The following is a 114511-nucleotide window of genomic DNA, read 5'->3' as shown; positions in this document are numbered from 1 at the left end:
GGCCGGACCGGGTGCGGGGGCAGACCGCTGATCCAGGTACCCGGGGGGGCCGGGCCACCGGCCCGGGTACACCGAGTCCAGATCGCCGGAAGGCCGGGTGCAGCGCCGGGGCGCCGGGCTGGGGTGCCCGGGTGAGTCCGCCGAACCGGTGCGCGGGGGACGGACCACTGGTCCAGGGGCACGGCGGACGCACCACCGGCCCGGTCACGCCGATACCGCGCCACGGGCCCCTGCCCAGGCACACCGGGGCCGGATCACCGGACTCGGAACGCGGCGGACGGGCCGCCGACCCGGGTACGCCGAGGCGGACCGCCGGACCGGGCACGCCGAAGCCGGACCGCCGGACCGGGCACGCCGAAGCCGGACCGCCGGACCGGGCACGCCGAAGCCGGGCCCCCGGACCGGGTACGCCGGAGCCGGGCCCCCGGACCGGGTACGCCGGAGCCGGAGCGCCGGGTGCGGGACGGCGGACCGGGGCACGTGCCCGGTCGCCGGGTCAGAGGACCCGGTCCTTGAGGGCGGGGAACTGCTCGCGGGTCCGTGCCACCTTCGCCGGGTCGAACTCGGCGCGCAGGACCTCCTCGTCCGCTCCCGCCTCCGCCAGCACCTCGCCCCAGGGATCCACCACGATCGAGTGACCGGCCTGGGGAACCCCGGCGTGGGTCCCGGCCGTTCCGCAGGCGAGCACGAACGCCTGGTTCTCCACCGCCCGCGCGCGGGCCAGCAGCGTCCAGTGCGCCCGGCGGCGCTCCGGCCAGCCCGCCGGGACGACCAGGGTCTCGGCGCCCGCGTCGACGAGGCCGCGGAACAGCTCGGGGAAACGGAGGTCGTAGCAGGTCGCCACACCGACGACCGTCTCCGGCAGCCGGACCGCCACCAGGTCCCGGCCGGCCCCCATCAGCACCGCCTCGCCCTGGTCGAAGCCGAAGCGGTGGATCTTCCGGTAGGAGGCGGCCAGGTCTCCGGACGGAGCGAAGACGAGGGAGGTGTTGTAGAGGGTGCCGTCGATGTCCCGTTCCGGCACCGAGCCGGCGTGCAGCCACACCCCCGCGTCGGCCGCGGCCGCGCCCATCGCCTCGTACGTCGGCCCCCGCAGCGGCTCCGCCGCGCCGTCGAACTCGTCGAAGGCGAAGGCCCCGGTGGTCCACAGCTCCGGCAGCACGACCAGGTCGGCCGCGGACTCCGCGCGTACCAGCGAGGCCGCGCGCCGCCGTCGTACGGCGACCGATTCGCCCTCGTCCACGGCGATCTGGATCAGAGAGGCGCGCACACTACCACCGTCCTGGCAATCGAGTTGTCCCGACGGGCCTACGATCGTCACACGAAAGCACTGCCGGGGTGCCTCACAGCAGCGTAACTTGGGGATCCCCCCTGTCTCGAAGCGGAGCGAGAGCCCGGGGGATGCCCAAGCCGCCCGCCGACCGCCACCACTCCCCACTGGCAATGCCGCCACAACCTGACCGTGTACCGACCGCCGAGGGGTCCCGTTCCGTGAGTCTGCATCCCACCCTCCAGCCCTACGCCGATGCCTGGACCCACTCCGTCGAGGCGATATCCGAGCTGGTGCAGCCGCTCGTGGAGGGCGAGTGGAACCGGCGGACCCCCTGCCCGGGATGGTCCGTCCGCGACATCGTCTCGCACGTCATCGGCATGGACTGCGAGGCGCTGGGCGACCCGCGCCCCATCCACGCGCTGCCGCGCGACCTGTTCCACGTCACCAACGAGCACCAGCGCTACATGGAGATGCAGGTCGACGTCCGCCGCCACCACACGGCGCCGGAGATGACCTCCGAGCTGGAGTACACGGTCATCCGCCGCAACCGGCAGCTGCGCAACGAGTCCCGCGACCCGGGCACCAAGGTGCGCGGCCCGCTCGGCGCGGAGATCACCCTGGAGGAGTCGATGCGCTACCGCGCCTTCGACATCTGGGTGCACGAACAGGACCTGCGCGCCGCCCTCGGCCGCCCCGGCGACCTCGACTCGCCCGGCGCGTACGTCGCCCGGGACCATCTGCTCGACGCGCTGCCGGAGGTCGTGGCGGTGCGGGCGGACGCGCCGCGCAGTTCGGCGATCGTCTTCGACGTGCACGGCCCGGTGGAGTTCCTGCGCACGATCCGCGTCGACATCCAGGGCCGCGGCACCCTGGAGACGGCGCCCGCGCTGGGCCCGGCCGCGGCCCTCTCCCTGGACTGGGAGACGTACGTCCGGCTGGCCTGCGGCCGGACCACCCCGGAGGCGGTGGCGGACCGGGTGAAGACGGAGGGCGACCCGGAGCTGACGGCGGCGATCCTGCGGAACTTCACGGTCACGCAGTAGGAACCGGCGCTCGGGCAGCACGGCGTGACGCCGGTCCCCGCCGTGGACCGGACCGGACCGGCGTCCGGTGGTTCAGGCGGGGACGTGCACCGACTCCACCCGGCTCGCCACCAGCCGCTCCCGCTCCCGGCGGGCCGCCCGCCCGCGCAGCCGGAGGATCTGGCTGACCCCGAGCGCCTGGAGGACGAACACGGCGCAGAAGGCGACCGTGTAGTCGTCGTCCGTCGCGTCCAGCAGCACACCGATCGCGAACAGCGTCGTCATCGAGGCGATGAAACCGCCCATGTTGGTGATGCCGGAGGCGGTGCCCTGCCGCTCCGCCGGATTGGCGGGCCGGGCGAAGTCGAACCCGATCATCGAGGCGGGGCCGCACGCCCCGAGCACCGCGCAGAGCGTCACCAGCAGCCACATCGGCGCCCGTTCGCCCGGGTAGAGCAGGGTCGCCGCCCACATCGCGGCGGTCACCGCGACCGTGCCGAGCGCCAGCGGCAGCCGGGCCGCGTGGTGCCGGGCGACGATCTGCCCGAAGACCAGGCCGACGGCCATGTTCGACAGGACGACGAGCGTGAGCAGTTCACCGGCCGTGCCGCGGGACAGGCCCTGCGCCTCCACCAGGAAGGGCAGGCCCCACAGCAGCAGGAACACCATCGCCGGGAACTGCGTGGTGAAGTGCACCCACATGCCCAGCCGGGTCCCCGGCTCGCGCCAGGACGCGGCGATCTGCCGGCGCACATAGGCGGCGCCCTGATGCGGCACCGGCTCCGGCTCGTGGCCCTCGGGGTGGTCCTTCAGGAAGAGGACCAGCAGCACCAGCACCACCGCACCGGCCAGCGAGCTGCCCGCGAAGGCTGCCGTCCAGCCCAGCCCGTGCAGCAGCCGGGCCAGCACCAGGGTGGAGACGAGGTTGCCCGCCATGCCGACGAGCCCGGCGAGCTGCGCCACCATCGGCCCGCGCCGGGCGGGGAACCACCGGGTGCCCAGCCGCAGCACGCTGATGAAGGTCATGGCGTCGCCGCAGCCGAGCAGCGCCCGGGAGGCGAGCGCGGTGCCGTACGACGCCGAGAAGGCGAAGCCGAGCTGGCCGGCCGTGAACAGCACCACGCCGATGCCCAGCACCTTCTTGGTGCCGAGCCGGTCGACGAGCAGGCCGACGGGTATCTGCATGCCCGCGTAGACGAGCAGTTGGAGGATGGAGAAGGTGGACAGCGCGGAGGCGCCCACGTGGAAGCGGTCGGCGGCGTCCAGTCCGGCGACGCCCAGCGAGGTGCGGAAGATGACCGCGACGAAGTAGACGGCGACACCTATGCACCACACGGCGACGGCCCGCCGGCCGCCCGGCGGATCGCCGGGGAGGGTGACGGAGGCCGTCGTACCGGCCGTGGAGCTCATCGGACCTCACCCCGCGCCAGGTGCGAGAACCAGCTGACGTGCCGGTGGACGACATCGACGGCCGCCTCGGCGTCGCCGTCGCGCAGCGCCCGCAGGATCTCCTCGTGCTCGGTGAGCGTCTTGGCGATCCGGTCGGGATGGGAGTGCATGACGGCCACGCCCATGCGCAACTGCCGGTCGCGGAGCTGGTCGTAGAGGCGGGAGAGGATCTCGTTGCCGCCGCTGCGGACGATCTCCGCGTGGAAGCAGCGGTCGGTGACGGAGGCCGCCGCGAGGTCGCCCGCCGCCGCCTGCTCCTTCTGCTGCTCCAGCAGCTCCTCCAGCCGGGCGATGAGGGCGGGCGGGGCGGGGACGGCCTTGCGTGCGGCGTGCTCCTCGACCAGCTGCCGGGTCTCGACGACGTCCGCGATCTCCTGGGCGGACACCGGCAGGACCAGCGCTCCCTTCTTCGGGTACAGCTTGAGCAGCCCCTCGACCTCCAGGCGCAGCAGCGCCTCGCGCACCGGGGTGCGGGACACCCCGACCGCCTCGGCCAGTTCGCCCTCGGTCAGGAGGGTGCCGCCCTCGTAGCTGCGGTCCAGCACCGCTTGCTTGACATGGGTGTACACGCGGTCGGCGGCGGGGGGCTGCTTCACTGCCAGGCTCATGCCGACAGCATAGATACAACACGTACGCATAAGGGATGCCGTCCAGCATGCGGACCGGCCGCCGCGATCCGCACGATTTCCCCTCGTCCCGTGAACAACCAACTGTGCTACTTACGTGTCCTACAGACGCGGCCCTTCTTTTGTTGTCCCACAACTCGGCCGCACCATAGGGTTTTTCGACATAATCGGGGTATCTCACTTGAAAACCGGCATCCAGGCCACCCGACTCCGCAGAGCCGCAGCCGTCGCCCTGACCTCCGGCGCGGTGCTCGCCGCGGCAGCGCTGACCGCGGCCCCCGCGCAGGCCGTCGCCACGCCCTCCATCGCGGCCAAGGGCGGCTACGCGATGAACAACGCGAACGGCTCCTCGCTGTACACGAAGAACGCGGACACCCGGCTGTCCACCGGCTCCACCACGAAGATCATGACCGCCAAGGTCGTGCTGTCGCAGCGGGGTCTCGACCTCAACTCCAAGGTCACCATCCAGAAGGCGTACAGCGACTACGTCGTGCGCAACAACGCCTCCCAGGCCCACCTGATCGTGGGCGACAAGGTGACCGTGCGCCAGCTCCTGTACGGGCTGATGCTGCCCTCGGGCTGCGACGCCGCCTACGCGCTGGCCGACAAGTTCGGCTCGGGCAAGACCCGTGACGCCCGGGTCAAGTCCTTCATCGGCAAGATGAACACCGCCGCCAAGGACCTGAAGCTGAAGAACACGCACTTCGACTCGTTCGACGGCATCGGCAACGGCAAGAACTACTCGACGCCGCGCGACCTGACGAAGATCGCGAGCAGCGCCATGAAGAGCTCCACGTTCCGCTCGGTCGTGGCGACCAAGTCGTACCGTGCCAAGACCGTCACCAAGACGGGCTCCACGCGCACGATGGCGACCTGGACCAACACGAACACCCTGCTCAGCAGCTACAAGGGCGCCATCGGCGTGAAGACCGGCTCCGGCCCCGAGGCCAAGTACTGCCTCGTCTTCGCCGCCACCAAGGGCAAGAAGACCGTCATCGGCACGGTCCTGGCCTCCACCTCCGTCAACCAGCGCGGAACCGACGCCACCAAGCTCCTCAACTACGGCTTCGCCCGCCTGGGCTGACCCGGCCGACGAAGCGAAGGGCCCCCGCCGGCATCCGGCGGGGGCCCTTCCCCGTCCCGCCACCCACCTGCGCCCCGGCCCGCCCGTCATACACCTCCGGCCGCCCTCTTGCGGGCGTATCGGCCATCTTCCCTCGCAATCGTGAAGATCCTGCTCCTGGCTGGCATATGCGCTTTTGCCCGCTCTACCTTCCGCAGCGGAGGTGGTTCGCATGAACGAACCCAGCAGGAAGCCCCACCCGGTCCAGCGCCATGGGGCGATCGACATCAATGACTTCGTGTACGCCTCGACCGGATCGAGGATCCGGCGGCTCACGATGCCCGACGGAAGCCACTGGTTCCCGGCGGTGGACGTGTGCCGGCAGTTGGGGCACAGCAATGCGCGGCAGGCGCTCAGCGACCATGTCCCCGAGGAGCACCGAGAGATTCTCGAGACCGTCACCGGAGCTTACGGTCTCAGCGTTCCCGCAGGTCGGCAGTGGCGCCGAGACTTGAATCTGATCACTCTCCAGGGCCTGATCCTCCTCGTCAACGCCTGCACCAAGCCGGCCTGCGCCCCCTTCAAGCAGTGGGTCGCGGAAGTGATCGAGACCGTGCAGCGCGAGGGTTCCTACACCCTGGAGGAGGCCGAGGTGCAACCCGCGGCACCGGGGTCGCCGATCGCCTACGCCATGCCGGAACAGGTCGCCGACGCCATCGTCCGGCTGGAGTCGCACAACCTCCAGGTGGACGAGGAGATTGCGAACGCACAGCGTGAATCGCTCGCCGTGCAGAAGCAGATGCTGGCCGCGCAGCAGGCGACGCTCGCCGCCCAGCAGGTCATCGCCCAGGCCATGCAGCGCATCGCGGACCGGCTGGACACCCCGGCCCTGGAACGGCCCGCGCGGGTGACGGCCGCCGGGGGGACCACCACGGAGGCCGTACTGGCCGACTGGCGGCGGCGGTTGTCCGTCACCGAGGACGTGTGGGCGGTGGCCGTGGTGATCGCCCCCGTGCTCGTCGAGGAGGGGGAGCTGCGCCGGCCGCTCGAATCGATCGCGGCGCGCACCGGGCTGCCGGTGCGGCGGGTCAACGAGTGCCTGCGGATGCTGCGCAAGCACGCCTGCATCCGGTCGCGGGGCGCGGCGAAGGACGGGGCCCCGGTGTACGTGCTGAACCGCACCTGAGTGCGGGCAGCGCGGAGGGGCCGGTCGCAAACCAGAGTTGCGGCCGACCCCTCCAGGTCGCCGAGGCTAGCGGATCAGAGCCGTCAGGCCCAACTGATCAGCCGCTTGGGGTGTTCCAGGATCGCGGCGACATCGGCCAGCACCTTGGAGCCCAGCTCGCCGTCGACCAGGCGGTGGTCGAAGGAGAGGGCGAGGGTGGTGACCTGACGGGGCTTGACCTTGCCCTTGTGGACCCAGGGCTGGAGCTTGATCGCACCGACCGCGAGGATCGCGGACTCACCGGGGTTGAGGATCGGCGTGCCCGTGTCGACGCCGAAGACGCCGACGTTGGTGATGGTGACCGTGCCGCCCTGCATGGCCGCCGGGGACGTCCGGCCCTCGCGGGCGGTGGCGACCAGCTCGCCCAGGGACTCGGCGAGCTGCGGGAGCGTCTTGGCGTGGGCGTCCTTGATGTTCGGCACGATCAGCCCCCGGGGGGTGGCCGCGGCGATGCCCAGGTTGACGTAGTGCTTGAGGACGATCTCCTGGGCGGCCTCGTCCCAGGACGCGTTGATGTCCGGGTGGCGCTTGATCGCGACCAGCAGCGCCTTGCTGATCAGCAGCAGGGGGTTCACGCGCAGGCCGGTGAACTCCTTGTCCTGCTTCAGCTCCTCGACGAGCTTCATGGTGCGCGTCACGTCCACGGTCACGAACTCCGTGACGTGCGGGGCGGTGAACGCGGAGCCGATCATCGCCGCCGCCGTGGCCTTGCGGACGCCCTTGACCGGGATGCGGGTCTCGCGGCCGGTGTCGTAGGAGGCGGCCGGGGCCGGGGCGGTGGCCGGGACAGCGGCCGGGGCGGCCGGGGCCTGCGCCGCCGGTTCCGCCGTCGCCGGGACCGCCGTCGCGGCGGCGGTCGTCGTGGCCGCCGCGTGCACGTCCTCGCGCGTGATGATGCCGTCCGGCCCGGAGGGGACCACGGTCGTGAGGTCCACGCCGAGGTCCTTGGCCAGCTTGCGCACCGGAGGCTTGGCCAGCGGGCGTTCCCGCACCTCGGGGGCGGGCCCGGTGCCGTGGCCGTTCAGTTCGGCCTGGACCGCCGTCGCCGCCGGGTTCGCCCCGGCGGTCCCGGCGCCCTTGCGCGGACGGCGCTTGCTGGCGGAGGTGGAGACGCCGTAGCCGACCAGGACCGGCTGGCGGCCCTCCGGCTTCGGCTCCTGGGCGGCCGGCCGGTCCTCGACGGCCGGGGCCGCCTGGGCGGGCACCTCGGCCTGGGGCTCGGCCGGGGCCGCGCCCGCGACGGCCACCGCGATGATGGCCGTGCCCACGTCCACCGTGGTGCCCTCGGGGAAGCGCAGCTCGCGGACCACGCCGTCGTAGGGGATGGGCAGTTCGACGGCCGCCTTGGCGGTCTCGACCTCGCACACCACCTGGCCGTCGGTGACCGTGTCGCCGGGCTGGACGTACCACTTGAGGATCTCGGCCTCGGTCAGCCCCTCGCCGACGTCCGGCATCTTGAACTCGCGTACGGACGCAACATCCGTCATCGTCGTCACGACCCTCTCCCTCAGTACGCCAGCGAGCGGTCGACGGCGTCGAGCACGCGGTCGAGGTCCGGCAGATAGGACTCCTCCAGGCGCGCCGGCGGGTACGGCGCGTGGTAGCCGCCGACCCGCAGGACGGGGGCCTCCAGGTGGTAGAAGCAGCGCTCGGTGATCCGGGCGGCGATCTCCGCGCCGGAGCCGAAGAAGACCGGGGCCTCGTGGACGACGACCAGGCGGCGGGTCTTCTCCACCGACGCCTGCACGGAGTCGAAGTCCAATGGGGAGACCGAACGCAGGTCCAGGACCTCCAGGGACTTGCCCTCCTCGGCGGCCGCGGCGGCGGCCTCCTGGCAGAGCTTGACCATCGGGCCGTAGGCGGCCAGCGTGAGGTCGGTGCCCTCGCGGACGACCTGCGCCCTGTGCAGCGGGGCGGGGATGGCCTCGGTGTCGACCTCGGCCTTGTCCCAGTAGCGCCGCTTGGGCTCGAAGTAGATCACCGGGTCGTCGCTCTGGATGGCCTGCTGCATCATCCAGTACGCGTCCGACGCGTTGGACGGGGAGACGATCTTCAGGCCCGCCACGTGCGCGAAGAGCGCCTCGGGGGACTCCGAGTGGTGCTCGACCGCGCCGATGCCGCCGCCGTAGGGGATGCGGACCACGACCGGCATCTTGACCTTGCCCAGCGAGCGGGCGTGCATCTTCGCCAGCTGGGTGACGATCTGGTCGTAGGCCGGGAAGACGAAGCCGTCGAACTGGATCTCCACCACCGGGCGGTAGCCGCGCAGGGCCAGGCCGATCGCCGTGCCGACGATGCCGGACTCGGCCAGCGGGGTGTCGATCACGCGGCTGTCGCCGAAGTCCTTCTGGAGGCCGTCGGTCACCCGGAACACACCGCCGAGCTTGCCGACGTCCTCGCCCATGACGAGGACCTTGGGGTCCGCTTCCAGGGCGCGGCGCAGCGACTCGTTGATCGCCTTGGCCAGGGCCATCTTCTCCGCCATCTCAGACCCCCTCGGCGTCCGCGAACGACGCCTGGTAGGCGGCGAACTGGGCGCGCTCCTCGTCGACGAGCGCGTGCCCGTCCGCGTACACGTTCTCGAAGATGGCGAAGTGGTCCGGGTCCGGCATGGCACGGACCGCCTCGCGCACTCGCTTGCCCAACGTCTCGCTCTCGGCCTCGAGTTCCGCGAAGAATCCCTCGTCCGCGTGGTGTGACGCCTCCAGGTGGCGGCGCAGGCGCAGGATCGGGTCCTTGGCCTCCCAGGCGGCCCGCTCGTCGTCGTGGCGGTAGCGGGTGGGGTCGTCGGAGGTGGTGTGGGCGCCCATACGGTACGTGTACGCCTCGACCAGGGTGGGGCCCTCGCCCGCGCGGGCGCGCTCCAGCGCCCACCGGGTGACCGCGAGCGTGGCCAGCACGTCGTTGCCGTCGACCCGGACGCCGGGGAAGCCGTAGCCCTGCGCGCGCTGGTAGAGCGGCACGCGGGTCTGCTTCTCGGTCGGCTCGGAGATGGCCCACTGGTTGTTCTGGCAGAAGAACACCACGGGGGCGTTGTAGACGGCGGAGAAGGTGAAGGACTCCGCCACGTCGCCCTGGCTGGAGGCGCCGTCGCCGAAGTAGGCGATCACCGCGCTGTCGGCGCCGTCCTTGGCGATACCCATGGCGTAGCCGGTGGCGTGCAGCGTCTGCGAGCCGATGACGATCGTGTACAGGTGGAAGTTGTTGCCGTTCGGGTCCCAGCCGCCGTTGTTCACGCCGCGGAACATGCCGAGCAGATTGGTCGGGTCGACCCCGCGGCACCAGGCGACGCCGTGCTCGCGGTAGGTCGGGAAGACGTAGTCGTCGTCGCGCAGGGCGCGGCCGGAGCCGATCTGGGCGGCCTCCTGGCCGAGCAGCGAGGCCCACAGACCCAGCTCGCCCTGGCGCTGGAGGGCGGTGGCCTCGGCGTCGAAGCGGCGGGTGAGCACCATGTCGCGGTACAGGCCGCGCAGGTCGTCGGCGGTGATGCCGGAGACGTACTTGTCGTACTCGGCGTTCTTGACGCGCTTGCCCTCGGGCGTCAGTAGCTGCACGAGGCCGGGCTCGGCACCCTTCGCGGCTGCGGCCTTCCTGGCGGTCGTGCGGGTGGTGCCCTTGGTGCCGGTGGTGCCGGCCGCCTTGGTGCCGGACGTGCCGGCCTTGCTTCCGGCGCTGCGTCGCGATGTGCGCGCGGCAGTGCTCTCCACGGTCACGTGTGCTCCTCCGTCGGTCCGGCCCCCGGGGTTGCCGGTAGGCCAGTGCGGCTCACCTGTTTCGACCACGGGGCACGGGGTGGGTGCCACTCGGCCGGGAACAGGCGTGACAGGTGCCCCGGCGAGCGCCCTGCAACAGCCACGTTACCCAGTGCTCCACATTTCTGGGAAACCCCTCCTGACCTGCGCGTTTCCTTGGATTTCCAAGTATTTTCGCTTGGACGTCCAAGTACCTCGCCGGGCACGGGGGGCAGCCGCTGGTCACAGCCTTGCAGGGGGCCGGAACACCGGCACGTTATCCCGGTCACCCCGTAGTCGGGAAGAGTTCATGAGTGGCCGGAACCGCTCTTGACCGTCCACGCCGCCACACGGCCGAGGGCCCAGAAATCGGGACGAAGGGAGAACGAAGGGAGAACGACCCGGTGATCTCATGTGACCGAAAGCGACTTGCGATGACTGTCTGTGACAAGCCCCAGCTCACCGGCCCGGCCGTTGCCCTAGCATCTGCCGCGTGCAGCGCCCATGTGTACCACCCTCTGTGCCCCTCGCGCCCCCTCTGAACGCTCTGCTGCGCCGGTACGCCGCCGGTTCCGCCGTCGCCTGCGAGCCGGTCGACCAGGGGCTGCTCAACCGCGGATACCGGCTGTGCACGACCCGCGGACGGTACTTCCTCAAGCATCACTTCGACCCCGACACCGCCGACCCCGCCTCGATCGCCCGCCGGCACCGCGCCACCCAGCGCCTGGCCGACCTGGGCGTCCCGGTGGCGCCCGCGCTGGCGGGCCGGGACGGACGCACGGTCGCCGTCGTCGGCGGCCACGCCTACGCCCTGTACCCGTGGATCGACGGCAGGCACCGGCACGGCGGCCAGCTCACCACCGGCCAGTGCACCCGCCTGGGCGCGCTGCTGGGCGCCGTGCACGCCTGTCTGGAGCGCGTGATGCCCCCCAAGGCGCGCACCCGGCCCGCGCGGGGACCGCACCCGGTCGAGAGCGCCGACCCGGCCGACACCCTCAGCCTGATCGACGACCTGCTCGGCCACGTCCGCCGCCACCGGCCGCCGGACGCCTTCGACGAGCTGGCCCGGCACCGGCTCCTGGAGCGCCGCACCCTGCTGGAGCAGCACGCCGCCCGTCGCCCGCCGCCCGGCGGCCCGGTGGGCTGGGTGCACGGCGACTTCCACCCCTTCAACGTGCTCTACCGGGGGGACGCGCCCGCCGCGATCGTCGACTGGGACCGGCTCGGTGTGCAGCCGCGCGCGGAGGAGGCGGTCCGCGCCGCGGCGATCTTCTTCGTCCGGCCGGGCGGCACCCTGGACCTGTCCAAGATCACGGCCTACGCGCGCGCGTACCGCCGCGCGGCCGGGGCCACGGCCGCGGAGCTGGCCGCCGCCGTGCACCGGGTGTGGTGGGAGCGCCTCAACGACTTCTGGATGCTGCGCTGGCACTACGAGCGCGGCGACACCCGCGCCGATCCCCAGTTCCCGGCCGCCTCGGCGCTGGTGGTGTGGTGGACGACGGAGTACGACGCGGTGTGCGGGGCGTTCGCGCAGTAGGCGGCGGTCCGGGGGCCCGGCCGTACACGCACGCGCGCGTGGAACCCCGACAGGGTTCCACGCGCGCGGGAGGGACGATCAGGGGTTGCTGGAGCCGTCACCCGGATCGTCCGGGCCGGTCGTTCCGCCGGTGCCCGGCCCGCCGGACGGCGGCGGGGAGTTGTTGGTGCCGCCGCTCCCGTTCCCGGACGTCGGGGACTGCGCCGGCGGGCTGGAGACCTCGTGGGTGGGCTCTTCCGAGGGCTCGTCGGTCGTGTCGTCCGTGGGCTTCTGGGACGGCGACCACGACGGCCGCTGCGAGGGCTTGTGGTTCCAGCCCGTGCCCGCCGAGCCCGACCCGGTGTCCGTGGACGAGTCCGAGGGCTGCCCGGTCGAGTCGTCGGTCGGACTGGAGCTGGGCTGCTCGTCCTGGGTGGACTGGGTGGCCGAGGGCGAGGTGGTGGTGCCGGAGGTGCCGCCGTCGCCGCCCTTGCCGCCGGTGCTGTGCAGGGCCAGCGCCACGCCCGCCGCGATGGCGACCACCGCGAGCACGGCGAGGATCCACAGCTTGCCCCGGCCGCCCTCGCGCCGGTTGCCGTGCCCCTCGAAGCCGCCGTCGTCGCGGTTCCCGTACCCGGAGGGCAGGATCGGCTGCGGGATCTGCGTGGTTCCGGCGTGGGCCTCGCCGTGGTGCGGCATCACCGTCGTCCCGGCGAAGCCGGACGCCGGGGTGTGCCGGGCGTCCGGGGCCGCCACCGGACCGGTGTTCCAGGTGCCGGTGTGGCCGCCCTGCTCGTAGAGCATCTGGAGGGAGTACTGGACCAGGCCGCGCATCTCCTCGGCGGTCTGGAACCGGTCGTCGGGCTCCTTGGCGAGCGAGCGCATGACCAGGCCGTCGAGTTCGGGCGGACAGGCGCCGCCCGAACTCGACGACGGCGGCACCGGCATGTCCTGGACGTGCTGGTAGACCACCGACAGCGGGGTCTCGCCGGTGAACGGGGGGCGCAGCGCGAGGAGTTCGTACAGCAGGCAGCCGGTGGCGTACAGGTCGGAGCGGTGGTCGACGGCCTTGCCGAGGGCCTGCTCCGGGGAGAGGTACTGCGGGGTGCCCATGACCATGCCGGTCTGCGTCATCGTCGTGGACGCCCCGTGCAGGGCGCGGGCGATGCCGAAGTCCATCACCTTCACGGCGCCGTGGTCGGTGATGATGACGTTGGCGGGCTTGATGTCGCGGTGCACGATGCCGTGCTGGTGCGAGTAGGCCAGCGCCTCCAGGACTCCGGAGACGATGATCAGCGCCTGCTCGGGGCCCGGCGCCTCGGCGTTGAGCAGCAGGTCGCGGATGGTGCGGCCCTCGACCAGCTCCATCACGATGTACGGCACCGACTGGCCGCCCACGACGTCCTCGCCGGAGTCGTACACGGCGACGATCGCGTGGTGGTTGAGGCCGGCCACGGACTGCGCCTCGCGCGTGAAGCGGGCCTTGGAGACGGGGTCCTCGGCCAGGTCCGCGCGGAGCAGCTTGACGGCGACGGTACGGCCCAGCCGTACGTCCTCGGCCGCGAACACCTCGGCCATGCCGCCCCGGCCGAGCCGGTGCGTCAGCCGGTACCGGCCGTCGCCGACCAGACCGCCATTGCCCCACATCTCCGGCATGTCCGACATACCGCCGCCGCCAGACGCCTCGGGGTCGGACGGGCCCTGGGCGCGTTGCGTCTGGTCCATCAGTCCTCGCCGTCGTTTCTGCCCGCGGGTGCGCGGTGTTGTCACGGTCTCCGTCGGCCACGCTACAGGCTCGGCGCAAGCCGCCGGTCCGGGTTCACCGCGGGGACCGGTCCGGGACGGACCGGCCATCAAACCGCGAGCGGCCGCCGTCGTGCAAATCCCGTGTACCGGTCGTACGACCGCTGTAACGCTTGCGCGACGCTTCTTTCGCGTACGGTCACGGAACGGGCACCGAGCTTGACGTGTCGGTGCCCTGGGGCAGACTTGGCCGGGAATAACACTTTCGATCATCGAGATCCGGACATGAGGTCAGGTCACGTCCGGTCCCGGGGACCGTCGACATGTCCGGGGACAGCCGATCGCGCGCGCGGCAGCCGCTGCCGCCGCGCTACATGGGGGACGCAGAAGATGAGCCAGGACGGCGCACAGAGCCGGTTCGCGGGGAGGGCGCTGGCCGGCGGCCGGTACCAGCTGCGCGACTTGCTCGGCGAGGGCGGCATGGCCTCGGTCCACCTCGCCTACGACTCCGTGCTCGACCGCCAGGTCGCGATCAAGACACTCCACACCGAACTGGGCCGGGAACCGGCGTTCCGCGAGCGGTTCCGCCGCGAGGCCCAGGCGGTGGCCAAGCTCACGCACACCAACATCGTCTCGGTGTTCGACACCGGCGAGGACACGCTGGACTCCATGACGACGCCGTACATCGTCATGGAGTACGTCGAGGGCCGGCCGCTGGGCTCGGTGCTCGACGAGGACGTGCGGCGGCAGGGCGCGATGCCCGCCGACCAGGCGCTGAAGGTCACCGCCGATGTGCTGGCCGCCCTGGAGATCAGCCACGAGATGGGCCTGGTCCACCGGGACATCAAGCCGGGCAACGTGATGGTGACCAAGCGCGGCGTCGTCAAGGTCATGGACTTCGGCATCGCCCGCGCCATGCAGTCCGGCGTCACCTCGATGACCCAGACCGGCATGGTCGTCGGCACCCCGCAGTACCTCTCGCCCGAACAGGCCCTGGGCCGGGGCGTGGACGCGCGCTCCGACCTGTACTCGGTCGGCATCATGCTGTTCCAGCTGGTCACCGGGCGGCTGCCGTTCGACGCCGACTCGCCGCTGGCCATCGCCTACGCGCATGTGCAGGAGGAGCCGGTGGCGCCCTCCTCGGTCAACCGCGCGCTGCCCCCGGCGGTGGACGCGCTGGTCGCCCGCGCGCTGAAGAAGAATCCCAACGAGCGCTTCCCGAGCGCCGAGTCGATGCGCGACGAGTGCCTGCGCGTGGCGGCCTCCTTCCAGGCGGCCCCGCCCAGCATCGTCCCGGGTTCCCATGCGCCGAGCGGCGCGGGCGTCGGCTCCGCGGTGTTCCCGCCGGTCGACACCGCGCCGCCGGTCGCCGGCCAGGTGCAGACGCCGTACCAGCCCGCCCCGGCGCCGCACCCGTACGGCACCCCGGCCCCGGGCCCCGCCCCCACGCCGTCGTACGGCTACCCGCAGCAGACGGCCGGGTACCAGACCCCGCCCGCCGCCTCGCCCTACGCCCCGCAGCAGGCGTCGACGCCCCCGCCGTACAACCTCACCCCGCAGTCCCCGCCCGCCTCCTCGGGCGGCCGGGGGAACAACAAGGTGGTCATCGTCGCCTCGGCGGCCGTCGCCGTGATCGCCGTCGCCGGTCTGATCGCCGCGCTGCTCCTGAACGGCGGCGGTGACGACGACAAGGCCAAGGGCGACGACACCGCCACGAGCGCGAGCCCCGGCTCCTCCTCGGCCCCCGTCGAGGGACACCGCGGCCCCGACACCTCCAAGACGATCGACGTGAGCTCCTGCAAGGAACCGCAGGAGTCGTACAACGACCCCAAGCTGATCAAGGTGCCGAACTTCCAGTTCAAGTACATCGGCTCGGTCAAGGAGTGCCTCCAGGCGGCCGGCTGGCACCTGAAGGAGGTCAAGCAGGACGAGAACACCTACGGCCAGGGCACCGTCATGAGCCAGTTCCCCGCCGCCGACACGGACGTCGACCCGAAGAACATGCCGACGATCCAGCTCTATGTGTCGACGGGCGACCCGGCGACGTCCTGACCGGCGGCCCCGCCCGGCGAACGGACACGGAGGAGGGCCCGGCAGCCTGGCTGCCGGGCCCTCCTCCGCTCATGTGCGTGTGCGTACGGCCGGAGGCGGCCGGTGCGCGCTTACAGGTACGGGCCGCCGGAGCGGCCGCCCGTGCGCGGGTCCTCGACGACGCCCTCGTGGCCGACGCCCGGCGGCAGGGCGCGGCGCATCTGCTCCAGCTGGGCGCGGGCGGCCATCTGCTGGGCGAACAGGGTGGTCTGGATCCCGTGGAAGAGGCCCTCCAGCCAGCCCACCAGCTGCGCCTGCGCGATCCGCAGCTCCGCGTCGCTGGGGGTGCCCTCGTCGGTGAACGGCAGCGAGAGACGCTCCAGCTCCTCGACCAGTTCCGGCGCCAGGCCGTCCTCCAGCTCCTTGACCGAGCTGGCGTGGATCTCCTTGAGCCGGGCCCGGCTGGCGTCGTCCAGCGGAGCGACCCGCACCTCTTCCAGCAGCTGTTTGATCATGCTGCCGATCCGCATGACCTTGGCGGGCTGCTCCACCTGCGCCGTGACCGGGGTCTCGTGCGAGTCGTCGTCCCCGCCGCCTCCGAGCGCCATGCCGTCCTGGCCCACGACCAGGATCTGCGGATTCTCCGGCGACCGTTCGTTCCTCGGCATCTCCATACCGCCATTCTCTCGCACCCGTACCCGTCACCTCCCCGGTGCCCCCCGCGGACGGTGATCCACCGTGCCGCGTCCGGGACGTCGGCCGGGCCGAGTCCCCGGCGCGGTCGCCCCGGCCGGACCGCACCGGGCATTCGACCCGGCGGCCGAACCCGGAATGCCGGATCGCTCCGGTGATGTGACTGTGGTGGCACTGAACCACTGATCGGCCACCGTGAGGGGGTCCCCGGGGTGACTCCATGGCTGCCGCGCACCGCGCCGGGGGCGGCGGGACGGCTGATCGCGCCGGTACCGGTCCTGCTGGCGGCGCTGGTCCTGTCCGGCGGCCCCGCCTCGGCGCACCCGCGGCCGCCCGGCCCGCCGCCCTCCGCCTCGGCGCCCGGGACGCCCGTACCCACGCCCTCCGCCACGGCGGCGCACGCCGCCCCGTCGACCGCCCCGGTGCGTCCGCCCGCCCCGGAACACCCGGCACACGCCTCGCCCCCCGGGTCCGCCGCCCCGGTCCTCCTCCAGGCCCTCCAGGCCCTCCAGGCCGCTTCCCCGGCGGCGGCGCCCGCCCGCCGCGAGCCGTCCGGCGGGGACGACGACGAGGACGAGGGGCGGCGGCGCCCGGGACGGGCGCACCGGCACGAGGGCGGGACGAAGGACGGCGGCCACCGCCCGCCGTGGCAGGACGGGGAGGGCCGCAAGGAGGCCGCCTCGCCCGGTACGCCGACGGCCGCCCCCCGCTCGCCCGGGGCGTCCGTCGTCCCCCTGGCGTCCGCCTCCACCCGGCCGCCCGTCCCCCGCCCGCCGGGCGGTACCGCCTCCGGTCCGGTCCTGGAGATGCTGCCGCTCGGCAGCGGGCTGGTCCTGATCGGGCTCGGCCTGGGGCTGGCCTTCATCGCGCTGCGGGTGCGCCGGGCGTAGGCCGTGTCCGTGGCGCACGGCCGGAGCGCGGGCCCCGGCCGTGCGCGGCCGGTCAGGAGGCGACCAGCAGCACCTTGCCGATGTGGCCGCTCTCCTCCACGATCCGGTGCGCGGTCGCGGCGTCGCGCATCGGCACCTCGCGGTCGACGACCGGACGCACCTGCCCGTCCGCGATCAGCGGCCAGACGTGCTCGCGTACGGCGGCCACGATCGCCGCCTTCTCGTCGAGCGGGCGGGCCCGCAGCGAGGTCGCGCTGATCGCGCCCCGCTTGGCCAGCAGGGCGCCGATGTTCAGCTCGCCCTTGGCACCGCCCTGCATGCCGATGATCGCGAGCCGGCCGTTGACGGCGAGCGCCCGGACATTGCGGTCCAGATACTTGGCACCCATGTTGTCCAGGATGACGTCGGCACCGGCCCCGTCCGTGGCCCGCCGGATCTCCTCGACGAAGTCCTGCTCGCGGTAGTTGATCAGGATGTCCGCGCCCAGTCCGGCGCAGCGGTCCAGCTTCTCCCGGGTACCGGCCGTGACGGCGACCCGCGCACCGGCGGCCTTGGCGAGCTGGATCGCCATGGTGCCGATACCGCTGGAGCCGCCGTGCACGAGCAGGGTCTCGCCGGGGCGCAGATGGGCGACCATGAAGACGTTCGACCACACGGTGCAGACCACCTCGGGCAGGGCCGCCGCCTGCCGCAGGTCCACGCCCTGCGGGACGGGCAGCAGCTGACCGGCCGGTACGGCGGTCTTCTCGGCGTAGCCGCCGCCCGCGAGCAGTGCGCACACCTCGTCGCCGACCGCCCAGCCGGACACCCCGGGGCCGAGCGCGGCGATCCGTCCGGAGCACTCCAGGCCGGGGTGGCGGGAGGCGCCGGGCGGCGGGTCGTAGTGGCCCTGCCGTTGCAGGATGTCGGCCCGGTTGACGGCACCGGCCACCACCTCGACCAGCACCTCCCCCTCGGCGGGCACGGGATCCGGTACCTCGTCCCACACCAACGCCTCGGGGCCACCGGGTTCGGGAATCGTGATCGCATGCATGGGGCCGACGCTACTCCTCGCCCCGTCCCGCACCACCGGGCAGCGGCATCCGCGTGCCGCACCGCGCCGGGCGGGCGGCGCACGGGCCCGGGGACCGGGCGGTCAGTCCTGCGGCAGCGGGCGGATGTCCGGGGTGACCTGCGTGCCGGGCGTGGCCCGCACGATGGTGATCAGGCGGTCCGTCAGCTGGAGGGAGGCGGCGGCCGGGTCGTCGTACCCGAGGACCCGGTGCCCGCGGACGACGCTGACCACCAGGTCGTCGATCTCGCGCGGACTGCGGCCCGTCTCGGCCTTTATGACGGGCCGTTCGACGATGTCCAGCCCGCTGCCCTGCTGGATGAGGTCCTCCATGACCATGCCGGCGGCCGGGCTGAGCACCGAGAGGCCCAGCAGCCGTCCCGCCGCGCTCGCGCTGGTGATCACGGCGTCCGCGCCGGACTGCTTGAGCAGCGGGGCGTTCTCCTCCTCGCGCACCGCGGCGACGATCTTCGCGCTCCGGTTGAGCTGCCGGGCCGTCAGGGTCACCAGCACGGCCGTGTCGTCCCGCTGTGTGGCGATGATGATCTGCCGCGCCCGGTGGACCTCCGCCCGCTTCAGCACCTCGCTGCGTGTGGCGTCGCCGATGACACCGGCGTATCCCTCGGCCGTGGCCACGTCGATCGCCTTGGAACTGGGGTCGACCACGACGACCTGCTGCTGCTTCAGCCCGGTCGCGCAGACGGTCTGGATCGCCGACCGCCCCTTCGTCCCGAAGCCGACGACGACGGTGTGATCGCGCAAGGTGGACCTCCAGCGGCTCTGGCGCCATTCCTCACGGGTGCGCTCGGTGAGGACTTCGAGCGTGGTGCCGACGAGGATGATCAGGAACAGCACGCGCAGCGGCGTGATGACGAGGATGTTGGTGAGCCGGGCGCTGTCGCTGACAGGTGTGATGTCGCCGTACCCGGTGGTGGAGAGCGTCACCGTCGCGTAGTACGCCGAGTCGAGGAGGTCCACGGTCTGGTCGGCGCTGTCGTGATAGCCCGCGCGGTCGACGTAGACGACCGCGACGGTCACCACCAGCACCAGCAGTGCCATGGCGAGTCGCTTCGCGACCTGGCGTATGGGGCGGTCGACGAGTTTCCTCGGGAGTTTCACCCGATGGGTCACGAGATGCTCGTCCGCCTGGCGGGCGATCGCATCATGGCCCGGAAGTTTCACGTGAAACACACTCCGATTCCGGCGGCGGCCCAGGGCAGATCGAGCAGTTCGGCCTCCTGGCCCGCACGAAGGCCGCCCGCCGGTACGACGGCCAGCGCGTCGGCCGCGGCGACACCCCGCAGCATGGCAGGCCCGTTGTAGCGCAGCGGGACCGCATGGTCGCCGCGCAGTACGGAGGGTACGAGCCGGGTGTCGTGCGGATGGCCGTGCACCCCGTCCCGCAGCGGCAGCGTGTACGGCTCCGGGGCCGGGCGCGCGGCCAGGACGCGCAGCAGCGGTTCGGCGAGCGTGATCAGCCCGGAGACGGCGGCGAGCGGATTGCCGGGCAGCCCGACGAGGTGCTGGTCCTCCTTGGTGCGGGCCAGCAGCATGGGATGGCCGGGGCGCACATCGACACCGTCCACCAGGAGGTCGGCGCCGAGGCTGTGCAGGGTGGGGCGGACATGGTCGACGGGCCCGGCGGCGGTGCCCCCGGTGGTGACGATCAGATCGGCCGCGGACCGGCTGAGGGCTTTCTGCAGCGCCTTGGCGTCGTCGCCGATACGGCGCACCGCGGCCACCTCGGCGCCCAGCGCGCGCAGCCAGGACGGCAGCATCGGGCCGAGCGCGTCCCGGATCCGGCCGTCTCGGGGCAGCCCCTCGGTGAGCAGTTCGTCGCCGAGCACGAACACGTCGACGCGCGGCCGGGGCACGGCGGTCAGCGTGTCGTACCCGGCCGCCGCCGCCAGGCCCAGCACGGCCGGGGTGACCAGGGTGCCGGCGGGCAGCAGGTGCTCACCGGAACGGCACTCCTGTCCACGGGGCCGGATGTCCTGGCCGTGGCTCAGCTCCCGGACCGAGTGCAGCCGGCCCTTGGCGTCGGTGCGGCCGTGCTCGGTGCGCAGCACGGCGGTGGTGTCCTGCGGGATCCGGGCGCCGGTCGCGATGCGGGCCGCCGTGCCGTCGGTCAGCGGCTCGGGCTGCGCGTCCCCGGCCAGGGAGCCGCCCTCACGGACGTCCCACGGCCCGGGTCCGGCGACCGCCCAGCCGTCCATCGCGGAGGTGTCGAAGGAGGGCAGATCGGTGAGGGCCGCGACGGGCTCGGCCAGGACCAGGCCCAGGGCGGCGTCCAGGACGGCCGAGACGGGGGAGCGACGGGCGATGCCCCGCGCGGCGCGTCCGGCGATCTCGCGGGCCCGGGGCCAGGACGTCGTCCGCGGGTCGGCCTGCGAGGCGTACGGCGTGCCGTACGGGAGCGGGCCGGAGCCGGTTCCGTGGCCGGGGGAGGCGGCGCCGTCCGCTGCGGGGGCGGGGCCGCCGCCGGGCAGGCGGCCGGGGCCGAAGCCGGGGCCGGGCAGGTGGCCGCCGCCGGGGCCGGGCAGGTGGCCGCCGCCGGGGAGGTCACCACCACCCGGGAAGTGCCCCGCGCTCCCGTTCGCGAGCGCGAGCGCCTCCTCGACGTCGAGGTCCTCGGTGTCCCGGGTTCCGGCTGCCTTCCCGGCGTCCTCGCCGGTCTGCGCGCCGCGGGCCGTCATCCGGCGTCCGGGCGGGTGTCGGGCGTGGCGGCGGGTGTGGCGTCGGGCGCCGCGTCGGGCTCGCCCGGCGCGCTGTCCTCGTCCGCCCAGCGCAGCGCCAGCGCCGCAGCCTTGCGGGCCGCCTCGGCGACCGCCTCAGGACCCGCTCCGGCCTGCCGCGCCGCCGCGTAGCCGACGAGGAACGTGGTCAGGGGCGCCGCGGGCCGGGCCACGCCGTGGGCGGCGTCGCGGGCGAGGTCGAGCAGTACTCCGGTGTCGACGTCCAGGTCGATGCCCAGCTCGTCCTTGACTGCGGAAATCCATTCATCCAGCACGTGCCCATGCTCCCTGATGCGTGCCCTGGCGGTGGCGATGTCGTCCCAGGTGTCGCAGTCGAACGAGGCGACATCGTCCGGAACACGGGTGAGGTCGAGCACCGCGGTCAGCCGACGCAGCGGCAGCCCGTCGAGCGCGCCGTGCTCCCGGGTGAGCCCCGCCAGCCCGCGGCGCAGCGCGGACGCGCGGTAGGCCGCCACGAGCGGCTGGTCGCGGCCGTCGGCGTCGGTGAGCAGCGCGCCGTCGGCACGGCCCGCCCGCAGGGCGGCGAGCAGCCGCCGCACCGTGTCCGGCCGCAGGAAGGGCAGGTCGGCGGAGAGGACGACGACCAGATCAGCGGTGCTGCGGGACAGTCCCGCCGCGAGCGCGGCGAGCGGGCCGCCGCCGGGCGGCTCCTCGCGCGCCCAGCGCACGGGCCGTGCGGTGGGCCGGGGATCGGCCACGACGACGGTGACGGTCGCGTCGGCGCACGCGTCGAGCACCCGGTCGAGCAGGGCCCGGCCCCCGACCCGCACCCCCGGCTTGTCCACCCCGCCGAGCCGCCGCGCGGCACCCCCGGCGAGGACGACGACGTCGTGGCCGGGGGAGGCCGGGGCGACGGACGGGGATTCCGCGCTGGACGGAGAGGCGGCGCCGGGCGGGGAGGCGGCGCCGGGCGAAGGCCGGGCGCCTGCCCGCGACGGGGGCGGGGGCAGGCGCCGGGGCCGGGGCGGGTCACCTACCGGGGGCAGGTCCCCGGCTGAAGGCGGTTCACCGTCCGGCGGTGGATCCCCGGCCTGCGACAGATCCCCGGTCGCGGACGGATCACCGGCCGGAGGCGGATCACCGGCTGGGGCGTCCTGGGCACCGACGGGCTCGTGAGCGGTCACCCTCCGAGTATGCGTCCCGCCCGCACCGGCCCGGAACGCGGGCGTGCGCCGGACCCGACGACCGCCCAGGGCCGGGCCGTTCGCACGGACCGGCCCCTGCCCGACCGGGCGTCCCGACCCGGGCCCGGTCGGGACAGGCCCTCACAGCGTGCGCAGCAGCACCGCCGGCTGTTCCACGCAGTCCGCCACGTAGCGCAGGAAGCCGCCCGCGGTACCGCCGTCGCACACCCGGTGGTCGAAGGTGAGCGAGAGCTGGACGACCTGCCGGACCGCCAGCTCGCCCTCGTGCACCCAGGGTCTGGGGACGATACGGCCGACACCGAGCATGGCCGCCTCGGGGTGGTTGATGATCGGTGTGGAGCCGTCGACGCCGAAGACGCCGTAGTTGTTCAGCGTGAAGGTCCCGCCGGTCAGCTCCCCCGGCGTGAGCGTGCCGGTCCGGGCCGCCTCGGTCAACCGGGCGAACTCGGCCGTCAGCGCCTCGGCGCCCCGCGCGTGCGCGTCCCGTACGACGGGGACGACCAGCCCGCGGTCGGTCTGCGCGGCGAAGCCCAGGTGCACATGGCCGAGCCGGACGATCTCCCGGGCCTCCGTGTCGACCCTGGAGTTCAGCTCCGGGTGGCGGGCGAGCGCGGCCGTGCAGATCCGCGCGAGGAGGGCGAGCAGGGAGATCTTCGGCGCGCCCGCGGCGTTCATGGCCGCCCGTGCGCGCAGCAGCTCCGTCGCGTCGGCGTCGACCCAGCAGGTCGCGTCGGGGATCTCCCGGCGGCTGCGGGACAGCTTGTCGGCGACGGCCCCGCGTACGCCCTTGAGCGGGACACGGGTCTCCGCACCGGTCCCGGCCGGTCCGGAGAGACCGGAAGCACCGGAAGTCCCGGCCGGTCCGGAAGCACCGGAAGTCCCGGCCGGTCCGGAAGCACCGGAAGCACGGGAGGAACCGACGGGGGAGGCCGGACCGGCGGACGCCGCCTCCCCCGTCCTGCGGAGCGCTTCCTCCACGTCAGCGCGCAGGATGAGCCCGTCGGGCCCGGAGCCCGGCAACCGCCGCAGGTCCAGCCCGTGCTCGCGGGCGAGCCTGCGCACCAGCGGTGAGATCACGGGCACCGGCCCGTCGACCGGCCGGGAAGCACCGTCCACGGCCACCGACGACTCGTCCACCACGGGTACCGCGTCCTCGGAGGCCCAGGAGCCCCCGGAGGTCTCGGAGGTCTCGGAGGTCCCAAGGGCCCCGGAGGCCGTCGCCCGCGCGGCGGTGGTGACGGCCGGCCCGCCGCCGGTCACCGGACGCACCCGGCGGCGGCGCGCCGGGGGCTCCGCCGTGCCGTAGCCCACCAGCACATTGCCGGAGCCGTCGCCCGCGCCCGCCGGAGCACCGGTGCCGTCGATGCCACCGGCGGTACCGGTGCCGCCGGTACCGCCCGCGGCGGCCGGTCCGGACGGCGCGGCGGATTCTCCGACCGCGACGGTGAGCAGCGGCGCCCCCACCGGAAGCTCCGCCCCCTCCTCGCCGAAGCGCGCGGTGACCACGCCTCCGTAGGGGCAGGGCACCTCGACCATGGCCTTGGCCGTCTCGACCTCGACCACCGGCTGGTCGACGGCGACGACGTCGCCCACCTCGACCAGCCAGCGGACGATCTCCGCCTCGGTGAGTCCCTCCCCGAGGTCGGGCAGCCTGAACTCCAGCACCTGTGCCATCAGCCCTCGGCCTCCCACTGGAGACGCGCGACGGCGTCCAGGATCCGGTCGACACCGGGCAGGTGGTGCCGCTCCAGCATCGGCGGCGGGTAGGGGGTGTCGAATCCGGCCACGCGCAGCACCGGCGCCTCCAGGTGGTGGAAGCAGCGCTCGGTGACACGGGCGGCGATCTCCCCGCCCGGTCCGCCGAAGGAGTGCGACTCGTGGACGACGACCGCGCGCCCGGTGCGCCGGACCGACGCGCACACCGTCTCGTCGTCGAACGGCACCAGCGAACGCAGGTCGACGACCTCCAGGTCCCAGCCCTCGGCGCGGGCCGCCTCGGCGGCTTCGAGGCAGACGGGCAGGGAGGGGCCGTAGGTGAGGAGGGTGGCGCTGCGGCCGGTGCGCCGCACCACCGCGCGCCCGATCGGCTCGACACCCGGCGGTTCCTCCGGGTTCCAGGCGTCCTTCGACCAGTACAGCCGCTTGGGTTCGAGGAAGACGACGGGGTCGTCGGAGGCGATGGCGGCGCGCAGCAGTCCGTAGGCGTCGGCGACGGTGGCGGGCGTGACGACATGGAGCCCCGGGGTCGCCATGTAGTACGCCTCGGAGGAGTCGCTGTGGTGTTCGACGCCGCCGATGCCGCCGCCGTAGGGGATGCGGATGGTCAGGGGCAGCGGCAGCCGTCCGCGCGTGCGGTTGCGCATCTTGGCGACATGGCTGGCGAGCTGCTCGAACGCCGGGAAGGCGAAGGCGTCGAACTGCATCTCGACGACCGGACGCAGCCCGTACATGGCCATGCCGACGGCGGTGCCGAGGATGCCGGCCTCGGCCAGCGGTGTGTCGGTGCAGCGGTCCTCGCCGAACTCGGCGGTGAGGCCGTCGGTGACCCGGAAGACCCCGCCGAGGGCGCCGACGTCCTCCCCCATGACGTGCACCGCCGGGTCCGCGGCCATGGCGTCGCGCAGCGCGCGCGTGAGGGCCTGGGCCATGGTGGCCGGTTTGAGCGCGACGGTGGTCATCGGGCGGTGCCCTCCTCGGCCTCGGCCGCCAGCTCCGCCCGCAGCAGGGCCTGCTGCTCGCGCAGTTGCGGGGTCGGTTCGGCGTAGACGTGGGCGAACAGGTCCGCGGGGTCGAGCGCCGGGTCCTGGTTCATCCGCTCGCGCAGCCGCGCGGCCATCGTCTCGGCCTCCTCGCGGACGGCCGCGATGCCGTCCTCGTCGAGCAGTCCGCGCCCGGTCAGCTCCCGCTCCAGCAGCAGGACAGGGTCATGGTCGCGCCAGGCCGCCACCTCGGCGTCGTCCCGGTAGCGGGTGGCGTCGTCGGCGTTGGTGTGGGCGTCGATGCGGTAGGTCACCGCCTCGACCAGGGTCGGGCCGCCGCCCGCGCGCGCGTGCCGTACGGCGTCGGCGAGGACCTCGTGGACGGCCGCCGCGTCGTTGCCGTCGACCAGACGGCCCGGCATGCCGTAGCCGACGGCCTTGTGCGCCAGGGAGGGCGCCGCCGTCTGCTTGGCGAGCGGGACGGAGATGGCGAAGCCGTTGTTCTGCACCAGGAAGACGACCGGTGCCTGCCAGACCGCGGCGAAGTTCAGCGCCTCGTGGAAGTCGCCCTCGCTGGTGCCGCCGTCGCCGACCATGGCCAGCGCGACCACGTCGTCGCCCTTGAGCCGGGCGGCGTGGGCGAGGCCCACGGCGTGCGGGAGCTGGGTGGCCAGCGGGGTGGAGAGCGGGGCGACGCGGTGCTCTCGGGAGTCGTAGCCGGTGTGCCAGTCGCCGCGCAGCAGCGTGAGGGCTTCGACGGGGTCGACCCCTCGGGACACGACGGCGAGCGTGTCGCGGTAGCTGGGAAAGAGCCAGTCGTCGCCTTGGAGGACGAGCGCGGCGGCGACCTCGCACGCCTCCTGGCCGGTGCTGGACGGGTAGACGGCGAGGCGGCCCTGCTTGGTGAGGGCGGTGGCCTGCGCGTTGAACCTGCGACCGCGCACCAGGTGCGCGTACAGACGGCGCAGCAGCTCGGGGTCGGCCTGCGCGGCCGCCTCGGTGCCCAGGACGCGATGGGGCTCCGCGTCCGGCAGCAGCGGCGCGGGGTCGGTTCGGGGCTGCCAGGCGGGCGGCGGCGATGGCCGGTACGCACCCCGCTGCTCCATGACCGTCATGACGGGCACCTCCTCGTGGGAGCGGCTACGGGAGGCGCGTCGGCTGTGACTCGCCCCACCTACCGATTGTTCGGTCGTCGGCACATTTTGGCTACATGCGGCCCCAGGCTGTGGACAAACGGTTCTCCACAGCTTGCTATGGATGCAGTACGTCCATGGCGGAGAGGTGGGGGGACATGGCATCTGAACAAATGGCCGAGAACGTCGGGCGCACGGAGGACGGCGGCGAGTCCGCCCCGCCGCCCGCGCGTCCGCTGGACGCCATCGACCAGGACATCCTGCGGATGCTCCAGGCGGACGGCCGCGCCTCGATACGGTCGGTCGCCGAACGGGTCCACGTCTCGCGCGCCAACGCCTACGCCCGTATCAACCGCCTCGTCGAGGACGGGGTCATCCGCGGCTTCGGCGCCCGCGTCGACCACGAGCGCGCCGGGCACGGCACGTCCGCCTACATCACGCTGACGATCGTGCAGAACTCCTGGCGCACGGTGCGCGAGCAGTTGCGGCGGCTGCCCGGTGCCTCGCACATCGCCCTGGTGGGCGGGGACTTCGACGTCCTGCTGCTGGTGCACACCCCCGACAACCGGGCCCTGCGCGAAGTGGTGTTCACCCGGATCCAGGCCATCCCGGAGGTGCTCAGCACCCGCACCCTGCTGGTGTTCGAGGAGGAGGACCTGGAACCGCAGGGCTGAGCGCGGGCACCAGCGCGCAGCCGAATCCCGCGCCCGCGGCCTCGTCCCGCACGGCGCCCGGTGCCCGGTATCCGCTACCCGGTCGTGCCCGTACGGCCGCTCGCGCCGCCGGTCCCGGCCGGTCAGCCCGACTCGCGCAGCCCGCCGAAGACGAGCCGCACCACGGCGTCGGCCACGTCCTGCTCGCTCGCCCCGCCGCCGTCCGGGCGGTACCACTCCACGATCGAGTTGATCATCCCGAAGACCAGCCGGGTCGCCAGCCGCACCTCCACGTCGGTGCGCACATCGCCCTCGGCGGCCGCCGCCTTCAGCAGCTCGGCCACCCGGTGGTCGAAGGTGCGCCGCCGCTCCAGCGCCCAGCGCTCGGTCCCGGTGTTGCCGCGCACCCTCAGCAGCAGCGTCACATAGGGCAGTTCGGCGGTGAGCACCTCGACCATGCGCCGTACGACGTACTCCAGGCGCTCGGCGGCGCCGCCCACGCGCGCGTGCTCCTCGTCGAGGATCCCGAAGAGCCCGTCGAGCGCCCGGGTGACCGCCCGGCGCAGCAGTTCCTCCTTGCCGGCGACATGGTGGTAGATCGACGACTTGGAGATGCCCGCGGCCTTGGACAGGTGCTCCATGGAGGTGCCGTCGTAGCCGCGCTCGTTGAAGACCCGCACGGCCACCGACAGCAGCGTCTGGGGGGTGTACGTGTCACGTCGGGCCGTGGTCATGAGGCGGCCTCCCGCTTGTCGGTGGCGTACGCGTGGCGGTACAGCGCGAGGGACGGGGCGTAGCGTCCGGACGGGTCGCGCAGATGCAGGTCGTCCAGGAGTCCGTAGGCCCAGGTGCGGCCGAGGCGGCGGCTCCATTCGAAGGGGCCCAGGGGGTAGTTGACGCCCAGGCACATCGCCGTGTCGATGTCCTCCTCGGTGGCCACTCCCTTGGCGACGGCGTCGTGCGCCAGATCGATGATCCGTGCGACCGTGCGGGCCACGATCATGCCGGGGACGTCCCCGATGACGCTGACGGCCTTGCCGAGCGCCTGGAAGAGGCCGATGGCCTCGGACAGCGTCCGCGGGGAGGTGTCCTGGGAGGCGGACAGGGCGATCCGGGTGGCGCGGCGGTAGTCGAGGGCGAGGTCGAAGTAGACGACGTCGCGGAACTCCACGGAGCTCTGTCCGTCGGCGAGGACGAGCTGTCCGCCGCTCGGCAGCACCAGGCGGGTGCCGTGGTCCTCGTCCTCCTCGCGGACCTGGATGCCCGCCTCGCGGACGAGGGTGAGCACGTCCGCCGCCGGTCCCATGTCGCCCTCGGCGACGACGTACGCGGGCGGCTGCGCGGGCTCGGCGGTGTGCGGTTCGGGCCGTTCGGCGTCCTCCCCGTACTCGTACCAGCCGTGGCCGCTCTTGCGGCCGAGCCGGCCCGACTCCACCAGGCGCCGCTGGGCCAGCGAGGGGGTGAAGCGCACGTCCTGGAAGAAGGACCGCCACACAGAGTGCGTGACGGACTCGTTGACGTCCTGGCCGATGAGATCGGTCAGTTCGAAGGCGCCCATCCTGAACCCGCCGGACTCGCGCAGCACGGCGTCGATGGTGGCGGGGTCGGCCGCCTGCCCCTCGTGGACGGCGAACGCCTCGGCGTAGAAGGGGCGGGCGATGCGGTTGACGATGAAGCCGGGGGTGTCGGCGCAGGCGACCGGGGTCTTGCCCCAGGCACGGGCCGTCTCGTACGCGCGCGTGGCCGAGGTGACGTCGGTGGCGAAGCCGGAGACCACCTCGACCAGCGGCATCAGCGGCGCCGGGTTGAAGAAGTGCAGGCCGACGAAGCGGCCGGGGCTGCGCAGCACACCGCCGACGGCGGTGACCGACAGGGACGAGGTGTTGGTGGCGATCAGGCAGTCGTCGGCGACGATGCCCTCCAGCTCCGTCAGCAGGGCCCGCTTGGCGTCCAGGTCCTCCAGGACGGCCTCGACGACGAGGGCGCAGTCGGCCAGCTCGGCGAGGCCTTCCGCGGGCGCGAGCCGGGCGCGGGCCGCGTCCCGTTCGGCGCCGGTGAGCCGGTCCTTCTCGACGAGCCGGTCGAGCCGGGCGCCGATCGCGGCGGCCGCCTCGGCGGCCCTCCCGGGCAAGGCGTCGTACAGGCGTACGACATGGCCCGCGACCAGCGCGACCTGGGCTATGCCCTGGCCCATGGTGCCGGTGCCGACGACGGCCACGGGGCTGCTGAGGTCGAGTGCTGTCATGTGCGCGATCCTCCCGCACGGCGTTTTCACGGACGCGGCGGACCCCCCTGGCCCGACTTTTCCACAGATGCGGCGGACCCCCTTGTCCCGACCGATCGTTCGGTTACTCTAACCCTGACCGGCCGTCCACGCCCATGGTTCCGCCAGGTCATGAGCTCGACGAAGAGTCCTCCGGACAAGGAGTTGGTCCCGCATGGCCGCCGCACCGACCGCGCACGAGCTGATCGCCCGCCACCGGCCCACTCTCGACCAGGCACTGGAGGCGATCCGCACGCGCGCGTACTGGTCGCCCCACCCCGAGCATCCCAAGGCCTACGGGGAGCACGGCAGCCTGGACGCCGCGGCGGGCAAGGCCGCCTTCGACGCCCTCCTGGGCACCCGCCTCGACCTCGGCCAGCCCGGCACCGACGACTGGGTGGGCGGCGAGATCTCGCCGTACGGCATCGAGCTGGGCGTGACGTATCCGCACGCGGACCTCGACGTGCTGCTGCTCGCCATGCGCGCCGGACAGCGGGCCTGGCGCGAGGCGGGCGCGGAGCTGCGGGCCGCGGTCTGCCTGGAGATCCTGCACCGGATCAGCGACCGGACGCACGAGTTCGCGCACGCGGTCATGCACACCTCCGGCCAGGCCTTCATGATGGCGTTCCAGGCGGGCGGCCCGCACGCCCAGGACCGCGGCCTGGAAGCGGTGGCGTACGCGTACGCGGAGCAGACCCGCACCCCGGACACCGCGGAGTGGAGCAAGCCGCAGGGCAAGCGCGACCCGCTCGCCCTCACCAAGACGTTCACCCCGGTCCCCCGCGGCACCGCCCTGGTCATCGGCTGCAACACCTTCCCGACGTGGAACGGCTACCCGGGCCTGTTCGCCTCCCTGGCCACCGGCAACGCGGTCCTGGTCAAGCCGCACCCGCGCGCGGTGCTGCCGCTCGCCCTCACCGTGCGCGTCGCCCGCGAGGTGCTGGCCGAGGCCGGCTTCGACGCGAACCTGGTGGCGCTGGCCGCCGAGCGGCCCGGCGAGGGCATCGCCAAGGCCCTCGCCACCCGCCCCGAGATCCGGATCATCGACTACACCGGCTCCACGGCCTTCGGCGACTGGCTGGAGGCCAACGCCCGCCAGGCCAAGGTGTACACGGAGAAGGCCGGGGTCAACACGGTCGTCCTGGAGTCGACCGGCGACTACAAGGGCATGCTCGCCAACCTGGCCTTCTCGCTGTCCCTGTACAGCGGCCAGATGTGCACCACCCCGCAGAACCTGCTGATCCCCCGGGACGGCATCCGCACCGACCAGGGCCCCAAGTCCTTCGACGAGGTGGCCGCCGACCTCGCCAAGGCGGTGGACGCCCTGCTCGGCGACGACGCGCGGGCGAACGCCCTGCTCGGCGCCATCGTCAATCCGGACGTCAAGGCCCGGCTGGAGGCCGCGGCGGCGCTCGGCGAGGTCGCCCTCGCCTCCCGCGAGATCGCCAACCCCGACTTCCCCGACGCCGTGGTGCGCACCCCGGTGATCGTGAAGCTGGACGGCGCCAAGCCGGAGGCCGAGGCCGCCTACCTGAGCGAGTGCTTCGGACCGGTCTCCTTCGCGGTCGCCGTCGACTCGGCCGCCGACGCGGTGGAGCTGCTGCGGCGCACCGTCCGCGAGAAGGGCGCGATGACGGTGGGCGCCCACACGACCGACGACGAGGTCGAGCGGGCGATCGAAGAGGTGTGTCTGGAGGAGGCGGCCCAGCTGTCGCTGAACCTCACCGGCGGGGTGTACGTCAACCAGACCGCGGCCTTCTCCGACTTCCACGGCTCGGGCGGCAACCCCGCGGCCAACGCGGCTCTCACGGACGGCGCGTTCGTGGCCGACCGCTTCCGGGTGGTGGAGGTCCGCCGCGACGCCTGACCCCGGGCAACCGCCGAGGGCCCCGGCCGCTCCGGGGTCCTCAGGCCGCGGGCGCGCCCCCGGTGAGGCTCCAGTGGTACAGCGTCATGGCCACACTGGTGGCCAGGTTGTAGCTGGAGACCTGGGGGCGCATCGGCAGCGCCACCAGCTGGTCGGTGCACTCCCGCAGCGCGGCGCTCAGCCCGCTGCGTTCGGAGCCGAAGGCGAGGACCGCGTCGTCCGGCAGCTTCAGCCCGCGGATGTCCTCGCCCTCCGGGTCGAGCGCGAACAGCGGCCCGCCCGGCAGCGTCTGCACGCTCAGCCGCTCCACGACGGTCGCGAAGTGCAGCCCCGCCCCGCCGCGCACCACCGCCGGGTGCCAGGGGTCCAGGGTGCCCGTGGTGACCACCCCGGTCACACCGAAACCGGCCGCCAGCCGGATCACCGCGCCCGCGTTGCCCAGGTTGCGCGGCTCGTCCAGGACCACGACGGGCGCGCTGCGGGGCGTGTGCGCCAGCGCCCGCAGCCCCGCCTCGCGAGAGGGCCGTACGGCCAGCGCCGCCACGGCCGTGGGATGCGGACGCGGCACCAGCGAGGCGTACGTCCCGTGCGGCACCTCGGTCAGCAGGGCGTCCAGCGCGTCCCGCACGTCCGGGGCCAGCTCCTGTGCGAGGGCGAGCGCCGCCCGCCGGTCGGCGGCGACCGCCACCGGCACCTCGGCCCCGAAACGCACGGCGTGCTTGAGGGCGTGGAAGCCGTCCAGGAGCACGGCGCCACCGGCGAGCCGGTGCCAGGCGGACACGGCGGCCACGGGGTCGTTCATGCGGGGAAGCCTACGCCCGCGCGCTCACCGTCCTCCGCGGCGCCGGACGGCTCGGCCACCGGGCGGCGGTCCGGGCGCCGTGGCAGCCGGGCACGCGCGCGTGCCGCCGCGCCGCCCAGCCTCCGCAGGAACGCCGTCGGCAGGAACACCGCGTCCGCCGCGATCATCGCCAGCGAGAAGAACGGCAGCCCCAGCACGACCGCGATCACGGCGTGCTCGGTCATCATCGCCACCAGCAGGACGTTCTTCACCCGCCGGTTGAACAGCGTGAAGGGGAAGGCGACCTGCACGATCACCGTCCCGTAGGTGACGACGGTCATCATCGTGCCGCTGGCGGACAGCAGATCCGCCAGCGCCGGCCAGGGCGAGAAGTAGTCCAGGTGGAGCGGGTAGTAGACGGCGGTGCCGTCCTGCCAGCGCGAGCCCTGGATCTTGTACCACCCGGCCGTCGAGTAGATCAGGCACGCCTCGGCCATGATCACGAACAGCGCGGCGTTGTGCGCGAAATCGGCGACGACGTCGAGCAGGACCCGCGGCTCGGCCGACCGCGCCCACCGTCCGACCAGCCAGTACAGCCCCTGCGCCGCCCACACGCACCACAGCAGGGCGGGCACCAGCCACTCGCCCTGGACCCGGCCCGCCGCGGTGACCGCGATCAGCGCCGCGCCGAGCACGCTCCACAGGACGGGCCCGACCCGGTCGGCCACCCGCTCCCCACGCGCGCGTGCCGCCCCGGTCCGTCCGGCCCGCCGCGCGTCCAGCGACCACACCTGCCCGCACCGGGTGAAGACGAGGTAGATCGCCATCAGGTGCAGGACGTTGTCCCCGCCGTCGCCCATGAAGACGCTGCGGTTCTGGAGCGAGAGCACACCGAGCATGAACAGCACGGACATGGTGCGGGTGCGCCAGCCCAGCAACAGCAGCAGGCTGGAGAGCACGGCGAGCAGATAGACGGTCTCGAACCAGAACTGGCCCCGGAACCACATCAGGACCGTGAAGGCGCCGTTGCTCTCGGTCAGCTGCCGGCCGAGGTCCCAGTTCCACGGTCCGTCGGGCCCGTACAGCTCCTGCCGGTTCGGCAGCTCGCGCAGCAGGAACAGCAGCCAGGTCCCGGCGAAGCCGATGCGTATCACGGCCGTCTGGTAGGGACCGAGGGCGGCTTCGGTGACCCGGGTGATGCCCCGGGAGACGGAGCGCGGGAAACCGTTCACTTCACACCTCCGCCGGCCTCGCCGGCCGGGACCGTCCACCAGGGCAGCGTGCGGTACGAGACCGAGTTCGACGCCTTCTCCCCGCTCCACGCGGGCGGGGCCACCGCGGACGTGCGGACCCGCAGCTGGATGCGTTCGACGGTCCCACCCGGTCCGGCCACCCGGTCGCGGTCCAGGCGCATCACCACGATGCGGCGCACGTACTGCTCCGACAGCGTGCCGCGCAGTCCGATCGCGCGGTTCTGTCGATCGTGGGAGGCGGCGTAGAAGTCGAAGGCGCGACGCAGCTCGTTCTGCTGCGTGTGGCTGGGCAGCAGGTTGCCGTCGATGGCCCGGCCGTCCTGCGCGGACAGGTCGTACCAGCCGGTGGTGCGGCTGGTGCCGTCCGCGCCGAGGGTCTCGGCCCGCGCCTGCACGGCGACGTTCTGCTGGAGCGGGTTCGGCGCGAACAGCTTCCAGTTCTGCTCGAACTCCGGGTAGATCCACTGGTCGACGGCCCTGCCGTGCTGCTTCGTCACCGTGTTCGAAGGGGCGACATGCAGGAAGACCATCCCGACGTGCACGCAGGCGACCACCACCACGGCGGCCAGCGCCAGCACCGCGCCCACCTGGTACGGCAGGGACAGCCCGGCCACCCGGCCGGGCGGATCGCCGTCGTCGGCGCCTTCCGCGGCGGCATCCGGATCCGGGGAGGCCGGGGGCGCGGGGGCGGCCGGGGAGCCCGGAGAACCCGGGAAGGAAGCGGCCGGGGAGCCCGGGAAGGGAGGGGAAGGAGCGGAGCCAGGAGAGACAGGAGAGAGGAGGGGAGGGAACGGGGGGACGGCCGAGCCGTGCCCGCCCGTCCGCGGACGCGGCACGGAGGATCCGTCCGGCCCGTTCGCCTCATCCGGACCGTCCGATCCGCCGGCCCCATTCGCCCCGCCCGGGCCGTCCGACCCGCCCGACCGCCCCGGGCCGTCCGGCGTATCCGGCCTCTCGGACGTGTCCGGCCCCTCCGGTGTGCCGGGTCCGTCCGGGCCCGGCCTCGCGGAGCCGACCGTCCGGTCCGGTCCGCCCGGGGCGTTCGCATCCCCGTCGTACGCTTCCATTCCGCCCCGTTCCCGATTCCGGTCCTGTCCCGGCTCCACGACCGGCCGCCGTCACCCGCCCGGCCCACCGGGGCGGGCCGCCCGGCGCCGCGGCACCTGCCCGTGTCGCCCGCTCCCGGGCGCCGCACGGAACGGTACCCAGGGCCACCCGCACGGCACAGACCCCGGTCCCGCGGGCCGCCCGGCCCGGCCGGCTTTCGTGCCGCTCTGTCACCCTTCGCCCGCTCGGCGCCCCGGGCCGCGCACCCCGCCGACCCCGGCACCGAGGACCGCTCACGCTCCGGCGGCGTCCGAGCCGCCGCCCGTCCGCGACCCGATCCGTCCGCGACCCGATCCGTCCGCGACCCGATCCGCAGCCTGCCCGAGCCGCCCGAGGCCCGCCCGCGACCTGTCCACGGCCTTTCCGTGGCCTTTCCGCGGTCTGTCCACAGGAGGCGCCCGCAGTTGTCCACAGCGGTTGACACCCTACGGCGGCGGACCGCACCATGGAATTCACCGAACCGAACGATCGGTCGGGAGAATCCCGAGAGCCGAGGTCGAGGGGGACCGCATGGCGACAGCAGCCGCGCAGCAGACGGCCGGCGTCCTGGCGAGCGACACAGCGGGCGCCGCGGCGGAAGCCGACGCCCTCCAGCGCGCGTTCGACGCCGCGGTGGCCGCCGACGAGCGCATCGAACCGCGGGACTGGATGCCCGACGCCTACCGCGCGTCACTGGTCCGGCAGATCGCCCAGCACGCGCATTCAGAGATCATCGGCATGCAGCCGGAGGCCAACTGGATCACCCGCGCGCCGTCCCTGCGCCGCAAGGCCATCCTCATGGCCAAGGTCCAGGACGAGGCGGGCCACGGCCTGTATCTGTACAGCGCGGCCGAGACCCTGGGCGTCAGCCGCGAGGAGCTGCTCGACAAGCTGCACAGCGGTCGGCAGAAGTACTCCTCGATCTTCAACTACCCCACCCTCACCTGGGCGGACGTCGGCGCGGTCGGCTGGCTGGTGGACGGCGCGGCGATCACCAACCAGGTCCCGCTGTGCCGCTGCTCCTACGGCCCGTACGGCCGCGCGATGGTCCGCGTCTGCAAGGAGGAGTCCTTCCACCAGCGCCAGGGGTACGAGCTGCTGCTCACCCTGAGCCGGGGCACGCCCGAGCAGCACGCGATGGCGCAGGACGCCGTGGACCGCTGGTGGTGGCCGTCCCTGATGATGTTCGGCCCGCCCGACGACGCCTCCCAGCACTCCGCCCAGTCGATGGCGTGGAAGATCAAGCGCCACTCCAACGACGAGCTGCGCCAGCGCTTCGTCGACATCTGCGTCCCGCAGGCCGAGGCCCTCGGCCTCACCCTGCCCGACCCCGACCTGAAGTGGAACGAGGAGCGGGGCCACCACGACTTCGGCGCCATCGACTGGGCCGAGTTCCAGGGCGTCCTCAAGGGCAACGGCCCGTGCAACGAACAGCGCATCACCCAGCGCCGACGGGCCCACGACGAGGGTGCCTGGGTGAGGGAGGCGGCCGCCGCCCACGCCGCCAAGCACACCGGCACGACAGGAGCGGGACAGGAATGACGAGCACCGACTGGCCCCTGTGGGAGGTCTTCGTGCGCTCCCGGCGCGGCCTCTCCCACACCCACGCGGGCAGCCTGCACGCCCCGGACGCGGAGCTGGCCCTGCGCAACGCGCGCGACCTGTACACCCGGCGCGGCGAGGGCGTCTCGATCTGGGTCGTGCCGTCCGCCGCGATCACCGCCTCCTCGCCGGACGAGAAGGACCCGTTCTTCGAACCGGCCGCCGACAAGCCCTACCGGCACCCGACGTTCTACGAGATCCCGGAAGGGGTGCAGCACCTGTGACGGCCACGGCCCCCGCCCCCGCCACCACCGCCGCCCTGGCCCTGGGTGACGACGCCCTGGTGCTCTCCCACCGCCTGGGAGAGTGGGTCGGTCACGCGCCCGTCCTGGAGGAGGAGGTCGCCCTCTCCAACATCGCCCTGGACCTGCTGGGCCAGGCCCGCGTCCTGCTGTCGATGGCCGGTGACGAGGACGAGCTGGCGTATCTGCGCGAGGAGCGCGCCTTCACCCAGCTCCAGCTCGTCGAGCAGCCCAACGGCGACTTCGCGCACACCATCGCCCGCCAGCTCTACTTCTCCACCTACCAGCACCTCCTGTACGCCGAACTGGCGACGGGGGCAGGGGTGTTCGCCCCGCTCGCCGGCAAGGCCGTCAAGGAGGTCGCCTACCACCGCGACCACGCCGAGCAGTGGACGCTGCGGCTCGGCGACGGCACCGACGTCAGCCATGAGCGCATGCGGCGCGCCTGCACCGCGCTGTGGCGGTTCACCGGCGAGATGTTCCAGCCGGTGGAGGGCCTGGACGTCGACCTGGCCGCCCTGGAGGCCGCCTGGCTGGAGTCCGTCACCGCCGTGCTGGACCGGGCCACGCTGGAGCTGCCCGAGGGCCCGCGCGCCGGGGCGTGGTCGGCGGGCGCGGGCCGCCAGGGCCTGCACACCGAGCCGTTCGGGCCGATGCTCGCCGAGATGCAGCATCTGCACCGCAGCCACCCGGGGGCGACATGGTGACCACCACGACCCCGCTGGAGACGGAACTGCTGCGCCTGGCGGGCTCGGTGCCCGACCCCGAGCTGCCCGTGCTCACCCTGGCGGAGCTGGGCGTGGTCCGCGCGCTCCACCTGCACGGCACGGACGCGGTGGAGGTCGAGCTGACCCCCACCTACACCGGCTGCCCGGCGATCGAGGCCATGTCGCTGGACATCGAGCGGGTGCTGCGCGAACACGGCGTGCGGGAGGTCACCGTGCGCACCGTCCTCGCCCCGGCCTGGTCGACGGACGACATCACCGCCGAAGGCCGCCGCAAACTACGGGAGTTCGGCATAGCGCCCCCGCGCGTCCGCACCCCCTCCACCCCCGTCCCGCTGGAGCTGGGCCCGACCCGCACCCGCCCCGCCCCGGCCGGTGCGCAAGGGACGCCCGCGGACCCCGTCCCCTGCCCGCACTGCGGATCGGCCGACACCGAACTGCTCAGCAGGTTCTCGTCGACCGCGTGCAAGGCGCTGCGCCGCTGCCTCTCCTGCCGGGAACCGTTCGACCACTTCAAGGAGGTGTGATGGCCCGCTTCCACCCCCTGCCCGTGACGGCGGTCGAGCGGCTCACCGACGACTCGGTGGCCCTCACCTTCGCGGTGCCGCCCGAGCTGCGCGAGGAGTACCGGCACGCGGCGGGCCAGCACCTCGCGCTGCGCAGGTCGGCCGACGGCACCGAGGTCCGGCGGACGTACTCGATCTGCTCCCCGGCCCCCGGACCCGGCGGCGAGGGACCCCGGACCCTGCGGGTCGGCGTGCGGCTGGTGGAGGGCGGCGCCTTCTCCACATACGCCCTGAAGGAGATCAACATCGGGGACGAGCTGGAGGTGATGACCCCGGCGGGCCGCTTCACCCTGGAGCCCGCGCCCGGCCTGTACGCGGCCATCGTCGGCGGCAGCGGCATCACACCGGTGCTGTCCATCGCCGCCACCCTGCTGGCCGGCGACCCCGAGGCCCGTTTCTGTCTGATACGCAGCGACCGCACGACGGCGTCGACGATGTTCCTGGAGGAGGTCGCCGACCTGAAGGACCGCTACCCCGAGCGGTTGCAGCTGGTGACGGTGCTCTCCCGGGAGGAGCAGCAGGCGGGGCTGCCCTCCGGGCGGCTGGACCGGGCGCGGCTCGGCGAGCTGCTGCCCGCGCTGCTGCCGGTGTCCGAGGCGGCGGGCTGGTTCCTGTGCGGGCCCTTCGGGCTGGTGCAGGGCGCCGAACAGGCGCTGCGCGCCCTGGGCGTGCCCCGGGCCCGGGTCCACGAGGAGATCTTCCATGTGGACGCCGGTACGGAGCCCGGTCCCGCGCCCGCCGCGGCGGCGCCCGCGCACAGCACGGTCACCGTCCGGCTCGACGGCCGCGGCGGCACCTGGCCGGTCCAGGAGGGGGAGACCCTGCTGGAGACGGTGCTGCGCAACCGGCCCGACGCGCCGTACGCCTGCAAGGGCGGCGTGTGCGGGACCTGCCGGGCGTTCCTGGTCACGGGCGAGGTGCGGATGGACCGCAACTTCGCGCTGGAGCCGGAGGAGACGGACGCGGGATACGTCCTGGCCTGCCAGTCGCACCCGGCGACGGAACAGGTGGAGCTGGACTTCGACCGCTGACGCCCACGGCCGGGCGGCCCGCCACCGCACGCCCCGCCACCCGGGCGGCCCGCCCCGGGCACCGCACCCGACAGGGCACGCCGCCGTCGAAAGACCGGGCTGGGCCGGACCGGACCGGGCCGCTGTCAGAGGATGTGGCCGGGCTGTCCCTCGTCGGTCACCACGGGGCGGCCCGCGGCGGCCCACACCTGCATGCCGCCGTCGACGTTCACCGCGTCGACGCCCTGCTGGACCAGATACATCGTCACCTGGGCCGAGCGGCCGCCGGAACGGCAGATCACATGGACCCGCCCGTCCTGCGGGGCCGCCTCGGTCAGCTCGCCGTAGCGGGCGACGAAGTCGCCGATGGGGATGTGCAGCGCCCCCTCGGCATGCCCCGCCTGCCATTCGTCGTCCTCGCGGACGTCCAGCAGAAAGTCGCCGTCCTTGAGGTCCGTGACCTCGACCGTGGGTACACCCGCTCCGAAACGCATGGATCCGACGCTACCCGACACTCCCCCGGGGCAGTCGCCGCGAGGGGGTCGCGGGCGGGAGCCCCGGTCACTTCCGGCCGCCGGACGGGCGCAGGGCCCGCCGGGCGGGCTCAGGCGTCGGCGTCGCCCTGCAACACCGCGAGCTGGGACTCCCGCTCCGCCAGGTCGGTGCGCAGCTGTACGGCGATCTCGTCGAGCAGGCTGTCGGGGTCGTCCGGGGCGAGCCGGAGCATCCCGGCGATCGCGCCGTCCTCCAGCTCCTTGGCGACCAGGGTGAGCATCTCCTTGCGCCGGGCGAGCCACTCCAGCCGCTCGTACAGCTCCTCGGCGCGGCTGGGAGCCTGCTCCGCGGGGAGCGGCCCGGCGGCCCACTCCTCGGCCAGCTCGCGCAGCTCCTTCTCGTCGCCCCGGGCGTAGGCGGCGTTGACCCGGGTGAGGAACTCCTCGCGCCGTTTGCGCTCGCCGTCCTCCTGGACCAGGTCGGGGTGGGCCTTGCGCACCAGCTCGCGGTAGAGCCCGCGGGCCTCCTCGCTCGGCCGTACCCGCTGCGGAGGGCGCACCGCCTGGCCGGTGAGCATCGCCGCGGCCTCCGGGAAGAGCCCGTCGCCGTCCATCCAGCCGTGCAGCAGTTCCTCGACGCCGGGGATCGGCGCCACCCGGGCCCGCGCCTCCCGCGCCGCGCGCAGGTCCTCGGGGTCGCCGGTGCGCGCCGCGCGGGCCTCGGCGATCAGCGCGTCCAGTTCGTCGAGGCGGGCGTAGAGCGGGCCGAGGCGCTGGTGGTGCAGCCGGGAGAAGTTCTCGATCTCGACCCGGAAGGTCTCCACCGCGATCTCGTACTCGATGAGTGCCTGCTCGGCGGCGCGCACGGCCCGCTCCAGCCGCTCCTCGGGCCGCGGCGCGGCGCTCTCGGACGTCGCCCGGTCCGCTCCGGCGACACCACCCTGCTCAGCTTCCGGGGTCGTCACCCGACCAGCGTAGGCCACGGCGACCGGCACCCCGCCCGGGACCGGGGCAGCAGCCCTGCGACCACGCCCCTGCACACGCATCTCCCACCCGTCCCCGCGGCTCCCAGACACGCGTCCCCGCGGTTCCTACACACCCATCTCCGCGGCGACCCGGCCCGCCCGGACCGCCGCGACCAGGTCCGCGTGGTCCGCCTCGGTGCGGTCCGCGTAGGCGACGGCGAACGCGGCGACCGCCTCGTCCAGTTCCTGGTTCTTGCCGCAGTAACCGGCGATCAGCCGGGGATCGGCGCTGTGCGCGTGGGCGCGGGCCAGCAGCGCGCCGGTCATCCGGCCGTAGTCGTCGATCTGGTCGGCGGGCAGCGCGGCCGGGTCGACGCTGCCCTTGCGGTTGCGGAACTGCCGTACCTGGTAAGGCCGTCCGTCCACCGTCGTCCAGCCCAGCAGGATGTCGCTGACCACCTGCATGCGCTTCTGCCCGAGCACCACCCGGCGTCCCTCGTGCTCCGCCCCCGGCGCCGGGACCGGCACCGCGAACCCCGCGGTCTCCAGATGCGGCAGCAGCGCCGACGGCCTGGCCTCCTTCACCTGGAGCACCAGCGGCTCACCGCGGTGGTCCAGCAGCAGCACCACGTACGACCGGGTCCCGACGCTGCCGGTGCCGACGACGCGGAAGGCCACGTCGTGCACCGCGTGCCGGGCCAGCAGCGGAAGACGGTCCTCGGAGAGGGTGGTCAGATACTGCTCCAGCGAGGCCGCCACCGCGCGGGCCTCTGCGTCCGGCACCCGCCGCAGCACCGGAGGGGCGTCCACGAAGCGGCGTCCGCCGTCCTCGGTGCGCTCGGTCGACTTGGCCGCGAACCGCCCGCTGGTGTTGGCGCGCGCCTTCTCCGAGACGCGTTCGAGGGTGCCGAGCAGGTCGTGGGCGTCGGTGTGGGAGACGAGTTCCTCGTCGGCGATGGCGTTCCAGGCGTCCAGCACCGGCAGCCGGGCCAGCAGCCGCATGGTCCGCCGGTAGGCGCCCACCGCGTCCCGCGCGGCCTCGCGGCAGTCGTCCTCGTCGCAGCCCGCCTCCCGGCCCGCCAGCACCAGGGAGGCCGCGAGCCGCTTGAGGTCCCACTCCCAGGGACCGCGCACCGTCTCGTCGAAGTCGTTCAGGTCGATGACCAGGCCGCCGCGGGCGTCGCCGTAGAGACCGAAGTTGGCCGCGTGGGCGTCTCCGCAGAGCTGGGCGGCGACACCGGTCACGGGGGTGCGGGCGAGGTCGTACGCCATCAGGCCCGCCGAACCGCGCAGGAAGGCGAACGGGGTCGCCGCCATCCGCCCCACCCGGATCGGTATCAGCTCGGGTATCCGGCCGTGGTTGGACTCCTCGACGGCGCCGACCGCGTCGGGCCGCCCCGCGTCCGGCGTGAACCCGGCGTGCGCGGAGCGCGGTACCCGCCCGCGCAGCGCCTTGCCCTCCGCCTTGGGCGACCCCGCGCCGGGCCACCGCGCGAACCCGGGCACCGACGGCACCCGCCCGGCACGCCCCCCGCGCCCGCCGCCCGCCGCACCCGCGTCCGTCCCCGCACCGACCTCGGTGACCTCGGCCATCAAGAACCGCCCCTCCCCGCCCAGTCCACGCTGTGTCCGCACCACGGCGGACCCCCGCCGCGACGCGCCCCGACGCTACAGCGCCCCGCACCCCGCGTACACCGACCCGCCACCGCCGCCGGACCCGGCCCGCTCACCGCCCCGGCCCGCTTCGCGCACCACCTCGCACGCCGTCCCGGGGGTCACATCGCACACGACTTCAGGCACCCGATCCCACCAGATCGCACACCATCTCGTACGCCATCTCGCACACCATCTCGTACAGGACTTTGTACGGGACATCGCACAGGACGTCGTACATAACGCCGTGCAGGGGGCCGGACGGTATCTGCACGCCCGTCACCAGCGCGATTACAGTCGTCCGCGATCACCACCGGAGCGCGTCCGCCCGACATCAGCCTGCCCCGCGCGGCGGGCGCGCTCCGTGTCATGCACGTCCCGTCCTTCTTCCCCCACCGAGGAGACCGAGGAACCCGCCATGACACCAAACGCTCCGGACGGCCCCGGCTCCGGCTCCAGCCCCGACGCCGACTCCGCGGCCGGCCGCGGGATCAGCCGCAAGAGCCTGCTGAAGGCGGCCGTCGCCGCCGGTGCCGCCATCCCGCTGCTCACGGGCACGGTGGCTCTCGCCCGGGACGCCGTGGGCCAGGGAAGCGCCCTGCCCGCCACCCCCGACTGCGACGACGGCGACGGCCCGACCCACGACCAGATCGAGGGCCCGTACTTCAAGCCGAACTCGCCGCTGCGCACCAATCTGGTGACCTCGGGCATCAACGGCACCCCGCTGACGGTCAGCGGCTATGTCTTCGGCCGCAACTGCGTCCCGATATCCGGCGTCCTGCTGGACTTCTGGCAGGCGGACAACGCCGGGAACTACGACATGTCCGGCTTCACGCTGCGCGGGCACCAGTTCTCGGACGCCAAGGGCGCCTTCTCCCTGACCACGATCGTGCCGGGGCTCTACCCGGGCCGCACGCGGCACATCCACGTCAAGGTGCAGGCCCCCAACCAGCCCGTGCTCACCACCCAGCTGTACTTCCCCGGTGAGCCCCGCAACAACACGGACACCCTCTACGACCCCGCGCTGCTGATGAACGTGCGCGGCGCCGGCAGCGGCAAGGAGGGGACCTTCGACTTCGTCCTGAACGTCAACGGAACCCCCGGTGGCCCCAGCGACCCGCCGCCGACCGACCCGCCGAGCGGCACCTGGGCCACCGGGCACTCCTACACGGCGGGCGACCGGGTCACCTACAACGGCACCAGCTACACCTGCGTCCAGGCGCACACCTCCATGGCCGGCTGGGAGCCCCCGAACGTCCCCGCCCTGTGGCGCGCGGGCTGACCCGCACCCCTCAAGAACGGCTCAGGACGGTTCGGGACCGCGCAGGCGCGGGACCGCACCGGCGCGGCACCACCGCGCGGAACGCCCGGCCGGGCTCCCCGGCCGGGCGTTCACCTGATTCTGCCGAGGCTTCTGAGCCGACCGCGCTCCCGCGCCCTGCCGTGGATCCTGCGGATTCCGCCGCGCGTCGTGTTGAGCTTCCTGGAGATCTCCGCGATCAGCTGCATGGACTCACCGAACTGCTCGAAGAGACCGGAGGAGGCCGGGGCCCACGCCCCGTCCGGAGTGCGGCGCTCTCCGACCGCGCCGCACAGGGCGGCCAGGTCCGTCATCAGACGGTGGAACTGGGCCACGTCCTCCTCGGAGAAGTCGGAATCGGTGAGCTGACCCGCACGCCGTGCGACTGGGACGCGCATACCGGGAATCTCCAGGGGTTCGTCGAAGTGAACACGGACGGCCGCGCACCCGTGGCGGCCGGGCGGTGCGGGCGGTGCGGGCAGTGCGGGCGGTGCTACGGGTACCGCGAGTACTGCGGGTACTACTGGTACTGCGGGTACTGCTGGTGCGGCCCTTCGCCCCGCGACCGATCGTGCTCCGCGGAGCCCCGTTCGTCAACGATCGTTCTCAGCTGTTCACCGTTCGTTGAGTACCGTCGGCAGCGATCGCCGAGTCCGCGGTAAACGATCATTGATGCCGGTGCGGCCGGGCGGTACAGTGCCATGGGCACGCCAATATGATCGGTTTCGCACCCTGGAGCATCCCGGTGGATCCTGTCCCGCCTCTGCCCGTGACGCTCGAACGCCTCCGGTCGCTCGTCCAGGAGCGCGACGCGGCACACCCGGACCCGCTCGACCCCGGAGCGCTGGCCGCCGGGACAGCCCTGCCGGAAACCACCGTCCGCACACTGCTCGACGGCGGTGAACCGCCCGCCGACACCGTCAACGAGCGGGTGCGCACCCGTATCAAGGCCCTCGCGGACGCCCGTCTGCGGCGGACCGGCACCCGTATGTCGGACCTGGCCGGGGACATCTCACGGCAGTTGGGCGTCTCCGCGTTCTGGGCGCGGCAGGTCTGCTCCGGCGAGAAGGTCCCCAGTGTGGAACTGCTGCACGGACTCGTGGGGTTCTTCGGTGTCGAGGGCGGTGAGGCGTTCTTCACGGCCCCGGCGCCCGAGGCGCTCAACCGCGCGCTGCTGCCCGTGCTCACCGCGCTGCGACCCGCGCGGAGCGCGGCCGGTCCGTCGGCCGACCCGCTGTCCGATCCGCTGTCTGATCCTCCGGCCGGAGCGCTGTCGCGGTACGGCGACGTGCGCGGCGTCGCCCTCCGGCAGGCGCACGGCCTGCCACCGGAGCGGTGGCACGTGCTCAACGCGACGCTGAAGGCGCTGCTGGAACTCGACGACGCCGAGGGGCAGCGGTGAGCGCGGGCGCGCGGGCCATGCGGCGGCTCAGCGCCCGCCTGCTGTCGGCCCTGGAACTGCCCGACAGCGAGGCCGGTGTCATCCCGGCCATCGGCGCGGCCCTCGAACGGGTCCGGGGGCGTCCGGTCCGGCTGCACGCGGTGCCCTTCCCGCCCGGTATCGCCAGCGGGTTATGGATAGACCGCGCCTCCCACGACGTGATCGCCTATGAGCGGCACACCGACCTGGAACACCAGTTGGTGATCATCGGGCACGAGATCTGGCACATGTTCGAGGAGCACGACGGCGCCCCCACCGCGCACGGCCCCGCCGCCTCGCGCGCCGCCGAGCAGCAGGTGCCGGACGCCGTGCGGGCCCTGGTGGCGGCGGTCTGCGCGGACGACCCCTCCGGGGAGCCGCCCGGCACCCGGACGGACCTCCGGCTGCACGTCGCCCTCCGGGCCGAGCGCACCCGGAGCCCTCAGAACAGCCGGAACAGCCAGAGCACCCGGAGCACCCGAACCGCCGAGAACACCGGGCACACCGCCGCGGGACGGCACGAGGAAGAGGCCGAGTACTTCGGCTACCGGTTCGCCACCGGAGTGCGCGAGGCCCTGGCCCAGGCGCGTACCGCCGCGGACCCCGCGCACCTCGCCGGCCGCATCCAGGTCTCCATGGCGCACCGCATCCGCCGCTCCTGACCCGGCAGCGCCCACGCCGCCCGCCGACACCTCCAGGAGAGCCCCCCGCCGTGCACCTCGCCGCGAGCCACGGACCAGGATCCGGACCCGGTCCCGACAACACCGTCTTCTACGTCTGCGGTGTGTCCCTGCTGCTCATCTGCCTGCTGAAGGTCCCCGCGCTGCTGCGCCGCCGCAACGACCTGCTGCTGGGCGCCGTGGTCCTGCTGCTCTTCGACGGCGCGCTGGTCTTCTTCTTCGCGGCACCCGACTCCCTGGCCGCGCTCAACCGGGCCACCGGGATCGCCAACTTCGCCGCCCCGGTGGCGTATTCGGCGATCGTCACCTTCGCCGGGGCGAGCCTGCTGCTGATCACGAACTGGCGGCCGGCCCCGCCGGAGCAGACACGGCGCGCCTCCCGGGTGTGCATCGCGGTCTATCTGCTCGTCGTCGCCGCCATCAACGTCCTGTTCTGGCTGGGGCACGCCCCGGTGGAGCAGCTCACCCTCTTCGACGGCTACTACGCCCGCACCCCCTTCATCCGGGAGATGATCCTGACCTACCTCGTGGCGCACGGCGTGGGCACCCTGGCCACCAGCGTCCTGTGCTGGCGCTGGTCGACGGAGGTCCAGGGCTCCCTGCGCGCGGGGCTGCGCCTGCTGGCCCCCGGCTATCTGCTCCACGTGGGCTACGACGTCGTCAAGCTGGTCGCGATCGCCGGACTGTGGTCGGGGCACCGGTGGGACTTCCTCATCGACCGGGTGGCTCCGCAGACCGCGGCGCCGTCCGCGGCGCTCGTCGTCTGCGGCTTCCTGCTCCCGCTGGCCGGGCCGCGGCTGGCCCACACCACCGGCTCGCTGCGGCAGTTGCGCGACCTGTCCCCGCTCTGGCGCGAACTGCGCCAGGTGCCCACCCCCGGCGCGATCCGCACCTCCCTGCCCTGGTGGTCCTCGCCGGCCGTACGGCTCACCCGGCAGAAGACCCGCATCTACGACGCGCTGCTCGCCCTGGCCCCGTACTGCGACGCCGGTGTGCGCGAGCGCGCCCTGCGCGCCGCACTCGGCCGCGGCGAGGACCGGACCGCCGCGGACGCCACCGCGGACGCGGCGATGATCGTCGTGGCCCGGACGCGGCAGCACGGCACGGGCCCGGAGCCGGGGCCGGACACGGCGCCGGGCCCGGCCCCCTGGCGTCCGCATGACCTGGTTCCGCTGTCCCGGGCGCTGTCGTCGCCCGTCGTGGCGGGCCTTCGAGAGCACCCCGGCATCCCCGCAGAAAGCAGCTCCCATGACTGACCGCCTCAGAACATCCACCCGTGCCGTCGTCATCGGGGGCAGTCTCGCGGGCATGCTCGCCGCGGCCGCCGTCAAGGACGGCGTCGACACCGTCGAGATCATCGAGGCCCACGCGCTGCCGAGCGGCCCGGAGCCGCGTGCCGGTGTCCCCCAGGCCGCCCACATCCATCCCCTGCTCTCGGGCGGCGCGGACGCGATCGAGGCCCTGCTGCCGGGCACGATCGGCCAGTTGGTGGCCTCCGGTGCGCACCGGGTGCCCATGACGACGGACATGGTCTACCTCTCCCCCGAGGGCTGGTACCGGCGCTGGCGCAGGAACACCCAGTACCTGGTGGCCGCCAGCCGCGATCTGACCGACTCCGTCGTCCGCGAGCGGGTCCTCAAGGACCCGCGGGTCACGGTCCGCCCGCACTGCCGGGCCACCGGCCTGCTCGGCGACTCCGGCCGGGTCACCGGAGTCCGCCTCCGCGGCGCCGACGGCACGGAGACCGAACTGACCGCCGACCTCGTCGTCGACGCCTCGGGCCGCTCGACCCGCACCCCGCACTGGCTGGCCGAACTCGGCATCACCGGCCTGGCCGAGGACCGCATCGACTCCGGTCTGGCATACGCCAGCAGGATCTACCGCGCCCCGTTCTCCACCAGCGGCTGGCCGGTGGTCAACATCGTGGCCGATCCCCGGCGGCCGGGCGGGGCGGGCAGCATCGTCCCCGTCGAGGGGGACCGCTGGCACGTCAGCCTCTTCGGCCCGCCGGGCGCCCAGCCCGGCAACGAACCGGCCGGGTTCGAGGCGTTCGCGCGCGGTCTGCGCCACCCGCTCATCGCGGATCTGCTGGCCGGCGCCGAACCGCTCACCGACATCACCGTCACCCACAGCACGGTCAACCGGCGCTATTACTACGAGCGCCTGGACGCCTGGCCCGAGGGCCTGGTCGCGCTCGGCGACTCCGTGGCCGGTTTCAACCCCGTCTACGGCCACGGCATGTCGGCGGCGGCCCAGGGCGCCCTCGCCCTGCACCGGCTCACGTCCGGCGGGCTCTCCGACGGCCTGTCCCGGCGGGCGCAGCGTGCCGTCGCCCGGCCCGTCGGCCTCGCGTGGTCCCTCGCCGTCGGGCAGGACATCCACCGTCCGGACGTGCGCGGCAAGCGGCCGAGTCCCGCGGACCGGCTGCTGCACCGCTATGTGAGCAGGCTCTCCCGGACCGCGGTCGGCAGCTTCCGGGTCGCCACGGCCCTGACCGAGGTCCTCACCCTCCAGGCCGCGCCGACCGTCCTGCTCCGCCCGGACGTCCTCCTCGCGGCCGCGGCAGGGCCCCTGCGTCCGCCGGTGGACGGCCCGATGTTCACCGAGGGGGAACTCCGGCTGCTGCGCGAGGCGGGCATATCGCTCACCGCGCCCTGACCCCGACGACGCCGATGCCGACGCCCTCCAGCAGTTCGCGTTCGGCCCGGGTGAACTGAGGCCCGCTCAGCGGCGTCCGCAGGGGCCCGGCGAGCGCCGCCAGCAGCACACTCGGCCTGACGAGCGACACCGGCGGCGCCTGGAGGGCCAGGACGTCGGTCAGGGCGGTGGCCGCGCGGAAGGACCCCGTCGCCGTACGGGAGAGCCTGCTGACGTAGCGGTGCAGCAGCCGGTCGGCGGGGTTCGGCCGCCTGCCCCGGGTGGCGGGGAAACGGATGTCCTGGCCGGTGCTCAGGGCCCACGCGCTGTCGACGGGGCGGGCGATCGCCCGCTGGGCACGGCGCGTCCATCCCGGCCCCGGCCCGGCCGCCGCCGCCTCGCGCAGCGCGACGGCGCCCTGGGCGGCCACCGTGATGCCCTGCGCGTACACGGGGTTGAAGCAGGCCACGGAGTCGCCGAGCGCGAGCAGGCCGTCCGGCCAGGAAGCGAGGCGCTCGTAGTAGTGGCGCCGGTTGGCCGTGCTGTGGGTGACGGTGACGTCGGTGAGCGGTTCGGCGCGGGCCAGCAGATCGGCGATGACCGGGTGGCGCAGGGTGCGGGCGAAGGGGAGGAACGCCGCCGCGTCCCGGCCCGGCCGCGCGCCGGGTCCGCCCATCAGGCTGACGTGCCAGCGCTCGTCCTCGATGGGCAGGATGCCTCCCGAGGCGGCCGGGCGGTCCAGGCGCGGATCGGCCTGCACGCCGACGACGGGCCAGCCGCGGGTGGGCACCGGGGCGCGGTAGACACGGCTGGCGTAGGCCAGGCCGGAGTCGACCACGGCCTCTTCGAGGCCGCGGACACCCAGCCGGGCGAGCCACCGGGGCATACGGGTGCCGCGCCCGGAGGCGTCGACGACCAGATCGGCGCCGAGCGCGTACTCCGTGCCGTCCGCTCCACGCACCCGCACCCCGGTGACCCGTCCGCGGTCGCCGAGCAGCCCCACGGCCCTGGTCCTGGCGCGCACCCCGACCCGGGGATCCGCGAGGACCCGCTCCCGGACGACGGAGTCGGTCAGGTCCCGCCCGGCGGTGATCACATGGTGCGTGGAGCGCTTCCAGCGCCGGTACCAGCCCTCGGGTGAGCAGACGACCATGTCGGTGGTCACCGGTACGCGGTGGGCACCGGCGGCCAGCAGCAGGTCCGTGCAGCCGGGGAGGAGGAGATCGAGCGCCTCGGCCCCACCGGTCTGCAGGAAGTGGATGTGGGCGGCCTGGGGAACACCCGCACGCGGTCCGGGACCCGCCGGTACGTCCTGGGCCTCGATGATCTCGACCGCTTCGGCGCGGTCCTTGACGGCCGCCGCCGCGAGCAGGCCGGCGATGCTGCTTCCGATGACGACGACACGAGCGCGGCCCGGACGCCGGGTATCCGTCATGACGCACTGCCTTCCGGGCCGCGCGGGCCTGTTGGAGGGGGACGTTCGTGATCACGAGGTGCCCACGACACGCTAGCGAGAGACTTCGGCTCGCTTCAACGAGCGCTCGTCAGCCACCGGACGGTGAATCGGAGGCGGTGGCGGCCCGGACGACGCGCACCGCGCCCGCCGGACCTTGAGACCTTCCTCACAGCACGGCCGCACCCCGGCAGCACTCCGGCCCCGCCCGCGGCACTTCCCGGGCAACGCGAAAGCCCCGCAGGTCCGAGACCTGCGGGGCTTTCAGCTGTGCGCGAGGGGGGAGTTGAACCCCCACGCCCTTTCGGGCACTGGAACCTGAATCCAGCGCGTCTGCCTATTCCGCCACCCGCGCATTGGGTGTGTCCTCCGGTGCCGCTCCCTTGCGGGCCCGGCGCCTTCCGACATGCAGAACATTAGCACGCCGCGCCGGGTGGTTTCACATCCCTTTCCCGGGGGCAGACGGGCCTGCCGGGCCAGGGGACCACCAGGTCAGGGACCTTGGGCCGACGGCCCTGCCCCGGCCCCCCTGCCCGGCGGCCGACCACCGCCCCTCCCGCACCGCCACTGCCGACCACGCCCGGCCACGCCCCGGACGAGCCCGGCCCCACGGCCCCTGCCGCACCGCCGTGGCACCGCCCCGGACAGCCGGTACCGCCCGCCCGTCCGCCCGCCCGTCCATTCGCCCGTCCGTCCGTATCAACCAGTGCTTGTTCGCGTATCAACCTCGTACCGGTCCGGCCCGTCTCCCCAGGAGCCGGGGCCGAGCGGCGCCGGGTGCGGGACACTGGTCCGTGGCCGCCTCTACGATCCTGGGCAGAAGTACGGAGCAGAAGTACGGAGGGGTGCTCCCCGAAGGGCCCGAAGGCCCCGAAGGAGTACTCAGCGGTACGAACCGACCACCAGGCGTCGACGACCCGTCGACGGGTCCGACAGGGGGAACCAGCCGATTTACCGGCGCGTGGATACGATCAGTAAGCAGTACCAGGTAAGCAGGACGCAGCAGCACGACGGCAAGACCCGCAACAACCGCAGCACCGGCAGGACCAGAAGCGACGGCCACGACGGAGGAGGTGCCCCATGGGAGTCCTGAAGAAGTTCGAGCAGCGCCTCGAAGGTCTGGTCAACGGCACTTTCGCCAAGGTCTTCAAGTCCGAGGTCCAGCCCGTGGAGATCGCGGGCGCGCTCCAGCGCGAGTGCGACAACAACGCGACCATCTGGAACCGCGACCGTACGGTCGTACCCAATGACTTCATCGTGGAGCTGAGCGCGCCCGACTACGAGCGGCTCAGCCCCTACTCCGGACAGCTCGGCGACGAGCTGGCCGGCATGGTGCGCGACTACGCCAAGCAGCAGCGCTACACCTTCATGGGCCCGATCAAGGTCCACCTGGAGAAGGCGGACGACCTGGACACCGGTCTGTACCGGGTGCGCAGCCGTACGCTCGCCTCGTCCAGCAACCAGCAGGGCCAGGCGCCCCAGGCGGCCCCGCCGCAGGGGCCCCCGCCGGGTCCCGTCGCACCCGGCCGCCCCGGCACACCGGGCGGCTACGGCTACCCGCCGGCCGCACCGCCCGCCGCGGCGCCCCCCATGCCCGCGGCACCGCCGCCCGGCGGCCAGGGCTACCCGCCCGCCGCCGCCCAGCGGCCCCCGCAGGCCCCGGCGGCCGGCGGCCGCACCCGCTACTGGATCGAGATCAACGGCACCCGCCATCAGATCTCCCGCCCGACGCTGGTGCTGGGCCGCAGCACCGACGCCGACGTGCGGATCGACGACCCCGGCGTGTCCCGCCGGCACTGTGAGATCCGGACCGGAACGCCCTCGACGATCGCGGATCTCGGCTCCACCAACGGCATCGTGGTGGACGGGCAGCACACCACCCGCGCTACGCTCCGCGACGGCTCGCGGATCGTCGTGGGCAGCACCACCGTTATCTATAGGCAAGCCGAAGGGTGAACCGGGGGCAATGTCAGAGCTGACCCTCACGGTCATGCGGCTGGGTTTCCTGGCCGTACTGTGGCTGTTCGTGATCGTGGCCGTGCAGGTCATCCGCAGCGACCTGTTCGGTACGCGCGTCACCCAGCGGGGGTCCCGCCGGGAGGCCGCACGGCCCCAGCAGACCGGCCGGCAGGCCGCGCGCCAGCAGCAGGCCGCGCCGCCACAGCAGCGCGGCCAGCAGGGCGGCGGCCGGCGCCGCAACGCCCCCGCCAAACTGGTGGTGACCGAAGGCACCCTCACGGGCACCACGGTCGCGCTCCAGGGACAGACGATCACCCTGGGCCGCGCGCACGACTCCACGATCGTGCTGGACGACGACTACGCCTCCAGCCGTCATGCCAGGATCTACCCGGACCAGAACGGCCAGTGGATCGTCGAGGACCTCGGCTCCACCAACGGCACGTACCTGGACCGGTCCCGGCTGACGACCCCCACACCGATCCCGCTGGGCGCGCCGATCCGCATCGGCAAGACCGTCATCGAGCTGCGGAAGTAGTGCTACGTCATGAATGAGCGCGAGCGGAGCGAGCACGCGGCGGCGGCCGGCCCCCAGGGCCGCGGCGCGCTCCCGACCGGAGGGTGGGCAGTGTGGCTCGACACGATCGGCTGTACCCGGAGCCGTCGGGCGAGGTGCGCATGAGTCTGTCACTGCGCTTCGCCGCCGGATCGCACAAGGGCATGATCCGCGAGGGCAACGAGGACTCCGGTTACGCCGGTCCCCGGCTGCTGGCCATCGCCGACGGCATGGGCGGCCAGGCCGCGGGAGAGGTCGCCTCCTCCGAGGTGATCTCCACCATCGTGCCCCTCGACGACGACATCCCGGGCTCCGACGTCCTCACCTCGCTCGGCACGGCCGTGCGGCGCGCCAACGACCAGCTGCGCGCCATGGTCGAGGAGGACCCCCAGCTGGAGGGCATGGGCACCACGCTCACCGCCCTGCTGTGGACCGGTCAGCGCCTCGGCCTGGTGCACGTCGGCGACTCGCGCGCGTATCTGCTGCGCGACGGCGTGCTCACCCAGATCACCCAGGACCACACCTGGGTGCAGCGCCTCGTCGACGAGGGACGCATCACCGAGGAGGAGGCCAGCACCCACCCGCAGCGCGCCCTCCTGATGCGCGCCCTCGGCAGCGGCGAGCACGTCGAACCGGACCTGTCCATCCGCGAGGTGCGGGCGGGCGACCGGTACCTGATCTGCTCCGACGGCCTGTCCGGCGTGGTCTCCCACCAGACGATGGAGGAGACCCTCGCCAGCTACCAGGGCCCGCAGGAGACCGTGCAGGAGCTGATCCAGTTCGCGCTGCGCGGCGGCGGCCCCGACAACATCACCGTCATCGTCGCCGACGTCCTCGACCTGGACACCGGCGACACCCTCGCGGGACAGCTCTCCGACACCCCGGTGGTCGTCGGCGCGGTCGCCGAGAACCAGCACCACCTGCACGACAACGGCATCATGCAGACCCCGGCGGGACGCGCCTCCGGCCTCGGCCGCCAGGTGCCCGGCCAGGGCGGCGGGGGCGGCGAGTTCGGCCCGCCCGGCTCCGGCGGCGACACCACCGGCTTCATCTCCACCGACGGCCTGGACTACGGCGAGGACGACTTCGTCAAGCCGCGCCGGGGCCACAGGTGGCTGAAGGTCTCCCTGTACACGGTGCTCGCGCTCGCCGTCATCGGCGGCGGTCTGTACGGCGGCTACCGCTGGACGCAGACGCAGTACTACGTCGGCACCAACGACGACCACGTGGCGCTCTACCGGGGCATCAGCCAGGATCTGGCCTGGGTGAAGCTGTCCGAGGTGGAGAAGGACCATCCCGAGATCGCGCTCAAGGACCTGCCGCCGTACCAGCAGAAGCAGGTCACCGCGACCATCGCCGAGGGCGGCCTCCCGGAGGCGCAGAAGAAGGTCGACGAGCTGTCGGTGCAGGCCTCCGCGTGCCGCAAGGAGTCCGAGCGCCGCGCCGCCGAGGCCAAGAACGGCGACAAGGCCGACAAGGCTGACAAGACCGACAAGGCCGACCAGGGCAAGGACAGCGGGAAGAGCGGCGACGGCAAGAAGGGCGGCACCTCGGGAACCACCCCGGCCGCCTTCACGTCCAGGACGGCGTCGACGCCGAACCCCTCGACGTCCGGTGCCCCCTCGTCCCCCTCGTCCCAGGATCCGTCCACGTCCACGACCGCGACCACGTCCAGCCCCGGCCCCACTCTCTCGGAGGAAGAGCAGAAGGTCGTCTCGCTGTGCGGTAAGCAGTAGGCAAGCCGTGAGAGGCCCTGTCACACGATGAGCAGTACTACCAACTCACCGACGCACCACACGTCCACGATCGGCGCCATCGGAGCGCCCAGCCGCCGCAACACCGAACTGGCGCTGCTGGTCTTCGCGGTCGCCATCCCGGTGTTCGCCTACGCCAACGTGGGCCTGGCCATCAGCAACGAGATCCCGGCCGGTCTGCTGAGCTACGGACTGGGCCTCGGCCTGATGGCGGGCGTCGCCCACCTCGTCGTCCGCAAGTTCGCTCCCTACGCCGACCCGCTGCTGCTCCCGCTGGCCACGCTGCTCAACGGGCTCGGCCTGGTCATCATCTGGCGTCTGGACCAGTCGAAACTGCTCCAGTACATCAAGCAGGCCGGCGACAAGGCGCCCACCCAGCTGCTGTACACGGCGATGGGCATCGCGCTCTTCGCGGTCGTGCTGATCTTCCTCAAGGACCACCGCGTCCTTCAGCGCTACACCTACATCTCCATGGTCGGCGCGCTGGTCCTGCTGCTGCTGCCGCTGGTCCCCGGCCTCGGTCTGCCCGTCTACGGCGCCAAGATCTGGATCCACGTCGGCGGCTTCTCCATCCAGCCCGGCGAGTTCGCCAAGATCGTGCTGGCCGTCTTCTTCGCCGGTTACCTGATGGTGAAGCGGGACGCGCTCGCCCTGGCCAGCCGCCGCTTCATGGGCCTGTACCTGCCGCGCGGCCGCGACCTCGGCCCGATCCTGGTGGTCTGGGTCATCTCGATCCTCATTCTGGTCTTCGAGACGGACCTCGGCACCTCGCTGCTGTTCTTCGGCATGTTCGTCGTCATGCTGTACGTCGCCACCGAGCGCACCAGCTGGATCGTCTTCGGTCTGCTGATGTCGGCGGTCGGCGCGTTCGGCGTGGCCAGCGTCGAGCCGCACGTCCACCAGCGCGTCCAGGCGTGGCTGGACCCGATGAACGAGTACCTGCTCAGCCACAAGGGCGTGGTGGGCCACTCCGAGCAGCTCCAGCAGGCGCTGTGGGCGTTCGGCTCGGGCGGCACCCTCGGTTCCGGCCTCGGCCAGGGCCACTCCGACCTCATCCGGTTCGCCGCCAACTCCGACTTCGTCCTCGCCACCTTCGGCGAGGAGCTGGGCCTGGCCGGTCTGATGGCGATCCTGCTGCTCTACGGCCTGATCGTGGAACGCGGCATCCGCACCGCGCTCGCCGCCCGCGACCCGTTCGGCAAGCTGCTCGCCGTCGGCCTGTCCGGCGCCTTCGCGCTCCAGGTCTTCGTGGTGGCCGGCGGTGTGATGGGCCTGATCCCGCTGACCGGTATGACGATGCCGTTCCTCGCGTACGGCGGTTCCTCCGTCATCGCGAACTGGGCCCTGATCGGCATCCTGATCAGGATCAGCGACACCGCCCGCCGCCCGGCGCCCGCGCCCGCCTCCAACTCGGACGCCGAGATGACCCAGGTCGTCCGCCCCGGCGGCGCCGGGCCCGTGGAGTGACCTCGCCCGCCACGGCTTCCGGAACCGGCACCCGCCCCGTTCCGGAAGCCGTCCGCGGTTTTCCGGAACCCGCCGTGCCGCGGCCGCGTCTATGGACCAGTGGCGGCGGACGGCCCCGCCCGGGAGGCACAGACACTGCCTCTAAACTGGGGCCGGCCATGGATGAGCGCCAGCACCGACGGCACCGAGAGACTGAAGCGGCAGGCGCACCTGTCAGCTTGTGGAAAGGCCGGATGTGAACAAGCCCCTGCGCCGGATCGCGATCTTCTGCGGACTGCTGGTCCTCACGCTGCTCATCCGCGACAACTGGCTCCAGTACGCCAAGGCCGACAGCCTGAAGAACGACGACAACAACCGTCGTGTCACCATCGCCCGCTACGCCACGCCGCGCGGTGACATCATCGTCGGCGGCTCGCCGATCACCGGGTCGGTGGAGACCAAGACCAGCGCGATCGACGACCTGAAGTACAAGCGGACGTACAAGGACGGCCCCATGTGGGCGCCCGTCACCGGCTACGCCTCGCAGGCCTTCGGCACCACGCAGCTGGAGAACCTGGACGACAAGATCCTCACCGGCAACGACGACCGGCTCTTCTTCCGCAACACCCTGGACATGCTCACCGGCAAGCCCAAGCAGGGCGGCAACGTCGTCACCACGCTGAACGCGGCCGCGCAGAAAGCCGCGTACGACGGGCTCAAGGGCCGCGGCAAGGGTGCCGTCGTCGCGCTCGAACCGTCCACCGGCAAGATCCTCGCGCTGGCCTCCTTCCCGTCCTACGACCCCGGCTCCTTCGCCGGCGCCTCCAACGCGGACGGCAAGGCGCGCAACAAGCTCCTGAAGGAGAACGACCCGGACGACCCGACGCTGAACCGGGCGCTGCGCGAGACCTATCCGCCGGGCTCCACCTTCAAGGTGGTCACCGCCGCCGCCGCGCTGGAGAACGGGCTGTACACCTCGGCCGACGAGGACACGAAGTCGCCGGACCCGTGGATCATGCCGCACACCACCACCCCGCTGCCCAACGAGGGCACGATCCCCTGCAAGAACGCCAACATGCGCGAGGCGCTGCGCTGGTCCTGCAACACCGTGTTCGGCAAGATCGGCGCCGACCTGGGCAACAAGAAGATGCTGGACGAGGCGAAGAAGTTCGGCTTCACCAGTGAGCAGTTCACCCCGGTGCGCTCCAACGCCTCGGTGTTCTCCGACAACATGGAGCCCTCGCAGGTCGCGCAGTCCTCGATCGGCCAGTTCAACACCGCCGCCACCCCGCTCCAGATGGCCATGGTCGTCTCCGCGGTCGCCAACGACGGCAAGCTGATGAAGCCGTACATGGTGGACAAGCTCCAGTCGCCGAACCTGGACACGCTGGAGCAGACCCAGCCCGAGGAGCTGAGCCGGCCGCTGTCCTCGAAGAACGCCCAGATCCTCCAGGACATGATGGAGACGGTCGTCGAGAAGGGCACCGGCAAGAACGCGCAGATCGGCGGCGGCGTCACCGTCGGCGGCAAGACCGGTACCGCCCAGCACGGCGTGAACAACAAGGGCAAGCCGTACGCCTGGTTCATCTCCTACGCCAAGACGAGCGACGGCAGCGCGCCGGTGGCCGTCGCCGTGGTCGTCGAGGACGAGCAGGCCAGCCGCGAGGACATCTCCGGCGGCGGCCTCGCGGCGCCCATCGCGAAGAGCGTCATGCAGGCGGTCATCAACTCCAAGCGGTGATCTCCGTCACGGGTCCTTCACAACGGTGCATGGTGCGGTACCGGTCCTGTATCGGGTGACGGGCTTGGCCGGGTCCCACAGAACTAGCCGGGTACGGTAGGCCCGGACGGAAGCTCCGGTGGCACAAGCCGTGCCCGCCGGGACCGACGGAGAGGGCTGGTAGGTAGCTATGGAAGAGCCGCGTCGCCTCGGCGGCCGGTACGAGCTGGGCCATGTGCTCGGCCGTGGTGGCATGGCGGAGGTGTACCTCGCGCATGACACCCGCCTGGGCCGCACCGTGGCGGTGAAGACGCTGCGCGCCGACCTGGCGCGCGACCCTTCCTTCCAGGCCCGGTTCCGCCGGGAGGCCCAGTCGGCCGCCTCGCTCAACCATCCCGCGATCGTCGCGGTCTACGACACGGGCGAGGACTACATCGACGGGGTCTCGATCCCGTACATCGTCATGGAGTACGTCGACGGCTCCACCCTCCGTGAGCTGCTGCACAGCGGGCGCAAGCTGCTGCCCGAGCGGGCCATGGAGATGACCATCGGCATCCTCCAGGGACTGGAGTACGCCCACCGCAGCGGCATCGTGCACCGCGACATCAAGCCGGCCAACGTCATGCTGACCCGCAACGGCCAGGTCAAGGTGATGGACTTCGGCATCGCCCGCGCCATGGGCGACTCCGGCATGACCATGACGCAGACGGCCGCGGTCATCGGCACCGCCCAGTACCTCTCCCCGGAGCAGGCCAAGGGCGAGCAGGTCGACGCCCGGTCCGACCTGTACTCGACGGGCTGCCTGCTGTACGAGCTGCTCACCGTCCGGCCGCCGTTCGTCGGCGACTCCCCGGTGGCGGTGGCCTACCAGCACGTCCGCGAGGACCCCCAGCCGCCGAGCGTCTTCGACCCCGAGATCACGCCCGAGATGGACGCGATCGTGCTGCGCGCGCTGGTCAAGGACCCCGACTACCGCTATCAGTCGGCCGACGAGATGCGCGCCGACATCGAGGCGTGCCTCGACGGCCAGCCGGTCGCGGCCACCGCCGCGATGGGCGCGGTGGGCTACGGCGGCTATCCGGACGACCAGCCGACGACCGCGCTGCGCTCCGACGCCGGGGCCCCCGCCACCACGATGCTGCCGCCCATGAACCCGGACGACGGCGGCTACGGCTACGACGACCGGCCCGACCGGCGCAGCCGCCAGCCGAAGAAGTCCAACGCCTCGACGATCCTCCTGATCGTCGCCGCCGTGCTGGTCCTGATCGGCGCCATCCTGATCGGCAAGTACGTCTTCACCGGCCACGGCGCGACCAGTGACTCGATCCCCGCGCCGAACTTCGTGGGCCAGACCAAGACCGAGGCGCAGACCTCCGCGGACAACGTCAACCTGAAGCTGTCGTTCAGCGAAAAGGAGTGCGACGACCAGCCCAAGGGCCATGTCTGCTCCCAGGACCCCGCGCCCAAGGCCGACGTCAAGAAGGGCGACACGGTCAGCCTGGTCATGTCGACCGGGGCGCCGAAGGTCACGGTCCCGGACGTCACCGGCCTCACCTTCGACAAGGCCTCCGCGCAGCTGACCGACAAGGACCTCAAGGTCGAGAAGCGGGAGCAGGAGTCCGCCGACCGCCCCGAGGGCGTCGTCATCTCGCAGGACCCGGGCGGCGACAAGGAGGTCGAGAAGGGCGCGACGATCACCCTGACGGTCGCCAAGCCCGTCGCGAAGGCCACCGTCCCCCAGGTCAACGGCCAGAGCTGCGACGCCGCCAAGCAGCAGATGCAGGCCAACGGCCTCCAGGGCGACTGCGTCGAGGTCGACAACAGCGACCCCAACCAGGCCGGCAAGGTCATCAACACCGTCCCGGGCCCCGGCCAGCAGGTCGACAAGGACTCGAAGGTGACGATCCAGATCGGCAAGCAGGTCGAGCAGCAGCAGACCCAGGTGCCCTCCGTACGGGGCAAGAAGGTCTCGGAGGCCAAGCAGATCCTGAACTCGGCCGGCTTCACCAACATCCAGTTCGCGGGCAGCGGCGGCGACGACAACGCGTTCGTCATCAACCAGGACCCGCAGCCGGGCCAGCAGACCGACAACCCGGGCGGCACGCAGATCACGCTGACGACCGTCGGCGGTCAGGGCGGCGACAACGGGAACGGCGGGAACGGCGGCGACCACGGCGGCTTCTTCCCCTGACCGGCCCGGCCCGTCCGGTGAACGGAGCCCCGGTCCTCGTCCATGAGGGCCGGGGCTCCGTCGTGCCGCCCCGCGGCGAGCGCGGGGCAAGCGGGGGGAGAGAGACCGCGGGAAGGGGGAGAGACCGGGCTCAGTCCAGTTCCTTCGGCGGCGTCCGCTTGCCGTCGACCGGGTCCACGCGGACCAGCTCGCCCCAGACCACGTACCGGTAGCGGGAGGTGTACACGGGCGTGCAGGTGGTCAGCGTGATGTAGTGGCCCGGCTTCTTCACCCCGGACTCCTCCGGGACCCGGTCCAGGACGCCGACGTCGAACTTCGAGGTCTCCGGGAGGATGTCGAAGACCTTGTAGACGTACCACTTGTCGCGGGTCTCGAAGACGATCGGGTCGCCCTCGCGCATCTTGTCGATGTTGTGGAACTTCGCGCCGTGCCCGTCCCGGTGCGCGGCGAGGGTGAAGTTGCCCTTCTTGCCGGTCACCGGCAGGGTCGCGGCGACGGGGTCCGTGTAGTAGCCGGCCACGCCGTCGTTGAGGATGTCGGTGGAGGTGCCCTTCTTCACCAGCACCTCGCCGTTGTGCATGGCCGGGACGTGCAGGAAGCCGATGCCGTCCTTGGTGTCCAGGGCACCGGGACCGGGCGCGGAGTGCGCCCACTGGTCGCGGACCCTGTGGCCCTGCCGGTCGGCCTTGCGGTCCGCTATGACGTTCGTCCACCACAGGGAGTAGACGACGAACAGGCCGAGCACCAGGCCCGCCGTGATGAGGAGTTCACCGAACACGCTGACGGCGAGCGCCACCCGGCCGCCGCGCCGGCGGCGCCGGCCCGGTGCCGGACCGTCCTCTGTGTGCTCTGCCGTGTCGTCGGCGGTCGCTGCCACTGTTCCCTCTGCCCTTTACTGCCCTTCAGCTGACGAGTCAGCTGACTAGTTAGCTGACGAGCGCATCCGGCTTTCCCTTGCTGCGCGGCCGTTCCTCGACCATCCTGCCCCAGACGATCAAGCGGTATTTACTGGTGAACTCCGGGGTGCAGGTGGTGAGCGTGATGTACCGGCCGGGCTTGGTGAAGCCCGAGCCCTTGGGCACCGGGTCCAGGACGGCGGTGTTGCCGGGCGAGGTCACCGGGAGCGTCGACGTCATCTTGTAGACGTAGTACGCGTCCTGCGTCTCCACCACGATCGGGTCGCCCGGCTTGAGCCGGTTGATGTACCGGAAGGGCTCGCCGTGGGTGTTGCGGTGGGCCGCGAGCCCGAAGTTGCCCGTCTTCGCGTCCGGCATCGCCGTGTCGAAGTCGCCCTTGCCGTAGTGCCCGACCATGCCCTTGTCCAGCACCTGTGCCTTGCTGGTGCCCTCGGCGACCGGCACCACCACGTCGAGCGCGGGGATGTGCAGGAGGGCGAAGCCCTGTCCCGGCTCGAAGGTGCCCGGGTTGCGCCTGCCGCTCGCCCAGTCGTCCTGGAGGTGGTGGGCCTCGCTGCCCGCCTGCGCGTGCGCGCGGATGTTCGTCCACCACAGCTGGTAGGTGACGAACAGCAGCATCACCACACCCGTGGTGATGAACAGCTCGCCGACGATCCGGCTGACGACGACACCGGGGGACGGCCGCCGCGCCCGTGCCCGCCTGCGGGCCTCCATCCGGGTCAGCGGCGCGGACGGCCCGCCGTCCGCCGGGGACGGTCCGGCCGCGGGGCCGGTGCCCCGTCGGCGGCTGTGGCGGCTGTGACGGCTCCTGGCGGCCTTTCTGCGGGCCGCGCGCCCCTCGTGGGGCTCCTGGTCCGCCGAGGAGCCGGAAGAGGCCGTGGCGCCCGCTGAGCGCCCTCGCACCCCGGGTGCCGTCCCCGCCCCCGGACCGGCCGCCGCGGCGGGACCGGCGACCCGCAGCGCCATCGTCTCGTCGTCGGCCGGCGCCGGGCCGGGCTGCGGTCCGGCGCGGAAGCCGGGCGCCGCCGAGGCGTGCGAGTCGTACGGCGCCGCGTACGGGTCCCCGGAGGCGTACGCCTCCGTGCCGTACCGGTCGGCGCCGGACTCGCGCTCGGGGCGCAGCGCGGTCACGCCGTGGCCCTGCCCACCACCGGGGCGAGCCCCGCCGACCTCGCCACGGCACCCGTGTCGCCGCACTCCGCCAGCCAGTTGGCCAGCATCCGGTGCCCGTGCTCGGTCAGCACCGACTCGGGGTGGAACTGCACGCCCTCCACCGGCAGTTCCCGGTGGCGCAGGCCCATGATGATGCCGTCGTGCGTGCGGGCGGTGACCTCCAGCTCGGCCGGGACGGTGGCGGGCTCGGCGGCCAGCGAGTGGTAGCGGGTCGCGGTGAAGGGGGAGGGCAGCCCGGCGAAGACGCCCTTGCCGGTGTGCTCGACCGGCGAGGTCTTGCCGTGCAGCAGCTCGGGCGCCCGGTCCACCACACCGCCGTACGCCACCTGCATCGACTGCATGCCCAGGCAGACGCCGAAGACGGGGACGCCGGTGGCGGCGCAGTGCCGGACCATGTCCACGCACACCCCGGCCTGCTCGGGCGTGCCCGGCCCCGGCGAGAGCAGCACGCCGTCGAAACCGTCCTGGGCGTGCGCCGTCGACACCTCGTCGTTGCGCAGCACCTCGCACTCGGCGCCGAGCTGGTAGAGGTACTGGACCAGGTTGAAGACGAAGCTGTCGTAGTTGTCGACGACGAGAATCCGCGCGCTCACTGGTTGTCCACCGTCACATCGTTGAAGGGAAGCAGCGGCTCCGCCCAGGGGAAGACGTACTGGAACAGGACGTAGACCACGGCCAGGACCAGCACGAGTGAGATCAGGGCCTTCAGCCACGCGTTGCCCGGCAGATGCCGCCAGATCCAGCCGTACATGCCGTCCCTTCCGTCTCCCCACGGCACCCGATGCACGCCGTACCGCACCAGACTAACGGCGCGATGCCCTCGGTTTCCGGCCTTCCGGGAGCAGTTCCCCCTTCCCGGTCCGGTCCCGGTCCGGCTCCGGTCCGGGACGCGGGCGCCGTGACTAGCCGACGGGCTGCGCGTAGTGCAGGTCCACGGCCCCGGTGTAGCCGGGCAGCGTGGCCGTCCCGTCCTCGGTGACCTTCCAGCCGAGACCGTAGACGTTGACGTACACCATGTAGTTCTGGATCGCCGGGGAGTCGGCGAGCGCCTTCTTCAGCCGGTCCGGGTCGCCGACCGCCGTGATCTTGTACGGCGGTGAGTAGACGCGGCCCTGGAGGATCAGGGTGTTGCCCACGCAGCGCACCGCGCTGGTGGAGATCAGCCGCTGGTCCATCACCTTGATCCCGCGGGCGCCGCCGTTCCACAGCGCGTTGACGACGGCCTGGAGGTCCTGCTGGTGGATGACCAGGTAGTCGGGCTGCGGCTCGGGGTAGCCGGGGAGCTTGGCGGTCGCGTTCGGCGGGGCGTCGTTCAGGGTGACGCTGACGGCCTTGCCCTTGAGCGGCCGGGTGCCCGCGCTGTCCTCCAGGCCGGAGAGCTTCTCGTCCTGCGCCTTCGTGCCGCCGCCGTCGCTGCGGGCGAGGGACTCGACGTCGCCGCGCAGGGTCGCGTTGGACTCGTCCAGCTCCTTGTTCTTGCGGCTGCGCTCCTGGACCAGGTCGGACAGCTTGAGCAGCGAGGTGTCCGTGCGGATGTTGGTGCCCTTGGCCGTGTCGAAGCTGGTGAAGAAGATCAGCCCGGCGAGCGCGAACACGGCCGCCGTGAGGATCCGCACCGGCGGGAAGCGGCGGGCGCGGTCCCGGTCGGCACCCGGCCCCGGGGAGTCGGCGGAATTGCTCAACGTACCCTTATCTCCTTCGGCACCGCGGAAGCACTACGCTAACGGACGCCCCGGGGGAGCACTCGTCGTCCCCACGCAGTGCCCTTGTACGCTGCCCCGGAGCCAGTCCAGATTCCTGCGCGGCCACGCAGCGCATCGACAGGAGAGACCCTCGTGCCGAAGTCACGTATCCGCAAGAAGGCCGACTACACGCCGCCGCCCGCCAAGCAGGGCACGGTCATCAAGCTGGAGAGCCGCGGCTGGGTGGCCCCGGTGATGCTGGCCATGTTCGTCATCGGCCTGGCCTGGATCGTCGTCTTCTACGTGACCGACGGTTCGCTGCCGATCGACGCGCTGGACAACTGGAACATCGTGGTGGGCTTCGGCTTCATCGCCGCGGGGTTCGGCGTCTCCACGCAGTGGAAGTAGCGGCGGCCGCCTCCGCCGGACCCGGTGGAGGCGCGGTTCGCCGTACGGCGGACCCAGCTCTGCCCACGGGTATCCGCTGAGTTATCCACAGGCCGGACCGAATTTCCACACAACGCCTGGGGAAAAGCCGACGATCTGTGGATAACTCATCAGCCGTTGACGCCGGTACGACTGTCGCACCACTCTGCCGGTAGCTGACTGCCCCCTGCCTGACCTGCACAGAAACAGGTGAGCGACAGGGGGCACAGCTGTTCCCGCACACTGTGCACAAGGACGCGCACCCGCTGTGGACAACCGTGCGAGCAGGGCACAGCGGGCGGCGCGGAGGGCGACGGGAGCGGGCTCAGGTGAGCTGGGCGGTTCTGACCACGGTCAGCACCACCACGACCGCCAGCACCAGCGCGCAGGTCCCGTACTGCACCAGGTTCCGGTGCTCGCGCGGCGCGTGCACCATGGCGTAGCCGGTCACCACACCGGCGACGAGCCCGCCGATGTGCGCCTGCCAGGCGATGTTCAGCCCCGGGCCGAAGGTGAAGGCCAGGTTGATCGCCAGCAGCACGATGACCGGCCGCATGTCGTAGCGGAGGCGGCGCATCAGCACGGCGGTGGCGCCGAAGAGACCGAAGATCGCGCCGGAGGCGCCGACCGTGCCCTGAGTGGGATCGACCAGCAGATACGTCAGCGCGCTGCCCGCGAGGCCGGAGACGAAGTAGAGCGACAGGTAGCGGGCGCGGCCCAGGGCCGCCTCCAGCGGGCCGCCGATCCACCACAGGCTCAGCATGTTGAAGGCGATGTGCCACACCTGCTGGTGGGTGAACATCGACGTCACCAGGAGGTACCACTGACCGCCCGCGACGCCTTGGGTCGGCGTGAACGGCGCCGGCGGCCAGGCGCCGAAGAGCATCAGGTGGTTCAGGAGGGACTTGTCGGCGGAGACCGCGATGAACACCGCGACGTTGATCCCGATGAGGATCTTCGTGAACAGCCGCGGATCGGCGCTCACCGTGCCCCCGGCCACCGTGCGCGGCCGGGACGCCGCGGGCGTGTGCCCCGTACCCGACCCGCTGCGGACGCAGTCCGGGCACTGGAACCCCACGGAGGCGCTGACCATGCACTCCGGGCAGATCGGCCGCTCGCAGCGGGTGCAGCGGATGCCGGTCTCGCGGTCCGGGTGCCGGTAGCAGGTGGGCACGCCCTGGCCGCCCTGGCCGACCTGCGGGCTGCCTGGTGCCTGGTCCATCGGGTCCCCTCACGTTCGTCACGGACGGTGCACGGCTCAGTACGGCTCACCGCGGGCAACGCACCGCCCCGCTCATCCTTACGGACGAGCGGGGCGTTTGGTTCCCTCGGGGCGTGCCGCCGGGAGTGATCCCCGGCTCAGGCGTCGCGGGTCTCGATGACGACCGACTCGATGACGACGTCCTTGACGGGACGGTCGTTGCGCGGGTTGGTCTGCGTGCCCACGATGGCGTCGACGACCTTCCTGCTGGCGTCGTCGGCGACCTCACCGAAGATGGTGTGCTTGCGGGTCAGCCATGCCGTCGGGGCGACGGTGATGAAGAACTGCGAGCCGTTGGTGCCCGGACCGGCGTTGGCCATGGCCAGCAGGTAGGGGCGGTCGAAGGCGAGGTCCGGGTGGAACTCGTCCTTGAACTGGTAGCCGGGGCCACCGGTGCCGTTGCCCAGCGGGTCGCCGCCCTGGATCATGAAACCGCTGATCACCCGGTGGAAGACCGTGCCGTCGTACAGCCGGTCCGTGGTCTTCTCACCGGTGGCGGGGTGCGTCCACTCGCGCTCACCGTTGGCGAGTTCCACGAAGTTGCGGACCGTCTCGGGGGCATGGTTCGGCAGGAGCCGCACCTGGATGTCGCCGTTGTTGGTCTTCAGGGTGGCGTAGAGCTGCTCAGCCACGATCTGCCTTCCGTTGTCCTCTTGTGACTCCCCGATCCTCGCACGGCGCGCGCCCCGCGTCGCCCGGCGGCCGCTTCCGGGCCCCGATCCGCCGGAACCGGTTGCGGGATCCGGGGCGGCCCGCTCCGGTCCGGGGGGCGTGCGGCGCGCCGGTCCCGGGGGCGCGCGCATGACCCGGATGCGCGTCCTCGCATGCCTTCGGGGCCGTTCGCAGGCATGATCCGTAAAAGGGTGGAAAGTCGAATGACCGTACGCCACCGAGGAGGAGGAACCCGTGACCCGCATCGACAGCGTGCGCGCCGCGACCGGCTCGGCGAGGGACAGCGTGCTGCACGCCGCGGACGTGGTGGCGCCCTACGCCGACACGGCCAGGGACAGGGCCGCGCACTACGCGCACGAGGCACGCGTACGGCTCGCGCCGAAGGTGTCGCTCGCCGCCGACCAGGCCCGCGTCCAGTACGGCGCCTACGTCGCACCCCGGCTGGAGCAGGCGCGCACCCAGGCCATGACCCATGTCCCGCCGAAGCTGGACCAGGCCGCCCAGGAGGCCGCCGAGCGGACCCGCAGAGCCGCCCGCCAGGCCGCCGAGTACTCCAGGCCGCGGATCGAGCAGGCGAGGGCCGCCGCGGCACCGGTCGCGGACGAGGCCGCCGCGCGCGGGGCCGCCGCGCTGGCCGCGCTGCGCGGCCAGGTCCCGGCCCGGAAGATCCAGAAGCTGGCCCGCCGGCAGAGCTGCCGGGCGCGGGCCGGGCGTGTCGCGAAGGTGTTCGTGATCGCCGGTGTCGTCGCGGGCGGCGCCTTCGCCGCCTGGAAGTGGTGGGACCGGCAGGCCAACCCGGACTGGCTGGTGGAGCCGCCCGCCCCGACCGAGGTCCCCGAGACCGGCCGGCTGTCCTCGGTGGACGGCAGCGGCCGGAGCGTGCTGGACCCCGAGGTCCGCGCGAAGGAGGACGAGGAGGAGAAGGACCGCGACGAGTAGGGCTTCCCGGTCGGTGCGAACCGGACGATCCGCCCTGGTCAGGGACGGTCGGCGACGCTCCGGCCGGAGCGGGACCCGGCCGGGCGGGGCAGGGTCGTCGGACCGGAGAGAGCCGGGTGGAAACGTTCCTGGATGCAAAGGGCCGGTGTCCGCCGGTCCCGGTCCAGGATCAGACAGTGCCTGACGGCGGCCGGGCGGCCGCCGTCGTCGGCGTCCCGGCGGGCGAGGCCGCAGCCCGGCGGAACACGGGGACGGCGGGTCGGCGCGAGGGCCGCCCCCAGGGGTTCCCGGGTGTTCTCCGGGTGTTCTCCGGGAGCGCGGCCGGTCCAGGGACGGCGGCCGACCGCGCCGAGGACCCGACCGGCCGACACCGTTGTCCCGCCCGGCGGGAGCAGCAGCGACCGGCGGACGGCCACGCGTTCGCTCGCGCGCAGGCGGAGCGGGGCCCGCGCGTCCGGACCGGGCAGCCCGGACGCGCCAGGGGAGCGGCGGAGCACGCGCACCCGGAGGGGCGCGCCCAGCAGCTCCCGGAGCAGGCGCGCGGTCGTGCCGGTGCGGGCCAGGAGCAGCCGGGTCCGGGGCGCGGCGAACGCCTCCGGGGTGAGGGCCGCGGTCCCGTCGGCGGTGAACGGGCTGTGACGGCGGTGAGCGGGCGGTGACGGCGGTGAGCGGGCTGTTGCGGGCGCGAGCACGGCGCCGCACCTGAGGACCGCCGAGAGCGCCACCGCCCAGGCCCAGCCGTGGGGCGGGGCGAGTGAGACGACCGTGCCGGGGCCGGGGCCGGACCGCAGGAGCGCGTCCCGGACGCGGTCGGACTCCCGGTCGAGCGCGCGGTAGGAGAGCACCCGTTCGGACGTGACCAGCGCGGGGCGCTCGCCACCGGTTCGGACGGCGGCGAACAGCGCACTCCGGAAGGGCAGTTCGTCACAGAACGCGGCAACATGGCACTCATCCGCCTTGATGCGCAGGGCAGATGGAATCCGCCGCGCGCACACCGCCCCAACACCGCTCGCCCTCTTGCGCGTTATGCCGGGTGGCACCTGCCGTACAACGCCTCCGCCGCGCCGCCGTCACCCCGTCGCCCGCGCACCGGGAGCCGCCGTACCGGGCCCTTCGACCGCGACCGCCACCCCCAGGAAGACCACGTATGACGCCTCCCCCACCCACGCTCCGCGTCCGCGATGTGCACAAGTCCTACGGCGACCGCGGCGTCCTGCGCGGGGTCGACCTCGAACTGCCGCCGGGCCTGCTGGCCGGCGTCGTCGGCGAGAACGGCTCCGGCAAGTCCACCCTGCTGCGCATCCTCGCCGGCCGCCTCACCGCCGACCGGGGCAGCGTCGAGCACCGGGGCGGCCTGGGCTACTGCCCCCAGCACACCGTGCTCAACCCCGCCTTCACCGTCGACCAGCATCTGCGGTTCTTCCAGGTCGCCTACGACCTGCCGGACCTGAGGCGGGCCCACGAGCTGCTGGAGATCCTCCGCTTCTCCGGCCACCGCCGCCACCGGGTGACCACCCTCAGCGGCGGCACCCGGCAGAAGCTCAACCTCACCCTGGCCCTCATGCACGACCCGCCGCTGCTCCTGCTAGACGAGCCCTACCAGGGCTTCGACTGGGACACCTACGAGAGCTTCTGGGACCTCGCGGCGAGCCTGCGCGCCCGGGGCCGCTCGATCCTGGTCATCTCCCACATCGCCTTCGACACCGACCGCTTCGACCAGGTGTGGCGGCTGGACGGCGGGCGCCTGGGCCGGAGCACCGCACGCCCCGTAGCGGCGGGGAGCTGACATGCGACGCGCCTGGACCCGCTACTCCACCGCCGCCGGATACGCCGTCGTCGAACACCTGCGCAACCGCCTGGCCCTGGCGCTGGTGGTGTTCTTCATCCCCCTGTGGATCACGCTGGTCGTCCTCGTGATCACCGACGCCGACGTGCCGTTCTTCGTGCGGGCCACCCACCAGACCATCACCGTCGACGGCAACGACGCCAGCAAGCTCTCCGGCGCGCTCAACGCGGTCACGCTGATCGTCGGCTTCATGATGTTCATCGTCACCTACCGGTCCGCCGACTTCGACCACCGGCTGGCAGGCGCCGGGTACCCCCGCACCCACCTCCTCGCGGCCAAACTCACCTCGCTGGTCGCCGTGTCCGCGCTGATCTGCGCCTACGCCGTCACGGTCATCTGCTGGTACTGGACGCCCCGGCAGCCCGGGGTGCTCTGGCTCGCCGTCTTCGGAGCGGCCCTGGCCTTCGGCGGCATCGGCGTCATGCTCGGCGCGCTGCTGCGCGGCGAACTGGAAGGCATGTTCCTCATCATCATGCTCAGCATCATCGACACGGGGCTCCAGAACCCCGTCTCCAACCCGGACTCCGGCAGCGCCGTCGTCCGCTTCCTGCCCTGCTACGGCCCCATGCAGGCGAGCATCACCGCCGGTTTCCTGCACACCGTGCCCGCCATTCATCTGCTGCTGGGCCCGCTGTGGTTCCTGGGCACCGTCGCCGTCGCGGGCCTCGCCTTCCGGCTGCGCACCCACGACCGCAGACACCGCATCCCGTTCCTGCACCGCGTCCACCGCGTCGCGGACGGGGGCGCCTCATGACCGACATGACCTCCGCACCGCCGCGTACGGCCCCGGGCACGGGCGACGGACCGGCGGCCGCCGAGACCGTACGCGTCCCCGCCCCTGCCCCCGCCTCCTCTCCTGCCCCGGCCGGCGGGGCCGAGGAGCGGGCGGACGCGGCGGCCGGACTGCGCGCGCACATCGACGCCCTGTACCCGGCGCGGCCCGGGGAGGCGGAGCTACGGGAGATCTCCGCGCTGCCGGACGACTGCGCGCTGCCGCCGGAGACGGCTGTCCGGCTCGACGACGCCCTGGTGCGGCCGGTGCGCCGGCTGATCGAGCGGGGCGGCCGCCGCTGGCGGCCGCGCCTCGCCACGGCCGCGGTCGAGGCCCTGGGCGGCGACCCGGCGGGCTTCGGCCCGCTGCTGGCCGCCGCGGAGATCCTCCACACCGGTTCGCTGATCGTCGACGACGTCCAGGACGGAGCCGTACGGCGCCGGGGCGCACCGGCGGCGCACGTCGAGTTCGGCCTGGCGGCGGCCCTCAACGCGGGCACGGCCGCCTACTTCTCCCTCGACCGGGTGCTGCCGGACCTGTCCCGCGACCCGCGGACGCAGGTGGCCATGTACCGGTCGTTCATGGCGGCGCTCCGCTCGGCCCACGCGGGCCAGGGCCTGGACATCGCCGGTCACCGGGAGGCGATGAACACGGCGGCCGCGACCGGCGACGCGCGGCCCGTGCTCGAAGCGGTGCGTCTGACGCACCGCCTCAAGTCGGGGGCTCCCGTGCGCTGCCTGATGGAACTGGTCGCCCACACGTGCGGGACGGACGACGCGCTGCACCGGGCCCTCGCCCGGTACGGCGAAGCGGTCGGCACCGCCTACCAGATCACCGACGACGTCCAGGACCTCACCGGAGTGGTCCGCGACGGCGTCCCGACCAAGCTGATCGGCGAGGACCTGCGCAACGGCAAGGTCACCATGCCCCTGGCCCACGCCGTCGCCCTGCTCCCGCGCACCGAGCTGACCGCGCTGTGGCAGAGCGTACGGACCCCCGGAGCGGACCCCGGGACCGTACGGGAGGCGATCACCGCCCTCGTCTCCTCGGGCGCCCTGCGCGCGGCCCGCGAGGAGGCCGACCACCTGGTGGAACGGGCCTGGACCGCCCTGTCCCCCCACCTGCCCCCGTCCGGGGCCGCCACCCGCCTGCACACCCTCGGCCGCGCGACCGTACGCCGCAGCCGCCTCGCCTGAAGGAGGGACAAAAAAACACCCCCTCTGATCGCGTTCCCGCACATCAGAGGGGGTGGAAGAAGTGGAGCCTAGGGGAGTCGAACCCCTGACATCTGCCATGCAAAGACAGCGCTCTACCAACTGAGCTAAGGCCCCGGAAGAGAAGCATCCGTCCGGTGAAGCGCCTGCCGTCCGGGTGCCGCAGACCAGAGTACCGGGTCACCCCCCGGATCTCGCAAAAAGATGGGGGCTCCCCGCGACCGACCACTCTCCGTAAGATGCTCGGCGTGGTTCGCGACAGCGAACCGCGGTACTTGGGGAAGCGATGGGGAGACGCAATGGACGCCGCACAGCAGGAAGCGACCGCGAGAGCGCGGGAACTTCAGCGGAACTGGTACGGGGAGCCGTTGGGGGCGCTCTTCCGTAAGCTCATAGACGATCTGGGGCTCAACCAGGCGCGTCTGGCGGGGGTGCTGGGGCTGTCCGCGCCGATGCTCTCGCAGCTGATGAGCGGCCAGCGGGCGAAGATCGGCAATCCGGCGGTGGTCCAGCGGGTGCAGTTGCTCCAGGACCTGGCGGGGCAGGTGGCGGACGGCAGCGTCAGCGCGGCCGAGGCGACCGAGCGCATGGAAGAGATCAAGCGGTCGCAGGGGGGCTCGGTGCTCAGCAACACCACTCAGACGACGAGCGGTTCGGGCGCTCCCACCGTCAAGCGCGTGGTCCGCGAGATCCAGTCGCTGCTGCGCTCGGTCGCCGCGGCGGGCGACATCATCGAGGCCGCGGACAGCCTCGCCGCCACCCATCCCGAACTGGCCGAGTTCCTGCGGGTGTACGGCGCCGGCCGCACCTCCGACGCCGTGGCGCACTACCAGTCCCACCAGAACTGACCCCACCGGGAAGGGTCGTAGCGCGCGTCGCGGGGGAAGCCAAGGGGAGGTGACCCCTGGGGGAGGAGCGACGCGCAGCCATGGGTGAGGTCTTCGCCGGCCGGTACGAGCTGGCCGACCCGATCGGACGCGGTGGGGTCGGCGCGGTCTGGCGCGCCTGGGACCACCGGCGGCGCCGGTACGTGGCCGCGAAGGTCCTCCAGCAGAGCGACGCGCACTCCCTGCTGCGCTTCGTGCGGGAACAGGCGCTGCGGATCGACCATCCGCATGTGCTCGCACCGGCCAGTTGGGCCGCCGACGACGACAAGGTCCTGTTCACCATGGACCTGGTCGCCGGCGGCTCGCTGGTCCATCTGGTCGGGGACTACGGCCCGCTGCCGCCGCGGTTCGTCTGCGTCCTCCTGGACCAGTTGCTCGCGGGGCTCGCCGCGGTGCACTCGGAAGGGGTCGTGCACCGGGACATCAAGCCCGCGAACATCCTGCTGGAGGCCACCGGCACCGCGCGGCCGCGGCTGCGGCTGTCCGACTTCGGCGTCGCGATGCGGCTGGGCGAGCCCCGGCTGACCGAGACCGACCTGGTCGTGGGGACGCCCGGTTATCTCGCACCCGAGCAGCTGATGGGTGCCGACCCGGACTTCCCCGCCGACCTGTTCGCCACCGGCCTGGTCGCCCTCTATCTGCTCCAGGGCGCCCGGCCCGACGCCCGAGCGCTCGTCGAGCACTTCGCCGAGCACGGGACACCGGGCGCGCCCCAGGGCATCCCCGAGCCGCTGTGGCAGGTCGTGGCCGGTCTGCTGGAGCCGGACCCCCGGGCCAGGTTCCGCACGGCCACCGGAGCCCGCAAGGCCCTCGCCTCGGCCCTCGAACTCCTCCCGCCCCCGGGACCCGACGACGAACCCATCGAGATCTTCGACCAGCTCGGCCCCCTCCCCCCGGACTTCGGTCCGGCCGGCCCACCCCCGCGCGGGCCCGGCGCTCCCGGCCCCGGCCCCCTGCCGGACGCGGCCGCCCTCAGCGGAGGCGCTCCGCTGCCGCACGGGGCGGGACGGGGCGGTCCGCCGCCGCGTGCGGCGGAACCGAGCGGTTCACTGCCGCGCGGTGCGGGGGCGAGCGGTTCACCGCCGGACGCGACCGGCTCGGGCGTACCGCTGCCGCCCGCGGCCGAGCCGGGGCGGCCGGTGCCGCGCCCGGCCCCGCCCGTCGGCTCTGCGCCGCCCGGATCGAGCGCGCCCGGATCCGGACCGGCCGTCTCCCCGACGACCGGTCCCGCGGTGCAGGACGGCGCCCAGGCGCCCGGTCACGATCCGAGCGGGCCACTGCCCCCGCCGCTGCCCCCTGGGTACGGCCCGCAGCACCTGCGTCCGCCTAGCGAAGTCGCCCGCGGCGGCTTCCCCCCGCCCGACCCCGCCACCCTCCCCGTACGCCCCGGCGCCGCCCCCTCGGCTCCCCTCCCTTCCCCTCCCTCCGCTCCCTCGGCGCGGAGGGAGGGCGCGGCCGTGCCGGACACCGGCGGCTTCCCCCTGGCACCGCCCCACCGCTCCGGCCCTCCGGGAACTCCCGCCGCCCGGTCCTCCACGGCCGACGACACCTCCACAGCGCCGTACACCGTCGCGACCCCGCAGGAGCCGCCCCGAAGGTCACGGGAGTTCTCCCGACACCGCGCCGCCCGCGCCCGGCGCCCCGGTCCGCCCACCGCCGTGGCGATCACCCTGCTCCTGCTCGCGCTGGCCTGCTACGCCGTCGGCCTCTGGGCGCTGTTCAGGCTGTGAGGGCCGTGGGGACCACGGGAGCCATGGGACCCATGGGAGCCGTGGGGCCAGCCCACTCGGGTTACGCCCCGCTCCCCGCCCCGGTCCCCGTCCCGGCCGCCGCCGCCCGCCGGGCGGTCAGGGTCCACACCCCGAGGACGGCGAGCAGCGCGGTCCCCGTGCCGAGTCCGGCCGCGGCGAGCACCCGCAGCCCCGTGGAACCGGCCGCCGCACCCGGGTCGCCGGGGCCACCGGGGACCCGGCCCCCGGCCGCCGCCTCCCGGTCGCGGGCCGTGACCTCGAACAGCCCCGCGGGCTCGGAGCGGCCCGCGTACCCCGGCCCCGGTCCCGCGGCGCCGCTCACCCGCACCCGCAGGGTCAGGTCGTAGGGCCCGTCCCCGAACACACCGGCCGTCTGCGCGGCGAGATGCACGACCAGGTAGTACGAGCCGGCGAACCGCATCCCCTTGGCCGGGTCGGTGAAACCGTGGCGGTTGGCGTAGGCGACGGGCGGCAGGGGGGCCAGCACGGCGGACGCCGGATGCCCGCTGTAACCGGCGTACGCCTCCTCCACCGAGCCGCGCACCGGGTTGTACAGCGACAGCGTCAGCGCCCCGTCGGCGTATCCGCTGCCGCCGCCCGCACCGCCCAGCCCGGCCGTGGCGTCCAGCCGCTGCCCCCAGTCCACCGGCACCCGGTAGAAGAGCGTCCCGCCGGGCCGGATCCGGTCCCGCCAGACGCCCTGCCCGACCGGGGCGGCCCGCTCGAACCCGGCGCCGCCCGCCCGGTCCGTCACCGGGCCGGTGACGGGCTCGGGGGAGGCGGAGTCCACGGCCCGCGGGGTGTCCGTCGCCCCGGCCGCCCGCTCCGGAGCGGGCTCGGCCGCCGCGGTCAGCTCCAGGGGCCAGGGGTCCGGTGCGGAACCCTCGGCGGAGATGCGCTCGACGAGCACGTAGTACGCACCGGCGCCCTGGCACAGCGCCTGCCCGGAGGAGACCTCCCGAGCGCCCCACGCGGCGATGGGATGCGGGCTGCGGCTCGTGCCGAAGCGGGCGGTCTGGTAGGAGCAGGAGGTGCCGTGGGCGTCCCGCACGGTGACCCGGAGCCCGTCCGTGGCGGCGACCGCGCCGCCGGGTGCGGGAACGGCCGTGGCGGAGACATAGGCGGTGGTCGCGGCGTCGAGGTCGAGGCGGTAGTAGAGCCGGCCGCCGCCGGGCAGGGCGCTGCGGTAGGTGCGGCCGGGTTCGAGGCGGGGCGCGCCGCCCGGGGACGCCGCTCCGGCGACGGACCGGGCACCGGCGGCGAAGGCGTACGGGTCCGGTGTCCCGGCGGCGAGCGCCCCCGGTGCCGCCACGGCGGCCACCAGGCCCAGCACCGCGGCCGCGACCGCCACCACCAGGCGCTCCCTCGGACGCGTCGGTCTCGTCCCGGCACCGCCCGCGCGGGGCCCCCGTCCCGTCGTGGGCCGTCTCATCCCCGCGCCACCCCTCGCGTTCGCCGCCGCCGCTTCGGACGTCGGCCATCCTGCCCCGGGCGGGGTTGCGCCATCCGCGTATCGCGTACGGGCGTCCGAAACATCCGGGTCCAACGGCGGGAGCCACCCCACGGCTACCTCACGCGGTCCGGGTCCGCAACACGGGAGCGGCTCCGGACACACAAAACCCCGACCGCTGCGGCGGCCGGGGTCTGTTCAGGACCGGTGGTCGGTGCTCACGAACCCGTGGGCACGGAGTCAGTCGCCTCCGTCCACAGATCCTGCTCGGCGCGATCCGCCTGGATCTGGCGGTACACGAGGAGCCCGCCGATGGCGGCCAGTGCGACCAGGAGAAGCTTCTTCACCGCGCGACCTCGTCTTTCGTTGACGTAGGGGACCTCTGGCGCCCGACTATACACACCGGCCGATACCGATCGGTGACCTGCGTCCGCCCTCAACTGTCAGGTAGCGGAACGCAGTAGACGGCCGTCGAAACGTTCCGATCGGAGGGTGATCACACCCGCACGGACGGTGACATTTGCCCACCCTCCTCCCATCTCCGGAGCTTTTCGCCGCTCATGCGTCCATCCGAGTGGTGTTCATCCGAAGATCCCCGCGCCACGGGCGTCGGTCCACCACTTCGCGTCGCTCATACACATGATGAGCAAAGTACGCAAATCGCCCAACCCGAAAGTGAGGGGCCATGGACCAGCACAGGGTCATGAAGCTGTGGACCGCCATCGTCACCGCCTTCCTCGCGCTCTGCACGGCGCTCGGACTCGTCACCACGACCGCCACCGCGGCCACGGTCGCGCCGCAGCCCGAGACGGCGCCCAAGAGCACCACGGCGAGGGTGCCGGCCCAGACGACGGCGAGCAGGCCCAGAGCCCACGCCCGGTCCCTGCCCCCCACGATGAAACAGCGGATCCGCGCCGAGGCGCACGGAAAGTCCCCGAGTTGCCGCCACCGCCCGCTCGCGGACGCGCAGTCGCTCGCCACCGACCCGGAATGCGAACCCGACGAACCTCCGGCCCGCCCCAGCATCCCGCTCCAGCGCTGACAGAACCGCCCGGCACCGCCGGAGCCCTCCTCAGCACCCATTGACGTAACGGCGAAGCGCGTACGGCCTCCCCGAAACGCACCACCGCACCACCGCACCACCCAGTCAGCCCGAAGACCCGGTCGGCCCGCCGACCGGGTCCTCCCCATGCCCGCACACCCCTGAGAACCCCGCCGAACATGCCGAACATGCCGAGCACGGCGCGAGTACAGCGATCACGCCGAGCACCACGAGTACCTGCACCCCGCCGTCCCGCCGTCCGTCAGCCCGCGCCGCCGGGCCAGGCCCCCGCCGACCGCCCGCCGCACGGCGCGGTCCCGCTCCGCCTCCCACGGCAGCACGGCAGCACGGCAGCACGGCAGCACGGCACCGTCCGCCCCCACACACACGAAGAGAGCGGGCGCCCCGCCCGGGGCACCCGCTCTCTTCGTTCACTGCTGCTGTGGGGCTAACAGGATTTGAACCTGTGGCCTCATCCTTATCAGGGATGCGCTCTAACCAACTGAGCTATAGCCCCGCCGCGCTCTGCGGTGTATGTCCCGCGCGCTGACCCCTGAAGATTAGCGCACGACGGGGGCAGTCCCAAAATCGGTGGGGGGACGGGCTCCGGAGGCCGTCGGAGGGCCGCCGGAGACCGCTACGGACGACGCCTCACTCGTCCTCGGCCAGCGTCAGCTCGATGCCGCCGACGAAGCCCGCCGAGAGGTTGTAGATGAAGGCGCCGAGGGTCGCCAGCGCCGTCGCCAGGACGACGTCGATGACCGCGATGATCGCCGCGAACATCAGGACGTGCGGGAGGGACAGGAAGGACTGGAGGTCGAAGCCGTTCGACTCGGTGGAGCCGGTCGCCTCCGAGATGGTCCCGCCGACCGTCGAGAAGACGCCCATCGCGTTCATGACCATCCACAGCACGGCGGAGGCCACGACGGTGCAGATGCCCAGCGCGATGGAGAGCAGGAAGCTGACCTTCATCACCGACCACGGGTCGGCCTTGGCCACCCGCAGCCGCGCCTTGCGGGTGCGCGGGGTGGTCCTGGCGCCGGTGCGCGGCCTGCGCACGGTGCCGGACCGGTCCGCGCCGGCCGCCGGGTAGGCCTGGGGCGGGTGGTACGGGCCGCCGTGCTGCTGCGGCTGCCGCTCCCCGGGCAGCGGGGAGGCCGCAGCGTGCTGCTGGGCCGCCCCGGGCTGGCCCTGCGTCTGCGGGCCTCTGGTGTCCGTCACCGTTCCCCCCTGGGATCCGTGCGTGGGAGAGTGCGAGTCGGTCGCGGGCGACTTGATCGCGTTCAGGTTGGTGGTGTGCGAGTCCGTCGCACGCGCGGCGGAGCCACGGCCGCCGCCCGATTCCGTACCAGTGGAGGTACCGGACGATCCGGCGCCCGTGGCTCCGCTCACGATGACTCACTCCTCGTGCTACTCGGCCGAGGGCGCCTCACCCTCGTCCGTGCCGGTGGTCGCGGCACCCTCGACGGCCTCGTCCACGGCCACGTCGCCGTCGACTTCCTCCGCCTCGCGTCCCGCCTCGGCGTTACGTGCGATACCGACGACGGCATCGCGCTTGCCCAGGTTGATCAGTTGGACGCCCATGGTGTCACGGCCCGTCTCCCTGACCTCGCTGACTCGCGTGCGAATCACTCCGCCCGAGAGTGTGATGGCGAGGATCTCGTCGCTCTCCTCGACCACCAGCGCGCCCACGAGCGAACCGCGGTCCTCCACGATCTTGGCGGCCTTGATGCCGAGGCCGCCGCGGCCCTGGACGCGGTACTCGTCGACCCGGGTCCGCTTGGCGTACCCACCGTCGGTGGCAGTGAACACGAACGTACCGGCTCGCACCACATTCATCGACAGCAGTTCGTCGCTCTCGCGGAAGCTCATGCCCTTCACACCCGAGGTGGCACGGCCCATGGGCCGCAGGGTGTCGTCCGAGGCGGTGAACCTGATCGACTGCGCCTTCCTGCTGATCAGCAGCAGGTCGTCGTCGGCCGAGACCAGCTCGGCGCCGATCAGCTCGTCGTCGGCGCCGTCCTGGCCCTCGCGCAGGTTGATCGCGATGACGCCGCCCGAGCGAGGCGAATCGTAATCCTTCAGAGGCGTCTTCTTGACCAGTCCGGCCTTGGTGGCGAGCACCAGGTAGGGGGCCGCCTCGTAGTCGCGGATCGCCAGGATCTCGGCGATGGCCTCGTCCGGCTGGAAGGCCAGCAGGTTCGCCACGTGCTGGCCGCGCGCGTCCCGCCCGGCGTCCGGCAGCTCGTACGCCTTCGCCCGGTACACCCGGCCCTTGTTCGTGAAGAACAGCAGCCAGTGGTGCGTGGTGGAGACGAAGAAGTGGTCGACGATGTCGTCTTCCTTGAGCTTCGCGCCGCGCACGCCCTTGCCGCCGCGCTTCTGGGCGCGGTAGTCGTCGGTCTTGGTCCGCTTGATGTAGCCGCCACGGGTGACCGTGACGACGATGTCCTCCTCGGCGATCAGGTCCTCGATGGACATGTCGCCCTCGTACGGGATGAGCTTGGTCTTGCGGTCGTCGCCGTACTTCTCGACGATCGCGGCCAGCTCCTCGCTGACGATGCCGCGCTGGCGGACCGGGGAGGCCAGGATCGCGTTGTACTCGGTGATCTTCGCCTGGAGCTCGTCGTGCTCCTGGACGATCTTCTGGCGCTCCAGGGCGGCCAGCCGGCGCAGCTGCATCTCCAGGATGGCGTTGGCCTGGATCTCGTCGATCTCCAGCAGGCCCATCAGGCCCTCGCGCGCCACGTCCACGGTCGCGCTGCGCCGGATGAGGGCGATGACCTCGTCGATGGCGTCCAGGGCCTTCAGCAGGCCGCGCAGGATGTGCGCGCGCTCCTCGGCCTTGCGCAGCCGGAAGCGGGTCCTGCGGACGATGACCTCGATCTGGTGCGTCACCCAGTGGCGGATGAACGCGTCCAGCGAGAGGGTGCGCGGCACGCCGTCGACCAGGGCCAGCATGTTGGCGCCGAAGTTGGTCTGGAGGTCGGTGTGCTTGTAGAGGTTGTTCAGGACGACCTTGGCGACCGCGTCCCGCTTGAGGACGATGACCAGGCGCTGGCCCGTGCGCGAGCTGGTCTCGTCGCGGACGTCCGCGATGCCGCCGATCTTGCCGTCCTTCACCAGGTCGGCGATCTTCTGCGCGAGGTTGTCCGGGTTGGTCTGGTACGGCAGCTCGGTGACGACCAGGCACTGCCGGTTCTGGATCTCCTCGACCTCGACGACCGCGCGCATGGTGATGGAGCCGCGCCCGGTGCGGTACGCCTCCTCGATGCCCTTGCGGCCGACGACCAGCGCGCCGGTCGGGAAGTCGGGGCCCTTGATGCGCTCGATGAGCGCGTCGAGCAGCTCCTCGTGCGAGGCGTCCGGGTTCTCCAGGCACCACTGGGCACCGGCGGCGACCTCGCGCAGGTTGTGCGGCGGGATGTTGGTCGCCATGCCGACCGCGATGCCGGCCGAGCCGTTGATCAGCAGGTTCGGGAAGCGGGCGGGCAGGACGGTCGGCTCCTGGGAGCGGCCGTCGTAGTTGTCCGTGAAGTCGACGGTCTCCTCGTCGATGTCGCGGACCATCTCCATCGACAGCGGCGCCATCTTGCACTCGGTGTAGCGCATGGCCGCCGCCGGGTCGTTGCCCGGCGAGCCGAAGTTGCCGTTGGAGTCCACCAGCGGCATCCGCATCGCCCACGGCTGCGCCAGGCGGACCAGCGCGTCGTAGATCGAGGAGTCGCCGTGCGGGTGGTAGTTGCCCATGACGTCGCCGACGACGCGGGCGCACTTGTAGAAGCCGCGCTCGGGGCGGTAGCCGCCGTCGTACATGGCGTACAGCACGCGCCGGTGGACGGGCTTGAGACCGTCCCGGACGTCGGGCAGCGCACGCGAGACGATGACGGACATCGCGTAGTCGAGGTACGAGCGCTGCATCTCCGTCTCGAGCCCGACGGGCTCGATGCGCATGGCGAGTTCGCCGCCCTCTTCAGGGGTGACTGGAGTGTTCTCGTCGGCCATTGCTGGTGAGGATCCTTCCTGGTGCGGTCAGCTGAGACCGACTCAGATGTCGAGGAAGCGGACGTCCTTGGCATTGCGCTGGATGAACTGGCGGCGGGCCTCGACGTCCTCGCCCATCAGGACCGAGAACAGGTCGTCGGCCTGGGCGGCGTCGTCGAGGGTGACCTGGCCGAGCACACGGTGCTCCTGGTCCATGGTGGTCACGCGCAGTTCCTCGGCGTTCATCTCGCCGAGGCCCTTGAAGCGCTGGATCGAGTCCTCGCGCACCCGCTTGCCGCGCTGACGGCCCATTTCCAGGAGCGCGTCGCGCTCGCGGTCGGAGTAGGCGTACTCGACGTCCTCCCGGCCCCACTTGATCTTGTACAGCGGGGGGCGGGACAGGAACACGTGGCCGGCCTCGACCAGCGGCCGCATGAAGCGGAACAGGAAGGTCAGCAGCAGGGTGTTGATGTGCTGGCCGTCGACGTCGGCGTCCGCCATCAGGATGATCTTGTGATAGCGGAGCTTCTCGATGTCGAAGTCCTCGTGCACACCCGTGCCGAACGCGGAGATCAGCGCCTGGATCTCCTGGTTCTGGAGGATCTTGTCGATCCGCGCCTTCTCGACGTTGAGGATCTTGCCGCGGATGGGCAGGATCGCCTGGTACTCCGGGTTGCGGCCGGACTTGGCCGAGCCGCCGGCGGAGTCGCCCTCGACGATGAAGATCTCGCACTTGGTGGGGTCGTTCGACTGGCAGTCCGAGAGCTTGCCCGGCAGCGAGGCGGACTCCAGCAGGCCCTTGCGGCGGGTGAGGTCGCGGGCCTTGCGGGCCGCCACGCGCGCGGTGGCCGCCTGGATGCCCTTGCGGATGATGTCCGCCGCCTCGACCGGGTTGCGGTCCAGCCAGTCGTTCAGGTGTTCGTAGACGGCGCGCTGGACGAAGGTCTTCGCCTCGGTGTTGCCCAGCTTGGTCTTCGTCTGGCCCTCGAACTGCGGCTCGCTCAGCTTGACCGAGATGATCGCGGTCAGGCCCTCGCGGATGTCGTCGCCCGTGAGGTTGTCGTCCTTGTCGCGCAGCAGCTTCTTGTCGCGCGCGTACTTGTTGATCAGGCTGGTGAGGGCCGCCCGGAAGCCCTCCTCGTGCGTACCGCCCTCATGCGTGTGGATGATGTTGGCGAACGAGTACACACCCTCGCTGTAGCCGCCGTTCCACTGCATGGCGACTTCCAGGGACAGGCTCTTGTCCCGGTCCTCGGCCTCCAGGTCGATGATCGTGGGGTGCACCACCTCTCCCTTGCGGGAGTTGAGGTACTTCACGAAGTCGACGATGCCGCCCTCGTAGTGGTACGTGACGGACTTGACCTCGTCCTTCTGGTCCGCGCCCGCCTCGTCCGCGCCGGTGGTGGCCTTGGCCGACTCGCGCTCGTCGGTCAGCCGGATCGTCAGGCCCTTGTTGAGGAAGGCCATCTCCTGGAAGCGCCGCGACAGCGTCTCGAAGGAGTACTCGGTGGTCTCGAAGATGTCCGGGTCGGCCCAGAAGGTGACCGAGGTGCCGGTCTCCTCGATCTCCTCGTGCTGGGCCAGGGGGGCGGTGGGGACGCCCATCTTGTATTCCTGGGTCCAGCGGTGCCCGTCGGTCCTGACCTCGACCGAGACCTTGGACGACAGGGCGTTCACCACGGAGACGCCGACGCCGTGCAGACCGCCGGAGACCGCGTAGCCGCCCCCGCCGAACTTGCCGCCCGCGTGCAGCACGGTGAGCACGACCTCCAGGGCGGGCTTGCCCTCGGAGGGGACGATGCCCACCGGGATACCGCGGCCGTTGTCCACGACGCGGACCCCGCCGTCGGGCAGGATCGTCACGTCGATGGTGTCCGCGTGCCCGGCCAGCGCCTCGTCGACCGAGTTGTCGACGACCTCGTACACGAGGTGGTGCAGACCGCGCTCACCGGTGGAGCCGATGTACATACCGGGTCGCTTGCGGACCGCGTCCAGACCCTCCAGGACGGTGATGGCGCTGGCGTCGTACGAGGCCGTGGCCTCACTGTGCAAAGAGGCGGCCGACGGCTGGGCGTCGGCGTCGGTGGACGGGATGTTCTCGTTGGGGTTGCCGGAATCGGCCACGAAGCGCCCTTTCTGGCACAGCACGAGCCGGGCTCCTGGGGGTGCCCCCTTTGGGGGAGGGTCGCCGGAGCGGCTGCGGCATGTTGCGTTGGTAAGCCTTTGATCAGCGTTGCTCAGCTTTTCCCGGACGGTCCCCACGGTCGGGGCGGGATCTGCTCCCAGTCTACCGGTAGCGCCGACACTGATGGGGGTTTGCCGGTACCTGAGTCCGCATGTGGCGCCCTGAACCGGCCTTCGCCGGGTCCCGATATGTGGAAGGGGGCCCCAAGAGGCTCACAGCGGCACTCAGCGCTTCCGGATGTCAACCCTTCGCTACTCCGGGGTCAGGTCAGGATTCGCAAGCGCGTGCGGTTGCGCGACCAGGTGCCGCGACCGGCCCACCGACAGCCCTGCGTGACCGCCTGATGTGATCTCTGTCACCTTTTCGGGCGATGGTCCGCCGATCGCCCCGCGGGCGCCGCACCACCCGCACCCCGAGGTGCAAAAGGGGCGTTTCACCCGTAGGTGTCGCCGGGTCCCTTGCTCCCGGGCGCGCGCAGCGGACCGTAGCGCCGGGGCCCCGCACCGGGGCCGTGCACCTTGATCAGCCGGACCGCGCCGTGCCCGAGGTCCTCGTTGAGCCGGGCGACCAGGTTCGGCGCGAGCAGCCGCAGGTTCGTCGCCCAGGCCGTCGAGTCGCAGCGCACGGCCAGCACCCGCTCGTCCTCGTCGTACCGCTCCGGCACGCAGTGCTTGGCGACGTCCGCGCCCACGATCTGCGGCCAGCGGCCCATCACCCCGCCGACCGCGGCCGGGGTCTCCCAGCCGCGCTCGGTGATCAGCCGGTTGATGGCCGCCCCGAGCGCCATCGGGTCCCGGCCGTCGGCGCGGGCGCCCGAGCGCAGACCGCCGCCGCGCCGCGCCTGCTTCTTCTGCCGCGTCGCGTCCCCACGCGCGCGCGCCGCCTCCTTGGCCGCGCGCAGCGCCACGCGCGCGAGGTCGACGCCGGAGGGCTCGGGGGCCCGGCCGGACGCCTTGGGCGCCCGCGCCGCGTCGGCGGCCTTCCCGGCACCGGCCGCCGGATCGCTCCCGCCGCTCATACGCGCTCCACCGTCCCGTCCGACACGGTGAACCGCGTACCCGCCAGCACATGCGGTACGTCGTCGTCGACCGCCGCCGTCACCAGGACCTGCTCGCCGGGCGCGACCAGCTCGGCCAGCCGCTCGCGGCGCCGGGCGTCCAGCTCGGCGAAGACGTCGTCCAGGACCAGCACCGGCTCGTTGCCCTCGGCGCGCAGCAGGTCGTAGGAGGCCAGGCGCAGGGCGAGGGCGTAGGACCAGGACTCGCCGTGGGAGGCGTAGCCCTTGGCGGGCAGTTGCCCGAGCTTGAGCACCAGGTCGTCGCGGTGCGGGCCGGCCAGGGTGACGCCCCGCTCGATCTCCTGCTTGCGGACCTCGGCGAGCGCGGCCATGAGCTGCGCGAACAGGTCCTCGCGGGTGTGCGCGTCGCCGGGCGCCGACGGCTTGTACTCCAGGGCGACCGGTCCGCCGCCGGGGGCCAGCTGCTCGTACGCCTTGTCGGCCAGCGGCTGGAGGGTGGCGATCAGGTCGAGGCGCTGGGCCAGCAGCTCGGCGCCCGCGCGCGCGAGGTGCTGGTCCCACACGTCCAGCGTGGACAGATCCATGGTGCGCCCGCCGTGGCGACGGGCGAGCGCCGCGGACTTCAGCAGGGTGTTGCGCTGCTTGAGGACCCGCTCGTAGTCGGAGCGGACGCCCGCCATCCGCGGGGAGCGGGCGGTGACCAGCTCGTCGAGGAAGCGGCGGCGCTCACCGGGGTCGCCCTTGACCAGGGCGAGGTCCTCGGGCGCGAACAGCACCGTGCGCACGATGCCGAGCACGTCACGCGGTCTGACCTGCGAGGACCGGTTGATCCGGGCCCGGTTGGCGCGGCCGGGGTTCAGCTCCAGCTCGACCAGCTGCTGCCGCTCGCCCTGCCGGACCTGCGCGCGGATCACCGCCCGCTCGGCGCCCATGCGGACGAGGGGGGCGTCGGAGGAGACCCGGTGGCTGCCGAGGGTGGCGAGGTAGCCGACCGCCTCGACGAGATTCGTCTTGCCCTGGCCGTTGGGACCGACGAAGGCGGTGACGCCCGGGTCCAGCGGGACCTCCGCCCGGGGGTACGAGCGGAAGTCGGCCAGCGACAGATGCGTGACGTGCATGGTCGTGCGCCGGCCTCCTCCAGCGGGTGGACCGCCGGACGGTCCCGTGTCGTACGGACCGTCCGGGGCCCGGGTCCTCGCGGTCCGCGGACCGCGACGTCCTTCGGACTACTTCTTCTCCACGGCGTGGCCGCCGAACTGGTTGCGCAGCGCGGCGATCATCTTCATCTGCGGCGAGTCGTCCTGGCGGGAGGCGAACCGGGCGAACAGCGAGGCCGTGATCGCGGGCAGCGGCACGGCGTTGTCGATGGCCGCCTCCACCGTCCAGCGGCCCTCGCCGGAGTCCTGGGCGAAGCCGCGCAGCTTCTCCAGGTGCTCGTCGTCGTCCAGCGCGTTGACGGCGAGGTCGAGCAGCCAGGAGCGGATGACGGTGCCCTCCTGCCAGGACCGGAAGACCTCGCGGACGTTGTCCACGGAGTCGACCTTCTCCAGCAGCTCCCAGCCCTCGGCGTACGCCTGCATCATCGCGTACTCGATGCCGTTGTGGACCATCTTCGCGAAGTGGCCCGCGCCCACCTTGCCCGCGTGCACCGAGCCGAAGTCGCCCTCCGGCTTGAGCGCGTCGAAGACCGGCAGCACCCGGTCGACGTGCTCCTGGTCGCCGCCGTACATCAGCGCGTAGCCGTTCTCCAGGCCCCACACGCCGCCGGAGACGCCGCAGTCGACGAAGCCGATGCCCTTGGCGGCCAGCTCCTTCGCGTGCTTCTCGTCGTCCGTCCAGCGGGAGTTGCCGCCGTCCACGACCACGTCACCCGGTTCGAGCAGCTCGGCCAGCTCGTCGATGGTCGACTGGGTCGGGGCTCCGGCCGGGACCATCACCCAGACCACGCGGGGGCCGTCCAGCTTGTCCACAAGCTCTTGCAGGCTGTGGACGTCCGCGAGGTCGGGGTTGCGGTCGTATCCGAAGACGGTGTGGCCCGCGCGGCGTATCCGCTCGCGCATGTTGCCGCCCATCTTGCCGAGGCCGACGAGACCGAGCTCCATCAGTTGTGTCCTTAGGTGTCCGACGTGATGTGGGGGCGCTTGAGTGCCCGGGTCCGAGCCTAGACCCGGACGCTCGGGCACATCCGTGGGCATACGCGCTCATACGTACGCGCGTACGCCCCACCGTCGGGCCGGGACGGGCCGCTCAGCCGCTCAGGCGGACCGGCATGATCAGGTACTTGTACGCCTCGTCCGCCTCGGCGTCCACGGCCGGCTTGCCGCTGAGCAGCGCGGGCTTGGTGGACGTGGTGAACGACAGCTGGGCGACCGGGGAGTCGATGGCGCTCAGGCCGTCCAGCAGGAACGTCGGGTTGAAGGCGATGGAGATGTCGTCGCCCTCCAGCTGGGCGTCGACCCTTTCCACAGCCTGTGCGTCGTCGCTGGAACCGGCCTCCAGGATGAGCACGCCCTGCTCGAAGCTGAGCCGCACCGGGGTGTTGCGCTCGGCGACCAGGGCCACGCGCTTGACGGCCTCCACGAAGGGGGCGGTCTCGATGACGGCGACGCTGTTGAACTCGGTGGGGAACAGCGTGCGGTACTTCGGGAGGTCGCCTTCGAGCAGGCGGGTGGTCGTCCGGCGGCCCGCGCCCTCGAAGCCGATCAGGCCCTCGCCCGCACCCGAGCCCGAGAGCGCGAGGATGACGCTGTCGCCGCTGGTCAGCGCCTTGGCGGTGTCCTGGAGCGTCTTGGCGGGCACCAGGGCGACCGCGGAGACGTCCGGGTTCTCCGGCTTCCACAGGAACTCGCGGACCGCGAAGCGGTAGCGGTCGGTGGAGGCCAGGGTGACCGTGTCGCCCTCGATCTCGATGCGGACACCGGTGAGCACGGGCAGCGTGTCGTCGCGGCCGGCGGCGATGGCGACCTGCTGCACCGCGGAGGCGAAGACCTCGCCGGGGACCGTGCCGGTGGCGTTCGGCATCTGGGGCAGAGCCGGGTACTCCTCCACAGGCAGGGTGTGGAGGGTGAAGCGCGAGGAGCCGCAGACCACCGTCGCCCGTACACCGTCTGTGGAAATCTCCACCGGCCGGTTGGGGAGCGCACGGGAGATGTCGGCGAGCAGCCGGCCGGAGACCAGGACGGTGCCCTCCTCCTCGACCTCGGCGTCCACCGAGACGCGCGCGGAGACCTCGTAGTCGAAGCTCGACAGGCTCAGCTGGCCGTCCTCCGCCTTCAGCAGCAGGCCGGCGAGAACAGGCGCCGGCGGACGGGCCGGGAGGCTGCGTGCCGCCCAGGCCACTGCCTCCGCGAGTACGTCGCGTTCCACCCGGATCTTCACCGTAAGCCGCCTCCTGCTGTTGCTACTGAGTCCTCCGACTCGGTGTCACCGCCCGCTGTGACGGGAGGAGCACCGGGGACCAGTCTGACGCACCGCACTGACAGTAGGTGCCGGTCGGGGTCAAGTCGCTCCGGGGGGCGGCCGGGCTCGAGAGCGCGAGTTGTGCACAGGACCCGCTTCGAAACGGATTCCGCTCTCTTACTGGTTGGGAGTAGTAGTAGGGGCTGTGGATACCGTGGATAACCACGTTTGCCCAGCTCAGCGCAGGAATTTTGTCCACTGACCCTGTGGGTGGAGCCGGTGGACAACTCGGGGTCTCTGTGGAGAACAGAAAGTTCTGCACACCTAACCCACAGATCGAGGGCAGTTCTCCCCAGCTGCGTCCCCAGGTTTACCCACGTTTCCCACACCCCAATCCGGCACCTTGGTGTGACGGCTTTCACTCGACACGGTGACCGGGTGCGTCGCGTTGCCGAACAGTGGACAACCATGTGGAGAAGCAGCCGATCATTGGGGACAACCGGCCACAGCCTGTGGGTTGTCCGTGGACAACTTCACGCACAGCCTGTGGATCTCCGCTTCGTCCACAGCCTGTGGAGATCCTTCGTCCACGATTCCACAGGGCGCTGAGCTGGGCGGACGCCCGATCCGCGGCCTGCCTGTGGACGCCGTTCGGGACAACTCCCCAGTCCCCAGCATGTGGACGGAAGAAAGTCGCCCAATCTGTGGAGGACGGCCGTAACCCGGCGAGTAATCGAACAGCGGGGACTGGTGGGCGAGGTGCGGCCGGGCGCCGGTCGCGTCCCGACCGCCCGGCACACGGCCGTCCGAGGCCGGTCGGCGGGCGGTCGGCGGGCGGTCCGTGCCGGGCGGTCGGGAGCCTTCCCGTCGGTGCCGGGCCTCCTGGGCACTGCGAAGGGCGCCCCCGCGGATCCGTTCCGCGGGGGCGCCCTCGTGTCGTCCTGAGCCGTGCTGTGCGTGCTGTGCTGTGCCGTGCCGCCGTGCGGCGGGTGCTCAGCCGTTCTTGATGCGGTTGGTCAGCTCGGTGACCTGGTTGTAGATGGAGCGCCGCTCGGCCATCAGCGCGCGGATCTTGCGGTCGGCGTGCATGACGGTCGTGTGGTCGCGGCCGCCGAACTGCGCGCCGATCTTCGGCAGCGACAGGTCGGTCAGCTCGCGGCACAGGTACATGGCGATCTGGCGTGCCGTGACCAGCGCCCGGCCGCGCGAGGTACCGCACAGATCCTCGACCGTGAGGCCGAAGTAGTCGGCCGTGGCCGCCATGATGGCCGGCGCCGTGATCTCGGGCGCGCTGTCCTCGCCGCCGGGGATGAGGTCCTTGAGGACGATCTCCGTCAGCCCCAGGTCCACCGGCTGCCGGTTGAGCGAGGCGAACGCCGTGACCCGGATCAGCGCCCCCTCCAGCTCGCGGATGTTGCGCGAGATGCGGGAGGCGATGAACTCCAGCACCTCCGGCGGGGCGTTGAGCTGTTCCTGCACCGCCTTCTTGCGCAGGATCGCGATGCGCGTCTCCAGCTCGGGCGGCTGGACGTCGGTGATCAGGCCCCACTCGAAGCGGTTGCGCAGCCGGTCCTCCAGGGTGACCAGCTGCTTGGGCGGCCGGTCCGAGGACAGCACGATCTGCTTGTTGGCGTTGTGCAGCGTGTTGAAGGTGTGGAAGAACTCCTCCTGCGTCGACTCCTTGTCCGCCAGGAACTGGATGTCGTCGACGAGGAGGATGTCCATCTCGCGGTAGCGCTTGCGGAAGCTGTCGCCCTTGCCGTCGCGGATGGAGTTGATGAACTCGTTGGTGAACTCCTCCGAGCTGACGTACCGCACGCGCGTGCCCGGGTAGAGGCTGCGCGCGTAGTGCCCGATCGCGTGCAGCAGGTGCGTCTTGCCGAGGCCCGACTCGCCGTAGATGAACAGCGGGTTGTATGCCTTGGCGGGTGCCTCGGCGACGGCCACGGCGGCGGCGTGCGCGAACCGGTTGGACGCGCCGATGACGAACGTGTCGAAGAGGTACTTCGGGTTGAGCCGCGCGGTCGGCTCGCCCGGCCCGTGGCCCTGCGCCGCGTGCCCGGCCGCGTGTCCTGAGCCGCCGCCGGACGAGGGCGGGACCGCCGGACCGCCGCGGTGCGCGGGCCCGCCGCCGGGCGGCGGCTCGGGCAGCTCCCGGCGGACCGGGTCGCGCTGGTCGTACTCGGACCGGCCGGAGTCGTAGTCGGAGCGCGAGGGGTCGTACGCGGGGCGCTCCACCGGACGCGGACGGTAGTCCTGGGACGGGGAGTACTCCTGGGACGGCGGATAGGGCTCGTGCCCGCCGCTGTACGTGTCCTTCGCGGAGCCGTACGCGTCCTTGGCGCCGCCGTACCCCTCGGGCGCGCCGTAGCTCTCCTGCGGTCCGTACTGGTCGCGTGCGCCGTACGGCTCCTGGGCGGGCGACGCGTACGGGTCCCGTTCCGGGAAGCCGAGCCGCTGCTGCTGCCAGCCGTAGTCGTCCTGGGCGGGGCGCGGCCAGGCCCCGGGCGCGGGGCGCTGGTAGTCGCCGTACTCCGCGGGGTAGGCGGGGCGGGCGGTCGGCAGCTGGTCGGCGCCGTCGGCCGGGCCGGTGCGCGGGGGCAGCGGATCGCCGCTCGCGCCGCTCTTGCCGGAGCCGCCGGGATGCTCGTCGCCGCGGCCGGGGCGGTCCTGCCGCTCGCGCCGGTCGTGCCGCTCCGGGCGGTCGGAGCGGTCGGGGTGGTCGTGCTGGTCGCGCCGCTCGGCGTGATCGGGGCGGTCCGGGCGGTCCGGCCGCTCCGGGCGGTGGGGCTCGGCCCGGTGCCGGCCGTAGCCCTCGTATCCGCCCTGGCCGGTGGGGAGTTCCTGCTCCTCGTACTCCCCGTACTCCCCGTACTCGTCGTAGCGCTGCTTCGAGACCGGGGGGGCCTGCTGGGCCGCCGGTGCGGGGGGCTGGGACTCGCCGATGGAGCTGTCGACGGTGATCGCGATGCGGATCGGCCGGCCGCACTCGCGGCTCAGGCTCTCGCTGACGACCGGGGCCAGACGGCCCTCCAGGACGTTCTTCGCGAATTCGTTCGGTACGGCGAGCAGCGCGGTGTCCGCGACCAGCGCGAGCGGCTGGCAGCGGCGGATCCAGCGTCCGTCCTTGGTCTCCAGCCCCTGCCCCCGGCCCTCGCCGAGGAGCTGCTCCAGTACGCGTGGCCACACTGCGGCAAGATCGGCAGGTACGTCAGCCACAGGGCACGCTCTCTCACGGGGTCCCACGAACGTGTGGTTCGGGACGGGTCGGGATGTAAACGGGGGACAAGGGAACGAAGGGGAGTCCGCCCACGGTAGTCAGCGCGGCGGGTACCGTTCAAGTTGTTGTCCCCAGGCTGTGGACAAGTGTGTCCCGGCGCTGCGCGGTTTGACCGGATGGCCTAGCCGCGCGTACCGTAACCAGGTCGAGTTGTCGATGGCTGCTGCCGCCTGCCTCCGAAGGGCACAGATCGCGTCAAGGTGATCGGTCAAGCGGTGCACACGCGCGTGACTACGAGCTGATCGTGGGCGCACGGTGACAGCCAGGACGGCACCCCGCCACTACCGATTCTTTCTGGAGCCCCCGAGTGAGCAAGCGCACCTTCCAGCCGAACAACCGTCGTCGCGCGAAGACCCACGGCTTCCGGCTGCGTATGCGCACCCGTGCCGGCCGCGCGATTCTCGCGTCCCGCCGTAGCAAGGGTCGCGCCCGTCTGTCCGCCTGATCCCGGTCAGGTCATGCCGTCGTGCTGCCCACCGAGAACCGGCTGAGGCGGCGCGAGGACTTCGCGACCGCGGTACGACGAGGACGCCGGGCCGGCCGCCCACTCCTCGTCGTCCATCTTCGTAGCGGTGCAACGGACCCGCACGCGCCTGGGGAGAGCGCTCCCCCGACGCGTGCGGGTTTCGTCGTCAGCAAGGCAGTGGGCGGCGCGGTCGTGCGCAACACGGTGAAGCGAAGGCTTCGCCATCTGATGCGCGATCGGGTCGACCAGTTGCCCCCCGGTAGCCTGGTAGTCGTACGAGCGCTACCCGGTGCGGGCGACGCCGATCACGCGCAACTGGCCCGCGACCTGGATGCCGCCCTTCAACGACTGCTGGGAGGGGGCACGCGATGAAGTACCCGCTGCTGGCCCTGATCAAGCTGTACCAGTGGACGATCAGTCCACTGCTCGGGCCGGTCTGCAAGTACTACCCGTCGTGCTCCCACTATGGCTACACGGCCATCGACCGGCACGGCGCCGTCAAGGGAACGGCACTCACCGCCTGGCGCATCCTGCGCTGCAACCCGTGGTCGCTGGGCGGTGTGGACCACGTTCCTCCGCGCAAGCGCCCGCGGTGGCACGAATCGCTGCGTGCCGCCTGGCGTGCGCGCAAGGGCGGGTCCTCCGCCGCCGAACCGGCCACCGACGGGGACCTCCCGCCGAGCCCGGCCGCGAAGACCTCGTCCCATGCCCAAGGAGCATGATTAGTGGACACGATTGCCAGTTTCTTCAGTTTCATCACCTGGCCCGTCTCCTGGGTCATCGTCCAGTTCCACACGGTGTACGGGGCGATCTTCGGACCGGATACCGGCTGGGCCTGGGGCCTGTCCATCGTGTCCCTGGTGATCCTCATCCGTATCTGCCTGATCCCGCTCTTCGTGAAGCAGATCAAGGCGACACGGGCGATGCAGACGCTCCAGCCGGAGATGAAGAAGATCCAGGAGCGCTACAAGAACGACAAGCAGCGCCAGTCCGAAGAGATGATGAAGCTGTACAAGGAGGCGGGCACCAACCCGCTTTCCTCGTGCCTTCCCATCCTGGCGCAGTCCCCGTTCTTCTTCGCCCTGTACCACGTGCTCAACGGCATCGCCTCGGGCAAGAAGATCGGCGTCATCAACGACTCGCTGCTGGAGAGCGCCCGCCAGGCGCACATCTTCGGCGCGCCGCTCGCCGCGAAGTTCCTGGACGGCGCCGACACGGTGCAGAAGCTCGGCGCCTCGCTGACCGACGTCCGGGTCGTCACCGCGATCATGATCGTCCTGATGTCGGCGTCGCAGTTCTACACGCAGCGCCAGCTGATGACGAAGAACGTCGACACCACGGTGAAGACGCCGTTCATGCAGCAGCAGAAGATGCTGATGTACGTCTTCCCCATCATGTTCGCCTTCTTCGGCATCCGCTTCCCGGTCGGTGTCCTCGTCTACTGGCTGACCACCAACGTGTGGACCATGGGCCAGCAGATGTACGTGATCCACAACAACCCGACCCCGGGTTCCAAGGCCCAGGCCGCCTACCTGGAGCGCCTGTACAAGCACGTCACGCACCACGGCAAGACCCGCAACCGGGGCGAGAAGGCCATCGTCAAGGCGATCGTCGCCAAGGGCCGCGACCGCAACGAGTTCGAGCGCAAGTTCGTCAACAGCCTGACCAAGGCCGGTCTGGCGGCCCAGGCCGACGGCACCGTGATCAAGAGCGACGCCGCCACCGTCGTGGAGACCGAGGACGGCACGGTCACCACCACGGCCGGCACCGGTCCCCGGCGCCAGCAGCCCAAGCGGCAGAGCAAGGCCCAGCGCCAGGGCGGGGCCAAGGCAGCAGGCGCCGGCGACTCCGAGGAGGCCCCCTCGCTGACCAAGGCCGAGCCGGAGAGCGAGTCCGACGTACCACAGGACACTCCTCCCGCCGCTGCCAAGAAGCCTGCCGCCAAGTCGGCGGGCAGCACCCGCAGCAAGGCCCAGTCCGGCCAGCGCAAGGGCCCGCAGCGCCCCAAGTCCCCGTCCAAGAAGTAAGAAGGAGCCCATCCCGTGACGGAAGGCACCACCTCCGCCGCTGCCGAGGGCGCAGACGCCCTGACCCGCCTGGAGCAGGAGGGCGAGATCGCGGCGGACTACCTCGAGGGTCTGCTGGACATCGCCGACCTCGACGGCGACATCGACATGGACGTCGAGGCCGACCGCGCCTCTGTCTCGATCATCAGTGACGCCGGCACCCGTGACCTGCACAAGCTGGTCGGGCGGGACGGCGAGGTGCTGGAGGCGCTCCAGGAGCTGACGCGGCTGGCCGTGCACCGGGAGACCGGCGACCGCAGCCGTCTGATGCTGGACGTCGCGGGCTACCGCGCCCAGAAGCGGACCGAGCTGTCCGAGCTGGGCGCCAAGGCCGCGGCGGAGGCCCGGAGCACCGGCGAGCCCGTGAAGCTCAAGCCGATGAGCCCGTTCGAGCGCAAGGTCGTGCACGACGCCGTCAAGGCTGCGGGCCTGAGCAGCGAGTCCGAGGGCGAGGAGCCGCAGCGCTTCGTCGTCGTACTCCCCGCCTGAGCGGACCCCACGTTCCACCGGCCCCGTCTGTAGCGCAGGCGGGGCCGAACTTTGTCAGCCTGGTAGTTCTGATGGTCGGCGCTGATCGCGCTGATGCGGTACGGAAGGACGGTTCCCGTGACGGAGGCAGCGGAGCTCCCCCCTGCGCCCGAGCAGGCACGTGAGGTATTCGGTGATCGCTTCGCGGATGCGGTCCGGTATGCCGAGCTGCTGGCCGAGGCAGGAGTGCAGCGAGGGCTCATCGGCCCACGGGAGGTACCCCGCCTGTGGGAGCGGCATCTGCTGAACTGCGCGGTGCTCTCCGAGGTCGTTCCCGAAGGGGTGACCGTGTGCGATGTCGGCTCCGGCGCCGGTCTGCCGGGCATCCCCCTGGCCCTGGTCCGGGACGACATCAAGATCACGCTGCTGGAGCCGCTGCTGCGGCGCACCAACTTCCTCACCGAGGTCGTCGAGCTCCTGGGGCTCGACCATGTCACCGTCGTCCGGGGACGCGCCGAGGAACTCATGGGCAAGCTCCCGCCGGTCCATGTGGTGACCGCCAGGGCAGTGGCCCCGCTGGACCGGCTGGCCACCTGGGGCATCCCGCTGCTGCGCCCCTACGGCGAGATGCTGGCGCTCAAGGGGGACACGGCGGAGGAGGAGCTGAAGAGCGCCGGAACCGCGCTGAGCAAACTCGGTGCGGTGGAGACCTCCATCCTGCATGTGGGTGAGGGGATCGTGGATCCGCTGTCCACCGTGGTCCGTGTGGAGGTCGGTGAGAGTCCGGGCGGAGTGCGCTTCGCCGCGAAGCGTGCGAAGGCGGCCCGGACGGGCCGGGTGCGCCGGAGGCGATGAGTCTCTGCTCCGCCGGGCGGACTCCGCTGGGGGGCGCGCGGCGGAGTGTCGCTCACAAAAAGGGCGAATTGTTGTCATCGTGTTTCACGTGAAACGTCGCTCACTGCTGCACGGCATCATCAACCGTGGCCGCGCTGCGGCCCATCCCCGCGACCGCAAGCCTCTCGGTTCACCCAGAGAGGGAACGGAGTTGTCCACAGAGGTGGATTTCTCCACAGAACGACAGGCCTCACTGGTTCGCGACCCCGAAGGCATGGGAGGCTCTGTTCATCGCGAGCCTGAAGTCGAGGAGAGTGAATCCTTGCGGTCCGACGCCAACATCGCGGGACCGATGACCGATCCGGTCCCCGGTCCCCGTACCGAGTCGATCGGGGAGCATGTTTCACGTGAAACACCGCCCCCGATGGACGACACCCCCATCGGTCGTGCTGCCCAACTGGCGGTCGAGGCTCTAGGCCGCGCCGGCGAGGGTCTGCCCCGCCCCGAACAGACCCGTGTCATGGTGGTCGCCAACCAGAAGGGCGGCGTCGGCAAGACGACGACGACCGTCAACCTCGCCGCCTCACTGGCTCTGCACGGCAGCCGGGTCCTGGTGGTCGACCTCGACCCGCAGGGGAACGCCTCCACCGCGCTGGGAATCGACCACCACGCCGAAGTCCCGTCGATCTACGACGTGCTGGTGGAGAGCAAGCCTCTGGCGGAGGTCGTCCAGCCCGTTCCCGATGTCGAGGGTCTCTTCTGCGCCCCCGCCACGATCGATCTCGCCGGTGCGGAGATCGAGCTGGTGTCCCTGGTGGCCCGGGAGAGCCGACTGGAGCGGGCGATCCAGGCGTATGAGCAGCCGCTGGACTACATCCTCATCGACTGCCCGCCCTCGCTCGGTCTGCTGACGGTCAACGCCCTGGTAGCCGGCCAGGAGGTCCTCATCCCGATCCAGTGCGAGTACTACGCACTGGAGGGACTGGGGCAGCTCCTGCGCAACGTCGATCTGGTGCGGGGGCATCTGAACCCCACCCTGCATGTGTCGACCATCCTGCTCACCATGTACGACGGCCGGACCCGTCTGGCGTCCCAGGTCGCCGACGAGGTGCGCAGCCACTTCGGCGACGAGGTGCTGCGGACGAGCATTCCCCGCTCGGTGCGTATCTCCGAGGCACCCAGCTACGGGCAGACGGTGCTGACCTACGATCCAGGATCGAGCGGTGCCCTCTCCTACCTTGAGGCGGCACGAGAAATCGCGTTGAAGGGCGTCGGGGTCAGCTATGACGCCACGCATGCCCACATCGGCGCACAGAGCGACCCGAGCATGGTGGAGGGGATCCAGTGAGTGAGCGACGGAGGCCTGGGCTGGGCCGGGGCCTGGGGGCCTTGATCCCTGCCGCTCCGACGGAGAGGACCCCGCTGCCGGGTCCGGCGGGAAACCCCGGCCCGGTGCTGATGTCCGACCGGGGAGTGGCCGCGGCGAAGGTGGCCATGGTGCCGCCCCCGCCGGTGGGCGCCCACTTCGCGGAAGTGCCCCTGGACTTCATCACGCCGAACCCTCGTCAGCCCCGTGAGGTCTTCGACGAGGAGGCGTTGACCGAGCTGGTCACCTCCATCAAGGAGGTCGGCCTGCTCCAGCCGGTCGTCGTACGGCAGATCGCTCCCGAACGCTACGAGCTCATCATGGGCGAGCGGCGCTGGCGGGCCTGCCGTGAGGCCGGGCTCGAAGCCATTCCGGCGATCGTACGAGCCACGGACGACGAGAAGCTGCTGCTCGACGCCCTGCTGGAGAACCTGCACCGGGCCCAGTTGAACCCGCTGGAGGAGGCCGCCGCCTACGACCAGCTGCTGAAGGACTTCAACTGCACCCATGACCAGCTAGCCGACCGCATCGGTCGCTCCCGTCCGCAGGTCTCCAACACCCTGCGCCTGCTGCGGCTCTCGCCGGCGGTGCAGCGCCGGGTGGCCGCCGGAGTGCTGTCCGCCGGACATGCGCGGGCGCTCCTCTCGGTCGAGGACTCGGAGGAGCAGGACCGGCTCGCCCACCGGATCGTGGCCGAGGGCCTCTCGGTGCGGGCCGTGGAGGAGATCGTGACGCTCATGGGGTCGCGGCCGCAGGCATCACCGCGGTCGAAGGGACCGCGTGCCGGAGCTCGGCTGTCTCCCGCCCTGTCCGATCTCGCGACCCGGTTGTCCGACCGCTTCGAGACCCGGGTGAAGGTCGACCTGGGGCAGAAGAAGGGCAAGATCACCGTAGAGTTCGCCTCGATGGAAGACCTTGAGCGCATTCTCGGCTCGCTGGCTCCCGGCGAGGGACCGGTACTTCAGAAGGGCCTGCTGGACGGCGGTCCGGAGGAGACCGAGACGGATTCCTGACCCCTCGGCGGGGCCGGGCGGACAGACGCTCCGCAAAGGCGGGCCGTGAACCGGAACACCACCGGTTCACGGCCCGCCTTTGCTTCTCCTCGGTGTCCACCGAAACCCAACGTGGATACGATGCGATCAGGTATGACGCATCCACTTGACGCCTCGTCCCGGAGGGACGGCCGCTCGTGACGCAGCGGGCGAAGGAAGCGAGGATCAGCCTTCATGGGCCGTAGGCTCCTGCCGCTCACTCTGGACAATCTTGAGGATCTTCCCCAGCGCTGTCGCGCATGCGTCTTCTGGGAGCTGGACCCGGTCAGCGGTGAGGCCGCGGTCAGAGCGGGCAGGCTCGCCGTGGAGAAGGAAGCGTGGATCTCCGCCGTCCTGCTGGACTGGGGCTCGTGCGGTCGCGTCGCCTACGTCGACGATGCGCCGGTGGGATTCGTGCTCTATGCTCCTCCCGCCTATGTGCCCCGCTCCACCGCGTTCCCGACGAGCCCGGTCTCCCCGGACGCGGTCCAGCTGATGACGGGCTTCGTGCAGCCCGGCTACCAGGGACAAGGGCTGGGGCGGGTGCTGGTGCAGAGCGTCGCCAAGGATCTGCTGCGCCGCGGTTTCAAGGCCATCGAGGCTTTCGGGGACGCCCGCTGGAAAGAACCCGCCTGTGTGCTGCCGGCGGATCATCTGCTGGCGGTGGGCTTCAAGACGGTCCGGCACCACCCCGCGCACCCCCGGCTCCGCCTGGAGCTGCGCTCGACCCTCTCCTGGAAGGAAGACGTGGAGATGGCACTCGACCGGTTGCTGGGAGCGGTCCAGAAGGAACCGGCACTGCGCCCCCTGTGACCCCCGCTGTACGCCGAATGGGCCAGCCCTGACGGGCTGGCCCATTCGTGTTTCACGTGAAACATGCGCCGCCGACCCGGCGGAGCGGTTGACTAGGCGATGAAGTCCTCAAGATCGCGGACGATCGCGGCCTTCGGCTTCGCGCCGACGATGGTCTTGGCGACCTCGCCGTTCTGGTAGACGTTCAGCGTCGGGATCGACATGACGCCGTACTTGGCAGCCGTGTCCGGGTTCTCGTCGATGTTGAGCTTGACGATCTCGATCTTCTCGCCGTACTCGGCGGCGATGGCTTCGAGGGACGGGGCGATCTGGCGGCAGGGACCGCACCAGGCGGCCCAGAAGTCCACCAGTACGGGCTTGTCGCTCTTGAGGACGTCCTGCTCGAAGGAGGCGTCGGTCACGTGCTTCAGGGTGCCGGCCACGGCGGGCTCCTTAGTTTCTTCGCGTTCGTGCGGGGTGGGGCGGTCAGGGAGGTCAGACAGTGGTCTTCTCGGGCTCTGCCTGCTGCTCGTTGTCCGCGAGAGCGGCAAGGAACCGCTCGGCGTCCAGGGCGGCGGAGCAGCCGGTGCCCGCGGCGGTGATGGCCTGGCGGTAGGTGTGGTCGACGACGTCACCGGCACCGAACACACCGGTGAGGTTGGTGCGCGTGGAGGGCGCGTCGACCTTCAGGTAGCCCTCTTCGTCCAGGTCGAGCTGGCCCTTGAACAGCTCGGTCCGCGGGTCGTGGCCGATCGCGATGAACAGACCCGTCACCGGGAGATCCGAGAGTTCGCCGGTCTTGACGTTGCGCAGCTTCAGGCCGGACAGTTTCTGCTCGCCCTGGACCTCGGCGATTTCGCTGTCCCAGATGAACTTGATCTTCGGGTCGGCGAAGGCGCGCTCCTGCATCGCCTTGGAGGCGCGCAGCGTGTCCCGGCGGTGGACGATCGTCACGGACTTGGCGAACCGGGAGAGGAAGGTGGCCTCCTCCATCGCCGTGTCACCGCCGCCGATCACGGCGATGTCCTGGTCCTTGAAGAAGAACCCGTCGCAGGTGGCGCACCAGGACACACCCCGGCCGGAGAGAGCGTCCTCGTTGGGCAGACCGAGCTTGCGGTGCTGCGAGCCGGTGGTGACGATGACGGCCTTCGCCCGGTGCACGGTGCCCGAGGTGTCCGTGACGGTCTTGATCTCACCCGTGAGGTCGACGGAGACGACATCGTCCGGGATCAGCTCGGCGCCGAAGCGCTCGGCCTGGCCCCGCATGTTGTCCATGAGGTCCGGGCCCATGATGCCGTCGCGGAAGCCGGGGAAGTTCTCCACCTCGGTGGTGTTCATCAGCGCACCACCCGCGGTGACGGCGCCTTCGAACACCAGCGGCTTCAGCGACGCGCGCGCGGTGTAGAGGGCCGCCGTGTAGCCGGCGGGCCCGGAGCCGATGATGATCACGTTGCGGACGTCGCTCACGGCTTGTTTCCTCGTCTCTGGACTGTGTCCTACGGCCGGTGGAGCTGCTCTCGGTGCTCTCACCCCACCCAACGGATCCTAAGGGGCGTGCATTCCCGGTGTCCTCGGGCACACGGAGGCGCCCGGACAAGGCGGAAGTACGGAGGGCGGCGATGGGATGCGGCGTCTTCGGGAATCCCTGCTCAGGAGCGCGTGTAGGTGTGTGACAGCAGGACCCGGGCCGTGATGGCGGGATCGTGCACACAGGACGCGTCCACGACATAGGCGGTGACCCGGGAGCTGGCGCCGGAGGGGTCGGACAGCACCACCAGATAGGCATCCCGGCCGGCGTAGAGACCCGGCTGCGAGGCGAGAGGGGCGCCGGTGCTGTCGATGCCCTGGCGGATGCAGGAGGGGACCGCGACGGTCGGGTCGTCCTTGAGGATGTGGGGCTGCTCGGCACCTGGGCTGGTGCGCGTGGTGGCGCCTGGTTCCGCACCGGTGTCCGGACCGGCGTCGGTTCCGAAGCTGTGCGGGGCGTGGGTCGTGCCGTGTGTCTTCGGTGTCCCGTCGAGCAGGCTGGTGACCTGACGCGCGAGGCTTCCCTCGGAGAAGGTCTGTGCGGAGGTGCCCGACCGGGCAGAAGCCGCTGTGTCGGCGTGCTGGTCGTCGCTCTGAGAGGTCAGGACGACCGTGGCGACTCCGAGCGCGGTGACGGTGAGAGCGGCGCTCAGGACGGCGATCCCGCGGCGCACACGGCGCGGGCGCGGTTTACGGCCGGGGCCGGTCCGGGACGTGCGGACGTTGCCGACCGGGCGGTCCGCCGTGGGAGGTGCCGATGTTTCACGTGAAACATCGCCGCTTGTTTCACGTGAAACATGGCGGGCGCCACCGGTGATCTTCACCTCGGGGGCGGCGGGGTGGGGCTCTGCGGCGAGAGCGGCGTCGATCCGGTCCGCGATGTCGCTCGGCATGTGGTGCGGTGCCGGGAGGGTGCCGAGCAGGCTCCGGATCTCGTCGAGCGAGGCCCGGACGTCGGCGCAGTCGGCGCAGGTGCTCAGATGCCGTCGCAGATCCTCCGCCCGGGAAGGAGCGAGCAGTCCTTCGGTGAGGTCGGAGATCTCCGAGACGTCCGGGTGCCCGTCCGTGTCCGTCGTGGCAGTCACGCTCGCCCACCTCCGCCCTTCACCGCAGCTGAATCGCCTGGCTCGCCGTTGCGCGTCTCCCGGTCCGGAGGACTCGCTGCCAGTGGGACGGATGCACCCTGCGTCCGGTTCCGTCCCGGGCCCGGCTCCTCGCCGGCCTCGGCGCCGGAGCCGTTCGGCCGGAGATGGGTGAGCAGAGGGAGGAGTCTTGCTCTGCCCCGGGCGCAGCGGCTCTTCACCGTGCCCACCGGCACATCCAGGACGCGAGCAGCCTCGGCGACGGGATAGCCCTGCATGTCCACGAGCACCAGAGCGGCCCGCTGGTCGGCCGGGAGTGTGCCCAGCGCCTCGATGAGCTGCCGCTGCACGTCGTTCCGCTCGGCAGGCGCGGAGGCCGACTCGTGCGGCTCCAGGAGCTGCTCCAGGCGCTCGGTGTCGTCCACCGGTGAGGTCTTCCGTGAGGCCGCCTTGCGGACCCGGTCGAGGCAGGCGTTGACCGTGATCCGGTGCAGCCATGTGGTGACGGCCGACTGCCCGCGGAAGGTGTGGGCGGCCCGGTAGGCGGAGACGAACGCGTCCTGCACGGCGTCAGCGGCCTCCTCGCGGTCCCCGAGCGTGCGCAGGGCGACCGCCCAGAGCCGGTCACGGTGACGCCGTACGAGCTCACCGAAGGCGTCGTGGTCACCCTCCACATGGCGGGACAGGAGGTCCTGGTCGCTCGCGTCGTGGTAGGCGCTGTCGTCCGCCATCGGGCCCCCTCCCCCTCGGTGCGGCGTCAGCCGGCGAACTTCACTTCGGTGATCGCCTGCTTGTAGCCGGCGGTGCTGTACGTGTTCGCGTCGGCACCCGAGTAGGGCATGGCGGTGATCCAGACGAGGACGTACCGGGTCTTCTCCGGCTTGGCGGTCTTGACCGTGACGGTGGCGCCGCTGGTCGTGGCGTCCCCGATCTTCCGCATCGACTCCAGCGACCCCGGCGACAGGGACCCGGCCGCGTACAGCTCGACCGTGGTGTGGTCACCGCTGTAGAGGAGACCGGCGGACGCCTGACTGAGGTTCTGTTCCGAGCCGAGGTCGTAGACGATCCCCACACCGGGCTTGAACGGTGCGAGAGGCGGGCCCTCCATGAAGGTGCTCGTCTTCCAGTACGTCGACGGATTGCCGTCGTACGTCTTGCCGACGTCGCCGGGGTGCTGTGCGTCCCCCTTGGCGATGAACTCCTGCGCCCCCTGGACGGGGAGGGGCCGGAGCGGCTTCGGCTGCTGCTTGTCCTTCTTGTCGCTGCCGTCCTGCGTCTGCGTCTGGCTGTCCTTGGTGGACCTGCCGCCCTGGTCCATCAGGGCGTCGGCGAGCTGCCAACTGCCCAGCCCCAGCGCGGCGATGAGCAGGGCGGAGACGGCCCACTTCAGGGCCTTGCCGGTCCGGCTCTGGAGCGGGGGCGGCGGGGCCGGCACCGGCTGGGTGACGCCGGGACGCGGTGCCGGGCGCCCGTACGTGCCCTGCTGGTACGACGTGCCCTGGTACTCCGGCGGTGCGGTGAAGACGGGCTCCGGCGGGCGGATCCGCGGCATCTCACCGATCGCCTTCACCAGCTCCTCCGGCGTCGTGCACGGAGACTCATGACGCGAGGCGGTGGCGCCCTCGTTGACCAGGGCGCGCATGGCCAGCTCGGACAGACCGCGGTGGACGCCGGCGCGGACCTGGTCCGGCGGGATGAGGCCGACGGCCTTGGGCAGGCCGGACAGCCCGTAGGCGTCGTTCTCGTACGGCCAGCGCTGGGTGAGCGCGGCATACAGCAGCGCGCCGATCGCCTCGGTGTCGGCCCGCTGCGGTGTCTCGGAGCTGATCCCGCGGAGCGCGGCGTTCACGGCGAGGCCGCGGATGCGCCACTGACCGGTGGAGGCACGGAGCACCGCGTTCGGGTTCAGGCGCAGATGGGCCAGGCCCTCGCGGTGCGCGACGGCCATGGCGGAGGCGACCTGGCTGACCAACTGGTAGGCGTCGTGCGGCTCCAGCGGGCCGGTGGACAGCAGGGTGGTCAGTTCGGTGGCGTCGGGAAGCCACTCGTGGACGACGTAGACGAGGTCGTTCTCCTCGACGGCGTCGAGGACCTGGACGAAGCGCGGGTCCCCGAGCAGCGCCGAGGAACGGGCCGCTGCCAGGACCGAGCGGGCACGGGAGTGGTCGGCGGGCAGGATGTGCACCCCGACGGCCCGGCGGAGTTTCTCGTCCACCGCGCGCCAGCTGCTGAATCCGTCCAGACGGGTGACGCACTCCTCCAGGCGGTAGCGTCTGGCCAGTTTGTGACCGCTGTGCAGTTCGGGCGGTGAGGCCTTCTGACCGGGACGCTCGGTCCCGCCGCTCCCCTGCGCCTCGTCGTTGTCCGTGTCCCGCTCCCGGTTCTGGGCCACGCCGTCGGCCGTGGACTGGTCCGCCTCGGCGGTCAGCGGTTCGTCACCGCTGTTGTCTGCCACGTCGACGGCAGCCGTGCTCCGTTCCGCCACCGTCGCTCCTGCCTCCCCATCCATCGCGCTGTCCGACGCCGAAACCAATTGTGCCCACAGTCCGGCGCTATGCACGACACACGGCGGCGGACGATGGTTGTGCGCCTACCCCCGCCTCAACGTCCCAGCCGTCCGCGGACCATGCCCACGAGCGAGTTCATCTCCTCGATCCGCATGCGGCGGGCCGCGACGAAGAAGATGCCGAGCAGCAGCAGACCGCCGGCCAGCAGCGCGGCGAACGAACCGGCGACGCCCTGGCCCAGCAGATGGCTGATCTCGTAGCAGGCGGCACCGCTGACCAGCGCCGCCGGTACTGCGGCGATGCACAGCCGGGCGTACGTCCGCAGGACGCGGGAGCCGTCGAGGTCGCCGCCGAGCCGCTTGCGCAGCCTGCTCCAGGCGACCCCCACGCCGATCGCGTAGGCGAGGCCGTACGCGGCGGCCATGCCGATCACGGCCCAGCGGGCCGGCAGCACGAAGTAGCACACGGCCGAGGCGCCCGCGTTGACCGCGGCCACGATGACCGTGTTGTAGAAGGGCGTCCGGGTGTCCTCGTAGGCGTAGAAGGCACGCAGGACGACGTACTGCACGGAGTAGGGGATGAGGCCGAGGGCGAAGGCCATCAGCATGAATCCCATGTTGGTGGCCTCGCCGGTGCCCGAGGAGCCGAAGATCAGGGTGCACATCGGGATGCCGAGCGAGAGGAACCCGAAGGCGATCGGCACGATTGCGACGGCCGTGGTGCGCAGCCCCTGCGAGATGTCGTCGCGGACGGCGCCGGTGTCGTCCTCGTGGGCCGAGCGGGAGATCCGCGGCAGCAGGGCGGCCATCAGGGAGACGGTGATGATGGCCTGGGGCAGGCCCCAGATCAGCTGGGCGTTGGCGTAGGCGGCGAAGCCGACGCCGTCCACGGAGGACTGCTTGCCCGCCGCGGTCGACAGCCGGGTGACGATGATCGCGCCGGCCTGGTTGGCGAGGACGAAGAGGATGGTCCACTTGGCGAGGCTCGCGGCCTTCCCGAGGCCCTGCCCCCGCCAGTCGAAGCGCAGCCGCAGCCGGAACCCGGTCTCCCGCAGATACGGGATCATCGCCAGCGCCTGGACGATGAGACCGAGCAGGATGCCCGCACCGAGCAGCCGCTGGCCCTCCGGCGGGATGCTCGCCACGCCCATGCCGGAGTGGGCGGCGGTGCCGTACACCCAGATGAACGTGCCGAGCGTCACGATGATGACGATGTTGTTCAGGACCGGGGTCCACATCATCGCGCCGAACTTCCCGCGCGCGTTGAGGACCTGCCCCATCACCACATGGACGCCCATGAAGAAGATCGAGGGCACGAAGTAGCGGGTGAAGGTGATGCCGACCTGGTTGGCCGCCGGGTCGCCCGCCACCGACGGGGACAGCACCCGGATCAGGAGCGGCGCCGCGACCACCGCGAGCACGGTGAGCGCCCCCAGCGCCACCATGACCAGCGTCAGCAGCCGGTTGGCGTAGGCCTCGCCGCCGTCGTCGTCCTCCTTCATGGCTCGGACGAGCTGCGGGACGAAGACCGAGTTGAGGCCGCCGCCGACGGTCAGGACGTAGATCATCGTCGGCAGCTGGTAGGCGATCTGGAAGGTGTCGCCGAGCAGGCCGACGCCCAGTGCCGAGACGATCATCGCGGAGCGGATGAAGCCCGTGAGCCGGGAGACCATCGTGCCGGCCGCCATCACGGCGCTGGACTTGAGCAGCCCCGACGCCTTGCCGCCCTTCTTCGCCGCCGGGGCGGCCGAGGGGGCGGGGGCAGGCGCCTCGGCCACGGTCCGGGTGGCGCCCGGAGCCGGGGCGTAGGGGCCCATCGGGCCCTGACCGGCGGCCGGGACCGGCGCGGGACCGGGGACGGACGGCGGCTCGGGCGGCGCCGGGTACCCGCCCATGCTCTGCGGGGCCTGGTAGTCCTGCCGCCCGGCCGGGTAGCCCTGCTGGTCCGCGGGCGGGTAGCCGTAGCCCTGCTGGTCCTGGTAGGCGGGCTGCCCGGGGGCCTGGTAGCCGCTCTGGCGGGGGTCGTAGCCGTACGGCCCGGCTTCCTGCTGGTTCGGGTGGGCGGACTGCCGGGGGTCCTGGGGGTAGCCGCCCTGCTGCTGGTCGCGGAAGAGGTGCGCGAAGGCGTCCGGCTCGTGCTGCTCCTCGGCGGAGTGGCTGACCAGATCGTCGACGCCCACGAACTGCGTGGTGCGGGGATCCTCGCCGTACGGCAGGTACTGGGTGGTGCCCGACGGCTCGGGCGGCGGGGTCTGGGCCCAGATCCGTGGGTCCGGTGGGTACGGGGAGGGCGGTGGGCTGCCGTACAGCGGCTGCTGCGGCTCGTACGTGCCCGGCGCTGGTGGCGGGTGCGCGGCACGGTCGTACAGCGCCTCGCCGACCGGGTCCTGGGCGGTGAGGTCCTGCTGCCGGTACGGGTCCTCGGCGTAGGCGTCCTGGAGGTACATGTCCGCGGGCGGCTGCTGCGGCACCTGGCCGTGCTCGGACGGCGGGGTACCGGGGTGGCCCGAGCCGCCCACGGCCCGGCCGTGGTCAGGGTCGTACGGCGCGTTCATGGTTACCCCACCTCATCGTCCCGGGCCCTCCGGGCCACGACATCCTCAACGGTCCACTTTCTCACCCGTGCCGGACGGGTCGGCGCTTTCGGATGCGGTGTCCGGTGTCGGGTCACTCGGCTGCTCCCGGTCTGCTGCGGGGGACCGGCTGCCCGACTCCTGCGTGAGACGTTCCGCGGGGCCCGCGGGGTTCTCCGGTTCGCTGTTCTCCGGGTCACCCGGTTCCCGGCCGGTCTCGGCGGAGCCGTCGGGGGCGGGAGAGCCGCCGGAGCCGCCGTCGCCGCGGCCGGGACCGTCCGCGCCGTCCGCTCCGGTGTCCCCCGGTCCTTCTGCGTCCCCTGTGGCCTGCGCGTTCTCGCCGTCCTGCGGCTCCTCCCCGGCCGCCGCGCGCTTGCGCTGGGTGTACATGCGGAAACCGGCGAGGACGAGCAGCAGCACACCGCCGCCGATGACCAGCATGACGGTGGCGGTGACCTCGGTGACCTTCACGTCGAAGCTGACGGGCGCGCCGTACTCCTGGCCGTCCTGCGTGTACAGCTGGGCGACCACTGTCACGGGCCCGTTGGCGTTGGCCGACGTGGTGAACTTCACGGACTGGCTGTGCCCGCCGGAGACCGCGATCGGCTGCTCCGCGTACGCCTTGCCGCCGATCTTCAACCGGGTGGGGTTGGACGAGGTGAGCCGCAGCACCAGGTGGTCGACGCCCTGCACCAGGTTGTTCTGGACCGTCACGGGGATCGTCGCGCTGCGGCCGGAGAGCTTGGTCTCCGACTTGTCGATCAGTTTGACCTCTTCGGAGAGGTCGTCGAGGTAGGCCTTCACTCCGTCGCGGAAGCCCGCGGCCGTCCTGTCGCGGCCGCGCCAGGACGTGGACATCTCGCGGTTCATCGCGCGTCCGAAGGGGGTGACGACCCGGGACTCGTCGGTGAGCACCACCGCGAAGTTGTCGACCTTGTTCTGGGTGTCGGCGATCTCCGTGAAGGCCGGGCCCCGCAGCTCCCGCTTGCGCAGCGACGAGGGGTAACGGGACGCCGATGGAACCTTCGTCGTGGCCTTGGGGTCCGGATCGGCCTTGGCCGCGCCGGCCAGATCCTGGGACTGGGACCAGGTGCCCTGCTGGAGGGCGAGCAGGGCCTGGTACATGGCCTGTGCCTGGCTGGTGCTGGGCATGCGCTGCGGGGCGACGACGATGCTGCGCTGCTTGCTCGTCTGACCGTTGAGTTCGAGGCTCTGGGCGAGGAACTGCTGCACCGCGAGCGTGCTGGCACCGGCCTGCGACAGATCGCCCTCGAACGCGGTCGACAGGCGTGCGTCCGCGACGACCGCGGTGGTGCCCTGGCCGATGGGCCGGGCCGCGGACGGCGTGTAGGTCATGCTGTCCGGCTCTTCGAGGCTGTCGCTGCGCGCGATGACCTTGTCGGCTCCGGCGGAGGTGGCGACCCGGATGATCGACGGATCGACGGCACCGTTCACCGGCCAGGCGAAGTCCGTGGCCGGTTTGACGTGGAGCACCGTCTCCACCGTGCTGGCGGCGACGTCCGTGGCGTCCTTGAGCAGGCTCAGGGTGCCGGAGACGCTGGTGCCGCGGTGGGCGAGCGCCGCGAGGTCCGGATCCGCGAACGGCAGCGCCACGACCTCCTTGCCCGCCACCGCCTGCTGGAGCTCGGCGAGCCACTGCTTGGCCACCGCCTGGTGGGTGCCGGCGACGGGATCGGCGCCGGGGTCCGTCCGGATGCGGTAGTTGCGGGTCATGGCGTCGACGGACGCCAGCAGGTCCGGGTCGATCACCCAGGTGACGTCGAGATCCTTGCCCAGGGTGAGCATCCGCTCCAGCCGGCCGCCCGGAGCGAGGTCCTTGGCGAGGTCGTCGTTGAGGAACACCGGTGTCTGTACGGCGCCGGGGCCGGTCTCCGCCGTCATGTGGACGGTGGAGACGAGGGGCCACAGGGCGGTCGTCTTCGTCTTCACGGACGCGTCGGAGGGCTGCCACGGCAGGAAGGTGTGCTGGATGCCCAGGACCTGGTCCCACCGCTGGGCGGACGTCTGCCCCGACAGCGAGACGGAGAACTCGTAGACGCCGTCGGCGCCGAGGTCCAGCTTGGCGGCCGGGACGGAGATGCTGAAGTGCTGCGCGACGCCGGGCTGGAGCGCGGTGAACTTCTGTGTGTACTTGCCGCCGATCTCCGAGCCGTCGGCACCGGGCTCGAAGTCGGTGCGCTGTGCCACGGTGTCGATCTCGGAGCGGGTGTCCAGGAGCGGGCCCACCCGCAGCCCGACGTGCGCGTCGGTGACCGGCTGCTTCCCCTTGTTCGTCACCGTGCCCGACACGGTCACCGTGTCTCCCGCGGAGGGGATGCTGGGGCTGAGGGAGTCGAGGGACACCGCGACGGTGCGCGACCCGGAGACGGCGGCCCGGGGCGCTTCCTGGCCGGAGGCGTGCGCGGCCGGGGCGGAGAGCTGGAGCAGACCGGCCAGCAGCGGCGCCCCGGCGAGCAGTGCCCCGGTTCGCCGCAGCCAGCGGCGGGCAGGTGAGGGACTGGTCCCCAGGAAGTCTGCCGCCTCGGCCACGCGCTCGCCCGTCCCTCGTCGTCAGTGGTCGTCGGAATGTGCGTCCCCGCATGGTAACGAGACCTGCGGAGCGGAAGTGCCGCGGAGGCGGCCACAAGATCGCCGGGAACCCTGGGCGCGCCCTGGATATCCGCGTATCCGGGGATGCCGTTCGTTACATCACGATGGGACGGTCTTGAACGGGTAAGCAAGGGGGCGTCCCCGTGCGCGCACCGGAACGACGCGGCCGGGCCGCCTGGGCACGTACCCTCTTCTGTTGTGCCGAACGCCAACGATGACACTCCCCCTGCCCTGAGCCAGGTGCAGCAGCGCGCGGTCAGCGAGCTGCTGCGGGTGGCCCCTGTCGCCGACGACCTCGCGTGCCGTTTCCAGGAGGCCGGGTTCTCGCTCGCTCTGGTCGGCGGGTCCGTCCGTGACGCGCTGCTCGGCCGACTCGGCAACGACCTGGACTTCACGACGGATGCGCGTCCCGAGGACGTACTGAAGATCGTGCGGCCCTGGGCGGACGCCGTGTGGGAGGTCGGGATCGCCTTCGGCACGGTCGGTGCGCAGAAGGACGGCTATCAGATCGAGGTGACGACCTACCGGTCCGAGGCGTACGACCGCACCTCGCGCAAGCCCGAGGTGGCGTACGGCGACTCCATCGAGGAGGACCTGGTCCGTCGGGACTTCACCGTGAACGCCATGGCCGTCGCGCTGCCGGAGAAGAGGTTCATCGACCCGCACGGCGGCCTGGAGGATCTGGCGGAGCGAGTGCTGCGCACCCCCGGCACCCCGGAGGAGTCCTTCTCGGACGATCCGCTGCGGATGATGCGGGCCGCGCGCTTCGCCGCGCAGCTCGACTTCGAGGTCGCCCCCGAGGTCGTCACGGCGATGAAGGAGATGGCCGGGCGCATCGAGATCGTCTCCGCCGAGCGGGTACGGGACGAGCTGAACAAGCTGATCCTCTCCACCCACCCGCGCAAGGGCCTGACCCTGCTCGTCGACACCGGGCTGGCCGACCGGGTGCTGCCCGAGCTGCCCGCCCTCCGGCTGGAGCGGGACGAGCATCACCGGCACAAGGACGTCTACGACCACTCGCTGATCGTTCTGGAGCAGGCGATCGACCTGGAGGAGGCGGGTCCCGACCTCACCCTCCGCCTGGCCGCCCTGCTGCACGACATCGGCAAGCCCCGTACGCGTCGCTTCGAGAAGGACGGCCGGGTCTCCTTCCACCACCACGAGGTGGTCGGCGCGAAGATGACCAAGAAGCGCATGATCGCCCTGAAGTACTCCAACGAGCTGGTGAAGGACGTCTCGCACCTGGTCGAGCTGCATCTGCGCTTCCACGGTTACGGCACCGGCGAGTGGACGGATTCGGCGGTCCGCCGCTATGTCCGCGACGCCGGTCCGCTGCTCGGCCGCCTGCACAAGCTGACCCGGTCCGACTGCACCACCCGGAACAAGCGCAAGGCGCTCGCGCTGTCCCGTGCGTACGACGGTCTGGAGGAGCGCATCGCCCAGCTCCAGGAGAAGGAGGAGCTGGACTCCATCCGCCCGGACCTCGACGGCAACCAGATCATGGAGATCCTCGGTGTCCCGCCCGGTCCCGCGATCGGCCGCGCCTACAAGCACATGCTGGAGCTGCGCCTGGAGCACGGCCCGATGGAGCACGATGCCGCTGTGGCGGCCCTTCGGGAGTGGTGGGCCCAGCAGGAAGGCTGACAGCGTGGAGGTCGTGTTTCACGTGAAACATGACCTCCGCGGCACCCGGCCATGACGAAGGGGCGGTGTTTCACGTGAAACACCGCCCCTTCGTCATGCTGCCGAGTCAGGCGTTACTTGGCTTCCTTCAGGCAGAGCACCACATCGTGGCCGCCGCCGTACTGGACGTAGGAGATCGTCGCGTCGGTGACGGTCTTGCACTTATCCGTGTCGGTGGAGCCGTCGAACTTCTCGACCACCTTGTACTGGGCGTTGGCGGACGAGCAGTCGACCTCCTTGAGGTCGGCCTTGGTCATCGTTCCGTCGTTGTGCATGCACGAGCCCACCGAGGTCGTCTCCGCGTCGTCGCGGGTCAGGAACCAGCCCGCGCCGAACTTCAGGAGAGCGATGATGACGGCGACCACGATCACACCGATGATGCGGATGGCCTTCTTGCCCAGACGCTTGCCGGCCGGTGCGGGCGGCGGCACCGGCGCGCCCTGCTGCTGGGGGAAGGGGGCGTACGGCTGCTGCGGCGGGTAGGGCTGCTGCGGGACTCCCGGCTGACCGGGCTGCTGCCCCATGGGAGCGGTGGGGGCCTGGGCGTACGGGTTCTGGCCCTGGGGCGGCGGCGGAGTGGTCACTTGGGGATCCCCCTAGAACATAGGCACGATGACGCGAACACGGCGTCGAAATAAGACGCACGTAAGCTACAGGCCCCCACTGACATCCCTGTACTTCCCAGGAGACTCTGTGTCTTTGATGTGACAGTCAGCGGTGTTCAAACCGGGCCATAGCCGCCGCAACCCCTCCGTAGATCACGGCAATCGTGATGACCAGGACCGTCGATCGGCCGTCCGGAGGCAGCATCAGCGCCGCGACGGCCGCCGCGCCGACGAAGGCGACATTGAACAGCACGTCGTAAACGGAAAAGATCCGGCCGCGGAAGCCGTCCTCGACACCGGACTGCACGACCGTGTCCGTGGCGATCTTCGCTCCCTGGGTGACGAGCCCGAGCACGAAGGCCGCGACCAGCAGCGGACCCGTGGCGAACGGCAGCCCGAGAGCGGGTTCCAGCACCGCGGCGGAACCGGCGCACACCGCGATCCAGCGCAGGGGGCCCAGCCAGCCGGCGGCCCAGGGAGTGACCAGCGCTGCGGCGAAGAACCCGGCCCCGGACGCGCCCAGCGCGAGACCGAGCAGGCGCAGCCCCTCGTCCGCGTGCGCGGACAGGCCGTAGCGGCACAGCATCAGCACCATGACCGTCAGCGCGCCGTAGCAGAACCGCATCAGCGCCATCGCGCCCAGAGCCCGCGCCGCCGCCCGGCGCGGCGGCGCGGCGAGGTGCCGTACACCGGCCAGCAGGCCCCGCGCGGTGCCGGTCAGCGCGGCGCCCAGCCGGGGCGGCGCCGGGTCGCGGTCGGGGCCGAGGAGGTCGCGGGCCATCAGCAGGGACGTGAGGGCGGCGCACAGATAGAGGACGGCGCCCAGCAGCACCACGGCGGCGTCCGAGTCGGCCCCGGCCAGGCGCAGGGCGAAGGCGAGGCCGCCGCCCCCGAAGGCCGCGAGGGAGCCCGCGGTCGGCGACAGGGAGTTGGCGACGACCAGCCGCTCGGCGTCCACCACCCGCGGCAGCGCGGCGGACAGGCCCGACAGGACGAAGCGGTTGACGGCGGTGACGCACAGGGCGGAGGCGTAGAACAGCCAGTCGGCGGCGCCCGCCGCCATCAGCACGGCGGTGGCGGCGGCCAGCACCGCGCGGGCGAGATTGCCGTAGAGGAAGACCTGGCGGCGCCGCCAGCGGTCCAGCAGCACACCGGCGAACGGGCCGACCAGGGAATAGGGCAGCAGCAGCACCGCCATCGCCGAGGCGACGGCGGCGGCCGAGGCCTGGTGCTCGGGGGAGAAGACGACGTGGGCGGCGAGCGCGACCTGATAGACGCCGTCGGCGCCCTGGGAGAGCAGCCGTATGGCGAGCAGCCGTCGGAAGCCCTGCTGGCGCAGCAGGACGCGCAGGTCACGGACGACGGCCATGGGGCACAGCCTCACATACGCGAGGGTCCCCGGGGCACAGACGGGAGGGTCCCCGGGGCGATCGCCTCGGGGACCCTCTCAGCCCTGGCAGGAGCGTTCAGCGTGACGTCAGCGCTCGACGTCGCCGCGGATGAACTTCTCGACGTTCTCGCGGGCCTCGTCGTCGAAGTACTGGACCGGCGGGGACTTCATGAAGTACGAGGACGCCGACAGGATCGGGCCGCCGACGCCGCGGTCCTTGGCGATCTTCGCGGCGCGCAGGGCGTCGATGATGACACCCGCGGAGTTCGGGGAGTCCCAGACCTCGAGCTTGTACTCCAGGTTCAGCGGGACGTCACCGAAGGCGCGGCCCTCGAGGCGGACGTAGGCCCACTTGCGGTCGTCCAGCCAGGCCACGTAGTCGGACGGGCCGATGTGGACGTTCTTCTCGCCGAGGTCCCGGTCGGGGATCTGCGAGGTGACGGCCTGCGTCTTGGAGATCTTCTTGGACTCCAGGCGCTCGCGCTCGAGCATGTTCTTGAAGTCCATGTTGCCGCCGACGTTCAGCTGCATCGTGCGGTCCAGGATGACGCCCCGGTCCTCGAACAGCTTCGCCATGACGCGGTGCGTGATGGTGGCGCCGACCTGCGACTTGATGTCGTCACCGACGATCGGGACGCCCGCCTCGGTGAACTTGTCCGCCCACTCCTTGGTACCGGCGATGAAGACCGGGAGGGCGTTGACGAAGGCGACCTTGGCGTCGATGGCGCACTGGGCGTAGAACTTCGCCGCGTCCTCGGAGCCGACCGGCAGGTAGCAGACGAGGACGTCGACCTGCTTGTCCTTGAGGACCTGGACCACGTCGACCGGAGCCTCGGCGGACTCCTCGATGGTCTGGCGGTAGTACTTGCCGAGGCCGTCGAGGGTGTGGCCGCGCTGCACCGTCACACCGGCGGAGGGCACGTCGCAGATCTTGATGGTGTTGTTCTCGGAGGCGCCGATGGCGTCCGAGAGGTCCAGACCGACCTTCTTCGCGTCTACGTCGAAGGCGGCCACGAACTCGACGTCACGCACGTGGTAGTCGCCGAACTGCACGTGCATGAGGCCCGGGACCTTGGCCGCCGGGTCGGCGTCCTTGTAGTACTCGACGCCCTGCACCAGCGATGCGGCGCAGTTGCCCACACCGACGATGGCTACGCGAACCGAACCCATTCCGGTTGCTCCCTGTGTGTACTGGTGAAGCCCCGACGGGACCTCACGTGGCGGTGTCGCCGGGCGTATCCGGCCGGGAAGGGTCCCCGGTCCGGGGCAGGCCGCCCGTCGCTCCATTGGTGGTGTCCTGCTGAGCGGTCCCCCCGTCGGCGGAACCCTTGAGGTCCCGCCCGGCCCGCTCACTCTCGATGAGCTCGTTCAGCCAGCGCACTTCGCGCTCCACGGACTCCATCCCGTGGCGCTGGAGCTCAAGGGTGTAGTCGTCGAGGCGCTCCCTGGTGCGCGCGAGGGAGGCGCGCATCTTCTCCAGACGCTCCTCCAGCCGGCTGCGGCGGCCCTCGAGCACGCGCATGCGCACATCGCGCGAGGTCTGCCCGAAGAAGGCGAAGCGCGCGGCGAAGTGCTCGTCGTCGTACGCGTCGGGGCCGGTCTGGGAGAGCAGCTCCTCGAAGTGCTCCTTACCTTCTGCCGTCAGCCGGTAGACGATCTTCGCGCGGCGCCCGGCGAGCGGGGCGGCGAGGGCGTCCTCGGTGGTGTTCCCCGGTTCCTCGGTCAACCAGCCGTTGGCGACCAGCGTCTTGAGGCAGGGATACAGCGTCCCGTAACTGAACGCACGGAACACACCCAGCGACGTATTGAGCCGTTTGCGCAGCTCATAGCCGTGCATCGGGGACTCGCGGAGCAGGCCGAGTACGGCGAACTCAAGGATTCCGGAACGCCGGCCCATCGTCGCCTCCTCTCTGCCGCGACCCGGTGCCGGCTCATGCCGTACCGGGTGCCGTGACGGTCTTTATGTCGCGCTGATGTATCGACTCGATACATCCAGACGATAGAACGACCCCGCGTGTGCGACAAGGGGGGACAGGGTGAACGGGATCACATCACTGTTTCGTTGCAGCCAAGTTGCCTGATTTGGGGTGAACTTCGGGACCCGGTGGGTTTTGGCGGTGCGTAGTCTGTCCGCCATGCACGACACCGGGAACCTAGCGACGCATGGGGACGTCCTTGTCCCTGGTGCAGTACGGGTGGAGGCGCGACCGGCCACATCCGTACGTTCGGGGGGACCGGAAACCAGCCGCTGTTTCCAGGCGCGCACGGGTGCGCCTGCCCGAGGAGTAATCGTTCGATGAGCGAGCACCGTCGCAAACCGCCGCAGCCGCAGGGAGGCGGACGTGCCGCGGCCCGACGCGGCCAGTCCGGCTCGTCCTCCGGCCGCCGCGCGGCACCGCGAGGCGCCAACGGATCTTCAGCCGACTCCGATGGGTCCACCTCCGGGTCCACGTCCCACGGGTCGGGCTCGTACGGCGCGGCACAGGAGGGGCGCCCCTACGGCGGCCGGGCCGAGGCCCGCCGGGCGGCGCAGCGCGGCGGCCGGCGGCGCGGAGGCGGGCCCGGCGGCCCCACCGGCCCCGGACGCGGCCAGGGCCGGACGGCTCCGCCCGCCAAGAAGCGGTTCATCGACTACCCGCGCGTGGGCAAGTACGGCTGGCGGCGCTGGATGCCGTCCTGGAAGCTGGTCACCGGGCTGTTCATCGGCTTCGTCGGCAGCCTGGTGGCGGTGGCCGGCATCGGGTACGCGATGGTGAGCGTCCCGAACATCCAGGAGACCGCGACCGCCCAGAACAACGTGTACTACTGGGCCGACGGCAGCGAGATGGTCCGGACGGGCGGCGAGATCAACCGCCAGATCCTGAGCAACTCGGACATCCCCAAGAACATGCGCAACGCGGTCATCTCGCAGGAGAACAAGACCTTCGAGACCGACAGCGGCATCGACCCCAAGGGCATCACGCGCGCGCTGCTCAACATGGCCCGGGGGCAGCAGACCCAGGGTGGGTCCACCATCACCCAGCAGTACGTCAAGAACGCGATGCTGAACGACCAGTCGCAGACGATCTCCCGCAAGTTCAAGGAGATCTTCGTGTCGATCAAGGTCGGGACCAAGGTGCCCAAGGACCAGATCATGGCGGGGTACCTCAACTCCTCCTACTACGGTCGCGGGGCCTACGGGCTCCAGGCGGCGTCCCGGGCCTACTTCAACAAGGACGCCAAGAACCTGGACGCCGGCGAGTGCGCCTTCCTGGCGGCGGTGCTCAAGGGCGCCACGTACTACGACCCGGCCGGGGCGACGTCCATCGACCCGTCGGCGACGCCCCAGGCCAACACCAAGCGCGTCATGAACCAGATGCAGGACACGCTCAACAAGATGGTCGAGTACGGGCATCTGAGCTCCGCGGAGCGGGACAAGTACCGGTCGCTGCCCAAGTGGCAGAGCCCCCGGTCGAACACCCGGCTGAGCGGCCAGGTCGGCTATCTGGTCGACCTCGCCAAGGCCTACGTGATCAACAACACCGGCATCACCGCGGACAAGCTCCAGCAGGGCGGCTACCAGATCCACACGACCTTCGAGAAGGACAAGGTCGACAAGCTGAAGGCCGCGGTGGAGAAGGTCCGGAAGAACAACATCGACCCCAAGAAGCGTCCGAAGTACGACACGCACGTGCAGTTCGGCGGCGCCTCGGTGGACTCGAAGACGGGTGCCATCAAGGCGATCTACGGCGGTGAGGACTGGACCAAGCACTTCACCGACAACGCGGACGCCACCGGTGCGCAGGTCGGTTCGACGTTCAAGCCGTTCGTGCTGGCGGCGGCCATGCGTGACGGTGTCCGTGATCCGGACGGGGGCGAGAACCAGGGGGGCGACGAACGCACCCTTGTCTCCCCCAAGAGCCGCTTCAGCGGCAAGAACAAGCTCAAGATCAAGAAGTACGACGGGACCGTCTGGAAGAACGAGAAGGGCGAGGAGTGGCTCCAGACGAACGACGACAACGAGTCGGTCGGTACCGCGCCCAACTACATGATCGATCTGCGTGAGGCGATGCGGCAGTCGGTCAACACCGCCTTCGTGCAGCTCGGCATGGACGTCGGCCTGGACAAGGTCGAGAAGGCCGCGCTGGACGCGGGCCTGAAGAAGGACAGCCTGACCGGCACCACCTTCCCGTCGTTCTCCATCGGTATCTCCGACCCGAGCGCGATCCGCATGGCGGGCGCCTACGCGACGTTCGCCACCAGCGGGAAGCAGAACGAACCGTTCTCCGTCGTGAGGATCGAGAACCAGGACGGGCCGGTCTTCGAGCACAAGAGCGCGACCAAGCAGGCCTTCGAGGCCAACGTCGCCGACAATGTCACCGACGTCCTGAAGACCGTGGTCGAGAAGGGCACCGGTACCAACGCCCAGCTGCCCGGACGGGAAGTGGCGGGCAAGACCGGTACCACCGACGGCAACAAGTCGGCCTGGTTCGTCGGCTACACCCCGCAGCTGTCCACCGCGATCAGCATGTTCCGGCTGGACGACAACGAGAAGAACAAGTCGCGCACGTTCCTGGAGATGTACCACACCGGTGGCCAGGACAAGATCCATGGCTCCTCGTTCCCGTCCGAGATCTGGCACGACTACATGATGGAAGCGCTCAAGGGCCAGACCGCGGAGAAGTTCCCGACGCCCGAGCCCATCGGTGAGATCGTCAACGCCGCGCCCAGCCCGACGCCCACTCCCACGGCCACCCAGACCGAGGAGAACAGCCCCTCCCCGTCGACCACTCCCAGCAAGCCGGAGAACAGCCCGGTCGCGCCGCCGCCTCCGCCGTCGCCCACGCAGACGCACTGCAACTTCTGGGGCTGCGACGACATCGGTGGGCAGAACGGCAACAACGGCGGCAATGGCAGCAATGGCGCCAACGGCGGCAACGGTGGCGATGGAGGTGACGGCGGCGACGCCGGTGGACCCGGCGGCGGGGGCGATGCGAACGGAGGCACCGGCACCTCACCTTCGCCCACGAAGTCGTCGTGGTGGCCGTAGAGACGGTGACACAGCGGCTGGAGCCGCCTCGTCGCCGCCGTCGGCCATGAGCCGGGGCGTCGCCCCGCCGGACCGTTTCACGTGAAACACGGGCCGCCGCATCCACCGGGTGCGGCGGCCCACGGCGTTTTCACCGACGCGTACGGCAGGATGTGCGGCATGCCCAGTGCTGAATCGACGCAAGCGAGCGTGCACGAGCCCGGCCCGGTCCGGCCGACCGAGGAGGACGAGGTCGCCGCGGCCGGCAGTGAGCTGATCGGCGGTCC

Annotated in this window: 99 protein-coding genes and 3 tRNA genes (1 of these 102 running past the window's edge); 45 read left to right on the top strand and 57 right to left on the bottom strand. The window is 71.9% G+C overall.

Annotated features, from left to right (window positions below; genetic code table 11):
* Positions 1 to 496: 496 nt before the first annotated feature.
* A complete protein-coding gene (locus tag ACWDYF_RS08595) occupies positions 497 to 1270 on the bottom strand; it encodes a carbon-nitrogen family hydrolase (RefSeq protein WP_381738783.1) in 774 nt (257 codons plus the stop codon).
* A 221-nt stretch (positions 1271 to 1491) separates the two neighbouring features.
* Here ACWDYF_RS08595 and ACWDYF_RS08590 point away from each other — a divergent pair, with 221 nt between their 5' ends.
* Positions 1492 to 2316 carry a maleylpyruvate isomerase family mycothiol-dependent enzyme gene (locus ACWDYF_RS08590; protein ID WP_018569120.1) on the top strand — a complete coding sequence of 275 codons (825 nt, stop codon included), beginning with the start codon at positions 1492 to 1494 and terminating at the stop codon, positions 2314 to 2316.
* Positions 2317 to 2388: 72 nt separating this feature from the next.
* On the opposite strand, the gene ACWDYF_RS08585 is transcribed toward ACWDYF_RS08590, so the two are convergent.
* Together ACWDYF_RS08585 and ACWDYF_RS08580 are read right to left on the bottom strand one after the other, a co-directional pair.
* Positions 2389 to 3705 (bottom strand): MFS transporter, encoded by a 1317-nt coding sequence (locus ACWDYF_RS08585; protein ID WP_389462723.1) that lies wholly within the window; start codon positions 3703 to 3705, stop codon positions 2389 to 2391.
* A complete protein-coding gene (locus ACWDYF_RS08580) occupies positions 3702 to 4352 on the bottom strand; it encodes a GntR family transcriptional regulator (protein ID WP_026252741.1) in 651 nt (216 codons plus the stop codon). The genes ACWDYF_RS08585 and ACWDYF_RS08580 overlap by 4 nt, the downstream gene beginning before the upstream one ends.
* Positions 4353 to 4551: 199 nt before the next feature.
* Between ACWDYF_RS08580 and ACWDYF_RS08575 the strand changes: the two genes are divergently transcribed.
* Both ACWDYF_RS08575 and ACWDYF_RS08570 read left to right on the top strand, forming a co-directional pair.
* On the top strand, positions 4552 to 5454 hold the full coding sequence (locus ACWDYF_RS08575; RefSeq protein WP_381738786.1) for a D-alanyl-D-alanine carboxypeptidase family protein: 903 nt from the start codon (positions 4552 to 4554) through the stop codon (positions 5452 to 5454).
* A 211-nt stretch (positions 5455 to 5665) separates the two neighbouring features.
* Positions 5666 to 6619: a BRO-N domain-containing protein gene (locus tag ACWDYF_RS08570; RefSeq protein ID WP_389462724.1), complete on the top strand. Its 954-nt coding sequence runs from the start codon at positions 5666 to 5668 to the stop codon at positions 6617 to 6619.
* 83 nt (positions 6620 to 6702) lie between these two features.
* Here ACWDYF_RS08570 and ACWDYF_RS08565 read toward each other — a convergent pair whose 3' ends face one another.
* From ACWDYF_RS08565 to pdhA (ACWDYF_RS08555), 3 genes are read right to left on the bottom strand one after another with little or no spacing between them, the layout of a single operon-like run.
* Positions 6703 to 8145, bottom strand: a complete 1443-nt coding sequence (locus ACWDYF_RS08565; RefSeq protein ID WP_389462879.1) for a dihydrolipoamide acetyltransferase family protein — start codon at positions 8143 to 8145, stop codon at positions 6703 to 6705.
* A 20-nt stretch (positions 8146 to 8165) separates the two neighbouring features.
* The gene (locus tag ACWDYF_RS08560) at positions 8166 to 9143 is read right to left on the bottom strand and encodes an alpha-ketoacid dehydrogenase subunit beta (RefSeq protein ID WP_018569126.1); all 978 of its coding nucleotides are present in this window, start codon (positions 9141 to 9143) and stop codon (positions 8166 to 8168) included.
* A 1-nt stretch (position 9144) separates the two neighbouring features.
* A complete protein-coding gene (gene pdhA, locus ACWDYF_RS08555) occupies positions 9145 to 10371 on the bottom strand; it encodes a pyruvate dehydrogenase (acetyl-transferring) E1 component subunit alpha (protein WP_381738789.1) in 1227 nt (408 codons plus the stop codon).
* 538 nt (positions 10372 to 10909) lie between these two features.
* Here pdhA (ACWDYF_RS08555) and ACWDYF_RS08550 point away from each other — a divergent pair.
* Positions 10910 to 11926 (top strand): phosphotransferase, encoded by a 1017-nt coding sequence (locus ACWDYF_RS08550; protein WP_389462725.1) that lies wholly within the window; start codon positions 10910 to 10912, stop codon positions 11924 to 11926.
* A 78-nt stretch (positions 11927 to 12004) separates the two neighbouring features.
* Here the strand turns inward: ACWDYF_RS08550 and ACWDYF_RS08545 are convergent, their stop codons facing one another.
* On the bottom strand, positions 12005 to 13630 hold the full coding sequence (locus ACWDYF_RS08545; protein WP_451584267.1) for a protein kinase domain-containing protein: 1626 nt from the start codon (positions 13628 to 13630) through the stop codon (positions 12005 to 12007).
* Positions 13631 to 14038: 408 nt separating this feature from the next.
* Between ACWDYF_RS08545 and ACWDYF_RS08540 the strand changes: the two genes are divergently transcribed.
* The gene (locus ACWDYF_RS08540; RefSeq protein WP_381738794.1) at positions 14039 to 15700 is read left to right on the top strand and encodes a Stk1 family PASTA domain-containing Ser/Thr kinase; all 1662 of its coding nucleotides are present in this window, start codon (positions 14039 to 14041) and stop codon (positions 15698 to 15700) included.
* A 110-nt stretch (positions 15701 to 15810) separates the two neighbouring features.
* On the opposite strand, the gene ACWDYF_RS08535 is transcribed toward ACWDYF_RS08540, so the two are convergent.
* Complete coding sequence (locus tag ACWDYF_RS08535; protein WP_018569131.1) at positions 15811 to 16353, bottom strand: bacterial proteasome activator family protein; 543 nt, start codon at positions 16351 to 16353, stop codon at positions 15811 to 15813.
* Between the two features lie 231 nt (positions 16354 to 16584).
* Here ACWDYF_RS08535 and ACWDYF_RS08530 point away from each other — a divergent pair, with 231 nt between their 5' ends.
* On the top strand, positions 16585 to 17262 hold the full coding sequence (locus tag ACWDYF_RS08530; RefSeq protein WP_389462726.1) for a hypothetical protein: 678 nt from the start codon (positions 16585 to 16587) through the stop codon (positions 17260 to 17262).
* 52 nt (positions 17263 to 17314) lie between these two features.
* Here the strand turns inward: ACWDYF_RS08530 and ACWDYF_RS08525 are convergent, their stop codons facing one another.
* The 7 genes from ACWDYF_RS08525 to pdhA (ACWDYF_RS08495) form a co-directional block, all read right to left on the bottom strand.
* Positions 17315 to 18295, bottom strand: coding sequence for an NAD(P)H-quinone oxidoreductase (locus ACWDYF_RS08525; RefSeq protein ID WP_381738798.1), 981 nt, complete (start codon positions 18293 to 18295; stop codon positions 17315 to 17317).
* A 102-nt stretch (positions 18296 to 18397) separates the two neighbouring features.
* A complete protein-coding gene (locus tag ACWDYF_RS08520) occupies positions 18398 to 19495 on the bottom strand; it encodes a potassium channel family protein (RefSeq protein ID WP_026252744.1) in 1098 nt (365 codons plus the stop codon).
* A complete protein-coding gene (locus ACWDYF_RS08515) occupies positions 19492 to 21009 on the bottom strand; it encodes a molybdopterin molybdotransferase MoeA (RefSeq protein WP_389462727.1) in 1518 nt (505 codons plus the stop codon). The genes ACWDYF_RS08520 and ACWDYF_RS08515 overlap by 4 nt, the downstream gene beginning before the upstream one ends.
* The gene (locus tag ACWDYF_RS08510; protein WP_389462880.1) at positions 21006 to 22019 is read right to left on the bottom strand and encodes an NTP transferase domain-containing protein; all 1014 of its coding nucleotides are present in this window, start codon (positions 22017 to 22019) and stop codon (positions 21006 to 21008) included. Before ACWDYF_RS08510 ends, ACWDYF_RS08515 begins: the two co-directional genes overlap by 4 nt.
* 315 nt (positions 22020 to 22334) lie before the next feature.
* Positions 22335 to 23888: a dihydrolipoamide acetyltransferase family protein gene (locus ACWDYF_RS08505; RefSeq protein WP_389462728.1), complete on the bottom strand. Its 1554-nt coding sequence runs from the start codon at positions 23886 to 23888 to the stop codon at positions 22335 to 22337.
* Entirely contained in the window at positions 23888 to 24892 is a 1005-nt protein-coding gene (locus tag ACWDYF_RS08500; RefSeq protein WP_381738804.1) for an alpha-ketoacid dehydrogenase subunit beta, read from the bottom strand. Before ACWDYF_RS08500 ends, ACWDYF_RS08505 begins: the two co-directional genes overlap by 1 nt.
* Positions 24889 to 26028: a pyruvate dehydrogenase (acetyl-transferring) E1 component subunit alpha gene (gene pdhA, locus ACWDYF_RS08495; RefSeq protein ID WP_389462729.1), complete on the bottom strand. Its 1140-nt coding sequence runs from the start codon at positions 26026 to 26028 to the stop codon at positions 24889 to 24891. The genes ACWDYF_RS08500 and pdhA (ACWDYF_RS08495) overlap by 4 nt, the downstream gene beginning before the upstream one ends.
* A 176-nt stretch (positions 26029 to 26204) precedes the next feature.
* On the opposite strand from pdhA (ACWDYF_RS08495), the gene ACWDYF_RS08490 reads away from it, so the two are divergent.
* The gene (locus ACWDYF_RS08490; protein WP_381738808.1) at positions 26205 to 26720 is read left to right on the top strand and encodes an Lrp/AsnC family transcriptional regulator; all 516 of its coding nucleotides are present in this window, start codon (positions 26205 to 26207) and stop codon (positions 26718 to 26720) included.
* 122 nt (positions 26721 to 26842) lie between these two features.
* On the opposite strand, the gene ACWDYF_RS08485 is transcribed toward ACWDYF_RS08490, so the two are convergent.
* The gene (locus tag ACWDYF_RS08485) at positions 26843 to 27433 is read right to left on the bottom strand and encodes a TetR/AcrR family transcriptional regulator (RefSeq protein WP_381738809.1); all 591 of its coding nucleotides are present in this window, start codon (positions 27431 to 27433) and stop codon (positions 26843 to 26845) included.
* On the bottom strand, positions 27430 to 28944 hold the full coding sequence (locus ACWDYF_RS08480) for a 3-hydroxyacyl-CoA dehydrogenase (protein ID WP_018569141.1): 1515 nt from the start codon (positions 28942 to 28944) through the stop codon (positions 27430 to 27432). Before ACWDYF_RS08480 ends, ACWDYF_RS08485 begins: the two co-directional genes overlap by 4 nt.
* A gap of 193 nt (positions 28945 to 29137) precedes the next feature.
* Between ACWDYF_RS08480 and paaN the strand changes: the two genes are divergently transcribed.
* A complete protein-coding gene (paaN, locus tag ACWDYF_RS08475; protein WP_389462730.1) occupies positions 29138 to 30829 on the top strand; it encodes a phenylacetic acid degradation protein PaaN in 1692 nt (563 codons plus the stop codon).
* Positions 30830 to 30869: 40 nt separating this feature from the next.
* On the opposite strand, the gene ACWDYF_RS08470 is transcribed toward paaN, so the two are convergent.
* The 3 genes from ACWDYF_RS08470 to ACWDYF_RS08460 are packed head-to-tail and all read right to left on the bottom strand — an operon-like array spanning position 30870 to position 33477.
* Positions 30870 to 31631, bottom strand: a complete 762-nt coding sequence (locus tag ACWDYF_RS08470; protein WP_389462731.1) for a TrmH family RNA methyltransferase — start codon at positions 31629 to 31631, stop codon at positions 30870 to 30872.
* Entirely contained in the window at positions 31628 to 32842 is a 1215-nt protein-coding gene (locus tag ACWDYF_RS08465; protein ID WP_389462732.1) for an HTTM domain-containing protein, read from the bottom strand. Before ACWDYF_RS08465 ends, ACWDYF_RS08470 begins: the two co-directional genes overlap by 4 nt.
* Positions 32839 to 33477: a DUF5819 family protein gene (locus ACWDYF_RS08460; RefSeq protein ID WP_389462733.1), complete on the bottom strand. Its 639-nt coding sequence runs from the start codon at positions 33475 to 33477 to the stop codon at positions 32839 to 32841. The genes ACWDYF_RS08465 and ACWDYF_RS08460 overlap by 4 nt, the downstream gene beginning before the upstream one ends.
* 1003 nt (positions 33478 to 34480) lie before the next feature.
* Between ACWDYF_RS08460 and paaA the strand changes: the two genes are divergently transcribed.
* Genes paaA through ACWDYF_RS08435 form a run of 5 tightly spaced genes read left to right on the top strand, consistent with a single transcriptional unit; the run spans position 34481 to position 38115 of the window.
* Complete coding sequence (gene paaA, locus ACWDYF_RS08455; protein ID WP_389462734.1) at positions 34481 to 35491, top strand: 1,2-phenylacetyl-CoA epoxidase subunit PaaA; 1011 nt, start codon at positions 34481 to 34483, stop codon at positions 35489 to 35491.
* Positions 35488 to 35775, top strand: a complete 288-nt coding sequence (gene paaB, locus ACWDYF_RS08450; RefSeq protein ID WP_018569147.1) for a 1,2-phenylacetyl-CoA epoxidase subunit PaaB — start codon at positions 35488 to 35490, stop codon at positions 35773 to 35775. Before paaA ends, paaB begins: the two co-directional genes overlap by 4 nt.
* The gene (gene paaC / locus ACWDYF_RS08445; RefSeq protein ID WP_389462735.1) at positions 35772 to 36500 is read left to right on the top strand and encodes a 1,2-phenylacetyl-CoA epoxidase subunit PaaC; all 729 of its coding nucleotides are present in this window, start codon (positions 35772 to 35774) and stop codon (positions 36498 to 36500) included. Before paaB ends, paaC begins: the two co-directional genes overlap by 4 nt.
* Positions 36497 to 37045 (top strand): 1,2-phenylacetyl-CoA epoxidase subunit PaaD, encoded by a 549-nt coding sequence (gene paaD / locus ACWDYF_RS08440; protein ID WP_026252746.1) that lies wholly within the window; start codon positions 36497 to 36499, stop codon positions 37043 to 37045. The genes paaC and paaD overlap by 4 nt, the downstream gene beginning before the upstream one ends.
* Complete coding sequence (locus tag ACWDYF_RS08435) at positions 37045 to 38115, top strand: 2Fe-2S iron-sulfur cluster-binding protein (protein ID WP_389462736.1); 1071 nt, start codon at positions 37045 to 37047, stop codon at positions 38113 to 38115. Before paaD ends, ACWDYF_RS08435 begins: the two co-directional genes overlap by 1 nt.
* Positions 38116 to 38240: 125 nt before the next feature.
* On the opposite strand, the gene ACWDYF_RS08430 is transcribed toward ACWDYF_RS08435, so the two are convergent.
* The 3 genes from ACWDYF_RS08430 to ACWDYF_RS08420 form a co-directional block, all read right to left on the bottom strand.
* Positions 38241 to 38588, bottom strand: coding sequence for a rhodanese-like domain-containing protein (locus ACWDYF_RS08430; protein WP_018569151.1), 348 nt, complete (start codon positions 38586 to 38588; stop codon positions 38241 to 38243).
* A 110-nt stretch (positions 38589 to 38698) separates the two neighbouring features.
* Complete coding sequence (locus ACWDYF_RS08425) at positions 38699 to 39553, bottom strand: hypothetical protein (RefSeq protein WP_389462737.1); 855 nt, start codon at positions 39551 to 39553, stop codon at positions 38699 to 38701.
* 126 nt (positions 39554 to 39679) lie between these two features.
* Positions 39680 to 41146, bottom strand: coding sequence for a DUF2252 domain-containing protein (locus ACWDYF_RS08420; RefSeq protein ID WP_389462738.1), 1467 nt, complete (start codon positions 41144 to 41146; stop codon positions 39680 to 39682).
* Positions 41147 to 41624: 478 nt separating this feature from the next.
* Here ACWDYF_RS08420 and ACWDYF_RS08415 point away from each other — a divergent pair, with 478 nt between their 5' ends.
* A complete protein-coding gene (locus ACWDYF_RS08415; protein WP_389462739.1) occupies positions 41625 to 42488 on the top strand; it encodes a carbohydrate-binding protein in 864 nt (287 codons plus the stop codon).
* Positions 42489 to 42598: 110 nt separating this feature from the next.
* On the opposite strand, the gene ACWDYF_RS08410 is transcribed toward ACWDYF_RS08415, so the two are convergent.
* On the bottom strand, positions 42599 to 42904 hold the full coding sequence (locus ACWDYF_RS08410) for a hypothetical protein (RefSeq protein ID WP_018569156.1): 306 nt from the start codon (positions 42902 to 42904) through the stop codon (positions 42599 to 42601).
* A 371-nt stretch (positions 42905 to 43275) separates the two neighbouring features.
* Here ACWDYF_RS08410 and ACWDYF_RS08405 point away from each other — a divergent pair, with 371 nt between their 5' ends.
* Genes ACWDYF_RS08405 through ACWDYF_RS08390 form a run of 4 tightly spaced genes read left to right on the top strand, consistent with a single transcriptional unit; the run spans position 43276 to position 47264 of the window.
* Entirely contained in the window at positions 43276 to 43908 is a 633-nt protein-coding gene (locus tag ACWDYF_RS08405) for a hypothetical protein (protein ID WP_389462740.1), read from the top strand.
* On the top strand, positions 43905 to 44588 hold the full coding sequence (locus tag ACWDYF_RS08400) for a hypothetical protein (protein WP_389462741.1): 684 nt from the start codon (positions 43905 to 43907) through the stop codon (positions 44586 to 44588). Before ACWDYF_RS08405 ends, ACWDYF_RS08400 begins: the two co-directional genes overlap by 4 nt.
* 50 nt (positions 44589 to 44638) lie before the next feature.
* Positions 44639 to 45862, top strand: coding sequence for an MAB_1171c family putative transporter (locus ACWDYF_RS08395; protein ID WP_389462742.1), 1224 nt, complete (start codon positions 44639 to 44641; stop codon positions 45860 to 45862).
* Positions 45855 to 47264 carry an NAD(P)/FAD-dependent oxidoreductase gene (locus ACWDYF_RS08390; RefSeq protein WP_389462743.1) on the top strand — a complete coding sequence of 470 codons (1410 nt, stop codon included), beginning with the start codon at positions 45855 to 45857 and terminating at the stop codon, positions 47262 to 47264. The genes ACWDYF_RS08395 and ACWDYF_RS08390 overlap by 8 nt, the downstream gene beginning before the upstream one ends.
* On the opposite strand, the gene ACWDYF_RS08385 is transcribed toward ACWDYF_RS08390, so the two are convergent.
* Complete coding sequence (locus ACWDYF_RS08385; RefSeq protein ID WP_389462744.1) at positions 47251 to 48678, bottom strand: FAD-dependent oxidoreductase; 1428 nt, start codon at positions 48676 to 48678, stop codon at positions 47251 to 47253. The genes ACWDYF_RS08390 and ACWDYF_RS08385 overlap by 14 nt on opposite strands.
* A 289-nt stretch (positions 48679 to 48967) precedes the next feature.
* Positions 48968 to 49051, bottom strand: a tRNA-Leu gene (locus tag ACWDYF_RS08380).
* A 606-nt stretch (positions 49052 to 49657) separates the two neighbouring features.
* Between ACWDYF_RS08380 and ACWDYF_RS08375 the strand changes: the two genes are divergently transcribed.
* The 7 genes from ACWDYF_RS08375 to pknB all read left to right on the top strand — a co-directional run bounded on the left by ACWDYF_RS08375 (position 49658) and on the right by pknB (position 58319).
* The gene (locus tag ACWDYF_RS08375) at positions 49658 to 49789 is read left to right on the top strand and encodes a hypothetical protein (RefSeq protein ID WP_381738835.1); all 132 of its coding nucleotides are present in this window, start codon (positions 49658 to 49660) and stop codon (positions 49787 to 49789) included.
* On the top strand, positions 49777 to 50652 hold the full coding sequence (locus ACWDYF_RS08370; RefSeq protein ID WP_389462745.1) for an FhaA domain-containing protein: 876 nt from the start codon (positions 49777 to 49779) through the stop codon (positions 50650 to 50652). Before ACWDYF_RS08375 ends, ACWDYF_RS08370 begins: the two co-directional genes overlap by 13 nt.
* A gap of 10 nt (positions 50653 to 50662) precedes the next feature.
* Positions 50663 to 51190: an FHA domain-containing protein FhaB/FipA gene (locus ACWDYF_RS08365; RefSeq protein WP_381738838.1), complete on the top strand. Its 528-nt coding sequence runs from the start codon at positions 50663 to 50665 to the stop codon at positions 51188 to 51190.
* Between the two features lie 140 nt (positions 51191 to 51330).
* Positions 51331 to 52944, top strand: a complete 1614-nt coding sequence (locus ACWDYF_RS08360) for a Stp1/IreP family PP2C-type Ser/Thr phosphatase (RefSeq protein WP_389462881.1) — start codon at positions 51331 to 51333, stop codon at positions 52942 to 52944.
* Positions 52945 to 52971: 27 nt separating this feature from the next.
* Positions 52972 to 54429 (top strand): FtsW/RodA/SpoVE family cell cycle protein, encoded by a 1458-nt coding sequence (locus ACWDYF_RS08355; RefSeq protein ID WP_381738840.1) that lies wholly within the window; start codon positions 52972 to 52974, stop codon positions 54427 to 54429.
* Positions 54430 to 54664: 235 nt separating this feature from the next.
* Positions 54665 to 56149: a penicillin-binding transpeptidase domain-containing protein gene (locus ACWDYF_RS08350; RefSeq protein ID WP_389462746.1), complete on the top strand. Its 1485-nt coding sequence runs from the start codon at positions 54665 to 54667 to the stop codon at positions 56147 to 56149.
* Between the two features lie 169 nt (positions 56150 to 56318).
* On the top strand, positions 56319 to 58319 hold the full coding sequence (gene pknB, locus ACWDYF_RS08345; protein WP_381738843.1) for a Stk1 family PASTA domain-containing Ser/Thr kinase: 2001 nt from the start codon (positions 56319 to 56321) through the stop codon (positions 58317 to 58319).
* A gap of 130 nt (positions 58320 to 58449) precedes the next feature.
* On the opposite strand, the gene ACWDYF_RS08340 is transcribed toward pknB, so the two are convergent.
* From ACWDYF_RS08340 to ACWDYF_RS08320, 5 genes are all read right to left on the bottom strand, one after another.
* Entirely contained in the window at positions 58450 to 59196 is a 747-nt protein-coding gene (locus ACWDYF_RS08340; protein ID WP_381738844.1) for a class E sortase, read from the bottom strand.
* Positions 59197 to 59245: 49 nt separating this feature from the next.
* Positions 59246 to 60367: a class E sortase gene (locus ACWDYF_RS08335; RefSeq protein ID WP_389462747.1), complete on the bottom strand. Its 1122-nt coding sequence runs from the start codon at positions 60365 to 60367 to the stop codon at positions 59246 to 59248.
* Positions 60364 to 61002: an aminodeoxychorismate/anthranilate synthase component II gene (locus ACWDYF_RS08330; protein ID WP_037894464.1), complete on the bottom strand. Its 639-nt coding sequence runs from the start codon at positions 61000 to 61002 to the stop codon at positions 60364 to 60366. The genes ACWDYF_RS08335 and ACWDYF_RS08330 overlap by 4 nt, the downstream gene beginning before the upstream one ends.
* Entirely contained in the window at positions 60999 to 61160 is a 162-nt protein-coding gene (locus tag ACWDYF_RS08325; RefSeq protein WP_018569171.1) for a hypothetical protein, read from the bottom strand. The genes ACWDYF_RS08330 and ACWDYF_RS08325 overlap by 4 nt, the downstream gene beginning before the upstream one ends.
* Before the next feature lie 151 nt (positions 61161 to 61311).
* On the bottom strand, positions 61312 to 62091 hold the full coding sequence (locus ACWDYF_RS08320) for a DUF881 domain-containing protein (protein WP_037894466.1): 780 nt from the start codon (positions 62089 to 62091) through the stop codon (positions 61312 to 61314).
* A gap of 153 nt (positions 62092 to 62244) precedes the next feature.
* Between ACWDYF_RS08320 and crgA the strand changes: the two genes are divergently transcribed.
* Complete coding sequence (gene crgA / locus ACWDYF_RS08315) at positions 62245 to 62499, top strand: cell division protein CrgA (protein ID WP_018569173.1); 255 nt, start codon at positions 62245 to 62247, stop codon at positions 62497 to 62499.
* A 343-nt stretch (positions 62500 to 62842) separates the two neighbouring features.
* Here crgA and ACWDYF_RS08310 read toward each other — a convergent pair whose 3' ends face one another.
* Both ACWDYF_RS08310 and ACWDYF_RS08305 read right to left on the bottom strand, forming a co-directional pair.
* The gene (locus tag ACWDYF_RS08310) at positions 62843 to 63739 is read right to left on the bottom strand and encodes a rhomboid family intramembrane serine protease (RefSeq protein WP_389462748.1); all 897 of its coding nucleotides are present in this window, start codon (positions 63737 to 63739) and stop codon (positions 62843 to 62845) included.
* A 137-nt stretch (positions 63740 to 63876) separates the two neighbouring features.
* A complete protein-coding gene (locus ACWDYF_RS08305; RefSeq protein WP_389462749.1) occupies positions 63877 to 64410 on the bottom strand; it encodes a peptidylprolyl isomerase in 534 nt (177 codons plus the stop codon).
* Positions 64411 to 64684: 274 nt separating this feature from the next.
* Between ACWDYF_RS08305 and ACWDYF_RS08300 the strand changes: the two genes are divergently transcribed.
* Positions 64685 to 65389, top strand: a complete 705-nt coding sequence (locus tag ACWDYF_RS08300) for a DUF5324 family protein (protein ID WP_381738851.1) — start codon at positions 64685 to 64687, stop codon at positions 65387 to 65389.
* A gap of 38 nt (positions 65390 to 65427) precedes the next feature.
* Here ACWDYF_RS08300 and ACWDYF_RS08295 read toward each other — a convergent pair whose 3' ends face one another.
* Positions 65428 to 66384 carry an AMP-binding protein gene (locus tag ACWDYF_RS08295; protein WP_451584266.1) on the bottom strand — a complete coding sequence of 319 codons (957 nt, stop codon included), beginning with the start codon at positions 66382 to 66384 and terminating at the stop codon, positions 65428 to 65430.
* Positions 66385 to 66536: 152 nt separating this feature from the next.
* Here ACWDYF_RS08295 and ACWDYF_RS08290 point away from each other — a divergent pair, with 152 nt between their 5' ends.
* Genes ACWDYF_RS08290 through ACWDYF_RS08280 form a run of 3 tightly spaced genes read left to right on the top strand, consistent with a single transcriptional unit; the run spans position 66537 to position 69203 of the window.
* On the top strand, positions 66537 to 67175 hold the full coding sequence (locus tag ACWDYF_RS08290; protein ID WP_389462751.1) for an ATP-binding cassette domain-containing protein: 639 nt from the start codon (positions 66537 to 66539) through the stop codon (positions 67173 to 67175).
* 1 nt (position 67176) lies between these two features.
* Positions 67177 to 67989, top strand: coding sequence for an ABC transporter permease (locus ACWDYF_RS08285; RefSeq protein ID WP_389462752.1), 813 nt, complete (start codon positions 67177 to 67179; stop codon positions 67987 to 67989).
* Entirely contained in the window at positions 67986 to 69203 is a 1218-nt protein-coding gene (locus ACWDYF_RS08280) for a polyprenyl synthetase family protein (RefSeq protein WP_389462753.1), read from the top strand. Before ACWDYF_RS08285 ends, ACWDYF_RS08280 begins: the two co-directional genes overlap by 4 nt.
* Positions 69204 to 69265: 62 nt before the next feature.
* On the opposite strand, the gene ACWDYF_RS08275 is transcribed toward ACWDYF_RS08280, so the two are convergent.
* Positions 69266 to 69338 (bottom strand) — tRNA-Ala (locus ACWDYF_RS08275).
* A 182-nt stretch (positions 69339 to 69520) separates the two neighbouring features.
* Between ACWDYF_RS08275 and ACWDYF_RS08270 the strand changes: the two genes are divergently transcribed.
* Both ACWDYF_RS08270 and ACWDYF_RS08265 read left to right on the top strand, forming a co-directional pair.
* A complete protein-coding gene (locus ACWDYF_RS08270; protein WP_018569181.1) occupies positions 69521 to 70069 on the top strand; it encodes a helix-turn-helix domain-containing protein in 549 nt (182 codons plus the stop codon).
* A gap of 80 nt (positions 70070 to 70149) precedes the next feature.
* Entirely contained in the window at positions 70150 to 71838 is a 1689-nt protein-coding gene (locus ACWDYF_RS08265; RefSeq protein WP_389462754.1) for a serine/threonine-protein kinase, read from the top strand.
* 61 nt (positions 71839 to 71899) lie between these two features.
* Here the strand turns inward: ACWDYF_RS08265 and ACWDYF_RS08260 are convergent, their stop codons facing one another.
* Both ACWDYF_RS08260 and ACWDYF_RS08255 read right to left on the bottom strand, forming a co-directional pair.
* A complete protein-coding gene (locus tag ACWDYF_RS08260; protein ID WP_389462755.1) occupies positions 71900 to 73291 on the bottom strand; it encodes a hypothetical protein in 1392 nt (463 codons plus the stop codon).
* A gap of 236 nt (positions 73292 to 73527) precedes the next feature.
* Positions 73528 to 73656: a DLW-39 family protein gene (locus ACWDYF_RS08255; protein ID WP_003999697.1), complete on the bottom strand. Its 129-nt coding sequence runs from the start codon at positions 73654 to 73656 to the stop codon at positions 73528 to 73530.
* A 338-nt stretch (positions 73657 to 73994) separates the two neighbouring features.
* Here ACWDYF_RS08255 and ACWDYF_RS08250 point away from each other — a divergent pair, with 338 nt between their 5' ends.
* Entirely contained in the window at positions 73995 to 74351 is a 357-nt protein-coding gene (locus ACWDYF_RS08250; protein ID WP_037894486.1) for a DUF6344 domain-containing protein, read from the top strand.
* A 443-nt stretch (positions 74352 to 74794) separates the two neighbouring features.
* On the opposite strand, the gene ACWDYF_RS08245 is transcribed toward ACWDYF_RS08250, so the two are convergent.
* The 9 genes from ACWDYF_RS08245 to dnaA form a co-directional block, all read right to left on the bottom strand.
* Positions 74795 to 74868: transfer RNA gene (locus ACWDYF_RS08245), tRNA-Ile, on the bottom strand.
* 134 nt (positions 74869 to 75002) lie between these two features.
* Positions 75003 to 75743 carry a DUF3566 domain-containing protein gene (locus tag ACWDYF_RS08240; RefSeq protein WP_079158983.1) on the bottom strand — a complete coding sequence of 247 codons (741 nt, stop codon included), beginning with the start codon at positions 75741 to 75743 and terminating at the stop codon, positions 75003 to 75005.
* 18 nt (positions 75744 to 75761) lie between these two features.
* A complete protein-coding gene (gene gyrA, locus ACWDYF_RS08235; RefSeq protein ID WP_381738865.1) occupies positions 75762 to 78356 on the bottom strand; it encodes a DNA gyrase subunit A in 2595 nt (864 codons plus the stop codon).
* Positions 78357 to 78398: 42 nt separating this feature from the next.
* Positions 78399 to 80483 (bottom strand): DNA topoisomerase (ATP-hydrolyzing) subunit B, encoded by a 2085-nt coding sequence (gene gyrB / locus ACWDYF_RS08230; protein ID WP_381738866.1) that lies wholly within the window; start codon positions 80481 to 80483, stop codon positions 78399 to 78401.
* 470 nt (positions 80484 to 80953) lie between these two features.
* Positions 80954 to 81538 (bottom strand): DUF721 domain-containing protein, encoded by a 585-nt coding sequence (locus tag ACWDYF_RS08225; protein ID WP_381738868.1) that lies wholly within the window; start codon positions 81536 to 81538, stop codon positions 80954 to 80956.
* The gene (gene recF / locus ACWDYF_RS08220) at positions 81535 to 82656 is read right to left on the bottom strand and encodes a DNA replication/repair protein RecF (RefSeq protein WP_381738870.1); all 1122 of its coding nucleotides are present in this window, start codon (positions 82654 to 82656) and stop codon (positions 81535 to 81537) included. The genes ACWDYF_RS08225 and recF overlap by 4 nt, the downstream gene beginning before the upstream one ends.
* A 108-nt stretch (positions 82657 to 82764) precedes the next feature.
* Positions 82765 to 83640 (bottom strand): phosphogluconate dehydrogenase (NAD(+)-dependent, decarboxylating), encoded by an 876-nt coding sequence (gene gnd, locus ACWDYF_RS08215; RefSeq protein WP_064534076.1) that lies wholly within the window; start codon positions 83638 to 83640, stop codon positions 82765 to 82767.
* Positions 83641 to 83785: 145 nt separating this feature from the next.
* A complete protein-coding gene (dnaN, locus tag ACWDYF_RS08210) occupies positions 83786 to 84916 on the bottom strand; it encodes a DNA polymerase III subunit beta (RefSeq protein ID WP_018566212.1) in 1131 nt (376 codons plus the stop codon).
* Positions 84917 to 85930: 1014 nt separating this feature from the next.
* On the bottom strand, positions 85931 to 88156 hold the full coding sequence (dnaA, locus tag ACWDYF_RS08205; protein WP_389462756.1) for a chromosomal replication initiator protein DnaA: 2226 nt from the start codon (positions 88154 to 88156) through the stop codon (positions 85931 to 85933).
* Positions 88157 to 88524: 368 nt separating this feature from the next.
* On the opposite strand from dnaA, the gene rpmH reads away from it, so the two are divergent.
* The 9 genes from rpmH (at position 88525) to ACWDYF_RS08160 (ending at position 95261) form a co-directional block, all read left to right on the top strand.
* Entirely contained in the window at positions 88525 to 88662 is a 138-nt protein-coding gene (rpmH, locus tag ACWDYF_RS08200) for a 50S ribosomal protein L34 (RefSeq protein ID WP_003956500.1), read from the top strand.
* 21 nt (positions 88663 to 88683) lie between these two features.
* Positions 88684 to 89055 carry a ribonuclease P protein component gene (gene rnpA, locus ACWDYF_RS08195; protein ID WP_078510028.1) on the top strand — a complete coding sequence of 124 codons (372 nt, stop codon included), beginning with the start codon at positions 88684 to 88686 and terminating at the stop codon, positions 89053 to 89055.
* Positions 89052 to 89405, top strand: coding sequence for a membrane protein insertion efficiency factor YidD (gene yidD / locus ACWDYF_RS08190; RefSeq protein WP_037894499.1), 354 nt, complete (start codon positions 89052 to 89054; stop codon positions 89403 to 89405). Before rnpA ends, yidD begins: the two co-directional genes overlap by 4 nt.
* 3 nt (positions 89406 to 89408) lie before the next feature.
* The gene (gene yidC / locus ACWDYF_RS08185; RefSeq protein ID WP_381738875.1) at positions 89409 to 90710 is read left to right on the top strand and encodes a membrane protein insertase YidC; all 1302 of its coding nucleotides are present in this window, start codon (positions 89409 to 89411) and stop codon (positions 90708 to 90710) included.
* A 15-nt stretch (positions 90711 to 90725) separates the two neighbouring features.
* Entirely contained in the window at positions 90726 to 91238 is a 513-nt protein-coding gene (locus ACWDYF_RS08180) for a Jag family protein (RefSeq protein ID WP_018566217.1), read from the top strand.
* Between the two features lie 117 nt (positions 91239 to 91355).
* A complete protein-coding gene (gene rsmG, locus ACWDYF_RS08175; protein WP_026252262.1) occupies positions 91356 to 92072 on the top strand; it encodes a 16S rRNA (guanine(527)-N(7))-methyltransferase RsmG in 717 nt (238 codons plus the stop codon).
* A 253-nt stretch (positions 92073 to 92325) separates the two neighbouring features.
* The gene (locus ACWDYF_RS08170) at positions 92326 to 93399 is read left to right on the top strand and encodes a ParA family protein (protein ID WP_078510029.1); all 1074 of its coding nucleotides are present in this window, start codon (positions 92326 to 92328) and stop codon (positions 93397 to 93399) included.
* Positions 93396 to 94430, top strand: a complete 1035-nt coding sequence (locus tag ACWDYF_RS08165; protein ID WP_026252263.1) for a ParB/RepB/Spo0J family partition protein — start codon at positions 93396 to 93398, stop codon at positions 94428 to 94430. Before ACWDYF_RS08170 ends, ACWDYF_RS08165 begins: the two co-directional genes overlap by 4 nt.
* Before the next feature lie 213 nt (positions 94431 to 94643).
* Positions 94644 to 95261 (top strand): GNAT family N-acetyltransferase, encoded by a 618-nt coding sequence (locus ACWDYF_RS08160; RefSeq protein ID WP_026252264.1) that lies wholly within the window; start codon positions 94644 to 94646, stop codon positions 95259 to 95261.
* 92 nt (positions 95262 to 95353) lie between these two features.
* Here the strand turns inward: ACWDYF_RS08160 and trxA are convergent, their stop codons facing one another.
* From trxA to ACWDYF_RS08125, 7 genes are all read right to left on the bottom strand, one after another.
* On the bottom strand, positions 95354 to 95683 hold the full coding sequence (gene trxA / locus ACWDYF_RS08155) for a thioredoxin (protein ID WP_018566222.1): 330 nt from the start codon (positions 95681 to 95683) through the stop codon (positions 95354 to 95356).
* A 52-nt stretch (positions 95684 to 95735) separates the two neighbouring features.
* On the bottom strand, positions 95736 to 96707 hold the full coding sequence (trxB, locus tag ACWDYF_RS08150; protein ID WP_018566223.1) for a thioredoxin-disulfide reductase: 972 nt from the start codon (positions 96705 to 96707) through the stop codon (positions 95736 to 95738).
* 182 nt (positions 96708 to 96889) lie between these two features.
* Positions 96890 to 97852, bottom strand: coding sequence for an anti-sigma factor family protein (locus ACWDYF_RS08145; RefSeq protein ID WP_389462757.1), 963 nt, complete (start codon positions 97850 to 97852; stop codon positions 96890 to 96892).
* Positions 97849 to 98580, bottom strand: coding sequence for an RNA polymerase sigma factor SigM (gene sigM, locus ACWDYF_RS08140; protein ID WP_389462758.1), 732 nt, complete (start codon positions 98578 to 98580; stop codon positions 97849 to 97851). Before sigM ends, ACWDYF_RS08145 begins: the two co-directional genes overlap by 4 nt.
* Positions 98581 to 98606: 26 nt before the next feature.
* The gene (locus tag ACWDYF_RS08135) at positions 98607 to 100334 is read right to left on the bottom strand and encodes a protein kinase family protein (RefSeq protein WP_018566226.1); all 1728 of its coding nucleotides are present in this window, start codon (positions 100332 to 100334) and stop codon (positions 98607 to 98609) included.
* 116 nt (positions 100335 to 100450) lie between these two features.
* Positions 100451 to 102910: a murein biosynthesis integral membrane protein MurJ gene (gene murJ, locus ACWDYF_RS08130; protein ID WP_389462759.1), complete on the bottom strand. Its 2460-nt coding sequence runs from the start codon at positions 102908 to 102910 to the stop codon at positions 100451 to 100453.
* A gap of 45 nt (positions 102911 to 102955) precedes the next feature.
* Positions 102956 to 105478, bottom strand: a complete 2523-nt coding sequence (locus tag ACWDYF_RS08125; protein ID WP_389462760.1) for a DUF6049 family protein — start codon at positions 105476 to 105478, stop codon at positions 102956 to 102958.
* A 258-nt stretch (positions 105479 to 105736) separates the two neighbouring features.
* Between ACWDYF_RS08125 and ACWDYF_RS08120 the strand changes: the two genes are divergently transcribed.
* Positions 105737 to 107182, top strand: a complete 1446-nt coding sequence (locus tag ACWDYF_RS08120; protein WP_389462761.1) for a CCA tRNA nucleotidyltransferase — start codon at positions 105737 to 105739, stop codon at positions 107180 to 107182.
* A 113-nt stretch (positions 107183 to 107295) separates the two neighbouring features.
* Here ACWDYF_RS08120 and ACWDYF_RS08115 read toward each other — a convergent pair whose 3' ends face one another.
* The 4 genes from ACWDYF_RS08115 to ACWDYF_RS08100 form a co-directional block, all read right to left on the bottom strand.
* Positions 107296 to 107805, bottom strand: a complete 510-nt coding sequence (locus ACWDYF_RS08115; RefSeq protein ID WP_381738890.1) for an LppU/SCO3897 family protein — start codon at positions 107803 to 107805, stop codon at positions 107296 to 107298.
* A 127-nt stretch (positions 107806 to 107932) separates the two neighbouring features.
* Positions 107933 to 109195, bottom strand: a complete 1263-nt coding sequence (locus tag ACWDYF_RS08110) for an MFS transporter (protein ID WP_389462762.1) — start codon at positions 109193 to 109195, stop codon at positions 107933 to 107935.
* Positions 109196 to 109303: 108 nt separating this feature from the next.
* Positions 109304 to 110386: an inositol-3-phosphate synthase gene (locus ACWDYF_RS08105; RefSeq protein ID WP_381738894.1), complete on the bottom strand. Its 1083-nt coding sequence runs from the start codon at positions 110384 to 110386 to the stop codon at positions 109304 to 109306.
* A 43-nt stretch (positions 110387 to 110429) separates the two neighbouring features.
* Positions 110430 to 111113, bottom strand: coding sequence for a PadR family transcriptional regulator (locus ACWDYF_RS08100; RefSeq protein ID WP_018566233.1), 684 nt, complete (start codon positions 111111 to 111113; stop codon positions 110430 to 110432).
* A 399-nt stretch (positions 111114 to 111512) separates the two neighbouring features.
* Here ACWDYF_RS08100 and ACWDYF_RS08095 point away from each other — a divergent pair, with 399 nt between their 5' ends.
* Both ACWDYF_RS08095 and ACWDYF_RS08090 read left to right on the top strand, forming a co-directional pair.
* Positions 111513 to 114245 carry a transglycosylase domain-containing protein gene (locus ACWDYF_RS08095; protein WP_389462763.1) on the top strand — a complete coding sequence of 911 codons (2733 nt, stop codon included), beginning with the start codon at positions 111513 to 111515 and terminating at the stop codon, positions 114243 to 114245.
* Between the two features lie 159 nt (positions 114246 to 114404).
* A protein-coding gene (locus ACWDYF_RS08090) for a glycosyltransferase family 87 protein (protein ID WP_389462764.1) crosses the window boundary here: on the top strand, positions 114405 to 114511 show its start. 1426 nt of this gene lie beyond the right edge of the window; 107 of the gene's 1533 nt are visible here — the first part of the coding sequence; its start codon is at positions 114405 to 114407; its stop codon lies off the right edge, out of view.

Source organism: Streptomyces sp. NPDC003284, from assembly GCF_053589675.1.
The sequence above is the reverse complement of the archived record's forward strand: the minus strand, read 5'-3'. Positions and strand labels throughout refer to the sequence as shown.

Excerpts from the sequence above, each read along its gene's own strand:
- ACWDYF_RS08585 (WP_389462723.1), bottom strand. The coding sequence starts at position 3,705 with ATGAGCTCCACGGCCGGTACGACGGCCTCCGTCACCCTCCCCGGCGAT.
- ACWDYF_RS08580 (WP_026252741.1), bottom strand. The coding sequence starts at position 4,352 with ATGAGCCTGGCAGTGAAGCAGCCCCCCGCCGCCGACCGCGTGTACACC.
- ACWDYF_RS08570 (WP_389462724.1), top strand. The coding sequence starts at position 5,666 with ATGAACGAACCCAGCAGGAAGCCCCACCCGGTCCAGCGCCATGGGGCG.
- ACWDYF_RS08565 (WP_389462879.1), bottom strand. The coding sequence starts at position 8,145 with ATGACGGATGTTGCGTCCGTACGCGAGTTCAAGATGCCGGACGTCGGC.
- ACWDYF_RS08560 (WP_018569126.1), bottom strand. The coding sequence starts at position 9,143 with ATGGCGGAGAAGATGGCCCTGGCCAAGGCGATCAACGAGTCGCTGCGC.
- ACWDYF_RS08545 (WP_451584267.1), bottom strand. The coding sequence starts at position 13,630 with ATGGACCAGACGCAACGCGCCCAGGGCCCGTCCGACCCCGAGGCGTCT.
- ACWDYF_RS08540 (WP_381738794.1), top strand. The coding sequence starts at position 14,039 with ATGAGCCAGGACGGCGCACAGAGCCGGTTCGCGGGGAGGGCGCTGGCC.
- ACWDYF_RS08535 (WP_018569131.1), bottom strand. The coding sequence starts at position 16,353 with ATGGAGATGCCGAGGAACGAACGGTCGCCGGAGAATCCGCAGATCCTG.
- ACWDYF_RS08525 (WP_381738798.1), bottom strand. The coding sequence starts at position 18,295 with ATGCATGCGATCACGATTCCCGAACCCGGTGGCCCCGAGGCGTTGGTG.
- ACWDYF_RS08515 (WP_389462727.1), bottom strand. The coding sequence starts at position 21,009 with ATGACGGCCCGCGGCGCGCAGACCGGCGAGGACGCCGGGAAGGCAGCC.
- ACWDYF_RS08505 (WP_389462728.1), bottom strand. The coding sequence starts at position 23,888 with ATGGCACAGGTGCTGGAGTTCAGGCTGCCCGACCTCGGGGAGGGACTC.
- ACWDYF_RS08500 (WP_381738804.1), bottom strand. The coding sequence starts at position 24,892 with ATGACCACCGTCGCGCTCAAACCGGCCACCATGGCCCAGGCCCTCACG.
- pdhA (WP_389462729.1), bottom strand. The coding sequence starts at position 26,028 with ATGACGGTCATGGAGCAGCGGGGTGCGTACCGGCCATCGCCGCCGCCC.
- ACWDYF_RS08490 (WP_381738808.1), top strand. The coding sequence starts at position 26,205 with ATGGCATCTGAACAAATGGCCGAGAACGTCGGGCGCACGGAGGACGGC.
- ACWDYF_RS08485 (WP_381738809.1), bottom strand. The coding sequence starts at position 27,433 with ATGACCACGGCCCGACGTGACACGTACACCCCCCAGACGCTGCTGTCG.
- ACWDYF_RS08480 (WP_018569141.1), bottom strand. The coding sequence starts at position 28,944 with ATGACAGCACTCGACCTCAGCAGCCCCGTGGCCGTCGTCGGCACCGGC.
- paaN (WP_389462730.1), top strand. The coding sequence starts at position 29,138 with ATGGCCGCCGCACCGACCGCGCACGAGCTGATCGCCCGCCACCGGCCC.
- ACWDYF_RS08470 (WP_389462731.1), bottom strand. The coding sequence starts at position 31,631 with ATGAACGACCCCGTGGCCGCCGTGTCCGCCTGGCACCGGCTCGCCGGT.
- paaA (WP_389462734.1), top strand. The coding sequence starts at position 34,481 with ATGGCGACAGCAGCCGCGCAGCAGACGGCCGGCGTCCTGGCGAGCGAC.
- paaB (WP_018569147.1), top strand. The coding sequence starts at position 35,488 with ATGACGAGCACCGACTGGCCCCTGTGGGAGGTCTTCGTGCGCTCCCGG.
- ACWDYF_RS08435 (WP_389462736.1), top strand. The coding sequence starts at position 37,045 with ATGGCCCGCTTCCACCCCCTGCCCGTGACGGCGGTCGAGCGGCTCACC.
- ACWDYF_RS08430 (WP_018569151.1), bottom strand. The coding sequence starts at position 38,588 with ATGCGTTTCGGAGCGGGTGTACCCACGGTCGAGGTCACGGACCTCAAG.
- ACWDYF_RS08420 (WP_389462738.1), bottom strand. The coding sequence starts at position 41,146 with ATGGCCGAGGTCACCGAGGTCGGTGCGGGGACGGACGCGGGTGCGGCG.
- ACWDYF_RS08415 (WP_389462739.1), top strand. The coding sequence starts at position 41,625 with ATGACACCAAACGCTCCGGACGGCCCCGGCTCCGGCTCCAGCCCCGAC.
- ACWDYF_RS08410 (WP_018569156.1), bottom strand. The coding sequence starts at position 42,904 with ATGCGCGTCCCAGTCGCACGGCGTGCGGGTCAGCTCACCGATTCCGAC.
- ACWDYF_RS08390 (WP_389462743.1), top strand. The coding sequence starts at position 45,855 with ATGACTGACCGCCTCAGAACATCCACCCGTGCCGTCGTCATCGGGGGC.
- ACWDYF_RS08385 (WP_389462744.1), bottom strand. The coding sequence starts at position 48,678 with ATGACGGATACCCGGCGTCCGGGCCGCGCTCGTGTCGTCGTCATCGGA.
- ACWDYF_RS08370 (WP_389462745.1), top strand. The coding sequence starts at position 49,777 with ATGGGAGTCCTGAAGAAGTTCGAGCAGCGCCTCGAAGGTCTGGTCAAC.
- ACWDYF_RS08365 (WP_381738838.1), top strand. The coding sequence starts at position 50,663 with ATGTCAGAGCTGACCCTCACGGTCATGCGGCTGGGTTTCCTGGCCGTA.
- ACWDYF_RS08360 (WP_389462881.1), top strand. The coding sequence starts at position 51,331 with ATGAGTCTGTCACTGCGCTTCGCCGCCGGATCGCACAAGGGCATGATC.
- ACWDYF_RS08355 (WP_381738840.1), top strand. The coding sequence starts at position 52,972 with ATGAGCAGTACTACCAACTCACCGACGCACCACACGTCCACGATCGGC.
- pknB (WP_381738843.1), top strand. The coding sequence starts at position 56,319 with ATGGAAGAGCCGCGTCGCCTCGGCGGCCGGTACGAGCTGGGCCATGTG.
- ACWDYF_RS08325 (WP_018569171.1), bottom strand. The coding sequence starts at position 61,160 with ATGTACGGCTGGATCTGGCGGCATCTGCCGGGCAACGCGTGGCTGAAG.
- ACWDYF_RS08310 (WP_389462748.1), bottom strand. The coding sequence starts at position 63,739 with ATGGACCAGGCACCAGGCAGCCCGCAGGTCGGCCAGGGCGGCCAGGGC.
- ACWDYF_RS08290 (WP_389462751.1), top strand. The coding sequence starts at position 66,537 with ATGACGCCTCCCCCACCCACGCTCCGCGTCCGCGATGTGCACAAGTCC.
- ACWDYF_RS08285 (WP_389462752.1), top strand. The coding sequence starts at position 67,177 with ATGCGACGCGCCTGGACCCGCTACTCCACCGCCGCCGGATACGCCGTC.
- ACWDYF_RS08280 (WP_389462753.1), top strand. The coding sequence starts at position 67,986 with ATGACCGACATGACCTCCGCACCGCCGCGTACGGCCCCGGGCACGGGC.
- ACWDYF_RS08270 (WP_018569181.1), top strand. The coding sequence starts at position 69,521 with ATGGACGCCGCACAGCAGGAAGCGACCGCGAGAGCGCGGGAACTTCAG.
- ACWDYF_RS08265 (WP_389462754.1), top strand. The coding sequence starts at position 70,150 with ATGGGTGAGGTCTTCGCCGGCCGGTACGAGCTGGCCGACCCGATCGGA.
- ACWDYF_RS08260 (WP_389462755.1), bottom strand. The coding sequence starts at position 73,291 with ATGAGACGGCCCACGACGGGACGGGGGCCCCGCGCGGGCGGTGCCGGG.
- ACWDYF_RS08250 (WP_037894486.1), top strand. The coding sequence starts at position 73,995 with ATGGACCAGCACAGGGTCATGAAGCTGTGGACCGCCATCGTCACCGCC.
- gyrA (WP_381738865.1), bottom strand. The coding sequence starts at position 78,356 with ATGGCCGACGAGAACACTCCAGTCACCCCTGAAGAGGGCGGCGAACTC.
- ACWDYF_RS08225 (WP_381738868.1), bottom strand. The coding sequence starts at position 81,538 with ATGAGCGGCGGGAGCGATCCGGCGGCCGGTGCCGGGAAGGCCGCCGAC.
- recF (WP_381738870.1), bottom strand. The coding sequence starts at position 82,656 with ATGCACGTCACGCATCTGTCGCTGGCCGACTTCCGCTCGTACCCCCGG.
- gnd (WP_064534076.1), bottom strand. The coding sequence starts at position 83,640 with ATGGAGCTCGGTCTCGTCGGCCTCGGCAAGATGGGCGGCAACATGCGC.
- yidD (WP_037894499.1), top strand. The coding sequence starts at position 89,052 with ATGAAGTACCCGCTGCTGGCCCTGATCAAGCTGTACCAGTGGACGATC.
- ACWDYF_RS08170 (WP_078510029.1), top strand. The coding sequence starts at position 92,326 with ATGGGAGGCTCTGTTCATCGCGAGCCTGAAGTCGAGGAGAGTGAATCC.
- ACWDYF_RS08160 (WP_026252264.1), top strand. The coding sequence starts at position 94,644 with ATGGGCCGTAGGCTCCTGCCGCTCACTCTGGACAATCTTGAGGATCTT.
- sigM (WP_389462758.1), bottom strand. The coding sequence starts at position 98,580 with ATGGCGGACGACAGCGCCTACCACGACGCGAGCGACCAGGACCTCCTG.
- murJ (WP_389462759.1), bottom strand. The coding sequence starts at position 102,910 with ATGAACGCGCCGTACGACCCTGACCACGGCCGGGCCGTGGGCGGCTCG.
- ACWDYF_RS08110 (WP_389462762.1), bottom strand. The coding sequence starts at position 109,195 with ATGGCCGTCGTCCGTGACCTGCGCGTCCTGCTGCGCCAGCAGGGCTTC.
- ACWDYF_RS08105 (WP_381738894.1), bottom strand. The coding sequence starts at position 110,386 with ATGGGTTCGGTTCGCGTAGCCATCGTCGGTGTGGGCAACTGCGCCGCA.
- ACWDYF_RS08100 (WP_018566233.1), bottom strand. The coding sequence starts at position 111,113 with ATGGGCCGGCGTTCCGGAATCCTTGAGTTCGCCGTACTCGGCCTGCTC.
- ACWDYF_RS08095 (WP_389462763.1), top strand. The coding sequence starts at position 111,513 with ATGAGCGAGCACCGTCGCAAACCGCCGCAGCCGCAGGGAGGCGGACGT.